This window comes from Novosphingobium sp. BW1 (assembly GCF_008107685.1).
Classification (GTDB): domain Bacteria; phylum Pseudomonadota; class Alphaproteobacteria; order Sphingomonadales; family Sphingomonadaceae; genus Novosphingobium.
Genome location: NZ_VIRF01000078.1, coordinates 1 through 113,715, shown reverse-complemented (window position 1 = coordinate 113,715; position 113,715 = coordinate 1). Strand labels below are relative to the sequence as shown.

The following is a 113,715-nucleotide window of genomic DNA, read 5'->3' as shown; positions in this document are numbered from 1 at the left end:
GCGAGGATCTCTCGATCCAAAAGTCGCTCTGCGTCCATCGAACCATGCTCGCAGGTTCACGAGGACGGATCAATCTCGGGATTGTCCCGGATACGCAAAAGCCCCCTTGCCGCAGAGCAAGGGGGCTGATCGCGATCGATGAACGAGGGTGTTACCAGAAGAAGTCGTAGATCACGTCGACAACTTCGCCCGTATAGGTGTTAACCAGAAGCACGTCGTCATAGTAACGGACCCAGCGGTAGGGGCCGTAGACGGCGGGCAGACGGTAGGCCCAGGGGTCGTTGATCCAGTAACGGCTGCCGTAGAACATCGCGCCCAGCGAGAAGCCGATGCTCAGGCGGCGGTAAGCATAGCCGCGGTAGGGGGCGTAGTAGCGTCCCAGGCGGTAGTGCGAACGGTGCTGAGCCCGATAGCTACGCCAGTTGTAGCGGTTGTTGCGGCGCCACTCGTTGCGGTCCCAACGCCGTTCGGCGCGGCGGCTGGAGCGATAGTCGCGGCGGTTATCACGCCGTTCATAGCGATTTCCACGGCGGTCGTCGCGACGGTCAAACCGGCTGTCCCGGCGCTGGTCACGGTGGTCATAGCGGGTGTCGCGCCGTGTGTCCCGGCGGGTTTCCCGATTCTGGGCCTGGCGGTTGTCGCGCACATTGCGGCGGGCATCCGGCCGGGCCGTGCGCTCGGCGCGGCTGGCGCGGCTACGCTCGAGGCGCTGGGCGCGGCTTGTCTCGCGGCGGCTGTAATTGCGCTCTGCGCGCTCCTGCCTCCGTTCGATACTTGCTCCACCACGATTGTTGCGGGTCTGCGCCGGACGGCTGGGCCGGGCCTGGCGTTGCGGGCTCGCCTGGCGTTGCGGGCTCGCCTGGCGTTGCGGGTTCGCCTGGCGTTGTTGACGCGCCTGGCGCTGGCCGCCGCGATCACCGCGGTTAGCGCGCTCATGACGCCCACGTTCCTGCGCAATCGCGATGTCGGGAAGGACCATTCCGGTCGTGGCAAGGAGCATGGCTCCCCAGGCTCCGGCCTTCAGAAGTGTTCTGGACATTGTGGGTACCTCTTCTGCTCTCGCAGCCAATCGTTCCGTAACCATTGCGCGGAGGTGGGGTGAGAGCTTTATCCAATCGTTTTCAGCGTTGATCCGGTTCTACCCTGAGGCGACTTGCCTGAAGCTGAACTGGGTTACGGCTTTGCGTTCATGTCAGGGGTTATTTTGATGAACGTCGCGACTGGGGCCGTCATATACGAAAACGGCCCGCCGTTTCGGGCGGGCCGTCTCGATCCTTGTGGAGGGATGTGTCAGCGCGTCAGCTTCTTGTAGGCCAGCGCGGTCGGACGGTCGGCCGCATCGCCGAGGCGGCGGCGCTTGTCCTCTTCGTAGGCCTCGAAGTTGCCTTCGAACCATTCGACGTGGCTGTTGCCCTCGAAGGCGAGGATGTGCGTGGCCAGACGGTCGAGGAAGAAGCGGTCGTGCGAGATGACCACGGCGCATCCGGCGAAGTTCTCGATCGCCTCTTCGAGCGCACCGAGGGTTTCAACGTCGAGGTCGTTGGTTGGTTCGTCAAGCAGGAGGACGTTGCCACCCTCCTTGAGCATCTTGGCAAGGTGGACGCGGTTGCGTTCACCGCCCGAGAGCTTGCCGACGTTCTTCTGCTGGTCCTGGCCCTTGAAGTTGAAGGCGCCGACATAGGCACGTGTCGACACGTCGTGGCCGTTGACCTTCATGTAGTCGAGGCCGTCGGAGATTTCCTCCCAGACGTTGTTCTTGCCATCGAGGTGGTCGCGGTTCTGGTCCACATAGCCCAGATGCACGGTCTGACCTATCTCGATCTCGCCGGTGTCGGGCTTCTCCTGGCCGGTGAGCATCTTGAAGAGGGTCGACTTACCCGCACCGTTGGGGCCGATGACGCCGACGATGCCGCCGGGCGGCAGGATGAACGATAGGTCCTCGAACAGAAGCTTGTCGCCAAAGGCCTTGGAGATGCCCTTGGCTTCGATGACCTTGCCGCCCAGGCGCTCGGGCACCTGGATGACGATCTGGGCCTTGCCGGGGGTGCGCTGGTCCTGCGCGTTCTGCAGTTCCTCGAACTTGCGGATACGGGCCTTGGACTTGGTCTGGCGTCCCTTGACGCCGGCGCGGATCCACTCGAGCTCGTCCTTGAGGGCCTTCTGACGGCCCGTCGCCTCGCGGTCTTCCTGCTCAAGGCGCTTGGCCTTCTTCTCAAGGTACGTCGAGTAGTTGCCTTCGTAGGGGAAGTACTTTCCGCGGTCGAGTTCGAGGATCCAGCCCACCACGTTGTCGAGGAAGTAGCGGTCGTGGGTGATCATCAGCACGGCACCGTGGTACTCGGCGAGGTGATTTTCCAGCCAGTTGACGCTTTCGGCGTCGAGGTGGTTCGTCGGTTCGTCGAGCAGCAGGATGTCGGGCTTCTGGATGAGCAGGCGGGTCAGCGCGATGCGGCGCTTTTCACCGCCCGAGAGGCTTTTAACGTCCCAGTCGCTGGGCGGGCAGCGCAGGGCTTCCATCGCCACTTCGAGCTGGTTGTCGAGCGTCCAGCCATCGACGGCGTCGATCTTGTCCTGCAGCGTGCCCATTTCCTCCATGAGCGCGTCGAAGTCGGTGTCGTCCTGCGGATCACCCATTTCGGCCGAGATCGCGTTGAAGCGGTCGACCATGTCGGCCACTTCGCGCGCGCCGTCCTTGACGTTTTCGAGCACGGTCTTGCTCTCGTCGAGCTGGGGTTCCTGCGGCAGGTAGCCCACGGTGATGTTCTCACCGGGCCAGGCTTCGCCCGAAAAATCGGTGTCGATACCGCCCATGATCTTCATAAGGGTCGACTTGCCCGCGCCGTTGGGGCCAACGATGCCGATCTTGGCGCCCTGGTAAAACTGCAGGTTGATGTTGGAGAGCACCGGCTTGGGTGCGCCCGGGAAGGTCTTGGTCATGTCCTTCATGACGAAGGCGTATTGCGCGGCCATGCGGTCCTCGGATGCTGTGTTGATGGAATACTTGGCCTTGGCCCTTACAGAGCCCGTCCCCGGCCTGCAAGCGGCCCGATGAGTTGGAAGCAGGCGGTAAGGCATGGATGCGGACAGCTTGCGCGCCAAGGTGTTTCGTTGCTTGGCAGGCGCCTATGGCCGCGATACCTTCGTGCGATGATACGCAACATTCCTTCAACCGCGCTCGGCGCGGTGCTCACCGCCGTCGCCCTTTACGCCATTCCCGTTACCGCCAAGCCTGTAGAGGGCGAGGGGGTGGCTTGGGAAATCACCGAGGGGCTGACCACGGAGGTCGGTCCGCGCATGGCGGGCTCCGAAGCCGAGGACCGCGCCCGCGACTGGGGCAAGGCCAAGCTCGAGGCGCTGGGCTTCCAGAACGTACGGATCGAGGAATTTGCGACGACGACCTGGCAGCGCGGGCCTGAAGAGGCACGCCTGACCGCGCCCTATCCGCAGCCGCTCGCCATCACCGCGCTGGGCTTTTCGGTGCCCACGCCCGAGGGCGGTCTGACCGCACCGCTGGTCTATTTTTCGACGCTGGAGGCGCTGGAGGCCGCCCCTAGAGGTTCGCTCAAGGGCAAGATCGCCTTTGTCGACCATGCGATGCGCCGTGCGCAGGACGGTTCAGGCTATGGACCTTATGGTAACGTGCGCCGGGCCGGGCCCGCGATGGCGTCCGAGCGCGGTGCTCTTGCCATCGTCATCCGTTCGGCGGGCACCGACAGTCATCGCAATCCGCATACCGGCGTGACTGCCTTTGGCAAGGCAAACCCGATCCCGGCGGGCGCGGTATCGAACCCCGATGCAGACCTGATCGCGCGTATCGCAGGCGGCGGCAAACCGATGGAGATCGCCCTTCGTCTTGAAGGTAGGCCGCTGGAGAATGCGACTTCAGGCAACGTGATCGCGGATCTGCCGGGGCGCGATCCCAGCCTGCCGATGATCCTGGTGGGCTGCCACCTTGATTCCTGGGACCTTGGCACCGGGGCTATCGACGATGCATCAGGCTGCGGGATCGTGACAGCCGCTGCGCTCGCCGCGCAGGACGGTGGTCAGGCCCTACGCACGATCCGCGTGCTGTGGGCGGGCGATGAAGAGCAGGGTATCTACTACAGCGGCGGCGATCACTACATGAAGCTGCACGCGAACGAGCCGCACGCGCTTGCCATGGAAAGCGATTTCGGCGCGGACCGTGTCTGGCAGGCCAAGACCCGCTTTGCGGCGGGCAACAGCGATCTTGCCGACAAGGTCAATGGTGCCGTCCTTCCGCTCGGTATCGTGCCGCACGAGGGCGCGGCCCATGGCGGCACCGACGTTGGTCCGATCATCGCCGAGCAGAAACTGGCCGTGGTCGATCTGGGCCAGGATGGCATGCACTACTTCGACCTGCACCACACCCCCGACGACACGCTGGACAAGGTCGATCCGGCCGCCCTTCAGCAGAATGTCGAGGCGTGGACCGCGGTTCTGAAAATTGTCGCGAACGAGCCCGGCGCGATCAGCGCAGTCCCGGCGCACGACGAACCCTGAGGTGAAGCCGATCGCAGCGTCTCTGCATCCGCTGCGATCGACCCGCAATTAGCCCCTAGTGGCGATGTGTTGCGCCACAGCCAGAAGCTGACGGGCCTGTTCGAGGTGGAGCAGTTCAGTCATCTTCCCCTCCACGCGGATGGCGCCCTTACCGGCGTTTTCGGGAAGATCGAAAGCCGCGATGACCGCTTCGGCCCAGGCCAGTTCCTCGGCGCTCGGGCTGAACACGGTGTTGCAGAGCTCGACTTGCGCGGGGTGAATCAGGCTCTTCCCGTCGAAGCCGAAGTCGAGGCCCTGGCGTGCCTCGGCTTCGAATACCTCGAGGTCGCGGAATTCGTTGCACACACCGTCAAGAATGGTGAGGCCGTGGAGCCGCGCGGCCGCCACCGCCTGCGCCATGAAGGGCTGGAACGGCGTACGCTCGCGCGTCAGGCGGGCGCGCATTTCCTTGGCAAGGTCATTGGTGCCCATGATCCAGAGCGAGAGGCGCGTGGTCTCGGCCATGGCCGCAAGCGGTTCCAGGTTGAGAACCGCACTGCAGGTCTCGATCATCGCCCACAGCTGCATTGCCTCTGGCGCCGTCTCAAGCGCTTCCTCGTAGCGGCCGATGTCGAGCGGTGTGGAAACCTTGGGAACGAGGACCGCGTCCGCCTTCGATCCGGAAAGCGCGGCAAGATCGTCCACGCCCCATTCGGTGTCGATCCCGTTGATGCGCACGGCAACCTCGCGGGCACCAAAGCCACCTTCCTCAAGCGCCGCAAGCGCAGCCTCGCGGGCATCTGCCTTGGCTTCGGGCGCCACGGCATCCTCAAGGTCGAGCACGACCACGTCGCAGGGCAAGGTGCGCGCCTTGGCGATGGCCCTGGCGTTCGAGGCCGGCAGGTAGAGGGCGCTGCGGCGCGGACGGATCGGGGCGTTTGCAGACATCGGTGGCTCTCCTTGTATCGGCCTCGTCCTTGGGGTGCGTGTGCGTGCGGGTCAAGCGGCCGCACGCGGCATCTTTGCGCGCAGGGCGAAGGGCAGAAGGTCCGCGCCAGATCCAATCTTCGCCTAAAGTGCTAGTGCAATCGTTTCCAATAGCGGCTAGTAAGAATGGCAAGCGCGGTCGCATCCTCCAAGACCGCGCTAAAACTACAAACAGCCTCGTGCCGGGCCTCTCTCACTCTCTCCTGTTCGGCACGGGAAAACTCCGAGGGTCGCCCCACCGCCCCGTTCACCTCGCCCACGTGCGAAGATGAACGGGGCGGTTTCTCTTTGAGGTAGGGCAGTCCCTGCCGTACAGGCTGGACAGTGGCGCGCCCACGCGCCAGAGTGGCCTCATGCGCAAAATGATCCTCCCGCTCGCCGCTTTCGGGCTTTCCGTATTCTCCATGTCGGCGCACGCCGCTCTTCCTGTCGGGGCGAAGGCGCCAGCGTTCGTGACCAAGGGTGCGAAGGCGGGAAAGGAGACGACTTTCGATCTCTCTGCAGCGCTGCGCAAGGGGCCGGTGGTCTTGTACTTCTACCCCAAGGCGTTCACGCAAGGGTGCACGCTGGAGGCCCACGCCTTCGCCGAGGCGACCCCCGAATTCGCCAGATTGGGCGCGACGGTCGTGGGCCTATCGGGGGATGACCTCCCGACGCTCAAGAAATTCTCTACCGAGGAATGCCGCGATAAGTTTGCCGTCGCCATCGCCCCGCCCAAGGTCATCAAGGACTACGACGTCGCCCTCAAGGTCGACGGGCTTCCCGATGGCTTGACCCAGCGCGTCAGCTACGTGATCGGGCAGGATGGCAAGGTCGTCATGGTGCATTCGGACAGTGACTACCGCGACCACGTCAAGCTGACGATGGCGGCGGTGAAGAAGCTCGCCCGCTAATCACAAGCGACACATGCCTGTCTCGCCGCGATGATTTATGGGCGAGGGGCTTGAACACTGCGCCTGTCCGCGGATATGGGGCTGCCTTTCCGGCTCGTCTCGTCGCGGGCGGCTTTGCATTCCGCGTGGCGCCCGCTAGGGCGCGTGCACAATCTGATTTGGAGTATCGCGCCATGCGTGCCGAGGGGCAGGCCCACATTGACCGTATCGAAAAAGCGCTCGCTCTCGTGCGCAAGTCGCTCGATTGGGAGCGCGCGCTGCGGCGATTCGATGAGCTGAACGCGCGTGTCGAGGATCCCACGCTCTGGGACAACCCCAAGGAAGCCGAGGCAGTCATGCGTGAGCGTCGCCGCCTCGAGGCTTCGATCGGTGCGGTCAACGAGATCACCGCCGAGATGAACGATGCAGTCGAGTTCGTGGAACTTGGGGAGATGGAAGGTGATGACGAAACCATCGCCGAAGGTCTTTCTACCCTGTCCGAACTGGCCGCGCGTGCCGATCGCGACAAGATCCAGGCGCTGCTCTCGGGTGAGGCTGATGCCAACGATACCTATCTCGAAGTCCATGCCGGTGCCGGCGGGACCGAGAGCCAGGACTGGGCGCAGATGCTCCAGCGCATGTATACCCGATGGGGTGAGCGCAAGGGGTTCAAGGTCGAGCTGGTCGAATACCACGCAGGCGAAGCGGCGGGCATCAAGAGCTGCACGCTTCTGCTCAAGGGCGAAAACGCGTACGGCTGGGCCAAAACCGAGAGCGGCGTCCACCGCCTCGTACGCATCAGCCCCTATGACAGTTCGGCGCGCCGCCACACCAGCTTCTCTTCGGTCTGGGTCTACCCGGTGATTGACGACACCTTCGAGATCGACATTAATCCGGCCGACCTCAAGATCGACACCTACCGCGCTTCGGGCGCGGGCGGGCAGCACGTCAACACGACGGATTCGGCCGTGCGCATCACCCACCAGCCCTCGGGCATCGTGGTGGCGAGCCAGATCGACCGTTCGCAGCACAAGAACCGCGAAATCGCGATGGGCATGCTCAAGTCGCGTCTATTCGAGGAAGAAATGCGCAAGCGCGAGGAAGCCGCCAGTGCCGAGCACGCGAGCAAGAGCGACATTGGCTGGGGCCACCAGATCCGCTCTTACGTTCTGCAGCCTTACCAGCAGGTCAAGGATTTGCGCACCGGCGTCGTCTCGACGGCGCCGGACGATGTTCTCGATGGCGAACTCGACCCCTTCATGGCCGCCGCGCTTTCGCAGCGCGTGACCGGCGAGAAGGTCGAAATCGAAGACGTCGACTGAGATCGACGCGCGAGAAAGCGGTGTCAGTGCGAGATGCGGGGAGGGCCGGAAGGTCGGCCCCCTTTCAGGGCTTTGCCAAGCCGAAGCGAACGCGGTACACCAGCGCAATGCTGCGTTCCTCGCGTAAGTTCTGGCCTCGCCTGATGCGGTCTCAGAAGGCCAGGCTGATCTCATCTGGATTGCTGCTGTGCGCAGCTTCGGCCCTGGCGGCCTGCACACAGAGCGAGGCCGATCCGGATCGTCCGGCCACTTCGCGCGACTTTCCGGTGCCGGACCGCCCGATCTCTCCGGGGGGCTCGACGGCCTTTTCCAACGAAGTCCAGCGCGACAGCGTCAACGAAGCAAAGGTCGTGATGGACCTTGCCCGGATTTCCAAGGGCATGACGGTTGCCGACATCGGTGCAGGCGATGGCTACTACACGGTGCGTCTGGCGCAGCGGGTCGGTTCGACCGGGCGAGTGCTGGCCGGCGATATCGACCCCGAAGTCATCCAGAAGCTGGGCCTTCGCGTGGAGCGTGAAAGGTTGGAGAATGTCTCCATCAAGTTGGGGACACCCGACGATGCACGCTTGCCGGAAAACAGTTTCGACCGCATCTTCTTGGTTCACATGTACCACGAGGTTAGCGAGCCATATGCCTTCCTTTGGCGCCTGCGACCGGCGTTGCGTGAAGGGGGCAAGGTCATCGTCGTGGATGTCGATCGCTCGACAGGTGAACATGGCATGCCGCCGGAACTTCTCTTCTGCGAATTTGCAGCGGTAGGCTTCCGTTTGAGCCAATTTGTCCGTAAGCCTGAGCTCCAGGGCTACTACGCGCAGTTCGAAGCTTCCGGAGGACGACCGGGACCGGAAGCGATCGTGCCGTGCCGTATGTCCAGTGAGGCGGACACGGAATAGCTCTGTATCAGGGTTCAGGTAGGAAAATTCCATTCACGGGCGTTGAATGGTTACACCGACTTCTTAAGTCGGAGTTTGACGCCGAGGGGGAAAGATAAGAATTACGATGGGTTTCAAGGGTTTAAAGCCGATTAACTATGGTGGACGTGAAGTCTGGCCGCTGATTGAAGGCGGTAAAGGCGTCTCGGCCACCAACCATATGAGTTCGGGTGCCTGGGCGGCAGCGGGTGGCATCGGCACGGTCAGTGCTGTCAACGCCGACAGCTACGACGCCGACGGCAAGATCGTTCCACAGGTCTACAATGCACTGACCCGCAAAGAGCGCCACGAGGAACTGATCCGCTATGCCATTGATGGCGGCGTCGAGCAGGTCCAGCGGGCGTACGAGATTTCCAACGGCCAAGGCGCGATCAATATCAACGTCCTTTGGGAAATGGGCGGTGCGCAGCAGGTGCTCGAAGGTATCCTCGAAAAGACTCCCGGTCTTGTGACCGGCGTGACCTGCGGGGCGGGCATGCCTTATCGCCTGTCCGAGATCGCGGCACACTACAACGTCAACTATCTCCCTATCGTCAGTTCAGGCCGTGCCTTCCGCGCGCTTTGGAAGCGGGCGTACCACAAGGTCGCGGACCTGATGGCAGCGGTAGTGTATGAAGATCCTTGGCTCGCAGGCGGTCACAACGGACTTTCGAACGCGGAAGATCCGCTCAAGCCGGAAGATCCCTATCCGCGCGTGAAGGCGCTGCGCGACGTGATGCGCAAGGAAGGCATTTCGGACGACGTGCCAATCGTGATGGCGGGCGGTGTATGGTATCTGCGCGACTGGGAAAACTGGATCGACAACGCCGAGCTGGGCAGCATTGCCTTCCAGTATGGCACGCGCCCGCTGCTGACCACGGAAAGCCCGATCCCGCAGGCCTGGAAGGACGCACTGCGCGACCTCGAACCTGGTGATGTGCTGTTGCACCGTTTCTCGCCGACCGGCTTCTACTCTTCGGCCGTGCGCAATCCGTTTCTGCGTCTGCTCGAAGCGCGTTCGGAGCGCCAGATCCCCTACTCGAAGGTCGAGGCGGGTGAGCACACCGTGCGTCTCGACGTCGGCGTGAAGGGCAAGAATTTCTGGGTCACCCCCAAGGATCTCGAACGGGCGCGTGCCTGGGCGCAGCAAGGGTTCACCGACGGCCTGCGGACGCCTGACGACACCATCGTTTTCGTGGCTCCGGACGAGCGCGACGAAATCCGCAAGGATCAGGCTGACTGCATGGGCTGCCTCTCGCACTGCGGTTTCTCGTCGTGGAAGGACCATGACGATTATACGACCGGCCGCCTGGCCGATCCGCGCAGTTTCTGCATCCAGAAGACGCTTCAGGACATTGCCCACGGCGGACCGGTGGAAGAGAATTTGATGTTCGCGGGTCATGCTGCCTACAACTTCAAGCAGGATCCCTTCTACTCGAACGGCTTCACACCGAGTGTGAAAGAACTGGTGGATCGCATCCTGACCGGCGACTGATCGGCTGCAGAAATTGGCAAGAAAGCCCTGCAAGATTCTGATCTTGCAGGGCTTTTATTTTTTAGAATCCGTCTGTCGTGGCGATGTCGAGACCTTGGTCGATGCGCTCCTGCGATGGGCGCATCGGTCGAACGAGGGAAACCATGGTCGCCAGAATGAGCGTGGTCCCTGCAATCCAGACCGTGGCTATTGCGAGTGTCCCGGCCTGTCCGATCAGCTGATCCATCGCGCTGGTGCCGGAGGGGTGTCCTGTGCCACCCAGCGCAGGCTGGATGAACGGCACCGCGAGCAGGCTGCCGCACGCTCCGCCCCCTGCAAACACGCTGGCGAGCACGCCAGCATCCCCCAGGCGGGTCCGGGCTTGCAGTGCCCTGGCAAGACCGTAGCTCACCGCTGTACCGATCATGCCGATTACGAGGGCACCGCCGGGCGATACGTAGCCCGCCGCAGGCGCAATGCAGGCGAGGCCACAAAGAATGCCGCGAGCGAGGGAAAGCGGCCCCGGCGGGCGCTTCGTGGCAAGTCCCAGAAGCAGCCACGTCATAGCCCCTGCCGCGGCACCCAGCATCGTTGCCAGCATGGCTGCGGCGGCATCGTCGTTGCCGGTAAACGCCTGCCCACCACTCGCCGCGATACGTCCGACGAGGAAAAGTGCGGCTCCGAGAAGAACAAGCAGAAGGCCCAGTGGCGATAGCGGGGAGGGGGCTGGTTCGCGCTCCGCACTCATGAGCGCGAGGACGAGTCCGCTCACTCCGGCGGCTACGCCGATCACGATGCCCCCGTTCCAGTCAATCGGGGCAAATCTCTTCGAGATCCAGCCACCTCCCCAGATTGCGTGGGCCAGCGGAGCGTAGGCGACCAGGGACCACAGCGGGGCAAAGAGCATGAACCAGCCGGTGTTTATGCGGCCGGATCGGAACGCGACCAGGGTCGCGACTGGCAGAAGTGTCGAGGTTGTCTGAAAGAGCGCAAAGCCACTCTCGGGGATGCTTGAAGCTGCGCGCAGATTGCCAAATTCACGTAGCATCCATGCGTTTCCGGCGCCAAGCCAACCCTCTGTTTCATGGCCGAAGGCAAGCGTGTAGCCCGCGACCGCCCAGGCAAGCGCGCTGGCGAGTACCGCGCCCGTGCCCTGGTACAAAGTTGTGACCTGGTTACGCCCGCGCGCCTGACCGCAAGCGAAGAGTAAAAAGCCGGGAAGCGTCGCGGCAAGTGCGAGTACGCTCGCGGCCAGGGTCCAGGCCGTATCGCCCGTATCGGCGAGATCGAGCGCTCCGCTCTGGGCAAAGGCGGGTCGGGAAATGGTGGCAAGGAAGACGCTCAAGCCCAAAATGGCGAGGCGGTGCCCGGCCTTTCCGATCTGTTTGTCTGCGCGCCCCATCCCGTTCATGCCTCTATCTCGTGGCAACACCATTTAAGGCGTCACTTAGAGCATGGGAATGGTTAACGCCAAGCGCACATCGATCACGCCGACGTCAGTCGATCTCGGGTAGGACCTGGTCGGGCGGGCGGTGGCCATCGACCCAGAAGCGGATATTGGCGATGATCTTGTGACCAGCGGTCTCTCGCCCTTCAAAGGTCGCGCTGCCAAGGTGGGGCAGGGCAACAAGATTGGGCGCTGCGAGAAGTCGCGGGCTTACCTCCGGCTCGTGTGCGAAGACGTCCAGCCCGGCACCCGCGATCCGCTCCTGTTCCAGCGCTTCGGCAAGGGCGTCTTCGTCGATCAGGCCGCCCCGGCCGGTATTGATTATGCAGGCGGTGCTCTTCATGCCCGCGATCTGTGCAGCGTCGACAAGGTGATGCGTCGCAGCGGTCAACGGGCAATGGAGGCTCACGGCATCGGACGTGGCGAACAGCCGTTCTATCTCGGGCTCGAAGGAAGCCGAAAGCATGTTCTCGAGCGCTTCGGGCAGGCGGTGACGATTGTGGTAGACGATGTTCATGCCAAAGGCCCGCGCACGGTGGGCGACGGCCTGCCCGATCCGTCCCATGCCCACGATGCCCAGCGTCTTGCGCGACAGGCTATGGCCCAGCATGCTGGTTGGTCCCCAGCCTTCCCAGGCACCGTTTTGCAGGGTCTGCATGCCGGCCTTGAAGCGCCGCATGGTCAGTATGAGCAGTGCCAATGTAAGGTCTGAGGTGTCATCGGTGAACACACCCGGGGTGTTTGTGACGAGAATGCCCCGCGCCCGCGCTGCTGCGAGGTCGATATGCTCTGTTCCTGCTCCGAAATTGGCAATCATGCCAAGGTTCGGTCCGGCCGATTCGATTAGATCCCGGTCGATCGTGTCGGTCACCGTGGGAACGAGGACATGGCAATGGGCCATCGCCGCGCGCAGTTCATCTCGGGAGAGGGGGGTGTCAGGCGTGTTGAGATCGGCATCGAACAATTCGCGCATGCGCTCTTCGACCGCAGGGGCGAGCCGACGGGTCACGACGACCGAGGGGCGTGTGGGAAGCGGCAGACGAGCGGTAATATCGGATGCAGACATGGCGTCTTTAGGCTATCGCGCTGTGCAGTCGCGCGGTCAAGGCGTCTTGATGAATCCGCGTTCCGGGAAGTAAGTCAGAACCATGTTGCGCAAATACTCGATCCTGGCTGCGCTTGCGGCCCTGTGCATCTGTCCTTCGTTCGCGCATGCTGCCGACGAGGACGAAGTGCCCTACTGGGCGTCCATCGACGTTGACGAAGCAAACATGCGCGTGGGACCCGGCAACAGCTTTCGTATCGATTGGGTCTATCGGCGCTTGCATCTGCCGGTGAAGGTCATCCGGCGCGAGGGCCCATGGCGCCAGGTGGAAGATCCCGACGGTGCACGGGGCTGGATGCGCGACCTTTTGCTTTCACGTCAGCGTGGGGCCATCGTGCGCGGCGAAGACCTCATCGAAATGCACGCGGAGCGCGGTGAGGCTGCCCCTGTCCTGTGGCAGGTCGAGCCGGGTGTTGTCGGCCTCCTCGGCGATTGCGAGGCGGGGTGGTGTGAGCTGGATATCCAGGGGCATCGCGGTTGGGTGCCTGAAAGCAGCCTATGGGGTGCGGGCACGCCCTGAGGAGCAGGCTGGTATGGTAACGAAAAAGCCGCCCGGAGGAGAACCATCCGGGGGGCTTTTTTCGTCGACCGGGCCAGGGCAGATCAGGCCAGTTCAACCGCGATCGCGGTGGCTTCACCGCCGCCGATGCACAGCGAGGCGATACCCTTCTTGAGGCCGCGGCTCTTGAGGGCGTTGATGAGGGTGACGATGATGCGCGTGCCCGAAGCGCCGATGGGGTGGCCAAGTGCGGTCGCACCGCCGTTCACGTTCACCTTGTCGTGCGTGATCCCGAGGTCTTTCATCGCGAACATGGCGACGCAGGCAAAGGCTTCGTTGACCTCGAAGAGATCGACGTCCGAGATGCTCCATCCCGTCTTCGCAAGCAGCTTCTCGATCGCGCCGACAGGGGCGGTGGTGAAGTCCTTGGGCTCCTGTGCGTGGGCTTCCACGGCAACGACAGTGGCAGCCGGCGAGAGGCCCTTGGCCTCGGCAACGCTTTTTCGGGTGAGCACAAGCGCGGCCGCGCCATCCGAGATCGAGCTCGACGAAGCGGCCGTGATCGTGCCGTCCTTGGCAAAGGCCGGTCGCAAGGTCGGGATCTTGTCGGGCTTGCCCTTGGGCGGCTGCTCGTCGGTATCGACGATGGTGTCGCCCTTGCGGCTCTTGACGGTGATGGGGACGACCTCGTCGGCGAACGCGCCGGTGGTGATGGCCTTGTTGGCGCGGCGCAGCGACTCGATGGAGTAATCGTCCTGCATCTCGCGTGTGAGCTGGTAGTCGTTGGCGGTGACCTGTGCGAACGAGCCCATCGACGCGCCCTCATAAGCATCCTCGAGGCCGTCGAGGAACATGTGGTCGTAGATCGTGTCGTGACCGGCACGCGCGCCCGAACGATGCTTTTTGGAAAGGTATGGGGCATTGGTCATCGATTCCATGCCGCCTGCGATGACAAGGTCGATTGAGCCCGAGGCAAGGGCCTCTGCGCCCATGATGACGGTTTGCATGCCCGAGCCGCAGACCTTGTTGACCGTCGTTGCCTGTACCGACTTGGGAAGGCCCGCCTTGAGCGCTGCCTGGCGGGCAGGGGCCTGGCCAAGACCGGCCGGCAGCACACAGCCCATGTAGATGCGCTCGACATCCTCCCCGGCAACGCCCGCGCGTTCGACCGCAGCCTTGACGGCAGTGGCGCCGAGTTCGGTAGCATCGACCCCGGCAAGAGCGCCCTGCAGGCCGCCCATCGGGGTGCGTGCGTAGGAGAGTACGACAATGGGATCGGAAGCGGAAATCTGGGTCATGGCGTAGAGCCTTCCTGCCTTAATACGGTTCGCGTTCTTATTCGATAATGTTGCGCTGCGCCATTTTCAACGCTGCTTCTTGCAACAACGCCCCGGTGGTGCCCCTGGTGCGGCGCGGGGAGGGCAATGCCTCTGGCGAGGAGAACAACCCAAATCCGATCTTTCATGTGTCAGATAAAATGCAATTGACTCGCAATAGCTATTCTGTGTGCGGCTTGCAATAAAAGAGAGGCGAATCGAACCGCATTTGGCTTGCAAAAAGTTCACCCTGCTGTGCGCACTATTGCAGATTGTTTCCTCCAATTGACCCGATAAGATCGCTACGGGCCTAGATCTGCTGCGGTTTTGCGTCTTTTTGTTGCAGTGCGATGGACGGGAAGGGAATAATCCTGACGGACACCTTGCGGTGTGCGGAGGGACGGCCTAAGGACCCGCTCAACGCCCGGAAACCACACACGGTGCCATAATGCGGCTCTGCCGCCACCCGGTAAGAGGCCAGAGACCATTGACTGATCTGTCGCAATATCTGCCGATATTCATTTTTCTCGCGATCGCGCTCGCCCTGTCTGCGATCATCGTGTTCCTGCCTATTGGCGTGGCGCACCTTACGGGGTCTGCCAAGCCGAATGCGGATAAGCTGAGCGAGTACGAGTGCGGTTTCCCCGCATTCGAGGATCCGCGCAGCCAGTTCGACGTGCGCTTCTATCTCGTTGCGATCCTTTTTATCGTGTTCGACCTTGAAGCCGCGTTCCTGTTCCCCTGGGCCGTCTCGCTCGACCTGACTGGTTGGGCTGGTTGGGGTACGATGATGGTGTTCCTTGGTGAACTGGCCATTGGCCTCGCCTATGCATGGAAAAAGGGAGCTCTGGACTGGGAATGAGCACGCTCGTCAACGCATCCGGACAGCCGCTGGCGTCGGGCCAGAGTGGCCAGGTGGCCGCCCCCGATCAGGCGTTTTTCAACGATCTCAATCAGGAAGTTTCTGACAAGGGCTTCCTCGTAACCTCGACCGAGGAACTGTTCCAGTGGGCCCGTACCGGCTCATTGTGGTGGATGACCTTCGGTCTTGCTTGCTGTGCGGTCGAGATGATCCACGTGAACATGCCGCGCTACGATATGGAGCGCTTCGGAGCTGCCCCGCGCGCTTCGCCGCGCCAGTCCGACGTAATGATCGTCGCGGGCACACTGTGCAACAAGATGGCCCCGGCGCTGCGCAAGGTCTATGACCAGATGTCGGAGCCCAAGTACGTCGTCTCGATGGGCTCGTGCGCAAACGGCGGCGGCTATTACCACTACAGCTACAGTGTCGTGCGTGGTTGTGACCGCATTGTTCCGGTCGACATCTATGTCCCGGGCTGCCCGCCGACCGCCGAGGCGCTGCTCTATGGGGTGATGCAGCTGCAGCGCAAGATCCGCCGCGTCGGCACGATCGAGCGTTGAGAGGAAGCCGACCATGACCGTTCTTCACTCTGCTCCCAAATACGCTTCCAACGATGGTGTCGTGGAAGCGCTGAGCGCCGCCCTGGGCCCGATGCTGATCTCCGCCACGGAGCAGCACGGCGAAGTCGTCCTGACTGTCGCGCGCCCCGAAATCGCCAACGCCCTCAAGCTGCTGCGTGACGAGCACGAATATCAGCAGATGATGGAAATGGCCGGTGTCGACTACCCCTCGCGCGTGGAGCGCTTCGAGGTGGTCTACATGCTGCTCTCGGTGACCAAGAACCACCGCCTGCTCGTGAAGTGCACGGCCTCGGAAAGCACGCCTGTGCCGACCGTGACGACGCTGTGGCCCAACGCAGGCTGGCTCGAGCGCGAGGTCTTTGACATGTACGGCGTGATCTTCGCTGGCAACAAGGACCTGCGCCGCATCCTCACCGACTATGGCTTCGAAGGGCACCCCTTCCGCAAGGACTTCCCGCTCACGGGCTATGTCGAACTGCGCTACTCCGAAGAGGACAAGCGCGTTGTCTACGAGCCCGTCAAGCTGGCCCAGGACTTCCGTACCTTCGACTACATGAGCCCCTGGGAAGGGTCTGACTACATCCTCCCCGGCGACGAGAAGGCCGACGCGCCGCCCGTCGCCGAAAAGAAGACGACCGACAGCCCCGAGGATACAGGTGCCGACAAAAACACCGATGCCAAGGCGGCCAAGAAGGAATCTCCGCCGGCGCCCGCCAAGGACGAAAAGGGAGACAAGGCATGAGCATGCAGCTTGAGCAGTCGCCCACGACCGGCGACGAGGTCATCAGCAACTACACGATCAACTTCGGTCCCCAGCACCCGGCGGCCCACGGCGTTCTGCGCATGGTCATGGAGCTGGACGGCGAGATCATCGAACGTGTCGATCCGCACGTCGGTCTTCTCCACCGCGGCACCGAGAAGTTGATCGAGAACAAGACTTACCTCCAGGCGCTGCCGTACTTCGACCGGCTCGATTACTGCTCGCCGCTGGGTATGGAATACAGCTACGTTCTCGCGATCGAGAAGATGCTGAATATCGAAGTTCCGCTGCGGGCGCAGTACCTGCGCGTGTTCTTCGCCGAGCTGACCCGCATCTCGAACCACATGATGAACATCGGCAGCCACATCATGGACGTCGGCGCGATGACGCCGAACCTGTGGCTGTTCGAGATCCGCGAGGACTGCCTCAACTTCTTCGAGCGCGCATCGGGTGCCCGTATGCACTCCGCCTGGTTCCGTCCGGGCGGCGTGCACCAGGATGTGCCGCTCAAGCTGCTCGCCGACATCGGCGACTGGCTGGACACGCGTCTGCCCGAATTGTTCGAGGACGCGATGAGCCTCGTCGTCGACAACCGCATCTTCAAGCAGCGCAATGTCGACATCGCGAAGGTCTCTCGCGAGGACGCGCTGGCCTGGGGCTTCTCGGGTCCGATGATCCGCGGCGCCGGTATCCCCTGGGATATCCGCAAGAGCCAGCCCTACGACGTTTACGATCGCATGGAATTCGACGTTCCGGTTGCAACGGAGTCGGACTGCTACGGCCGTTTCATGGTGCGCGTCGAGGAAGTTCGCCAGTCTGCGAAGATCATGAAGCAGTGCCTCGCGCAGATGCCCGAAGGCCCGATCATGACCACCGACCGTAAGGTCGGTCCGCCCAAACGCGCCGAGATGAAGACTTCGATGGAATCGCTGATCCATCACTTCAAGCTCTACACCGAGGGCTTTCATGTCCCCGAAGGCGAGGTCTACGTAGCGACGGAGAGCCCTAAGGGCGAATTCGGCGTGTACCTGGTTTCGGACGGTTCCAACAAGCCGTACCGCTGCAAGATCCGCCCGACGGCCTTCAGCCATCTCCAGGCCATGGACTTCATGTGCAAGGGACACATGCTGCCCGACGCCACGGCCATCCTGGGTGCCCTTGATATCGTGTTCGGAGAGTGTGACCGTTGAGTAAGCTCGAAACAGCCAAGGCGATGATCGCGGCCTACAACGCCAAGAACGCCGATCTCTACGTCTCCTACATGACCGACGATGCCTGCGAGGCAGGTTACCGCGGTGCGGTGGTACGCGAGGGCAAGGAAGGCACACGCACCGGCCTTGCTGCCGCCTTTGTCAAGTGGCCCGAGAATCACGCCGAGATCGTCTCGATCGAGGAAACGGAGAACTTCGTCGTCTTCCGTGAGCACGTCACGCGTGGGCCTGCGAGCGACGGGTCCGAATTCGTGGAGCCGTTCGACGTTCTTGCCGTCTACAGCTTCGAGGGCGACAAGTGCAGCCGGGTGGAGTTCATTCGATGAACCTTTCCTCGGTTGAGATGCTGCGCGTATGGGCAGGGCTTACGGGCCTCTGCCTCGTCGCGTTTTATTTCGGCGTGATGTCGGTGGGAGGGGTACCCTCGCAAACGGTCTCCATGCTGGCGACCGCCATCGGTGGTTTTGAAATTTTCTTTTTCGGCCAGGAACAGTGGCTGAAGCGCAGAGGTAAGCATGGCTGACCGCTATATCGAACCGGATACGCCGGAACTGCGGGCGCGCTGGGGCAATTTCGCCTGGACGCCCGAAAACGCCGAGAAGGCCAAGGACGTGCTTTCACGTTATCCGGAAGGGCGCCAGCGCTCGGCCGTGATGCCGCTGCTCGACCTTGCCCAGCGCCAGGTCGGCGCCGAAGAGAATACGCAAGGGTGGCTTCCCATCCCGGTGATGGAATACATCGCGTCCTATCTCGACATGCCGATCATTCGCGTCGTCGAGGTTGCGACGTTCTATACGATGTACAACATCGCGCCGATCGGTCGGTTCCACGTTCAGGTCTGCGGGACGACGCCTTGCATGCTGCGCGGGTCGGATGACCTCATCTCTGCCTGCAAGAAGCGCGGAATGAAGGCAGGTCACATCTCTGAAGACGGCCTCTGGTCGTTCACCGAAGTTGAATGCATGGGCAACTGCGCGTCGGCTCCGATGGTCCAGATCAACGACGACAACTACGAGGACCTCACTGCCGAGCGCCTCGACAAGGTGCTTGACGCGCTGGCCGCGGGCGAAACGCCCAAGGCCGGTACGCAGGAGCCGGGCCGTCACACGGTGGAGCCCGTCGGTGGTCCGACCACGCTCAGGGACATGGTCACCGAAAATCACGATTACCGGGGGGAGTGGTAAGTCATGGCACTCGCCGACAAGGATCGCATTTTTACCAACCTTTACGGGTTCCAGCCCTGGAACCTTAAGGAAGCCATGGCGCGTGGCGCCTGGGACAACACCAAGGATATCCTTGCGAAGGGCAAGGAAGTCATCGTCGAGGAAATGAAGGCTTCGGGCCTTCGTGGCCGCGGCGGCGCGGGCTTCCCGACCGGCCTCAAGTGGTCGTTCATGCCCAAGGAACCGCCCAAGGACGCAGCGGGTAACCCCAAGCCCAGCTTCCTCGTCATCAACGCGGACGAATCCGAGCCCGGCTCGTGCAAGGATCGCGAAATCATGCGCCACGATCCGCACCTTCTGTTCGAAGGCGCGTTGGTGGCAGGTTTCGCGATGGGCGCGCGTGCGGCGTACATCTACATTCGCGGTGAATACATTCGCGAAGCCGAGGTGCTCTTCGCCGCACGTGAAGAAGCCTACGCAGCAGGTCTTCTTGGCAAGAACGCCTGCGGTTCGGGCTACGACTTCGACGTCTTTGTGCACCGCGGTGCAGGGGCCTACATCTGCGGTGAGGAAACCGCGATGATTGAGAGCCTGGAAGGCAAGAAGGGCCAGCCCCGTCTTAAGCCCCCGTTCCCGGCTGGTGCCGGGCTCTACGGTTGCCCGACCACCGTGAACAATGTGGAATCGATCGCGGTCGCGCCCACAATCATGCGGCGCGGCGCGGCTTGGTTCTCCAGCTTCGGCAACGAGAACAATCGCGGCACTAAGCTCTTCCAGATCTCAGGCCACGTCGACAAGCCGTGCGTCGTGGAAGAGGAGATGTCGATCTCCTTCCGCGAACTGATCGAAAAGCATTGCGGTGGCATCCGCGGTGGGTGGGACAACCTCCTCGCCGTGATCCCGGGTGGTTCTTCGGTTCCGCTGGTACCCGCCAAGGACATCATCGATTGTCCGATGGATTACGACGGTCTCAAGGCCGTCGGTTCGGGCCTTGGTACCGCTGCGATCATCGTCATGGACAAATCCACCGACATCGTGCGCGCCATCAGCCGCATCTCGTACTTCTACAAGCATGAGAGTTGCGGCCAGTGCACACCGTGCCGCGAAGGCACGGGCTGGATGTGGCGTGTCATGGAGCGCCTGCGCACCGGTGACGCGTCGGTCGAAGAAATCGACATGCTGTTCCAGGTGACCAAGCAAGTCGAGGGCCACACCATCTGCGCCTTGGGTGACGCCGCTGCATGGCCGATCCAGGGTCTGATCCGTCATTTCCGCCCCGAGCTGGAACGCCGGATTGCCGAAAACATGCCGGAGGCTGCTGAGTAATGCCCAAGGTCAAAGTAGACGGCGTAGAAATCGAGGTACCGCAGGGCGCAACCGTCCTGCAGGCCTGCGAACTCGCCGGCAAGGAAATCCCGCGGTTCTGCTATCACGAGCGCCTGAGCATCGCCGGCAACTGCCGCATGTGCCTGGTCGAGGTGAAGCCCGGACCGCCCAAACCGCAGGCCTCCTGCGCGTTGCCCGCCAACGAAGGCCAGGAGATTCGCACGGACTCCGAGATGGTCAAGAAGGCGCGCGAAGGTGTGATGGAGTTCCTCCTCATCAACCACCCGCTTGATTGCCCGATCTGCGACCAGGGCGGCGAGTGCGATCTTCAGGATCAGTCGGTGGCCTATGGCCGTGGCGGTTCGCGCTATGACGAAAGCAAGCGCGCCGTCACCACCAAGAACATGGGCCCGCTCATCAAGACCACGATGACGCGCTGCATTCACTGCACGCGCTGCGTGCGTTTCTCGGAAGAGATCGCCGGCGTGGACGAGATCGGCGCGATCTATCGCGGCGAGAACATGCAGATCACGACCTATCTTGAGAAGGCGGCAACGCACGAGATGTCGGCCAACGTGATCGATCTTTGCCCGGTCGGCGCGCTGACCTCGCGTCCCTACGCGTTCGAGGCCCGTCCCTGGGAGCTCAAGAAGACGATCGGTATCGACGTCTCTGACGCTGTGGGTTCGAACATCCGCATCGACAGCCGTGGACGCGAAGTGCTTCGCGTACTTCCGCGCGTCAACGACGATGTCAACGAGGAATGGATCTCGGACAAGGCGCGCTACCAGGTCGACGGCCTGACGAAGCGCCGCCTCGACAAACCCTTCCTGCGCAAAGGCGGCAAATTGGTTGCGGTAAGCTGGCAGGAAGCCTTCTCGGCCATCGCCTTGCTCAATCCGGGCAATTCGATTGCGGCCGTGGCAGGCGACATGCTCGATTGTGAGACCATGTTTGCGGCCAAGAAACTGCTCGGTGCGCTTGGTTCGTCGCTCCTGGAAGGTCGTCAGACCGGTATGGACTACGACTGCTCGAGCCTGGCTGCGGTCAACTTCAACACCGGCTTTAACGATATCGAGACTGCGGACGCGATCCTGATCGTGGGCAGCCAGGTCCGTACCGAGGCTCCGCTCGTCAATGTCCGTCTGCGCAAGGCGGTCAAGCGCGGAGCCAAGGTCTTCCTGATCGGTCCCGAGTGGGAAACCACGTTTGGCGGCGAGTTCCTTGGTGAGGACCTCTCGGTTCTCAACCAGCTTCCGCAGCACGTCTGGGATGCCCTCCTTAATGCCAAGCGCCCGGCGATGATTGTCGGCGGGGCAGGGCTTGGCCGTGGTGGTCTCGAGGCTTCGCTCTCGATCGCCAGCCAGCTTAAGCTAGTGCGTGAACTGGAAGACGGCTCGACCTGGAACGGTTTCAATGTCCTGCACCTCTCGGCGGCTCGCATGGGCGGCCTGATGCTGGGTTATGCGCAGAGGGGCGGCATTGCCGACCTGGTCGCTGCGGCCCCCAAGGTGCTGCTGGCGCTGGGCGCGGATGAAGTCGACTTCACCAAGTTTGCCAACTCAATGGTCGTCTATATCGGTCACCATGGCGACAAGGGCGCCCATGCCGCTGACGTCGTCCTGCCGGCAGCCGCCTACACCGAGAAGAATGGCACTTACGTCAACACGGAAGGGCGCGTTCAGTTTTCGGACAAGGCGGTCTTCGCTCCGGGCGATGCCCGCGAGGACTGGACGATCCTGCGTGCCATGGCCGATGCCTTCGGGGTCTCCGTTGGATTTGACACCTTCGAGGAACTGCGGGCCGCAATGGCCGCTGTGGTTCCTGCACTTGGCAACGAAGGTCTCGCTGGCTACGGGCAGGACCTGCCAGCCGGTGGCGGTTCCGCTTCCGGTGTGATCGCCTATCCGATCAAGGACTTCTATCTGACCAACCCCATCGCGCGCGCCAGCGCGGTGATGCAGCAGTGTTCGGCTGAACTGCTTCACGGGGAAGAGATCGCGGAGGCCGCGGAATGACCGCTTTCTTCCAATCGCTTGGAATGACCTATGACTGGGCGTGGTTTGTCGCGACCATCTGCGGCATTCTGCTCATCGCTTTGCCGCTGATGCTGGCCGTTGCGATGATCATCTACGTCGACCGCAAGATCTGGGCCGCCATGGCGCTTCGCCGTGGCCCCAATGTGGTCGGCCCCTTCGGCCTCCTCCAGTCGTTTGCGGACGGTTTGAAGGTTTTTCTCCAGGAAACCATCGTTCCTTCGGCTGCCAACAAGGGTATCTTCCTCATCGCGCCGGTGGTGACCTTCACCATCGCGCTGATGGCGTGGGCGGTGATCCCGTTCAACTCGGGCGCCATGCTCGCCGACATCAACGTCGGCCTGCTCTACATTCTCGCGATCAGCTCGTTGGGTGTGTACGGCACGATCATGGCGGGCTGGGCATCGAACTCGAAGTATCCCTTCTTTTCCGCGATGCGCGCATCGGCCCAGATGATCTCGTACGAAGTCTCCATTGGCTTCATCATAATCTGTGTCGTCCTGTGGTCGGGTACGTTCAATATGAACGATATCGTCAAGGCCCAGCAGGGGCATGTCTTCGGCATCTTCAACGGCTTTGTGTTTAACCCGCTGCTGTTCCCGATGTGGGTGATGTTCCTCATTTCCTCGCTGGCGGAAACCCAGCGTGCGCCGTTCGACCTTACCGAGGCGGAATCGGAACTCGTGGCCGGTTACCAGACGGAATATTCGTCAATGGCGTTTGCCGCTTACTGGCTGGGTGAATACGCGAACGTCCTTCTGATGTGTGCGCTCAACACAACGCTGTTCTTCGGTGGCTGGCTGCCGCCGCTGGACTGGGCGCCGCTGTACCTTGTCCCGGGCTTCATCTGGTTCCTGCTCAAGGTCTTCTTCTTCTTCTTCGTCTTCTCCTGGGTGAAGGCGACCGTCCCGCGCTACCGCTACGACCAACTGATGCGTCTTGGCTGGAAGGTCTTCCTGCCGGTTTCGCTCCTCTTCGTGGTCCTGGTCTCGGGCTACCTGATGCTGACGAGGTATTCCTGATGAGCGTCGCTCAACTCGTAAAGTCCTTCACGCTCTATGAGTTCGTGAAGGCCCACACCCTGACGCTGAAGTATTTCTTCAAGCCGAAGGCGACGATCAACTACCCCTTCGAGAAGAACCCGCTTTCGCCCCGTTTCCGTGGTGAGCATGCCCTTCGCCGTTATCCCAACGGCGAGGAGCGCTGCATTGCGTGCAAGCTGTGTGAGGCAATCTGTCCGGCACAGGCGATCACGATCGAAGCTGCGCCGCGTGACGACGGTTCGCGCCGCACCACGCGCTACGACATCGACATGACGAAGTGCATCTACTGCGGCTTCTGCCAGGAAGCGTGCCCGGTGGATGCGATCGTCGAGGGGCCGAACTTCGAATACGCGACAGAAACGCGTGAGGAACTGCTCTATGACAAGGCTAAGCTTTTGGCGAACGGCGATAAGTGGGAGCGTGCAATCGCCGCGAACCTTGAAGCCGATGCGCCGTATCGCTAGGGGGCTCGCGCGGTCATGATTCACGTTATTGCCTTCTATCTCTTCGCGGTGATGACCGTCGCCTCAGGCGCGATCACTATCCTTTCGCGCAACCCGGTGCATTCGGTCCTCTGGCTCATCCTGGCGTTCTTCAACGCTGCGGGCCTGATGGTGCTGGTCGGTGCGGAATTCATCGCGATGCTGCTTGTTATCGTCTACGTGGGCGCGGTCGCCGTCCTGTTCCTGTTCGTCGTCATGATGCTCGACATCGACTTCGCCGAACTGCGCGCAGGCTTCGTTCGCTATTTCCCGCTGGGGGCGCTTGTCGCGCTTGTCCTTCTGGCTGAGATCGTCCTTGGAGTCGGGGCCTATCGCGCCGGTTCACTTGAGCTCGGCACGCCGGATGGTACCGCCGCCGTCGCCGAGGGCCTCTCGAACACGACTGCCATCGGTGCGCTTCTCTACAGCCGCTACCTGTTCCTCTTCGAGGCAGCCGGTATCATCCTGCTTGTCGCCATGATCGGTGCCATCGTCCTGACCCATCGTCAGCGCGGCGAGGCGCTCGTTCAGAACATCTCCAAGCAGAACGCACGTCGTCCCGACGAGGCGACCGTCAACGTGAAGCCCGAAGTGGGCAAGGGGGTTACGCTGTGATCGGCGTCGAACACTATGTCGTGGTGAGCTCGATCTTGTTCGTGCTCGGTGTCCTCGGCATTTTCCTCAACCGCAAGAACGTGATCATCGTCCTCATGGCGATTGAACTCATTCTGCTCGCGGTGAACATCAATCTCGTTGCGTTCAGTGCCTTCCTTGGCGATCTGACGGGCCAGATTTTCGCCATGTTCGTTCTGACTGTCGCCGCGGGTGAAGCCGCAGTAGGTCTGGCGATCCTCGTTATCTACTTCCGTGGCCGCGGCACTATTGCCGTCGACGACGTCAACCGGATGAAGGGATAAGGCCTTGCACCCGATCCTGATCATCGTATTCCTGCCGCTTCTGGCAGCGATCATCACTGGCCTTGGGAACAAGGATCTCGGTGGAATGGCGGCCAAGGTCATCACGACCGTAGGCCTGTTCATCTCCGCCGCCCTGTCCTGGTCGGTCTTCATCCCCTACCTCACCGGCTCGGCTGAGCCGACGGTGGTTCCGGTCCTACACTGGGTTGCCTCGGGTAGCTTCGTCTTCGACTGGGCGCTGCGCGTCGATACGCTGACTGCCGTCATGCTGGTTGTCGTGACTTCGGTCTCCTCGCTCGTGCACCTCTACTCGTGGGGGTACATGGACGATGAGCCGGACAAGCCACGCTTCTTCGCTTACCTCTCACTCTTCACCTTCATGATGCTCATGCTGGTGACGGCCGACAACCTGGTGCAGATGTTCTTCGGTTGGGAAGGCGTGGGCCTCGCCTCGTACCTTCTGATCGGTTTCTACCTGCGCAAGCCTTCGGCCGGTGCGGCTGCTATCAAGGCCTTCGTCGTCAACCGCGTTGGTGACCTTGGGTTCATGCTTGGCATCTTTGGCACCTACATTGTCTTTGGCACCGTCTCGATCCCCGAGATTCTGGATGCGGTTCCGGGCATGGCGGGCTCGACCATCGGCTTCCTCGGCATGCGTGCCGATACGATGACGGTGATCACGCTGCTGCTGTTCGTGGGCGCGATGGGTAAGTCAGCGCAGCTGGGCCTTCACACCTGGCTCCCGGACGCGATGGAAGGCCCGACCCCGGTCTCGGCCCTGATCCACGCGGCGACCATGGTCACCGCCGGTGTCTTTATGTGTTGCCGCCTTTCGCCGATGTTCGAAGCCAGCGCCACGACGATGACTGTCATCACTTTCATCGGTGCGGCCACCTGCTTCTTCGCGGCAACCGTTGGCTGCACACAGTGGGACATCAAGCGCGTGATCGCGTACTCGACCTGTTCGCAGCTCGGCTACATGTTCTTCGCCATCGGTGTCGGCGCGTTCGGCTCGGCGATGTTCCACCTCTTTACGCACGCCTTCTTCAAAGCTCTGCTGTTCCTCTGCGCCGGTTCGGTCATCCACGCGATGCACCACGAGCAGAACATGCGGTTCTACGGCGACCTTCGTAAGAAGATCCCGGTAACTTTCTGGGCCATGACGATGGGCACGCTGGCGATTACGGGGGTGGGGCTCTTCGGTGTCGGCTTTGCCGGGTACTATTCGAAAGACTCGATCATCGAAGCCGCGTTCGCGAGCGGCACCTCGATGGGCCTCTTCGCCTATTGGATGGGTATCGCCGCCGCTCTGATGACGAGCTTCTACTCGTGGCGCCTGGTGTTCCTCACCTTCTTCGGCAAGCCCCGTTGGGCCGGTTCGGAGCACATCCAGCACGCTGTCCATGATGCCCACGGCCACGGCCACGGTCACGATGACCACGGCAAGGGCAATCACGGCCACGCGCTTGAGGGCACCGGTGGCTACCACCCGCACGAGAGCCCGCTGGTCATGCTGCTGCCGCTGATCATTCTCTCGGTTGGTGCTGTGGTTGCCGGCTTCGCGTTCCAGCACTGGTTCGTCAGTGAAGGTACGGGTGAGTTTTGGCAGGGCGGTCTCGTCTTCCACGAGCACCTGATCCATTCGCTCCATGAAGTCTCGGGTATCTACAAGTACATGCCCTTTATCGTGATGCTGATCGGCCTTGTCATTGCCTGGTATGGTTACATCAAGAACACGTCGTTCCCCGCCAAGGTCGTGGAGCAGATCGGCCCGGTCTACACCTTCGTCTACCGCAAGTGGATGTTCGACGAACTTTACAATCTCGTGTTCATCAAGGGCGCCTTCGCTTTCGGCAAGCTGTTCTGGAAGGTGCTCGATATCGGGATTATCGACCGGTTCGGTCCGGACGGCGCGGCCTGGGTCGTGTCCAAGGGTTCGACCTATGCGCAGAAGGTCCAGTCGGGCTACCTGTACAGCTACGCTCTAGTCATGCTGCTGGGCCTTGTTGGCGCCATCAGCTGGGTGATCGCGGGATAAGATGATGAGTGGTTTTCCGATCCTCAGTCTGATGCTCCTAGTGCCGCTCGCGGCGGCACTGGTGTGTCTTTACCTTGATGCCAAGTCAGCGCGTGTCCTCGCGCTGGCCGCAACCCTGGCCAATCTGGCTCTTGGTGTTGTCCTTTGGCTTAATTTCGATGTGGGCGGTGCCCAGTGGCAGTTCCAGGAGAGCCATGCGCTCTTCGCGGGCTTCAAGTATGCCCTGGGTATCGATGGCATTGCTCTCCTCCTGATCATGCTCTCCGTTTTCCTCATGCCGGTCTGCATCGGCGCGAGCTGGAAGTCGGTTGAGAAGCGTGTGGGTGAGTACATGGCCGCCTTTCTGCTGGTCGAGATGCTCATGATCGGTGTGTTCGCCGCTCAGGATCTCTTCCTGTTCTACATCTTCTTCGAAGCTGGCCTGATCCCGATGTATCTGATCATCGGCATTTGGGGCGGTGCAGACCGTATCTACGCGTCGTACAAATTCTTCCTCTACACGCTTCTCGGTTCGGTGCTTATGCTGATCGCGATGCTGTGGATGGTGAATGTTTCGGGCACGACCGACATCCCGACCCTGATGGCCTACGATTTCGATCCCCAGGCACAGACTTGGCTGTGGTTGGCCTTCTTCGCGAGCTTCGCCGTGAAGATGCCGATGTGGCCGGTGCACACCTGGCTTCCCGCGGCGCACGTTCAGGCGCCGACGGCGGGCTCGGTCATTCTGGCCGGTGTCCTCCTGAAGATGGGCGGTTATGGCTTCATCCGCTTCTCGCTCCCGATGTTCCCCGAAGCCTCGGCACAGTTCGCGCCGCTGATCTGGGGTCTGTCGATGACGGCTGTGGTTGTGACCTCTCTGATCGCGCTGGTGCAGGACGATATGAAGAAGCTGATTGCCTATTCGTCAGTCGCACACATGGCGATTGTGACCGTCGGTCTCTTCGCGTTCAACGCGCAGGGTCTCGAAGGTTCGATGCTGGTCATGCTCAGCCACGGTCTCGTGTCGGGCGCGCTGTTCCTGTGCGTGGGCATCATCTACGACCGTCTCCACACCCGTGAGATCGCCCGCTACGGCGGTCTTGCCATCAACATGCCGCGTTACGCGCTGTTCTTCCTGCTGTTCACGATGGCTTCCATCGGTCTGCCGGGTACGAGCGGGTTCGTTGGCGAATTCCTGAGCCTTGCAGGTGCTTACCAGGTCTCGAGCTGGGTTGGCCTTATCTCCACCACCAGCATCATCCTGGGTGCTGCCTACATGCTCTACCTTTACCGCCGGGTGGTCTTTGGCCCCCAGAAGAACGCCGATGCCGCCGCCATGCCGGACCTGGACGCGCGTGAGATCCTGATGGTTGTCGCGCTTGGTATTCCGGTTCTGTGGATGGGCATCTACCCTGAGAGCTTCATGGCTCCGATGCGCGCCGATATTGCCGCGCTGGAAGCCCGGATCGCCCGTGCGGCGCCGGAGGGTGATGCCAAGCCGACGGCAGGCAATCCTAAGCCTGCGCATGAAGAAGTCTCTGCGCATGAGGGGGCACACTGATGGACTGGTCGCAGTCGCTGCGCCTGATCGCGCCTGAAGAAACAATCACCGTCGCAGGCCTGGTTCTGCTCCTTGTCGCCGCCTGGGGCGGGGACAAGGCGAGCCGCCTCATCTCGATCGTGTCGGTCGCCACGCTCGTCGCGGCCATGGTTCTTGTCGCTCCTGCCCTTTGCGGCGGGGCGATGGGGCCAGAAACCTCGGCCTTCTTCGGCCAGTTCCGGGCGGACGCTTTTGCCAGCTACGCCAAGATTCTGATCTATGGTTCGGCTGCGGTTACGCTGGTTCTCGCGCCGAGCTACTTCGAACGCTACGATTCGATGCGTGCCGAATTCCCGCTGCTCGTGCTTTTCGCGACGGTAGGCATGGGCATGATGGTGTCGGCTGCCGATTTGCTGACGCTCTACATCGGTCTAGAGATGATGTCGCTTTCCTCTTACGTTCTGGCTGCGATCCTGCGAAGCGACGGACGTTCGGCGGAAGCGGGACTCAAGTACTTTGTGCTGGGCGCTCTGGCCTCGGGCATCCTGCTCTTCGGCATGAGCCTGACGTACGGTTTCGCCGGTACCACGTCGTTCGTAGGCATCAACGCCAGCGTTTCGGAAGGCCTCTCGAACGGCGCGTTGTTCGGCATCGTGTTCATGCTGGCGGGTCTGGCCTTCAAGATCAGCGCCGTGCCGTTCCACATGTGGACACCGGACGTTTACGAAGGTGCACCGACGCCGGTGACCACCTTCTTCGCGACGGCGCCCAAGGTGGCGGGTCTCGGCCTCATCATGCGCGTTCTCCTGGATGCCTTTGGTGATCAGGCGGCAGCCTGGCAGCAGATCATCCTCTTCGTCGCGCTGGCCTCGATCGTTGTGGGCGCTCTTGGCGCCATCGGCCAGAGCAACATCAAGCGCCTGATGGCCTACTCGTCGATCAACAATGTGGGCTTCATCCTCGTCGGACTTGCCACGGCCACGCAGGCCGGTGCCTCGGGCATGCTGATCTACGTGACCATCTACGTTGCGATGTCGATTGCCGGTTTTACCGCTATTCTGATGCTCAAGGACGAGAACGGCAACTACGTCGAGGATATCCCCAAGCTGGCGGGTCTCTCGCGTACGCGTCCGGGCCTCGCGCTGGCGCTCGCGACCGTGATGTTCAGCCTTGCCGGTATCCCGCCTCTGTTCGGTTTCTGGGGCAAGTTTGTGGTCTTCCAGGCTGCGGTCCAGGCCGACATGCTCGCGCTGGCCTTTATCGGTATCGCCGCTTCGGTCATCGGCGCCTTCTACTACCTCAAGGTCGTCAAGGTCATGTACTTCGACGAGCCCGCCGATGTGGTGAAGGGTGAGAGCGACGTCTGGCACAAGCTCATCCTCGTGGTCGCCTGTGCGTTCATCTCGCCGCTGGGTTACCTGCTGACTTCGTGGCTGGGCGAGACCGCCAACACGGCGACGACCGCTCTTTTCGCCGCTCTGTGATCCGGCTCCGTCTTGATCCGGTACGTTGAGGAAACTGGTTCGACCAACTTCGATTTGGTCGACCGGTTGAAGCGGGGCGATTACCTTCCCGAGGGCGACTGGCTGGTTGCAGACCGCCAGTCGCAGGGGAGGGGACGCCTGGGCCGTGACTGGTTCGATGGCTCGGGCAATTTCATGGGCTCGACGGTGGTGCATTGGAGCCCGGGCCAGCCCGCTCCATCTACGCTGGCGTTTGTCGTTGCGTTAGCCGTTCACGAGGCCGTGGGCGGCTTTCTGCCTTCCCGCGATGACCTCGTCATCAAGTGGCCGAACGACCTCCTGCTCAATGGCGCGAAGCTGGCGGGGGTTCTCCTGGAAATGATCCAGGGACGCGTTGTTGTGGGTGTGGGGGTGAACCTGTGCTCGGTCCCGGATTTGCCCGACCGGCCCGTAACGAGCTTGCGTGCTTACGGCGCAACGGTTGATCGTGACGCGTTTGCCGAGCGCCTTCACGAGGCTTTTGCCCTGGAGCTGGAGCGCTGGCGCGGGGCAGGGCTTGCTCCATTGCTGCGGCGCTGGCAGACTGCGGCCCATCCAAAGGGAACGGTCCTTCGCGTTCATCCTCCCGGTGAAGAGCCTGTTTCGGGGCGATTTGACGGGCTGTCGCCGGAAGGGAGCCTGCGGCTGCGATGCGCGGATGAGATTGTACGCGAGATCCATGCCGGCGATGTGTTTCTACCCAATATCCCGGGTTGAGTTAGAGGTTGCCTTTCATGCTGCTTGCAATTGATGCCGGGAACACGAATGTCGTGTTTGCGCTGTTCGAGGGCTCCGAGGTTCGGGCGCGGTGGCGCATTGCTTCAGATGCGCGCCGGACCGGCGATGAATACGCGGTGTGGCTGATGCAGTTGCTTGACATCCACAAGGTGGATCGCGACGCCATAGACAGCATCATCATTTCGACCGTAGTGCCGCGCGCGCTGCACAATCTCGAGGTGCTGTGCCGGCACTATTTCGATGTCGAACCTCTTGTCGCGGGTGTCGGCAGGGCAACCTATGATATTGAGATCGATGTGGATGAGCCCCGTACGCTGGGTGCCGACCGCGCGGTCAATGCGATCGGGGCTCATGCCAAGTACGAAGGAGACCTCATTGTTGTCGACTTCGGAACGGCGACCACCTTCGATGCGGTTGATTTCAATGGTGCCTACAAGGGCGGTATCATCGCGCCTGGCATCAACCTGTCCCTCGACGCACTTGTGGGCAATACCGCCAAGCTGCCGCGCATCGGCATTGCCGTTCCCAGCTCGACCTCGGTCATCGGTCGCAATACAGAGGACCAGATGCTGATCGGCGTTTTCTGGGGCTATGTCGCGATGATGGAAGGCTTGATCGCGCGTATGCAGCGTCAGATCGGCCGTCCGGCGAAAGTCATCGCGACTGGAGGCCTGGCGGTGCTGTTCGACAAGGCAACCGACATTTTTGACGCCGTCGAAGCGAATCTGACGCTCGAGGGGCTGGCCATTCTTGCAGAGAGAGCATCGACCAAGTGATACCGGGTAAGGAACTGATCTTTTGTGCCCTTGGCGGCTCGGGAGAGATTGGCATGAACGTCAATCTCTACGGGTGCCAGGGCAAGTGGTTGATGGTCGATCTGGGCATGACCTTCGGCATGAATGAATATCCCGGGGTTGATCTTGTCTTTGCGGACCTGGAGTTCATCGAGTCCGAGCGGGAGAACCTGCTGGGCATCGTGCTCACGCATGCGCACGAGGATCATATCGGTGCAGTGCCCTATTTCGCACAGGATCTTGGTGTTCCCATCTATGCTACGCCCTTCACGGCCAAACTGGTCGCGGCGAAGCTCGAAGAGGCGGGGATTGCAGGCGAAATCGAACTGATCGTGGTCCAGGATGAGGAGCCTTTTGATCTGGGACCGTTCGGTATCCGCTACGTGCCGCTCGCCCACTCGATTGCCGAAGGCAACGCGCTCGTCATCGACACGCCCTATGGTCGCATCTTCCACACTGGCGACTGGAAGCTGGATGAAGCCCCTCAGGTGGGCGTGCCTGCGACCGAAGACGAGTTGCGGGCGATTGGCGACGAGGGCGTGCTTGCCCTCGTTTGCGATTCCACCAACGTGTTCAATCCCAAGGCTTCCGGTTCCGAAGGCGCTGTTTACGAGGGGCTGCTCGAGGAAATCTCGCGCCATGAAGGACGGCGGGTTCTTGTAACGACGTTCGCCTCCAATGTGGCGCGTCTCCAGACCTTGGGCGCGATTGCCGTCAAGACGGGGCGCCAGCTCTGTGTCGCGGGCCGCTCGCTCGACCGTATTATCGGGGTTGCTAAATCCTGCGGGTATCTGCCTGATTTCCCAGAGGTCATCGAAGCGGACGAGGCCATGGACCTGCCACGCGATGATGTGCTGATCGTGGCCACCGGCGGGCAGGGTGAGGCGCGCGCAGCGCTGGCCCGGATCGCCGATGGCAATCATACGATCAAGCTGGACAAGGGCGATGTGGTCCTCTTTTCGAGCCGCCAGATTCCGGGGAACGAGATCCCGATTGGACGCATTCAGAACCGTCTGGCGGAGGCCGGTGTCAAGGTTGTCACGGATCGTCAGAGCTTGATCCATGTGTCGGGACATCCGGGCCGTCCGGAGCTCCAAGCCTTGTACAGTTGGATCCGTCCCGAGGTTCTCATGCCGGTTCACGGCGAAGTGCGCCACATGAAGGAACAGGCTGCGTTTGGCCGGTCCTGCGGGATTCCCAAGGCGGTGTTCCAGAAGAATGGCGACCTTGTCCGCCTGGCTCCCGGGCATCCGGGCAAGTTCGGTGAAGTGCATTCAGGACGCCTCCTTCTCGATGGCGACATCATTGCGCCGGCCGATGGCGAAGCGATGGTGATGCGTCGGCGCATTTCTTACCAGGGCGTCGTCTCGGTCGCCGCGACGCTGAATGGAAAGGTCAAGGTAAGCGCCGTTGGCTTGCCGCTTGACGAGGACTACGCCGATTTCGTGGTCGAGGCTGAGGAAGACGTCGCCAAGGCTCTGCAGCGTACGCGCAAGGCCACACCTGAGGATCGCCATGAGGCGGTGCGCCTTGCGACCCGCCGTGCGGCGACGCGCTGGTCGGGCAAGAAGCCGCAGGTTCAGGTACTGATCTTGGGGAACGACTGAACACCTCCGGCCGACCCGCCGTCATAGGTTGGGCGGCCGGGAGAGGAGATGATACCACCGATGCAATGGACGTCCCTGATCGCGATTTTTGGGCTATTCTGGGTTCTGAGTGCGTTCATTGTGCTGCCGATCGGCTTGCGCACGCCCGACGAGGTCGAAGGCCATGAGGTCCAGACAGGTCATGCAGATTCCGCGCCCGTGAATTTCCGTCCCGGTAAGGTCGCCTTACGGGCCACGATCCTGGCCGCGGTCTTCAGCGTCCTGTTTACCCTCAACTGGTCCTATGGGTGGATCACGCGTGAGGATCTCAATTTCTACGGCGAGATGCCGAGCGAAGACCTGGGCTACTGAGGTGGCTACAAGCCGCGGCCTGATCGTGGCCGCGGCTTTTCTAGTCTCAATTGCGCAGGCGTTCGATGGCCTGGGCGAGGGCCACGTATAGCTTACCCATGTCCGAGGAGAGCAAGGTCACCCCCATCGCATTGCCATCGCGGGTCGAGAGGACCTGGCGCAGGAGAGATTCGAAGTCGTGGATGTAACGGCTCACGTGTTCGCGGAAAGCGTCGTCGCTCTCGAAGGTCTGCTGGATCGCCTTCGCTTCGCTTGAATCGATAAGGGTGACGGCACGTCGGGTGAAGATCCCGCGATCACCGCGCAGATAGGAAGCCCAGGCCGTGTCGGAGACCTCGCTCGACATAGCGGTGGCGATGTCGATGGCGTTGGAGTTGAGAGATTCCGTGATGAGCGCGGCCCGGCGGGCAAAGTCATTGTTGACCTGCTCGCTTGCCCGTTCACGGGCTTCGTCGAGCCTTGCTTCGAGGTTACCGACCAGTTCTGTAACCTTTTCCATCTGCTCGCGCAGCTGGGCCGTGGCCTCGCGGCTGACACCCGTTGCATGGGCAACGGCCTGCTCGAGCTGTCCCGAGATTTCGGCCGCGGTGGTCCGCATGGCCTTGTCAATGGCCTTGCCGCTTTCCTCACCCAGCGTCTGGGTGACGCTATCGATGCGGGCAGGCGCGCCAGTTTCGATATCGGAGATCGCCTCGTCGAAATTCTGGCGCAGATCTTTAATCGCCTCCGTCAGTTCGCCGCGCGCATGCTCGGCGTTCTGGAGCAACGTGCCTTCGATCTCGGTCAGGCTGCGCTGGAGGTGCTCAAGGCGCTGCGCGTGATCGGTGGTGCCCTCGGCGATGGAGGCCTGAGCCTCGACAAGGTGTTCGTGCAGCCTGTCCAGTGACGTACCGGATTGCAGGATCGCCTCGGAGAGTGCTTGACCGCTCGTGGACGACTCCGCAAGCTTGCCGCGCACCTCGTTGATCGCGGTGTCGATCCGGTCGAGTTGCTCCTCGGAATGGGTGAGCGCCTGGGGCAGCTCGTTCTGCGCCTGGCTGGAGCTGGCACGCAGGAGATCGAGCAGGCGCAGGCTGTCGTCCGTCAGCTTGGCAACGTCGCGATCAGCGGCCGAAAGCGAGGTTTGGCTCGCGGAAAGGTTTTCAGCCAGACCATGCAGCGATGTCGCAAGGCGTCCTTCGGCATCGGCGCTTTGCGTTGCAATGGAGCGCAGGCGCGCATCGAACTGTTCGAGTTGCGAGGTCACGCTGCGCGCACGTTCACTCAGCGCTTCGGCCTGGTGGCGATGCCCTTCGAGCCTCTCGGCCACAGCGTTGTCGAGTTCGACCAGCATATGCTCGATATGGGCCAGCGCATGGCGCTCCTGTTCGAGTTGGCGCTGGTGGCGTTCGCTCGCCTCGGTGGCGAACTGGCCGTCGCGGTTTTTCAGTCGTGCAAAGGCGGCGTCCGCCTGCGCGCAGACTTCGGAGAGACGGTCTGTAAAGCTTGCGACCACGGTCTGCTGGGCGGAGGAAATCCGGTCTTCGGTGCGAGCCGCGTCCGTTCCGAGCGCCTCGATGCGTTGGGAAAGCTGATCAAGAGTGGTCTCGTGCGCGGCGACGAGCAGGTCGTGCGCGGTCTCGTGCTCGGCCTTGAGTGTCTCGAAGCTTTCCTGCACGCTCCGGGCGGCCTGGCCCTGGGCATCTGTGATGCTGCGACCGACCACGCCGCATTCCTCGCGCAGTGCGGAAAGGCGCGCGCGCAGCGAGGTGAGGGTAGCGGCCTCGCTCTCGTCCAGCTGTTCGCGGGTCCTGTGAAGCTCGCTTTGCAGAGCGGCCGAGCGGGCGCGGATCGCCGCAAGAGCGTCGGCTTCGTGGCGCTCTAGTTCGCTCCGGAATTCCTGGCCTCTCTCGGCCAAGGCTTCGAACCGCTGGCGGGCAAGGACTTCAAGATCCTCGCACTGACCGGCGAACTGGGCGAGAGCGGCATCGACGGCAGTGCGCACGGAGGCAATCTGGCGTTCGTTCGCCTGTCCGAATTCGTTCAGCCGATGGAAGCCGGCGATCATGTTCTCGATTTGGGAGCGCGCCGTCCGCCCGGCGTTGCCGATGTTGCTGGTTACGTCCTTGGCCGAGCTGGCAATCACGGGAAGCTGGCCGCGCAACTTTTCCATGTTGTCGAGGGCCGTGGTACTGACTGCGCCTATCGTTTCGAGGCGTTCGCCGTTCTCTTCGATAAGCTCTTGCAGTCTCAGCGCATTGCCGGACAGTCGCTCCGACGCCAGACGGCCCAGTGCTTCGAGATCACGCGACTGTGCAGCGACGAACTCGCGGGCAAGACTAAGTTCCCGATTGACGCTGAGGAGGCGGCGTTCGAGGCGCTCGCTTTCGAGCGAGAGTGTGCTGGCGATGTCCCCGAAGCGCTTGCCCTCACGCGTGGAATGGCGAAGCGCGAGCAACCATACGATGCCGATCAACAGCGGGGGAATGCACCATTGGCTGATGAGGGCGGGAACTGCCGCGAGGGTGAAGTCAGCCTGGAAATAGGTCCAGTGGGCGGCGAGGAAGAGACCGCTCCACGCCAGGAGGCCGAGGCCCGCCAGGGTCGGGGCGATCCAGCCTTCGGGACGTTGCGCATCGCTGCTTTCGCTCCTCGTTTCGCCGCTGCCGATCCAGGCATCATCCCAATCCGAAGCGGCTGCGGCGTCCTCCGTATCGCTGGAGGGCGCAAGCGCATCGCGCAGCCGGGTTGCGTCGTCGGCCTTGGCCTGCGTTGCGCTGTCCTCGGTGGAGGCACCGCCGAACGATATGATCCTGCTATCTCCAGACATCGCTCTACGATACCACGCCGGGGGTCTCAGGAAACCCCGGATTAAGACTTGGTTCGGTAATCTGGGGATATGGCGTATGAGACCGGAGCCTTGGAAGCAACGTTCGCGGCGGCGGCGGGGGGCGATCCCGAACTGCTGGCGCAGCTGCGCCAGTCCTATCGCGAAAGTGTATCACGTCAGGTGGATCTTTTGGAGCGGTCCCGCTGCGACGGGAACTGGACCCTCGCAGCCACGCGTTTGCAGGGGCTTGCGGCAAGTTTTCATTCCGGCGATCTGCACGTTCTTGCGCTCGAAGCGCTGGATGCGGCTCCGGGCGAGCCCGCTGTCCTACGGCGTCTACGTGACTATTTGCAGCGTTTTCCCGATTCGTAATGCCGCCTCACGCTTGGCACCCGGCGGTGCGGGGCCTAGAAGGACGCCCTCGGTGGAGTGAGTGTTCTGCGCATAGCCTTGTTATCGATGACGGAGCCAAGCGGTGGCGGCCAGACCCCGCCGCGCGCCGGTCTGCGGGTGGCTGGAGCAAGTCTCGCCAAGCATCAGCTTGGTCTTGTCCTTGCCCTGAAGTGCCATCGCATCGTGTGCCTTGCCGCAGGCAAATCGTCGGACGTCCAGGATCTGGAGCGCGCAGCCCAAGATGCGGGCGTGCAGTTCAGGATTGTTTCCGGGCCGCATGACGTACCCGCCCAAGTGGGCGAAGCGGACGAACTTTTCGTCATCACCGACGGCTTATTCGTTGATCCGGACGTGGCTCTGCCACTTCTGGATGACATGCGCAGCTGCGTTCTGGTGCAGCCCGTCGAAGGCGCCCGGACCGCCGGATACGAACGGATCGACCTCAATCGCTGTGCCGCCGGTCTAATGCGGTTGCCGGGGGGGGTGGTGGACAGACTGCGCGAGGTGCCCGAGGAAAGTGATACGATCTCGATCCTGACACGCCTTGCGTTGCAGTCAGGTACGCCCATGCGCGATGTGCCGGCTGCCGTGTGCGGAGGCGCGAACTGGCGGCTTGTCACCTCCGAAGCCGATGCGATCGGCTTGGAGGAGGAGTGGCTGCATCGGCATTTCACGGCCGGTCGCGGACAGTCGCCGGGCAGGCTCCTGGCCCAGTATGGTGCAATCGCGTTCGGAGCGACGTTGCTTCAGGTCGGCCGAGCGAGCAACGTCGTCAGTGCGGCGGCGCTGGTTCTTCTCGCACTGGCTGGCCTGCTGGGATGGTTCGGCTTGCCGGGGGCAGGCTTTTGCGTTGCCGGTCTGGCCTGGATACTCATCGAGGGCGGGCGCAAGGTGCGGGCTGCCGAGCGCAGGCCGCTGGGCGAAACTGTTCCGGCGATCGAGCGCGCCGACGCGATGGTTTGGCTGGTCGATGCTGTTCTGGCCTGTCTCGTCTTGCGTGCTGTCGAGCGTCTGCCCGGTCAGGACGTCCTGCACTGGCTCTATGCGCCGGTATCGCTTTTTCTCGTCATTGCTCTGGCGCCAAGGATTCTGGGGCGATGGCCCGGGGCTCTCATCAGTGATCGGGCCGTGCTCGCCTTGCTCCTCGCACTGGGTGCGACTTTTGGGCAGGTTCTCGGCGTCGTCCAGGTGCTTGCCCTGTCGATTCTCGTCGCCGAACTTGTCCTGTCGAAACGAGCGGGAGTATAACCTCGATTTAACCAAGGCCGGTTTAGGCATATGGCATGAACGATCAGGCAGCCTTCAGGGATGGTGCCCGTCAGCTGGAAAGCATGATGGGTGAGGAGCTTGCGCGAGGTGATGCCTCGGCGCAAACGATGTTGCCCATTCTCAGGCACCTTATCAGCGCCCAGGACAACTCGGTTTTCAGCGATGAGATCCTTGCGCGTGTTCGGGGCATGGTGGGAGATCTGGCGGGCCAGCTCCTGGCCGCGATCACATCGTGCCGAAGCGATCCTGAAGCACTGGCGGATGACGGATCGCAGACGGCCCTTCTGGGGCAGGCTCTTATCGACAATCCGCAGCTGCTTACGCACCTGCACGGGCTTGCGCTCGAATGGCAGCTGACCGAACGCCTTCAGGCACGCCATGCTCTCGATCCCGTCGTACCGCCTTTGCTGCAGGCCCTGATCTCCTCGAATGATCCGGAAACCCAGGACACCGCCATGCGCTTCCTCGCCGCGCAGGCGCGGTGGGGGCAGGCCCAGCGCCGCATGCGATTGCCGCTAACCGAACTGCCGGGCGAACTTTTGCATGCCGCGTTGATGGCTCTCGTCCAGCTGGACGGCGAAAATCCGCGCTGGACAGCGGATTGCGAGCGGGCGGCAGCCGAAGTTCGGGCGCGCTTCGATGAAGGGGTGTCCCGTATCGGGCTGGCCGCGCAGCTTATCCTGGCCCTGGGCGGGGGCGCGCAGGCCGCCCTGTCCGTCTGCAGCGCAGGACTGGCCCTTTTCCTGAGTGCCCTTGGTCTCGCCTCCGGGCAGGAGCGCGATCACGTGATCTTCTCGACACACGAGGGGCAGATGGCGCGATTGGCCCTCTCGCTTCGGGCTGCGGGGCTGAGAACCGGGGCAATCGAGCAGGAGTTTCTGGCTCTGCATCCCGATGTCCTCCTCCCCGAAGGCTTCGGCAGTATCGGCGCGGATCGCGCGGCGGCCATTCTCAATTCAGCTGCGGGCCGCACCGATGCGTTCTGACGGCACCATCCTCGCGCGCGGGCAAAGCGATGCCCAGGACTGCCTGCTGAGCGCCGACGAGCCGCTGGCCGGGCTGCACCTTCGTTGCGGCGGGCAGTTGCCGGGCCCCATCGCGGTTCCTGAACTGATGGAACTGGTGCGAAAGGCCAGGCGCTATGGATTTCGTCTCGCCCGCGCCGTGTCCGCGCATGATGGCGGCGAGGTCGTCACAGCTTGGGTGGAAGCCGAACCGCGCGATGGTGGGCAGGGCTGCGAAATCCGCATTCGCAATTGGCGCAGTGCGCCCCAGCCTGCCGAGGATTCCACAGCTAGCGAGGCACGGCGAGCCGCGACCGACCGCCACCTGGCCGAATTGACGGCGCGTCTGGACGCGGGTCAACGTATTCTTGCCGTGGAGACGGAAAGTCCGGAATTGCGCGAGCTCGCCGTGGCCATGGAGAACGGCATCGGACGGCTCTGGACCGATTTTTTGCCCCCTGAGAATGTTAGTCACCATCAACCGCTGCACTGGCGGCTGCTTGATGGCAGCCGGGTAATCGTGCCCGCCTCCTCGCGTCCGTTCGAGGTGCGCCTGCTCCCGGCGATGCAGCCGGGCTTCGATCCGGCAGGCTTTGAACTGCTGCTGCTTTCGAATGTTCCGGCTCCCACGGCAGCGACTTCGTTGGAGGGCGCGGCGCTGCCAAGCAATCGGCGGGGGCTGGTCGGCCAGGAGCTGGCTCCGGTTCTGCGCCAGCCCATTGCCCGTATCATTGCCAATGCCGAAACCATTCGCACGCGCATGGCCGGCCCCTTGCCCGATGCCTACGCAGGCTATGCCAGTGAAATCTCGAGTGCTGGGCAGCTTCTGCTCGACCTGCTCGACGATCTTTCGGACCTCGAAGTCGTCGAGTCCCGCGACTTCCAGACTGCGCCGGACCAGATCGACCTTGGCGAAGTCTCGCGTCAGGCGGCAGGGATCCTCAATGTGCGAGCGCGGGAAAAGACTATCGCGCTGATCGCACCCGAGCCCGGCGAGACGCTGCCGGCCATCGCGGAATTCCGGCGGGTTCTGCAGGTGCTTCTGAACCTGATCGGCAATGCGATCCGGTATTCTCCGGAAGGCTCGCAGATATGGATACGCCTGGAAGGTGAGAGGGCGAACGCACGGGTCGTCGTGGCCGACGAGGGGCCGGGCATCTCGCCTGAGCAGCAGGCGCGCGTGTTCGACAAGTTCGAGCGTCTCGGGCGCGTGGGCGATGGTGGATCGGGCCTTGGCCTGTTTATTTCACGTCGCCTCGCCCGGGCCATGGGCGGCGATCTCACGGTTGAGAGCGAACCGGGGCGCGGTGCGCGTTTTATCCTGACCGTACCCGCCGATCCAGACGCCGACTGAAGGCGCTGCCGCACGAGGCGGAGGCTGAGCGGCTCTGCGTGCCCTTCGACAAATACCCTTGAAGCCAACGAAAAAGGCCCCCGCTTTCGCGGAGGCCCCTTCGTTCAGATGGCCAGATCCTGACCGTCTGCTCAACGCTGGCTGAGCGGCACATAGTCGCGCTGCGTGGGGCCGGTGTAGAGCTGACGCGGACGGCCGATGCGCTGGCCGGGATCCGAGATCATTTCGTTCCACTGCGCAACCCAGCCCACGGTGCGGGCAAGGGCGAAGAGTACGGTGAACATGTCGGTCGGGAAGCCGATCGCCGAGAGCACGACGCCCGAGTAGAAGTCGACGTTCGGGAAGAGCTTCTTCTCGATGAAGTACGGGTCGTTGAGGGCGATTTCCTCAAGGCGCATGGCGGTCTCGAAGAGCGGGTCCTGAACATTGAGTGCTTCGAAGACTTCGCGCACGGTCGACTGCATGACCGTCGCACGCGGGTCGTAGTTCTTGTACACGCGGTGACCGAAGCCCATGAGACGGAACGGGTCGTTCTTGTCCTTGGCGCGTTCGATGTAGTGCGGAATGCGGTCGGGGGTGCCGATTTCACGCAGCATGTTGAGGCACGCTTCGTTCGCACCGCCGTGCGCCGGGCCCCAAAGGCAGGCGATACCGGCCGCAATGCACGCGAACGGGTTGGCGCCTGACGAACCAGCGAGACGCACAGTCGAGGTCGAGGCGTTCTGCTCGTGGTCGGCGTGGAGGATGAAGATGCGGTCCATCGCCTTTTCGACGGCGGGGATCACCTCGTATTCCTCGGCGGGCACGCCGAAGGTCATGCGCAGGAAGTTGCCCGTGTAGGACAGGTTGTTGTCCGGGTAGAGCATCGGCTGACCGACCGAGTACTTGTAGGCAGCTGCCGCAATCGTCGGCATCTTCGCGATCAGGCGATGGCTGGCGATCTTGCGCTGCTCGGGGTCGGTGATGTCGGTCGAGTCGTGGTAGAACGCCGACAAGGCGCCGACGATGCCGCACATGATGGCCATCGGGTGCGCGTCACGGCGGAAGCCCTGGTAGAAGTGACGCAGCTGCTCGTGGATCATCGTGTGACGGCTGATCGTGTACTCGAAGTTCGAGAGCTCGTCCTGGCTCGGCAGTTCGCCGTTCAGCAGCAGGTAGCTGACTTCCATGAACGAGGAGCTCTCGGCGAGCTGGCCGATCGGGTAGCCGCGGTGCAGCAGGACGCCCTCGCCACCGTCGATGTAGGTCAGTGCGGATTCGCAGCTTGCCGTCGACGTGAAGCCGGGGTCGAAGGTGAACTTACCGGTCTGGCCGTAGAGCTTGCGGATGTCGATGACTTCCGGGCCCACGCTGCCCTTGAGGACGGGGTATTCCAAATCCGCGCCGTCCGCGCTCAGTTTAACCTGATCACCCACCAGTTCTTACTCCTTATGCTTGTGTCTCGGTATGCTCTCCGGCCTGCGCTGCGATGCGCGCGAGACTTTCGTCCCGGCCAAGAAGTACCAATACGTCAAAAATCCCTGGCGACGTTGTCTGACCCGTCAGGGCCGCCCGCAGGGGTTGTGCGAGCTTGCCGAGGCCCAGTTCGAGCTCTGCGGCCATTGCCTTCAGGTTGGCTTCCAAAGCCTCAAGGGTCCATTCGGGCTCCCCGCTCAGACGCTCGTGGATCGCGGCCAGGCGCTCGCGCGCCTCGTCGGTCAGGAGCTTCTGCGCCTTCTCGGTCATAGTGAGAGGGCGTTTGGCAAAAAGGAAAACAGCGCCTTCTGCAAGATCGTTGAGGTCCTTCGCGCGGACCTTCAGTTCGGCCATGGCGCGCGCCAGCAGGGCCTTGTCGGCGTCCGGGTATCCGGCAGCGACAAGCCGCGGCAGAACGAGATCGGCGAGATAGTCGTCCCTCGCTTCGCGCAGGTAGTGACCGTTGAGATTTTGCAGCTTCGCGATGTCGAACCGCGAGGCGCCCTTGTTGACATTGATGATGTCGAACCATTCGACGGCCTGCTCGCGGCTGATAATTTCTTCATCGCCGTGGCCCCAACCGAGGCGCAGCAGGTAGTTGAAGACCGCGTCGGGCAGGAGGCCCATTTCGTCGCGGTAGGCATCGACACCGAGCGCACCATGACGCTTGGAAAGCTTGGCGCCATCAGCGCCGTGGATGAGCGGGATGTGGGCGTAGACCGGGTCTTCCCAACCTCCGTCGATCGCGTTCATCGCGCGCAGGATTACCAGTTGGCGAAACGCATTGTTGATATGATCGTCGCCGCGAATGACGTGGGTCACGCCCATGTCACGGTCATCGACAACTACCGCCAGCATGTAGGTCGGCGTACCGTCCGAGCGCAGGATGACGAAGTCGTCGAGCTCGCGGTTCTGGACCGTGATCGGACCCTGCACCAGGTCGTCGATGGTGGTCTCGCCCTCGCGCGGGGGCTTGACGCGGACCACGTAGGGTTGATCGTCGGGCCACTGCGAAGAATCGGCTTCGCGCCACTCGCTGTCGAGGCGGAAAGGACGTCGCTCATCCTGTGCCTTCTGGCGGCGCTGCGCGAGCTGTTCGCTAGTCAGATAGCAGCGGTAGGCTTGACCGGCCTCCAACAACTTCGCCGCGACTTCGGCGTGACGCTCGGAACGGGCAAACTGGAAGACGGGGTCCTCATCGCCATTCAGCCCCAGCCAGGACAGGCCGTCGAAGATGGCCTCGATCGCAGCGTCGGTAGAGCGGGCACGGTCGGTGTCCTCGATGCGCAGGAGGTACTTGCCGCCGTGATGGCGGGCAAAGAGCCAGTTGAAAAGCGCGGTGCGTGCGCCACCAATATGGAGAAAGCCGGTCGGCGAGGGAGCAAAGCGCGTAACGACGGCCTTGGTGCCGCTCGATCCGCTCGTTGCACTTCCACTTGCCATTCCAATCACCTTCTGTCCTATTCCGGGCATGGTGATCAAGGCCACCCGACCCGGTGAAATTGTGGGCCCGGACATCGTGTCCGGAGACGCTGCATTGCGGGGTCGGCAATGGAACAGCGAACGCAACTTGTCGAGTGCTTTGGCGGCAATCGAAGGATTTCTTTCGCAATCTTGTCGCGATCGTGTCCCGTGGCTTTCCGTGGCTTTCGGGGCCGGCATCGCGGCATGGTTTGCGCTTCCGAAGCCGTCCCAATGGTCAGGCCTCATTGCGTTGTGCTGTGCAGCAAGCTTGGCGACCCGAGTTTGCTGGCGGCGATGTGGTGCGTTTCAAACTGTCTCGCAAGCTTTTTTTTGGGTGCCCCTGATGATCGCGGCGGGCTGCGTCCTGATCTGGGGGCGCTCCATGATGGTGGGGACACCTCCCATCGAGCGGCCTCTGTATGGAGCATTCACGGGGCGGGTGCTCGCGGTAGAGACGCAATCGGCCCAATCTCGGCGCAGGTTGGTGGTTGCGACGCGCGAACAGGCAATTGGCCGCGCGCTCAAGATCCGGCTCAATCTGCCGGACGAACTTTCCGATGGCGAATCTGTCCGACCGGCGGAGATTGGTGAGGGCAGTCTCATCCAGTTCGAGGCGAGGATCATGCCGCCGGCAGCGCCGCTGCTCCCCGGTGGTTATAATTTTGCAAGAACGGCCTGGTTTGCCGGGCTCGCCGGTTCAGGAACGATCTTGAAGCCCGTCACCGTCCTGGAGCCAGCGCCAGGAGGGGTGGCGCCTTTGGCGCGCGTTCGGCGCCGACTGGCTGGGCATGTCCGCGAGCAGGTCGATGAGCCGGCGGCTGGCATTGCCGTGGCGCTCGTCACCGGGGATCGTGGGGGCATCACGCCAGACGATGCGCAGGCCATGCGCGATTCCGGCCTCGCGCATCTGTTGGCGATAAGCGGCCTCCATGTGACGGCCGTAATCGGCCTGATCTATTTTCTGTCCGTGCGCGCGCTTGCCGTGTGGCCCGCCTTGGCTTTGCGGGTCCGCCTGCCGGTACTGGCCTCCGGGCTCGCTGCGCTGGGGGGGATTGGATATACGCTGCTGACTGGCGCGCAGGTGCCAACGGTACGTTCGTGTATCGCAGCTCTGCTCGTGCTTGGCGCTCTGGCACTCGGCCGCGAGGCGTTGTCTTTACGAATTCTGGCGGTGGCGGCATTCGCCGTGATGCTTCTATGGCCAGAAGCCGTGGTGGGTCCCAGCTTCCAGATGAGCTTTGCCGCTGTCCTTGCCATCGTGGCTCTGTCGTCCTGCGCGCCGGTGCGCAATTTCCTCGGTCCGCGTGAGGAATCTGCATGGATGCGCGGCGTGCGCTGGTTCGGCATGCTCATGCTGACCGGGCTGGCGATCGAGCTCGCCCTGATGCCGATTGCATTGTTTCATTTTCACAAGGCCGGGCTCTACGGCTCATTGGCCAATCTTGTGGCAATTCCGTTGACGACCTTCGTGATCATGCCCGGGGTGGTCCTGGCCTTGGTGGCCGACGTTTTGACCCTTGGCGGGCCGCTCTGGGCCCTTGTGGGATGGAGCATCCATGCGGTGCTGAGGCTGGCGCATTGGGTCTCGGTTCAGCCGGGGGCGGTGACGCTGGTGCCGGGCATGGGCGAAGCGGCCTTCACGCTGTTCCTTGCTGGAGGATTTTGGTTGGCCCTGTTGGTCGGAAGGGTGCGTCTTCTGGGCGTTCTTCCCTGTCTCATGGGCTTTCTTGTTCTTTATAATCAGTCGCCGCCTGATCTGCTGATCGCCGGGGATGGGCGCAACGTAGGCGTTGTCGAGCGGACGGCCGGGCGTGATGCACCAAGGCTGCTGCTGCTGCGCGACACGCGTAGCGACTATGTGCGCGACAATTTTCAGGAAAATGCGGGGCTGCGCGGGGAGACAATCTTCCTTCCCGATCATCCGGGGGCGCGTTGCAATGCCGACTTCTGTTCGATCACATTGCGGATGCAGAATCGCGCAGCCAACGTCCTGTTAGCGAGGAGCCGGGACATCGTACCCGAAAGAGAACTGGCCGCCGCCTGCGACCGCGCCGACATCGTGATCGCGGATCGTTGGCTTCCGCGGGCCTGCCGGCCGCGTTGGTTCAAGGCTGACCGGGCAACACTCAGCCAGACGGGAGGCCTGAGCGTTGATCTGTCGCGCGGCGTGGTGCGCAATGTCGCGCAGGGGCAGGGGATGCATGGATGGTGGCGTGGACGGAAAGAAGAGATGTCCTTGAAGGACCTCATTCCGCCCATACCATCATCGATGTCCCCGGATCGGTAGCGCACCGGGCAGTCCGATCCGGCAAGCTCAGTGGAAGTAACGACGCAGGAGGCCTGCGAGTTTACCCTGAACCTTGATCTCATTGGCCGCGTAGATCTGCGGTTCATAGGCCGCGTTGGCCGGGTCGAGGCGGATCATGCCGTTTTCACGGCGTAGGTACTTGAGCGTCGCTTCTTCACCGCGCACAAGGGCGACCACGATTTCGCCATCGTTGGCGATTTCGGTGCGCTTCACGAGGGCGAAGTCACCGTCGAGAATGCCTGCCTCGATCATCGAGTCGCCCGAAACCTCCAGCGCGTAGTGTTCGCCAGGGCCCAGGAGCGCAGCGGGCACGGGCAAGATCGCCTGGTCCTCCAGCGCTTCGATCGGGACGCCCGCGGCGATGCGTCCGTGTAAGGGGATCTCGATCACATCGCCCGCCGGTGCGGGAGCGGTGGCTTCAGGCTTCGCGAAGGGAACGACGTTCGAGTTTGCCGCAGGGGCCGTCTGGCCACCTTCATCGGCGCGGCGCAGCACTTCGAGCGCGCGGGCGCGGTTGGGCAGGCGGCGAATGAAGCCGCGTTCCTCCAGCGCGGAGATCAGGCGGTGCACGCCCGACTTGGACTTGAGGTCCAGCGCGTCCTTCATCTCTTCAAAGCTGGGCGAAATGCCGGTTTCGTCAAGCCGAGTCTGGATGAACCGGAGCAATTCGTGCTGCTTGCGGGTCAACATGTTCGCTGCCTCTTTCCTGCGCGTGCCGCACACGGAAATTGGGCTTCCCGCGTATCAGCTGTTCTTCTGGATGTTCCACTTGTGAACATTTTGAGAACAATTAAGCAACAGAATTTCCTACGTCAAGCGATACCGCCGTTCCGGAGTATGTAGATACGCACGTTTGCGCCAGAAGGTGTTTCCGGTCCGTTCGCAGGACGGTCGATGAGGACATTGCTGCCCGCAAGAGCGCCCAGGGCCCCGCTGTCCTGGATGTGCACGGCCCGTACGCATTGCCCGTCCCAAGTACCGCGCAGGAACTCACGACGTGCGCCGGTGGCAGGCAGGTCCCCGTCGAGGCGGGTGGTGACGGCCATAGGTGCAGGATCGAGCGCGCCCATCAGGCGCCGCAGTAGCGGGAGCAGGAAGTGATAGCCGGTGACGAGCGCGGAGACTGGATTTCCGGGCAGTCCGATGATGATCTGGCGGCGCTGTGAGCGGGGGCGGGTTGCGACGAGGAGCGGCTTGCCCGGCTTGATCGCGATGCGCCAGAAGGCGAGCTTTGCGCCCCAGGCTTCGAGCGCCGGGCGGATCAGGTCGTGTTCGCCGACCGATGCGCCGCCGCTCGTGACGATGACGTCGGCATGGGCTGCCTCGTCCAAGGCGCGCATAAGCGCGTCGAGCGTATCGCCGACCGGGCCGATGCGGCGTGTCTGGACCGCGAGCCCGGCGACCATTGCCTCCAGCATGGCGCCATTGCTGGCCGGGATCTGGTGCGTCGCGCAGTTCTCAGGGTCGGACGAAAGCTCATCGCCGCTGTCGATGATCGCGACTTCGGGCGCGCGGAATACCGGAAGGTGCCTGTGCCCTGCCGAGACGGCAAGTGCAATCTGGGCAGGGCCGATGCGGGTTCCGGCGGGCAGGACTTCCTTGCCGGTGACAAAGTCCGAGCCGAGGCGGCGTACGTGACGGTCCTGCGGGCTGGGGCCTGTGCCGGTGAGCGCGAGGGCATGGTCGCTGCGCGCGAGGTCTTCCTGGACAATGACCCCGGCAGCGTCGCACGGGAGCAGCGCGCCGGTGGAGATGCGAACCGCCTCGCCGCGCGCCATTCTGCCATTGAAGGGGTGCCCGGCGGCGCTTTCCCCCACGATGGTCCAGGGGCCGGCGAGGTCGCCATCGGTGACCGCGTAGCCGTCCATTGCGGAAAGGTGCCCGGCGGGCTGGGTGCGGCGCGCGAGCAGAGGCTGGGCAAGGTAGCGGCCGATGGCGCCTGCCATGTCGACATGTTCGCGGCGCATCGGATCGGCAAGCGCGAGCAGGCGGCGCTGCGCCTCTTCGAGCGGGATCGGCGGCGCCATGACGGGTGTGTCGGGAGAGGTCGCGCCGCTCATACCCAGCCTTCGGCTTTCCAGTGGCCCGACTTGCCGCCCTGCTTCTCGACGAGGCGGATGTCGGAGATGACCATGCCTTTATCGAGCGCCTTGGCCATGTCGTAGATGGTGACGAGCGCGAGCGAGACGGCGGTGATGGCTTCCATCTCGATGCCGGTCTTGCCGGTGATCGAGGCGGTGGCGGTGGCGCGGATGGCGCCTGTGAATTCTTCCTCGCTCTCGAAGGTGAAATCGAGGTTCACCGCATCGAGGGGCAGGGGGTGGCACATCGGGATGAGATCGGCGGTCTTCTTGGCCGCAAGGATGCCCGCGATGCGCGCGGTGCCCAGAACGTCGCCCTTGGGCGCATCGCCGGCCCGCACGGCGTCGAGCGCCTCGCGGGTCATCGTGATCGTGCCGCTGGCAACGGCGAGGCGGCGGGTTTCCGCCTTGGCGCCGACATCGACCATGCGCGCTGTGCCGTCCGTATCGATATGGCTAAGCGATGAGCTCACGAGAAGGTCCTTGCCGCGGGTGGGTTACAGGGAGGGTGACAGTCAGGTTGACACAGGTGACACGGTCCAGAGAGGTCTGTGTCCGGCCCCTGTGACCCGCCATCGAAGCAGCGTTCAAAGAGGTGCGAAGGGGCGTCATTGCGCGATCCTCGCAGATCGTTGCGGTGTAGGACAGCCCCTTTTGGGAAGACTCAGGCGCCGGTCAGGAGGCGCCGGGTGGCGACCTCGACGTCGGCCTCGCGCATCAGGCTTTCGCCCACCAGGAAGGTACGTGCGCCGCAGGCCGAAAGGCGCACGAGATCCTCGTGGCGGTTGATCCCGCTCTCGCTGATGAGAAGAGCGCCTTCGGGTGCAAACGGGGCGAGCCGCTCGGTAATGCCGATGTCCGTGACAAAGCGCTTGAGGTCGCGGTTGTTGATGCCAATAATCCTTGATTTCAAACGACTTGCGCGTTCCATCTCGGCTTCGTTATGAACTTCGACAAGGCAGTCCATGCCGCGTTCATGGGCGGCGGCCTCGATCTCGGCCATCTGCACATCCTCAAGCGCGGCAACGATGATGAGGATCGCGTCGGCCCCGATCGCGCGCGCTTCGGCGACCTGCCAGGGGTCGATCATGAAGTCCTTGCGGATCACCGGCAGCGACACCGCAGCGCGGGCCTCGACGAGGAAATCCTCATGCCCCTGAAAGTAGGGCGCGTCGGTCAGGATCGAGAGGCAGGCCGCGCCGCCCGCTTCATAGGCCTTCGCGTGTTCGGCAGGCCGGAAGTCGGGTCGGATCAGGCCTTTGGATGGGCTCGCCTTCTTGATCTCGGCGATGAGCGCGAAACCCTCCTGTGCCTTCATGCGCAGCGCGGCCTCGAAGCCGCGCGGCGCACTCTGGAAGGTGGCCTGCGCGTCGAGTTCGTCCAGTGTCGAGAGGGTCTTGCGCACGGTCACTTCGCCGCGCTTGGTCTCGCAGATTTCGGTCAGCTTGTCGGACATGGAGTTCCCTGTTGTCAGCCGCGCGGTTTGGTGGCGGCGATCCAGCAGTTGAGGAGCGCGTTGGCAAGGCCCTTGTCGATGGCCTCGGCGGCTTCCTCGACGCCTTCGGCCCAGCTCTCGACTTCGCCCGCGACCATCAGCGCGCCCGCCGCGTTGAGCAGCACGGCATCGCGATAGGCGCCGGGCTCGCCCTGGAGCAGGTCCCGCAGGGCCTGCGCGTTGAAGACCGGGTCACCGCCGCGGATGGCCTCGACCGGCGCGCTCGTAAGGCCAAGCTCGGCGGCGGTCACGCGCTTCATGGCAACCTCGCGGCCCGCCACGTCGGCAACTTCGTTGCCACCGGCAAGGCTCAACTCGTCGAGGCCCTCATCGCCCGAGACGACCATCGAGCGGGTGGTGCCGAGCCGGGCCAGCGCCTCGGCGTAGATGGGGACGTAGGCCGGGCGGGCGATGCCGACCAGCTGGCGCGAGACGTTGGCCGGGTTGGCGAGCGGGCCCATCAGGTTGAAGATCGTGCGGCGCGCGATGGCCTTGCGGATCGGCATGATGCGGCCCATCGCGGGGTGGTGCTTGGCCGCAAAGAGAAAGCCGATGCCGATGTCCTTGAGGGTGTCCTCGGCGGTTTCGGCAGCGCGGTCGAGGTCGATGCCGAGCGCTTCGAGCGTGTCGGCCGCGCCCGCCTTGGAACTGGCCGCGCGGTTGCCGTGCTTGGCGACCGGCACGTCGCAGGCCGCGACCACCAGGCTGACCGCGGTCGAGACGTTGAGCGTGTGGTGCCCGTCGCCGCCCGTACCGCACACATCGATGGCGTTTTCGGGCGCATCGATCGGAATCATGCGTTCGCGCATGGCGCGCGCGGCGCCTGCAATCTCGCTCGCCGTCTCACCGCGTTCGGACAGCGTGACAAGGAAGTCCTTGACCATCTCGTCGTCGATCTTGCCATCGAGGATCGCGCCGAAGGCCTCGTGCGCTTCGTCCTCGGCAATGGCACCGGCGGTATCGGGAAGCTGGGTGAGGGCGCTCACGCGCTCAGCCTTTCGGGAAGCTTCGCCTCGATCCCGCAAATCGCGAGGAAGTTGGCCAGCATGGCATGTCCGTGCTCGGTGGCGATGGATTCGGGGTGGAACTGCACGCCGTGGATGGGCAGGCTTTCGTGCGCGAAGCCCATAACGTGGCCGTCCTCGGAGCGGCAGTTGACCTTGAGGCAGTCGGGAATGTCCTCGACAATCAGCGAGTGGTAGCGCGTCGCCGTGAAGGGCGATGGTAGCCCGGCAAAGACCCCGGTGCCATCGTGCGTCATGGTCGAGGTCTTACCGTGCATGAGCCCGCCGCGCACCACCTTGCCGCCAAAGAACTGACCGATCGACTGGTGGCCCAGGCACACGCCGAGAAGCGGCAGGCCCTTCTCGGCCGCCGCGCCGACGAGATCGAGGCTGATGCCCGCCTCGTTCGGGGTGCAGGGGCCGGGCGAGACGAGGAAGCCCCTCGCGCCTGTGGCCAGCGCGTCCTCGACGGTGAGGCTGTCGTTGCGCACCACCTTTACCTCGGTGCCCAGTTCCATGACGTAGTGGACCAGGTTCCAGGTGAAGCTGTCGTAGTTGTCGATGACGAGGATCATGGGTTTGCCTTCTGGCCTTGCGCCGGTGCGCCTTGCGTCTGTGTGTCTTGCGCCTTCGCGCGTTTCTCGACGACGATCAAGGGGCCAAGCTCGGGTCCGGTGTCGAGCCGGCCGTGTTCGGGGTCCCACAAGGACGAGACCGAGCCGTCGAGGAAAAGCGCGTTGGCGCATTGCAGGTCGTCGCGGAAATAGCGGGCGAGCTTGCCGAAGGAGACCGGCTCCTCGGCAATGACGAAGTGTGCGCGGCCCGTCGCATCAACGCCCACGCCGTTGCGCAGCTTGTGCGAGGTGCCGTCCGGATCGATGGCCGGGTGCAGTTTGCCGTCGATCACCAGCATCGGGCCCGACTGCGTGCCGAAGGCGGGGCGCTGCGTGATCTTCGCGGCGAAGTCGTCCGAGGTCATCACCCGCCAGTGCCCCTTGGCATCGCCAAAGAAGACGCCGTTGGGCAGAAGATGAAAATTGCCCGGTCCCTCGTTGGTGTTGAGCGTGTGGAGGCGCTCGCCTTCCTCGACGTAGTAGCCGATGGGCTGTCCGGCGCTGTCGTACATGCCCGCGTTCATGGCAAAGGCGACAGGCGCGCTGCCCTCGGGGCGGCTGACGGCCAGCTGGCTCAGCGTGCGGTAGGGCGCGCCGCCCTCAGGCCTGAGCACGGTGTGGATTGCGTGGCGACCGGGCACCGCAGTGCAGTGCACGAAGGCTGCGCCCTCGAAGCGCGCGCTTTCGCAGGCCGGAGGCGGGGCAGCCTCGGCGGTGTCCTCGTCCGAGCCGGAGCAGGCGGCCAGCAGCAGGGCAAGCGCAGCGGGGGCGAGAGCCGCCCGTGCGCGGATCATTGCCCGAAGCCCGGTTCCCCGGCGATACGGATCGCCTCGCGCGCGGCGGCGAAAAGTGCGCCCGATTTGTGGAGGCACTCGTTCTGTTCCGAGGTCGGGTCGCTGTCGGCGACAATGCCCGCGCCCGCCTGGACGTGGAGCACGCCGTCCTTGAGGACGCCGGTGCGCAGCACGATACACGAATCGAGCGAACCATCGGGCGAGAAGTAGCCCACGCCTCCCGCGTAGGCGCCGCGTGTCTCGTGTTCGAGTTCGGCGATGATCTGGCAGGCACGAACCTTGGGGGCGCCCGAGACAGTGCCCGCAGGGAAGCCGGCAAAGACCGCGTCGATGGCATCGTGGGTATTCGTGTCGAGCGTGCCGACCACGTTCGAGACGATGTGCATGACGTGGCTGTAGCGCTCGATGGTGTAGCTGTCGGTGACTTCGACCGAACCCGCCGTGGCGACGCGGCCGACGTCATTGCGGCCAAGGTCAAGCAGCATGAGGTGCTCGGCGCGTTCCTTCTGGTCGTCCAGCAGGTTGATCTCATTGGCCCTGTCCTCGGCCTCGGTCTTGCCGCGCGGACGGGTGCCCGCGATCGGGCGGATGGTGACCTGGGGCTGGCCGTCCTCATCCTTGCGCACGCGCACGAGGATCTCCGGGCTCGAGCCGACGACGGCAAAGCCGGGCAGGTCGAGGAAGTAGAGGAAGGGCGAGGGGTTCACGCGGCGCAGCGCGCGGTAGAGCGCGAGCGGGGGCAGCGGGAATTCGCAGGTGAAGCGCTGCGCCAGCACGATCTGGAAGATGTCGCCCGCGGTGATGTAGTCCTTGGCGCGCGTGACCATCGCCTCGTATTCACCGGGTTTCAGGACCGAGGTCTGGACCGGATCGGGAAGGTCTGTGAGGACGGGGCTGGCGGGCACCGGCTGGTTGAGGCGGCGCAGTGTCTCGGCGATACGATCTTCAGCGGCTTCGATGGCGCGGGCTGGGTCGGCCGCGCTCTCGGGCCAGAGCGGGGCGATGCAGAACAGCTCATCGCCCAGGCTGTCGAAGACGAGCAGGATCGAGGGACGCACGAACAGCATGTCGGGCACGTCGAGTTCGCTTTGCGGCGCGCGCGGCAGCTTCTCGACAAGGCCGATGGTCTCATAGCCGAAGTAGCCGACCACGCAGGCCAGTGCGGGTGGAAGTTCGCACGGAACGTCGATGCGGCAGCTTTCGACCAGCGCGCGCAGTTCCGTCAGGCTGTCGCCCGGAAGGGGGGTGAAGGCTTCGGCGTCGTTCTTCCAGGAGCGGTTGATCTGGGCCTCGTGGCCTTGTGCACGGAAGACCAAATCCGGGTCGAGCCCGAGCAGGCTGTAGCGCCCGCGCTGGGCGCCGCCTTCCACCGACTCGAGCAGGAAATCACCGCGCCCGTCCTCGAACAGCTTGAGCGCGGCGCCGACCGGCGTCTGGGTATCGGCAACCAGACGACGCCAGACCAGCGCGGGCTTTCCGTTCGAGAGCCGTGTCTGGGCGTCGGTACGGATGGCATCGCTGCTGGTCTGGCGCTGTGTCGTCATGGTCCTGCTGGTTTCGCTATCGGATGGTGTGTGGAAGGCGGTGGAGGGCGATCAGGCGCCGGGCTGGGCGGTGCCGCCCAGGCGCTCGCGCACGGCCTTGATGGTCGCGGCGTTCTTCTCGACCTTCATCTCACCGGCGACGGCATGGCCGAGCGAAGTGACGAAGGCGTTGCCCATCTGGGCGCCCAGTTCCTCGCGAGCCTGCGCGACCATCTCGTCGGACTCGACCTTGCCGGCCTTGATGTCCTTGAGCTGGACCACGAACCACCCGCGCTCGCCGTCGGCCGACTGTACCTTCACGCTGTCCTTGGTCATGTGGAACATGAGCGAGACAGGCGGGGGGACCTGGCGGCCGGACTGGAGCGCGCGGCTGAGCGTGGCGCGCGACATACCAAGCTCCTCGATCGGGGGCAGGCGCTTGTTGAGGTCCTTCATGGCCTGGGCCATGGTCTTGCCTTCGGCCATCGCCTTGCGCACCTTGAGCGCAGCGGCCTTGGCTGCCTTGGAACCGCTGTCGAGCGCCCAGGCTGACCTCACGTCGTCCTGGATGTCGTCGAACGGCGCTGGCGCGGAGGGGGTGATCTCGGTCACGTCGTAGATCACGAAGGGACGGTTCGCCTCGAAGTTCTGGCCCTGGCCCATCTGGGTGAGCTGGGGCTGTTCCTGCTGCATCTTGAAGACGGTGGGGAGAAGCGGCTGGAGGCCCTCATCGACGCTCTTGTCGATTTCGCCGTAGATGCGGCCATCGGCGGTGACGGGGCCAGTGGTCTCGACTTCGACACCCAGCGACTTGGCAACTTCGGGCAGGCTCGCACCGTCGGCGAACTGGTCCTCGATGCCTTCGAGCTTGGCGGCGAACGCCTTGCGCTTCGCATCGGCCTCGAGCTCGGCAACCAGTTCCTCGCGGACCTCATCGAGAGTGCGCGCGGGCTTGGTGCTTTCTTCCTCGACGCGCACGACGTGCCAGCCCAGCGCCGACTTCGCCGGAGCCGCAAGCTCGCCTACCTTGGCGGCGAAGACGGCGTCGGAGACGGGCTTGGCAAACTGGTCGGTAAGGTCCTTGCGGCTGAAGAATTCCAGCTTGGCAGCCGAGAGGCCCTTCTCGGTAGCGGCCGCTTCGAGCGTCTTGCCGCCCTTGACGGCCGCGATGATGGCCTTGGCCGCGTCCTCGGTCGGCGCGATCACCTGGGTGATGCGACGATCATCCTTGGCCGTGTAGCGCGCGGCGTTGGCCTTGTAGGCCTCCTGGATCTGCGAGTCAGTGGGGGCGGGGGGCGCCTTCATCGAATCGATGGTGAACTGCGCATAGCGCATCATGCGGCGCTCGGGCCGGATGAAGTTCTGGGTGTGGCTGTCGTAGAAGGCCTTGAGCGTCTTCGTATCGGGCTCGTCCTCGGGCACAAACAGCATCGAGGGCAGGGCAAGGACCGAGCCACTGCGGGTCTCGTCGATCATCGCGGCGTAACGCTTGGCCATGTAGGCGGGCATCTTCGCGCCGAATTGCGCCGGGCTGGCAAGCTGCTGGCCGACGAGGCCTTGCGCGATGTCCTCGCGCAAGGCCTTTTCGGAGAGGCCCTGTTGGGCGAGCGCCTGGCGGAAGGTGTCCTGGTCGAACTTGCCGTCGACGCCCTGGAAGGCGGCGATCTGCGCGATCTCGCTGTCCACCAGGCGGTCTCCCGCCACGATCCCGTGCTCCTTGCCAAAGGCGAAGAAGGCGGTGCGCTGGACCAGCTCGTCGAGGATCGTGTCGAGACCGCCCTGCGCGAGGAGCTGGCTCATCGAGGCCTGTGGGTTGTTCTGCTGAACGCGGCGTAGCGCGGAGTTCGCGCCCTGCGCCAGTTCATTGGCGTCGATGGTCTCGTCGCCGACGCTGGCGACGGCGTTGGCATCGCCTGCGCCGCCTGCACCCTGGATCCCGGCGATGTCGCCGCTGGCGAAGGCGAGGGCGATGACGCCGAGCACGACCAGCGCGAGGGCCGCGCCGATCTTGGACTTGATGAACGATCTGAAGAAGCTGAGCATGTCCTGTCCGGCCGTTGACTGAGCGGTCTGTGAAGCGCTCCTGCCCGGGGCGGCCTGCCGGGGCAGGGGCCTTCATGCAGGAGGCGGGAAATGGCGCAGGCTTTAGGGGGGCTTTCGCCGTCCTGCAATGGCATCGCATCGCTTTGCGCCCGATTCCTGTGGTTTCGGGCGCGTGGGCGCGGTGCGAACGGGCCCTGTGGTGGCGGGGGCTGGATGAATGTGGGCTTGCTTCCCCGTTCGTGTGAACAGTCCGGGGTGTAGTTTCGGGCAGGTGAGGTTGTGGCTCTTGTGTGGCCCTGAATTGGGCGCGGTGGAAAGAGAAGTCTCCCCCGGCTTTGACAAATCCGCTAGTGCTGGCCTAGCAGCGCCCCGCTACAACGGCGTTCCGATTCCCCCGTTTGCGGGATTCGCTCGGTGTGTCGTCGATTTGATCAAGGGACCAAGATGGCCGGATTGCCTTACATCGTCGGAAACTGGAAAATGAACGGCACGCGCGCGATGCTGAACGAAGTGCGCGCGATCGATCGTGCCGCTGGACGTTTTCCCAGGGTTCAGGTGGCCATCGCGCCGCCGGCGACGCTTATCTACCGTACGCGCGATGCCGCTGAAATCATTGGCGTTGGTGGCCAGGATTGCCACGTTCAGGAGAATGGTGCCTTCACCGGCGATATCTCCGCTCCGATGCTCAAGGACGCAGGCGCCGACTTCACCATCGTCGGCCACTCCGAACGCCGCACACTGCATGGTGAAAGCGACGCGGTCGTGCAGGCGAAGGCGGACGCGGCCATCGCCGCTGGCCTGGGCGTGATCTTGTGCGTGGGCGAAAGCGAAGCGCAGCGTGATGCGGGCGAGGCGGAAAGCGTCGTCGCAGCCCAGGTGGCCGCTTCATGCCCGCAGGGCGAACAGGCGCCCGAAAAGTTTTCGGTGGCCTACGAGCCGATCTGGGCGATCGGTACGGGCCGCGTTCCCTCGGTCGAGGACGTCGCGGCCATGCACAGTGCGATCCGCGCCAAGCTGGTCGAACTCTACGGTGAGAGCGGTACGGGCGTGCGCATCCTCTACGGCGGTTCGGTCAAGGCCGAGAACGCGGCTGAGCTGCTTTCGGTCCCCGAGGTGGGCGGTGCGCTCGTCGGCGGGGCGAGCCTGAGCGCGGAGAGCTTCCTCTCCATCGTCGGCGCCGCCGCGACGCTGGCCGCTGACTGAGCCGTAGGTGACTGAGTAATCGCCTGATCTTCCGACACTTGGTCGCGCCTGCGCGCGAACGGGGCCGGGGGAGGGCGGCAGGGCCGTCGCGTCTGCGCGGCCGTGCATGTCGAATCCCGTGTCCGGGCCGGGTTGCGTTCGGGGGGCGTTGCGCTTATCTGCGCCGCTTGTGATTGCGGTCTGTGATCCTGTTCGCAGGCCCGTTGAGAAGAGCTGAGATCGAGCTGATGTTTGTTTTCCTGACCGTCGTCCAGGCGCTGGTAGCTGCCGCCCTTGTCGGTATTATCCTGGTTCAGAAGTCCGAGGGCGGTGGCCTTGGCGTCGGTGGCGGGGGCAACCCCGGTGGTCTGATGTCGGCGCGCGGTGCGGCCGATTTTCTGACCCGGGCGACGGCGATCCTCGCCGGTCTCTTCGTGGTTCTCAGCATTCTTCTTGCCGCGATGGCGGTCGATGCCAACAGCGTCGGCGATATCGATACCTCGCTGCAGCGTGGCGGTGAACCGGCGGCCCAGGAAGCCCCGGCGGACCCGCTTGCCGGCTCGGCTGTCGGCGAATCGGACGCAGACGCCGCAGCGGCGCCCGCGAACGACGATCCGCTGGCCGGAGCCGTGCAGCAGTAAGAGCTTCGAGCAGGCGGCTTTGGATCGGAAAATCCGGAGCCGTCTCGAAACAGCATTGTAACCGAAATGCCGTCTGGCGCAGTCAGGCGGCATTTTATTGAGTTTGACCTGTGGATTCGGGTTCTTGGCGCTTGCGCTGAACCCCCCACACAATTTAAGGCCCAATTCCCATGGCGCGGCACATCTTCATCACCGGCGGCGTGGTCTCCTCGCTTGGCAAGGGCCTTATGGCCGCCAGCCTGGCCGCGTTGTTGCAGGCCCGTGGGTTCCGAGTGCGGATCCGCAAGTTCGACCCCTATCTCAACGTCGACCCGGGCACGATGAGCCCGTACCAGCACGGTGAGGTCTTCGTGACCGACGACGGTGCGGAAGCCGACCTTGACCTTGGCCACTACGAGCGCTTTACCGGCGTCTCGGCGCATCAGGGCGACAACATCACCTCGGGCCGCATCTACCAGGACATCATCGCCAAGGAGCGCCGTGGCGACTACCTCGGCGCCACGGTCCAGGTAATCCCGCACGTCACTGACGCGATCAAGAACTTCGCTCAGGCCGACACCGAGGATCTCGACTTCGTGCTGTGCGAAGTCGGTGGCACGGTCGGCGACATCGAGGGCCTGCCCTTCATTGAGGCGCTGCGCCAGATGCGCAACGAACTGGGCCGCGAGAACACCTGCTTCGTCCACGTCACCCTGGTGCCCTACATCGCGGCCGCGGGCGAGCTGAAAACCAAGCCGACCCAGCATTCGGTACGCGAGATGACCGGCCTTGGCATCCAGCCCGACATCCTGCTGTGCCGCTGCGAGCACGAACTGCCCGAGAGCGAGCGCGCCAAGATCGCGCTGTTCTGCAACGTGCGCCGCGAAGCGGTCATCCCCGCGCTCGACGCCCCCAACATCTACGCGGTGCCCCTCCAGTACCACGCCGAGGGGCTCGACGCCGAGGTGCTCCACCACTTCGGCCTCAATTCGCCCGCGCCGGAACTGTCGCGCTGGACTGGCATCGTCGATCGCTTCCAGAACCCGGAAGGTGAAGTCACCATCGGCGTGGTCGGCAAGTACGTCGGTCTGCCCGATGCCTACAAGTCGCTGAACGAAGCGCTCGTCCATGGCGGAATGGCCAACAAGGCCAAGGTCCGGATCAAGTGGCTCGACGCGGAAATTTTTGAGAAGTCCGACGCTGAGATCGCGCACGCGCTCGAACCCATGCACGGTATTCTCGTGCCGGGCGGCTTCGGTGAGCGCGGGACCGAAGGCAAGATTGCAGCGGTGCGCTTTGCGCGTGAACGCAAGGTGCCTTTCTTCGGCATTTGCCTCGGCATGCAGATGGCCTGCATCGAGGGCGCGCGCGCGGCTGGCATCGCCGCAGCGAGCTCGACCGAATTTGGCCCGACCGACGAGCCGGTGGTGGGCATCATCACCGAGTGGATGGGCAAGGAAGGCCTGGAAACCCGCGCCGAGGGCGGCGATCTAGGCGGCACCATGCGCCTAGGCGCCTATACGGCCATGCTCGACGGCAACAGCCAGGTCTCCAGCATCTACGGCGGCGCGACCGAGATTTCCGAGCGCCACCGCCACCGCTACGAGGTCAACGGCAAGTACCGTGACGCGCTTGAAAAGGACGGCCTGATCTTCTCGGGAATGTCGCCCGATGGCCTGCTGCCCGAGATCGTCGAGCGTCCCGATCATCCGTTTTTCGTGGGCGTGCAGTTCCACCCCGAACTCAAGTCGCGCCCCTTTGAACCGCATCCGCTGTTTTCAGGCTTCGTGGCGGCTGCGCTCCAGCACTCGCGCCTGGTTTGAGCAATTCGCAGCGCGTCGGCGTCGGCCCACTAGGTGTTGGCCTGGTCGGAAACGGCATGGCCGCGCGGGTGTTTCACGCGCCCTACATCGCGGCCTGCGCAGGCCTTGACCTGCGCGCGGTCGTGAGCCGCCGGGCCGAGGCCGAGCTGCCTCTGCCCGGTCTTGCACGGGTCCCCGACATCGCCGACCTGCTCGGCGATCCCGCGATCGACCTCGTCGTGATCGCGACCCCTGGCGCGACCCATGCGGATCTGGCCGCTCGGGCGCTGGACGCGGGCAAGCACGTCGTTGTCGACAAGCCTTTTGCCCTCGATCTGGCGAGCGCGCAGGACCTCGTGTCGCGCGCGAAGGCGATGGACCGCGTCGTCACCGCCTTCCACAACCGGCGCGGCGATGCCGATTTCCTGGCCATCGAGGCGGCCATTGCGGCGGGCGAAATCGGCCGCGTCGTCCACTTCGAATCCCACTTCGACCGCTTCCGCCCCGCTGTGCGCGAGCGCTGGCGCGAGGACGGCAGCGAAGGTTCGGGCGTGTGGTTCGACCTTGGCCCCCATCTTGTCGACCAGGCGCTATGCCTGTTTGGTGCGCCTGAAGCCGTAAGCGCCGATATCGCGGCGCTGCGTGAAGGCGGACGGTCGGACGACTACGCCCACGTCACGCTCCACTACCCGCAGATGCGTAGCATTCTTCATGCAGGAATGTGCGTGGCGGGTGGCGAGCCGCGCTTTCGTGTCCACGGGACTGGCGGATCGCTGGTCAAGTATGGCCTCGATCCGCAGGAAGCGCAGTCGGTGGCCGGCATGCGTCCTGGCGATCCCGACTGGGGCCGCGATCCCGAACCGCTGGTGCGCTTCGATGGTGATGGCGTCCGCCATGAGATGGCCCTTCCGCGCGGGCGCCAGGAGTGCTTCTACAACGATGTCGCCGCCGCCTGCCTGGGCGAGAAGGCGGCAGCGGTCTCCGGCAAGGACATCCTCCTCGTCCAGGCGGTGATCGAGGCCGCGCGTATGGCGAGCCGGACGGGGCAACGCGTGGCGCTGGCCGACGTGCTGGAAGAGGCAGGTCCGAAGTAGCATTTCCGAGGGTCATCGCCCTCGGGGCCCCGAACTGCCTGCCCACGTCGCGCGCGCTAAGCAGGCTGTGAAAGGCGATGTTGCCCATCTTGGGGTCAATGGGCGATGACCCCTTGGAGTAATTCCCTTCTACTTCCTGTTGCCTTTCCCTTCTATTCTCGAAACCTTGGGTGTTCAGGCCCTGATCGTTGCGGGCCTGGCGAAGAGGGGGAACACGTGGCTTTACCGCGCTCGCGCAAGCAGAGGCTGCACATACTGGGCAGTCGCTTTCACAAATGGCTGGCGCTGTGTGTGGGCATTCAGGTCCTCTTGTGGATGGGATCGGGTGTGATCATGTCCTGGCTCAAGATCGAGCATGTGCGCTCCGAGCATGTGATTGCGCGCACGCCTGAAGTGCTTCCGACCGACGCGCCGCTGCCCTCGTGGCTTGCCGATGATGGGGCTCTGGTTTCGGTCACGATGCGCGCGGTGAACGGGCGGAGCGTCATCGAAGTGCGCCGCCGCGATGGCGCCACAGCCCTGCACGATCCCTTCTCCGGTCGTCTGCTTTCTCAGCTTCCGGCGCGCATGGCTTCCGAGATCGCACAGGCCGCGTGGAAGGGAGCGCCGACGAAGGTGCAGGCCATTTCGCCTGTGCGCACGCCTGTCGGCACCGAATATGCCGGGCCTTTTCCGGCTTGGCAGGTGACTTTTGCAGACCCGGGCCGCACCCGGCTCTACATCGACATGTCGAGCGGCGCGGTGCTTGCTGCGCGCAGCGACACCTGGCGCTTCTTCGATTTCGTATGGGGGCTGCACATCATGGACTGGACCCAGCGCGATCGGATCAACAGCTGGTGGCTGTTTCTCTTTGCGCTCGGCGGTACGGCCATTACGCTTTCAGGATTCGTCCTCCTCGCAAACCGCTTTCCGCGTCTGCGAGGAATTCGCCGCAGGCGCTAAGCCCCTGAGCTTGCTCTTGCCCTGCCGCTTGCTAGCATGGGGCATGGCAACCAGACACCAAGGTGAGGGGCGGGGGGCGCAGTCAGCGTCGCCTGACAGCGTAATCGCAAGCGACGTTCCGGCCCGGCTCGACCGCCTGCCGTGGTCGCGCTTTCACTGGCTGGTGGTCTGCGCGCTGGGCATCACCTGGATCCTCGACGGGCTGGAAGTTACGCTTACCGGGTCGATCGCGCCCGCCTTGCGTGAAAGCCCGGTGCTGGCCTTTTCCGCGCGCGAGATCGGGCTCGCCAACAGCCTGTACCTTGCCGGGGCGGTTTCGGGTGCGCTGTTCTTCGGCTGGCTGACCGACCGGCTGGGGCGAAAGCGCCTCTTCACGGTGACGCTTCTCATCTATCTGCTCGCCACGGCGGGCACGGCATTCACCTGGGATCTGCCGAGCTTTGCGCTCATGCGCTTTCTGACAGGCGCCGGTATCGGGGGCGAGTACAGCGCGATCAATTCGGCCATTCAGGAGCTGATTCCCGCGCGCCGCCGGGGCTGGACCGACCTTGTCATCAACGGGTCATACTGGGTGGGGGCAGGGGTCGCGGGCGCGCTTTCGGTGGTGGTACTCGACCCGCGCCTGTTTGCGCCCGATATCGGCTGGCGCATCGCCTTCGGCTTCGGGGCGGTCACGGGACTTATCGTGATTGCACTGCGCCGTCATATTCCGGAGAGCCCGCGCTGGTTGCTCACCCATGGACAGGGCCCGAAGGCGGAGGCCATCGTAGGTGAGATTGAGGCGCGCACGCGGGGACAGGGGCTCACCATTCACGGCGAGACCCCGAAGGCCCGACTCAAGGCGCGCCGCGCCACGCCTCTGCGCGAGGTGTGGGAGGCGCTCTTTCGAACCTATCCCCGTCGCACCGCGCTTGGCCTCGTTCTCATGGCGGCGCAGGCCTTTCTCTACAACGCGATCTTCTTCACTTACGCCCTGATCCTGAGCGATTTCTATGGTGTGCCTTCGGACCGGGTAGGCTGGTATGTGCTGCCTTTCGCGGTGGGCAATGTGCTGGGGCCACTGCTCCTTGGGCCCCTGTTCGACAGCTGGGGGCGGCGTCCGATGATCGCGCTGACGTATGGCGTCTCGGGGCTTCTGCTTGCCGCGACGGGGCTCGCTTTCCGGCTCGAGATGCTCGATGCCACCACGCAGACCCTGTGCTGGAGCGTCACCTTCTTCTTCGCCTCGGCGGCCGCCTCCTCGGCCTATCTGACCGTGGCGGAGAGCTTCCCGCTCGAAGTGCGCGCGCTGGCCATTGCGGTGTTCTATGCGCTGGGAACCGGCATCGGCGGGGTCATGGCCCCCTGGCTCTTCGGTGTCCTCATCGAGAGCGGATCGCGCGCCGACGTGCTGGGCGGCTACCTTTTCGCCAGTGCGCTTATGCTGCTGGCCGCCTTCGTGGGCTGGCGCTTCGGGCTCGACAACGAGCGCAAGGCGCTGGAAAGCGTGGCGCGCCCCTTGTCCTGGCACGGCGAGGAAGATGAGTAGCTGCACGAAAAAGGGCGGCCCGCGTGTGCAGACCGCCCCCAAAGTCAGCTTCGAATGGAAAAGGCCTCAGGCGGCGGCGCTGTCCGCGTCCTTGTCGGGCTCGCTCTCGATCACCTTGAGCTGGTTGCCGCCAATGGCGATCTTCTTGGGCTTCATTGCCTCGGGCACTTCGCGCACGAGGTCGATCACGAGCAGACCATCGGCCAGGTCGGCCGCATCGACCCGCACGTAATCGGCGAGTTCGAAGCGGCGATCGAAACCCCGCTGGGCGATGCCCACGTGCAGATAGTCGCCATCCGCGCCCTCGTCGGGCTTGCGGCCCTTGACGATGAGCAGGTTGGCCTGCGCGGTGATGTCGATGTCCTCGGGCTTGAAGCCGGCCACGGCCAGCGTGATGCGGTAGGCATCCTCGCCGCGACGTTCGATGTTAAAGGGCGGATACTTATCGCCCGCATTCACGCGGTGCTGGTTCTCGAGCATGTCGAAGAGACGGTCGAAACCGACCATGGAACGGCGATAGGGCGCAAAATCGATACGGTTCATGACAAAAATCCTCATCTGAGCAATCTTCGTGGGTGAAGCCCGGCTGTCCGGCGCTTCGTCAGGCGTGTCATCCCCTTCTGGTTGGGCCATGACACGTGGAATTAGATATGATAGCGCCGCGCCAAATCAAGGGCCTGACACTCGGGCCTTTCGCAAAATTTCAGGAGACACCCGCATGAGCCAGCCCAAGGTCGAGATCTACTCCAAGTGGGGCTGTCCCTATTGCGTGGCCGCCAAGGCGCTGTTCGACCAGAAGGGCGTCGCTTACGAGGAATACGACATCACCATGGGTGGCCCCAAGCGCGACGAGATGGAAGCGCGTGTGCCCGGCGCTCGCACGGTTCCCCAGATCCTCGTCGACGACAAGGCCTACGGCGGCTTCGACGATGTCAACGCGCTCGAGCGCGCGGGCAAGTTCGACGCCATTCTCGGCCTGTGAACGGCTGACCTGATGCCCCGCGCAGCGCTTTTCCAGATGACCAGCGGGATCGATCCCGCAGCCAACGCCGAAGCCATCGTCGGCGCCATCGCCGATGCGCGCGGCGAAGGCGCAGCGATGCTCTTCACGCCCGAGATGTGCGGCCTGCTTGACCGCGACCGCAAGCGCGGGGCGGCGCATGTCGTGGCCGAGGAGGAGAACCTGGTCCTCGCCGCCGCGCGCGAGGCTGCGGCGCGGGAAGGCATCTGGGTGCACCTGGGTTCGCTCGCGGTGAGGGGTGAGGGCGGGGACGGGCGTTTTGCCAACCGTGCCTTCGTGATCGACGATACCGGCGCGGTGCGCGCACGCTACGACAAGATCCACATGTTTGACGTAGACTTGGCGAGCGGGGAGAGCTGGCGCGAATCGAACGCCTACGCTCCGGGCCGCGAGGTGGTGGGGGTGGATACCCCGCTGGGCAAACTTGGCCTCGCGATCTGCTACGATATCCGCTTTCCCGCCTTGTTCGAGGCGCTGGGCCACGCAAGGTGCGACCTCATCGCCATTCCAGCCGCCTTCACGGTGCCAACGGGGCGCGCCCATTGGCACCTCTTGCAATGCGCCCGCGCGGTCGAGGCAAGCGCCTACGTGGTGTCAGCCGCGCAGGTGGGCGAACACGCGGACGGGCGCACGACTTATGGGCATTCGCTGGTGGTCGATCCCTGGGGTGAGATCCGGCTCGATATGGGCGGGGCCGACGATGGCGGGCGCCCCGGCCTTGGCTTTGCCGAGATCGATCCGGCCCGGATCGCCGAAGTGCGCGGCCAACTCCCCAGTCTTGCCAACAGGCAGGCCTTGCCAAGCCCCCTGTGATCGCCACATAGGCGTCACATGATTGTCTACGATCTGGAATGCCGCGGTGAGGGCCACCGCTTCGAGGGCTGGTTCAAGTCCTCGGACGATTTTGCGCGCCAGCAGGAGCGGGGCCTCGTCGCCTGTCCGTTCTGCGGCTCGGGCGATGTCGAGAAGGCGCCTCAGGCCGCCCGTCTCGCACGCAAGGGTAACCAGAAGCCCGAACCATCCCGCCCCGCCGCCAGGTCGCCCAAGCGTGCCCCCGCGAGCGGACCGCGCGAAGTCGGCGAACCTGTCGCAGTGGCCCCGGTTGCCTCGCACGAGCTGCCCCAGCAGACGGTGGAGATGATCCACAAGCTCGCCGAGATGCAGGCCAAGGCGCTCAAGGCCTCACGCTACGTGGGCGAGAACTTTGCCGAAAATGCGCGTCAGATGCATTACGGCGAGCGCGAGGTGGAGCAGATCCACGGCGAAACCACACTTGAGGACGCGCAGGAGCTGATGGACGAGGGCATCTCGGTCGTGCCCCTCCCGTTCCCGATCGCGCCCCCTGAGGAAACCAACTAGGTTTCCGAGCTCTGCGTGCCATCCCCGGCTTGCCTACCCGCCTTCTCGCCGCTAGGACGCCCTTGCGTGCGCCCATAGCTCAGCCGGATAGAGCACCAGATTCCTAATCTGGGGGCCAGTGGTTCGAATCCACTTGGGCGCACCATTATCTTCTTCAGATCGCAGGTTTTCGTTCGGGCGCTGTGGCGTGGGCTGCAGCGTGTGGGGGCGTATCTGACACGGCTTCGCGGCGCCGGTGGGACCAGATGCTGTCGCGGGGGCCATGGCGGGCGCGGTGGCGAGCGGCGCGTGCGGCGAGGGCGAGGCTGGCGGCGAGCGCGACGCTGACGGCATCGACCAGCGGCTGGCTCCAGGGATGAATATCGATGAAGGCCATGCTCGCCAGCGGGATGGTGAGGAAAGCGAGCGCGGCTGCGGGGACGAGTTCGAGCGCGGCTCTGGCCGCGCCGCGCACCAGCGCCCAGGCGACGAATCCTGTAAAGACCGCGTAGTAGATGGCACTGTGGATGCCTGCGGTGGCCTCGATGCCGAGCGGTTTGGCCGCTGCGAGCGTTACCGCGATGCCCGCCACGCACCCGAGCGGTACGCCCGCGGTTAGGGCGCCGAGGGTTCGTGTCGCGCGGGTCTGCGTCACCGCACCGGCTTTGCGCTCGCGCTTGCGGCGCGATTCCACCCAGAGCAGGTTGCCGGTGTAGAACAGCATCGCGCCAGCGAGGCCCAGCAGGAAGTAGGACCAGCGGATCGGCGCGCCCCCGAAGCTGCCGAAGTGGAGCGCGAAGAAGCTCGTGATTGTGGCGCCCCAGGCATCCTGCAGGCCGGGCATGTAGGTCGTGTCGGTGAGGGACCCGGTGACCGGATCGGCCTCGACCATGCCGAAGGTGGGGCCGCGCAGGCCAAAACGTGGATCGCGCCCGCTGATGCGCGCCTGAGGCGTGCCCTCGCGGTCCATGCGGTAATTGATCTCACGTACAGTGAAGCCGGGCGCCTGGCTCTCGACGCGCTGGGCCAGCTCGGCCGGAGTGAGCAATTGGGGCCTCTGTGCGCGCGGGGACGGCAGCGCAGGCGGCGCCATCTGCGCGCGCGGGGCGCCCCGGTCCATGAAGGCGGCGCCCTGCAGGTCGTAGAATTCGTCGTGGAAGGCGAAGACCACGGCGGTCAGGGCCATGATGACGTGGAAGGGCAGGCTGACGATGCCGAGCACGTTGTGCACGTCGAGCCACATGCGCTTGACGTTCTTGCCCACGCGCACTGCGAAGAAGTCCGAGACGAGGCTGGGGAGCAGCACGATCACGCCCGAGACCAGCGCAATGAAGTAGAGCAGCGAGATGGCGCCCATGATCGGCATGGCGATCTCGTGCGCGAAGGGCAGACCGACCTGCTGGTGCAGCATGTCAACGAACTGGGCCACGGGCGAAGCGGCCTGTGCCTCAACCTCGAGCGTGCTGTCAGGCGCCAGCGCGGCGAGGAAGACCTGCGGATTGCGTCGACTGCCTTGCGACCAGGTGACGCGGGCCGGGTTTTCCGGTCCGGTTTCAAGATGCACGTCGTATGAGCGTGCAGCCTCGGGATGGGCGGCGAGGACCGCCTCGACAAGCTCGGGCGCGCGCGCCAGCGGCACGGGGGCTGAGAGCGAGGTCGGGGGTGAGGCCCAACCCTGGAGGGGCTCCTCGAACATCGTGACGGCGCCTGCGAAGAAGGCGATGAACAGGGCCAGGCCGGAGACGATTCCAACCCAGCCATGTATCTCCTTGTACATCCGCAGAATATCGGTGCGCACTTTCATGACAGGCTCCCCACGGCGAACAGTGTGAGCCACACGGCTGCGGCGGCAAGGCCGAGCCAGAGCCAGGCGCGAGGGCCACTGCGAAAGAGGAAGCACAGCGACAGGACGGCGCACCAGATCGGAGCGATGATCCACATCGTGAACTGGCCTTGCGGGGAAAAGAAGCTGTCGCGCACGTCCAGCAGGGCGGCGAGCAGCCCGGAGACACCCAGTGCGAAAGCGAGGCCAAGGACGAGGCCGGCGGCGGTCTTGCCCGCCCAGTTCCGGCTGGTGAGAGGCGGCGTCATTTGCAAGCCTTTCTGTCTCCGGCGCGCCAGGCTGCAGCGAGCGGGAGGAGCGACCAGACCAGCATGAGCGCGGTCAGCCAGATGAAGACCGAGGTGGCCGGGCCCGACCAGGTCAGAAGCACGGGAAGGCCAAGCAGGGTGGCCCCCCAGCCTCCACGGGCGATCCAGCGACCTGCGGGCTTGCCCGGGCGCAGCGCCTGGTTGGGCGCGGCGCGGTAGAGCATCGCGGCGCCCAGCAGGGTCAGGACGAGCCCGGCGGGCAGGGCCAGCTCGGCGGCAAGCGCCGAACCGGTCATGGCCGGACCTCCTGAAATGCGACGCGCACCGCCTGGCCGAGGCCGGGCAGCAGCGTGCCGCCATGGCTCTCGCCCGAATAGACGCGGCTGTGGAGATCGAGGTTCTCGACCGCGGCGAGCCGGTCGGCCAGTTCGCGGTGGGTCAACGACATGGCGTGGCTGCGGGCACGCACACTGTCCTGCTCGCGTTCACCCACCCCGAGATGGAGCGTTCGGGGCCCGGCCGCTGCGAGGCGCGCGGGAAGGCTGGCAAGACCGCCCAGCAGGCTGCGCGCGCCGAACCAGAGCGAGGGGCTGGTCGCGACGTAGTTGCGGAACAGCTCCGGCTTGCCAAGCAGCGTGTCGAGCACGAAGAGGGCGCCGAAGCTGTGGCCCCAGAGCGTCTGGCGCGCGGTATCGACGCGGTAGCTGGCCGCTATGCGGGGCATGAGTTCGCCCGCGAGGAAGCGGCGGAAGACAGGGGCGCCGCCGGTCGGAAGGGCGACGGCATCGGGCGGCCCTTCGGGCGTATAGTCGAAGCTGCGCCGCGCGAGCATGTCGTCCTCGTCCGGGTAGCCTATGGCAACCACAATGCCTTCGCTCTGCCCTTCATCGCGTCCGAAGCGGGCCAGGCGCCGGGTGGTTTCGACCGCGCTCGCAAAGGTCATGTCGCCGTCGAGCAGGTAGAGCACGGGAAAGCCCTCTGGCGGTGCGGGGCGCTCGGGCACGTGGACATGGACGCGGTAGTGGGCACCTGCCTGCGAGGTCATGGCGAATGTGTCGCTGCCCGCAATCACATACGGTGCCGCCAGCAGCGGGGCGGGCGCGGCGAATGTCGCAAGGGCAAGCCCGGCGGCCAGGGCGCGTTCCTGGAAGCTCACCATGTGAACTGCACCCGCGCGGTCACCACGCGGCCCTGTCCGTAGTAGCACGAGGCCGCGGTAGTGCAGGTGACGACGTAGCGCTTGTCCGCCACGTTGCGCGCGTTGAGCGAGAGGCCGATGCCCTCCAGCGCCACGTTCGCCTCACCCAGATCGTAGCGCAGCATGAGGTCGAACAGGGTGTAGTCCTGGATGCGGAAATCGGCGTTCATCGCATCGCCCCAGCTCTTGCCGGTATAGCGCACGCCCCCTCCAAAGCCGAGCCCGGCCAGCGAGCCGTTAACGATGCGCTGGTTGACGAAGAGCGAGGCCATGTAGGAGGGCACCTGAGGCAGGCTCTTGCCGACGAGGTCGTCGTGGGTGTCCTGCGTCACGTCGGAATCGAGGTGGGTGGCGGACGCGATGACAGTCGTGCCCGAACCGAGCGAGGCACGCCCCTCCAGTTCCGCGCCGCGAATGCGGGCCTCACCTGCCTGGACGAGGCAGACATTGCCGTTGCCGCAGATGGTACCGTCGGGATCGCTCGTCTGGACGTTCTGCTGGGTGATCTCGAAGACCCCGGCGGTGAGGTAGACGCCCTTGCCTGCCTGATACCGCAGGCCCGCCTCGAACTGCTCGCCGGTGGTGGGGCGGAAGGGCTTCTGGTCGAGCACGCTTTCGAGCGGCACGAGCTGTGGGATGAAGCTCTGCGAGTAGCTGAAGTAGGGCGCGAGGCCGTTGTCGAAGAGGTAGACCGCGCCTGCGCGCCAGGTGAACTTGCTGGCGTCGTAGTCGTTTTCAGTGTCGGTGAGGCGGTTTCGGGTATGGTCGCTGGTCCAGTCATGGCGTCCGCCGATGTTGATGCGAAGGCGCCCCCATTCGATCTCGTCCTGCGCATAGAGGCCGGTTTGCTCGCTGGTCGCTGCGCCGTAGACTTGCGGTGTCATGCTCGCGGTGTAGTGCTGGCTGCCGCGCGGTTGGGGATCGAAGATGTCGTAGAGCGGATCGACCTGGCCACGCGGTAGTCCCGGCAGGTTGACGAGGTCGCGGTCGTGCGTCCAGTCGGTGTGGAAGTAGTCGAGCCCGGCGAGCAGGGTATGGGCAAAAGGGCCTGTGCGCACGCGCCATTCCAATTGGTTGTCGATCGCAAAGCCGTCGCTCGCCCCGGCCGAAGCGATCGCGCGGCGCCCGATGGTCTGCCCGTCAATGCAGGCCGGTCCGTACTGCGGGACGGCGCTGCAGTCGGTGACGGTCCCTCCCGAAAGCACGGTCACCCGGTAGGCCGAGGTGATGTGGGTGTAGCGCAGGTTGTTGCGGAAGGTGAGGTTGTCCGTGATCTCGTGGCGGAAGAACGAGGCGGCCAGATACTGGTTGCGCGTGAAATTGTTCCACGAAGGCTCGCCGATGTTGGCGTCGTTGGCGATATAGCCGCCGTTGCTGGGCTCGTAGGTGCCGAGCGCGGGCAGGAACTGGTAGGTCGCGCCGCCATCGTCGTGCTGGTACTGCCCCAGGAGGGTCCAGCTGGTGGCCGATGTGGGCTCCCAGGTGACGCTGGGCGAGACGTAGTAGCGGCTGTTCTCGACATCGTTGACCTGGCTACCGCCGTGTTGGGCGAGGCCGACGAGGCGGGCGGAGATCTGCCCATCCGTGTTTAGTGGGCCGCCAAAGTCCGCGCCGATGCGGCCAGACCAATTGCCAAGTTCCGTGTAGCCCTGGGCCTGGAGCAGCACTTCACCCTGAAAGCTGGAGGTGGGACGCTTGGTGACGATATTGACGATGCCGCCCGGCGCCGACTGGCCGTAGAGCACGCCCGAGGGGCCCTTCAAGACCTCGATCTGCTGAAGGCCGAAAGTGTCGAAACCGAAGCGGGTGAACTGGCCGCCAGTGGGCAGGCGCAGGCCGTCGACGAAGTTGTTGTTCGAGGAATAGCCGCCCGCGCTGAAGCCGCGCACCGAGACCTCGTCGGTGCGGCTGTCGATACCCATCGGCTCGGCCTGGACACCGGCGGTGTAGGACAGGGCATCAGCGATCGTCGTCGCCCCGCGCAAGTCCATTTCCTCGCGCGCGACGATCGAGACGCTCTGGGGCGCCTCGATGATAGGCGTGTCGGTCTTGGTCGTCGATGTCGCGCTGGAAAGGCCCGTCGCGGTGACGATGATGCGCTTACCCGCATCTTCGGGGGCGGGCACTCCTTGTGCGGCGCACAAGCTGCTCCATCCGGCGCTGAGCATCAGCCCGCCAATTGCGTACTTTCTCACGATGTCCCCTCATTCTCTCTGACCTGCTGCAAATCCTTATAATGCAAATTATTCGCAATAGCAAGAATTGGCGAAGTTTAGAAAGACGCAAGGCGGGGGATGTCCCGTCCAACGGTGGATCAAGATGGTGGCCGTAGCGGCCTGATCCGGTGGCGGGATGCTCTTGACGGGAGAGGGTGCGCGAGGGGGCAAAGTTTGCGGACACAGCGGCTTTGATCGCGTGCCGGCGGAAAAGATCTGCAGGAAAAGTGGTTCCGAGGGCCATCGCCCTCGGGCTCTCCAAATGTCTACGTCACCTCATGCGGGCAACGCGGGCTAAGAAAGCCGAGCTTTGCGAGTTTTGGGGGCGAGGGGTGATGAACCCATGAAAGCGTTTTCCTTTCTTGGCGCGTTCCGGTGCGCCCGGTCTACGCCTCAAACCTCGCCCGCCATGCGCGCGATGATCGGGCAGTCGGGCCGCGCATCACCCGCGCAGCTTTGCGCCAGGTGGAGCAGGCTCTCGCGCATGTTCGACAGCGCCTTGGCCTTGCGGCGCAGTTCCTCCGCCTTGGCGAGCGCGAGCGCCTTAACCTCGGCGCTGGTACGGTGGTCGTTCCCCCACAGCGCCAGCAGCTCGCCGATTTCCTCGATGGTAAAGCCCAGGTCGCGCGCGTTGGCAATGAAACGCAGCCGCGCGATGTCGGCGTGGGCGTAATCGCGGTAACCGCTGTCCCGGCGCGCGGGCGCCGGGATCAGGCCGATCTTCTCGTAGTGACGGATCATGCGCTGCGAGACGCCCGTGCGCGCAGAGGCTTCCCCGATGTTCACAGCTTCGTGGCTTTGAGGCGAAGTGCATTGCCTATCACGCTGACCGAGGAGAGCGACATCGCTGCCGCCGCGATCACCGGGGAGAGCAAAATGCCGAAATGCGGGTAGAGGACACCCGCCGCTACCGGAACGCCCAGTGCGTTGTAGCCGAAGGCGAAGAGGAGGTTCTGGCGGATGTTGGCCATGACCTTGCCGCTCAGCGTACGGGCCCGGGCAAGGCCGGTGAGGTCGCCGGTGAGAAGCGTGATCCCTGCGCTTTCGATCGCGACGTCGCTGCCCGATCCCATCGCGATGCCGACGTCGGCCGCGGCCAGTGCGGGCGCGTCGTTGACCCCGTCACCCGCCATGGCGACGACCCGGCCTTCGGCGCGCAGGCGTTCGACCACTTCGCTCTTGCGGTCGGGGAGGACTTCGGCCTCGACCTCCTTGATGCCGAGACGGCGGGCGATGGCGGAGGCGGTCGTCGCGTTGTCTCCGGTGAGCATGACCACGCGTATTCCTTCTGTGCGTAGCGCGGTGAGGGCGTCGGACGTGCTTTCCTTCACCGTGTCGGCCAGCGCGAGAACGCCTCCGAGATTTCCATCAAGCGCGACGAAGATCGCGGTGGCGCCGTTCTTGCGGAGGGCCTCGGGCGTCTCGCTGGCCTCACCGGTCGCGATCCTGTTTTCCTCCAGGAAACGGGCCGAGCCGACGAGAACGCGGCGCCCGTCGACCCGGCCTTGCGCGCCCTTGCCGGTGGGAAAATCGGCTTGCGACAGCTCGCCGAGCGCCAGGTCGCGGCGCTGGGCTTCGGCAACGACGGCCCGGGCGAGCGGGTGTTCCGACGCCTGCTCCAGTGCAGCGGCAAGGCGCAGCACATCATCTTCCCCGTACCCGCCGAAAGTGCGGACTTGCGTGACCGAAGGGCGCCCCTCGGTGAGCGTGCCGGTCTTGTCGACGACCAGTGTGTCGACCTTTTCCATGCGTTCGAGAGCCTCGGCGTTCTTGACCAGGATACCTTCCTCTGCGCCGCGCCCGATGCCGACCATGATCGACATGGGCGTAGCTAGGCCGAGCGCACACGGGCAGGCGATAATGAGAACGGCGACTGCGGCGAGCAGGGCATGGGTGGCGCGCGGTTCGGGCCCCCAGATCATCCAGGCTGCAAAGGCTAGCGCGGCCACGGCGAGGATCAACGGCACGAACCAGCCTGCGACCTGATCGGCGAGGCGCTGGATCGGCGCGCGCGAGCGCTGTGCCTGCGCGACCATCTGGACGATGCGGGCAAGGAGCGTGTCGGATCCCAGCTTCTGCGCCTCCATGACGAGCGCGCCGCTTGAGTTGAGCGTGCCCCCGATCACTGCATCGCCGGGCTCGCGCGTAACCGGCATGGCTTCGCCTGTCACCATCGATTCGTCGAGCGAGGAGCGCCCCTCCAGGATCATGCCGTCGACCGGGATCTTCTCGCCCGGACGCACACGCAGGCGATCGCCGATCTCCAGATCCTCAAGCGGGACGTCCTCTTCACCGCTTTCGGTCAGCCGCCGTGCGGTGGGCGGGGCGAGGCCAAGCAGCGCCTTGAGCGCGTCGGAGGTGCGCTCACGCGCGCGTAATTCGAGCACCTGGCCCAGGAGCACCAGGACGGTGATCACCGCCGCAGCCTCGAAATAGACCGGCACGGTGCCGTCCACGGTGCGCATGGCCGGCGGGAAGAGGCCGGGGGCGAGCGTGGCGATGATCGAATAGGTCCAGGCAACGCCGGTGCCGAGCGCAATCAGCGTGAACATGTTGAGATTGCGTGTGCGTACCGAGGCGAGCGCGCGGGTGAAGAAGGGCCAGCCCGCCCAGAGCACGACCGGCGTCGAGAGCACGAGCTGAATCCACACCGAGACGTGCATGGGCACGAGGCGGTGAAGTGTAGGGGCGACATGGCCGCCCATTTCCAGCAGGAAAACCGGGAGGGCAAGCGCCAGCGCCACCTTGAAGCGGCGCGTCATGTCGAGCATCTCCTCGCTCGGTCCGGCGTCGGGATCGACCATCTCGGCCTCCAGCGCCATGCCGCAGATGGGGCATGCGCCTGGGTGATCCTGCCGCACGTCCGGGTGCATCGGGCAGGTCCAGATGGCGCCTTCGGGGACAGGCGCGTCGGCGCCCGTGCCCTCCAGCCAGCGTGCCGGGTCGTCTTCGAAGCGGGCTTGGCAGCGCGCGCTGCAGAAGTGGTAGGCCTGCCCCTCGTGCTCTGCGTGGTGCGGGCTCGTCGTCGGATCGACCGTCATGCCGCAGACCGGATCGGTGACTGTATGTGCGTCGTGCGGGGCGTGGTGATGGCAGTGATGTTCGTCGTGCATCGCAGTCCCTCCTTGGACCGACTTCGCAAATAGGGTCTGACATCGTGTCAGGGTCAAGGCGTAGCTGTGGATCGATATTGTAATGATACAACATATCCTGCTAGGCGGTGTGCGAACCTAGTCCGATCACAGGCCCATTCCGAAAGCAGGATTGCCATGACTCCATTTTCCCAGCCCGACGCGCGCCTGTCCGTCACCGTCCTCTCCGGTTTCCTCGGCGCGGGCAAGACGACGTTACTGAATCACGTCCTCTCCAACCGTGAGGGACGCCGCGTTGCGGTTATCGTCAACGACATGTCCGAGGTGAACATTGATGCCGATCTCGTGCGTGGGGGCGGGGCGGCGCTGTCGCGCAGCGAGGAAACGCTGGTCGAGATGACTAATGGCTGCATCTGCTGCACATTACGCGACGATCTCCTCCACGAGGTGCGCCGGCTCGCCGAAGAGGGGCGCTTCGACTATCTCCTGATTGAAAGCACCGGCATTTCCGAGCCGCTTCCCGTGGCCAGCACTTTCTCGTTTCGCGACGAGGCGGGTTCCGCGCTCGAGGATGTTGCCCGGCTCGACACCATGGTGACCATGGTCGATGCGGTGAACCTTCTGGCGGACTATTCGAGCCAGGATTTCCTCGCCGACAGGGGCGAGAGTACGGGTGAGGAGGATACTCGCTCGCTGGTCGGCCTGCTCGTTGAGCAGATCGAGTTTGCCGATGTCGTGATCATCAACAAGGCATCTTCGGTGAGCCCCCTGCATCTGGACGTGGTCCGAAAACTGGTGCGCTGCCTCAACGCCGAGGCTCGGATCGAGACCTGCGACCATGGCCGGATCGAAGCAGGCGCGATACTCGATACCGGGCTCTACGACGAGGAACGTTCCGCGCAGCATCCGCTCTGGGCCAAGGAGCTTTACGGCTACGAGCAGCACCGGCCCGAGGCGGAGGAATACGGCATCGAGAGCTTCGTCTACCGCGCGCGCCAGCCTTTCGATCCGGCGCGCTTCCACCGCTTCCTGACGGCGGACGGGCTTGACCACGTGGTGCGCGCCAAAGGGCATTTCTGGCTGGCGACCCGGCCCGACTGGGTGGGCGAACTGGCGGTGGCGGGAAGCGAGACGATGACTGCGCGCATGGGGCGCTGGTGGGACAGCGTGCCCCGGCACCTCTGGCCCGAGGACGAAAAGTTCGAAAATTTCGTGCGGGAGCGCTGGGACCCTGTCTGGGGCGACCGGCGTCAGGAACTGGTCTTTATCGGTATCGGCATGGACGAGGCGCGCATCCGCCGCGCGCTCGAGGCCTCCCTCATACACAGCGCGGTCTTCGTGCCCGAAGACTGGGCGGACCTGCCCGACCCCTTCCCGGCCTGGGTACCGGTTGCGCAGGAAGTGATGGCATGAGTGCGGCCGTTTGCGCCAGCGCGCCCGAGGTTCTCACGCGCATCGCCGAACCCGATGTCCATCTTGCGATCTGGCAGGCGGGCCGGTCGGGCCGCCTCGACTGGCTCGAGGCACTCGACCATGCGGGCATTTCGGACCTGTCCTTCCCCTGTGCGCTTACCGATCTGGAGCGGGAGATCGGAGAGGGGTTGGCGGAGGCGGGCTATCCCAAAGGTGCGAAGACAGAGGCGCTGTCCCAGCTTATGGCGGATCTGTGCCGCCGTTTTGCCGCGATTATGGGGTGTGCTGAGGTCAAGGTCCGGCTGGAGGTGATCCGCACCGATGCCTGCCGCAAGTTCCACGCCGACTACGTGCCCGCGCGTTTGATCACGACGCTGGCCGGGCCGGGCACGCAGTGGATCGAGGTCGACGCGATCACGCAGGGCGAGCCCGAGGAAATCCACCAGATGCGCGCCGGGGACGTAGGCCTGTTCAAGGGGCGTCTGCTCGCGCCCGAACCGGCGATCCTCCACCGCTCGGTTCCGCTGTCGGCTCTGGGTGGCACGCGGCTGCTTCTCGTGCTCGATCCGCTGGGCGTCGGGGAGGGCATCCGGTGAGCGGGGTGCTTTCCAGTCTCGATGGCCTGATCCCCGTCTCGGTCCTCACCGGGTTTCTGGGGAGCGGCAAGACGACAACGCTCAACGCTCTCGTACGGAGCCCCGAGATGGCGCGTGCGCGCGTCATCATCAACGAGTTGGGCGAGGTCGGGCTCGACCATGATCTTGTCGCGCAAGGGCACGAGGAAGTGAAGGTCGAAATGATTGGCGGGTGCCTGTGCTGCGCCATCCGCGGCGATCTTCTGGCCACCTTGCGCGATGCCCCCTGGCGTTTTGCGCGCGAAGGGCGCTGCTGGTTCGACAGGGTGGTGATCGAGACCACGGGCCTCGCCGATCCCGCCCCGATCCTCCATACGCTGATGCGCGATCATACGCTCGAGACGATCTACCGGCTCGACAGCGTGATCGTCACGGTCGATGCGGTGAACGGCGCGGCCACGCTCAACAGACAGGAGGAGGCGGTGAAGCAGGCGGCGATCGCCGACCGCATTCTGCTCACCAAGACCGACCTCGTCGGTGTGCCCGAGCGCGAAGCCCTGACCGGGTGGCTGCGGTCGCTGAACCCGGCTGCACCGATCCTGGCTGTGCAGCACGGCGCCGTCGCGGCAAGCGCGCTTTTCGGGGGCGGAGCCTTCGACCCGGCGGGTAAGAGCGGCGATGTGCAGGACTGGCTGCGCGCCGAGGCCTATGCGGATGACGAGCATTCCCATGGGCATGACCACGACCAAGCGCACGACGTGAACCGCCACGGCCCCGATATCCGCGCCACCTGCCTCACCTTCGACGAGCCACTCGACCCTGAGACGTTCGCGATGTTCACGCCCGAGCCGGTGCCGGATTCGACTGTGGACGCTGTCACCGCCGGCGGCACCGCGCTGGCACTGGGCGTAGAGCCGAAGGCCGGTCATAGAACCGGCGTTCCCCGCATCGGGCACCGTCGTTCCCATCGTACGCCGCCATAGCCGCGCAGCCCTGTAGTTGGGGCGCGGGGCAAAACTCTATTCGTCGAGGAGCGCAAAAGCGGGCTAGGATATTGCCGATGACGACGACATCATCCGATACCGCCCCCTGCGCGCGCGACCGCGTCTGCAAAGGGGCCGGCGCGGCGCGAGAAGATCCTGGGCGGACTGATCGCGATCATCGCGCGTGAAGGTTTCCGCCAGCAATCGCTGCGTGAACTTGCCAAGGCGCTGGAGATGGAGGCACAGCACGTCCTCTACTACTTTGTGAGCCGGGAGGACATGGTGCCCGCGCACCCCGGCCACGATTTCATTCGCGCCCGGCAGGCGCGTGTGCGCCGCGAGCCAGCTTTCAGCGCTCTCTAGCGGGCTTCAACTGTAGGCTCTGCTCGATCCGGATGGCGCGGACTGCGATCCGGCCGCCGATGTCGCCGCGGCGGTGGCGCGCCTGCGCGAAACAGCGTCCTCAGCTGAGGACTGCGCAGTGGCGGGAAGGTTGGCACGCGCGCGGTACTGGCTTGGCGTTATTCCGAACCAGCGGCGAAAGCGGCGGTTGAAGTCGGAGGCATCGCTCAGTCCCAGCTGTTCGGCCACGCTGCGGATGGCCATGCCATTCTTACGCAGAAGTACCTCGCTGCGTTCCTGTAGGAGCGCGTCGACCAGCGCATGAAAGCGCGTGTCTTCGGCCTTGAGGTGGCGGATCAGCGTGCGCGCCGACACGCCAAGTTCACCGGCCACCTGTTCGAGGCGGGGAACGCGGCCGGTGGATGTCAGCAGATTGCAGCAGGCGCCCCGGGTTCGGGCCGCCCAGCCTGCCATGGGCTGCGAGGGGACCAACTCCGCCTCGCAGCGGGCAAGCGCTTCTGTCCAGACTGCTGCGTCGTGGGTCACGCTGGGGCGAAGGGCCAGGGCGCGGGGCAGGCTGATGGCATCGCGCGGGGCGGCGAAATCGACGTGGCAGCGAAAGGCCTCGCGCAGCCGGTCGGCATAGGGCACTTCGCGATGGCGCAATTCGATCCGCGCTTCATGGACGGGGTGGCCGAGGTTGGCCGCCGCGACGCGCGCGAGGAAAAGCAGCGGCGCTCCGGTCAGGATCGGGCGGGCTTTGCCAAGTGTGACGCGGGCTTCGAGTTCGAGCGTCAGCGTGCACGCATCCATCGAAAGGCGGTGCTCGAAGATGCCGGGGCGTTCGTTGGCAAAGCGCGGCAGGATCGCAAAGGCGCTGCGGATATCGGGGGCGTAGCGGGTGGCAAGGTCGATCCCGCCCCGAAAGTAGGGCACGCCGGCTTCCAGGAAATCGATGAAATAGGCAGGGTCGGGGGCATGGCGCGCGATGTTCGACATGATCGTGATGTACTGGCCCACGCAGACCGTTTCGGGGAGCTCGTTCCCCCCTGCGAGCCCCGTACCGGAAAGGAGCCAGGCGGGCCTTTCGAGCATCGCGTCGAGTGAGCGGACAAAACGTGCGCAAATCCTGCGCTCCGCCCGGTCGTCCGGAGTTTTGGACGCCGGGCCGGGCTTGCTCCCTGTATTCCTCGCGCTGGCGCGTAATCTGTTCGACATCCCTTCCTCCCTGAAGCGCTGTGCGAACCGGAGGCAAGTTTGCGGAGGCCCGCGAGCGAGGTCAACGCGAAAGTAGGGAAAGACATTCCGGTCACGTGTGAAAAATTGATCGAAGTGTATTCTTTTCAGAATTTTAGGACTGGTTTCCCGAGATTTGTACTTTGCATGTTTCAATCGAGTTTGGGGGTTTTCTCCCAATTTGGCAGTAAATGCCAAGAATGTTGCCATCTATTGCTATTGACCGTTGGAGTGTCTGGCGAAATGATCTGCGGGCATTCGCGGGATATTTCCGCGCCATGGCGACTTGCAGGAGGGGCAGGTGCACCTTTGTCTTGCACACGTGTGGGGATACCGTTTCAGGCCCTCAGGGCTGCTCGTCAGCCTTTGCGGCCTGCTGGCGGCTTGCGGCATGGCCCCTGGGGAAGAGACCACGGTTCCGACGGCTGAGCCGGTGGCATTTCCCGAAAGCCTCGTTGTGATCGGCGATGGCTATCCGGCAAGTGGCGATCCCTGTCGGCGCCTGGGCGAAAGCGCGGTGACATCCAACTGGCTCGATGACAGCGCGGTCCTCGTCGGTTGTCCTGGCATGGCGGAGGCCAAGGTACTTGGCGGCACCATTCTCGGTGCAGACGGGCCCATTGCCATCGTCTCGGTGCCGATGGGCGATGCCAATGCCGGCCTGGCGCAGGCGGGCTCTGGAGCGACAACGGCGCCAGCAGCCACTGCACTCGGGAGTGATCCGATCCGTGGGGCGGGTGGTATGGAAAGCGCCTGCCATGCCCGCATCAACGAAGTGACCAACGGGCAGGTAATCGGCACGCAGCGTATCGAGGAGGCGGAATCGGGCGTCATGATCTACGTGAACGTGCGGAGAGCGCAGGCGCCGTGGCAATGCTTTGGAAGCCGCGACGGCGTGCTCGACCAGGTCTTTTACGGCGGCGATGAGGGCGCGCTCTAGATGGCCATGGGCGCGCCGCTCGGAATATGGCGATGACGTGGGTTTTTCTCGTTTTCATCGTGCTCTACCTGGGCGCGCTGGCGCTGGCGCTGCTCGGCATCGGCCCGTTCGGATCGCTGGATCCGGAGAGGAACCCGCTTTCGGGCGTCTTCCTGGTGCCACTGGGCTTCTCCTGGAACCGCCTGGCCGATCGCCTTGGCTGGGGGGCGGCGTGCTGGCGCCGGCAATCAACGCCGTGCTGCTCTGGAGGCTTTGTAAGGGTGGCGGCGCACAGCCGGATAACGGGATCGCGGGCAGGGGAAAGAGGCCTTGCGCGCACGGACGAGGAGATACGTCATGGGCTGGATCGTTGCTCTGATCGTGGGCGGGCTGGCCGGGTGGCTGGCGAGCAAGGTGATGAACCGCGATGCTTCGATGGGTGTTTTCTGGAACATCGTGGTGGGCTGCGTGGGCTCGGTCGTGGGCAATGCGATTGCCAACAATTTCGGCATTGCCGGAAGCGTGCAGGAGTTCTCGATCGTGGGCCTTCTTGTCGCCTTTGGCGGCGCGGTGGTGTTGCTCGGCATCGTCAACCTGATCCAGCGCGGGAAAGTGCGCTGATGGGGCGCTGTGGGTTTGCGCGCCTCGACGCGGCGAGGCTGCGCGCGCCGGCCAACGCGCTGGCGCTTGTCCTGGCCGTGGCGTTCGCGCTGCTGCCGGTCCTGGCGCGCGCGCAAGGCTCCAAGGTCAGTTCCGCGCCCGAGTTGGCGCGGGCCATCGAGACGCTGGAGCCGGGTGAATGGGTCTGGGCCCCCGAGGTCGCGCCCGATGGGCCCGTGCTCGTCTTCGTCGATCTCTCACGTCAGATCGCGCTCGTCTATCGCAACGGCGTCCGCATCGGGGCGACCACGGTTTCCACGGGGAAACCTGGCCACGCGACGCCGACGGGCGTCTTTACGATCCTGCAGAAGGATGCCAAGCACCGCTCCAGCACCTACAACAACGCGCCCATGCCCTACCAGCAGCGGCTGACCTGGGATGGCGTGGCGCTCCACGCGGGCGGCTTGCCGGGCTACCCCGAAAGCCATGGCTGCGTGCACCTGCCTTACAATTTCGCGCGCGAACTCTTTGCCGCGACCGAACTGGGCGTGACTGTGGTGATCGAGGGCGATGCCCAGCACCACCTGGAGACAAGCGGCAATGCGCTCCTTTCGCCCTTTGACGATGCGGGCCAGGCGATCGCCTACCATCCCTTGCGGCCCGGCGAACAGTTCCACTGGACCCCGAATATTGCCCGCGAAGGACCGGTCTCGGTGATCGTCTCCAAGCTCGACCAGCGCATCGTCGTGCTGCGTGGAGGCAAGGAAATCGGGCGCAGTGTCGCGCGCATCCGCGACGCGGATCCAGGATCACATGTCATCACCCAGATCGTGCGGGAGGGCAAACCGCACTGGGTCTTCGTAGGGATGGCGGGCCACGAGGAGGAGGAAGGACGCGCGATCGACGAGGCCCTGCTCAACCGGGTGGAGATGCCACGCCAATTTTACCGCGACCTCAATGCGGTGATCGGGCCTGGAACGACGGTCCTGGTCACGAATTCGCGGGTCGGCGCGGGTACGTGGGATCACCTCACCGTGATCGAAGCGATCCACCCGCACGCCGTCCCTGAAGGGGGTTGAGGCGCAGGGATACGCGCAGATGGGCAAACAGAAGGGGAAAGCCTGATCATGAATACGCACTTACGCTTCGCCGTCATGGGATCACTGGCGGTTTTCATCGCGCTGGCGCCGCATGCGGTCATGGCCAAGAAGGCCTCCTCGTTCACCGATCTCAATGGTGCGCGTGCATCAAGCGCGGAAAGCGCGCTCCTGTCGCGCGGCCTCAAGTATATTGACGGGCGCAAGGGAAGTTATGGCGAGAGCTATTCCTACTGGTGGGACGATGACGGCAAGGACTGCGTGGTGGTCGAGGTGAGCGACGGGCGCGTGATGACCATCAACGATGCCGACAAGAAGGATTGCCACCATTCGAGTGATAATACTGGGGCTGCGGTGGCCGCTGTGGCGGGGCTGGCACTGCTCGGCGCGCTGATCGCCCACAAGTCCGACGACCACGATGACAAGGTCCATTTCGACAACCACGACCACGAACGCGAATATGATCGTGGCTACCAGGACGGGCTCTACCACAAGTCCTACCACAACTACGAGGACTCCAAGTACTACTCGCGTGGGTATTCCAAAGGCGTGGAACAGCGCAATAACCGCACCCAGTATCACCACGGGGATGGAGGGTACCAGCGCACGGCGACATATCTCGACCTCAATGGCGCGCGGGCGGCCGGCGCGGATTCGACGCTTGAGCGGCGGGGCTTTCGCAATGTCGATGGCTTCAAGTCGGGCAGCGCGGCCTACACCATCTGGAACCGCCCCTCGTCCAAGCAATGCCTCCAGATGACCGTGGCAGACGGCCGCGTGAAGGACATCCGCGACATCCACAGCCACCCCAAGTGCCGCTAGGAGCCGTGGTGGCTTGTTGAACGCGGCGCAAAGACCGACTTCGCCGGGACCATACCCCCTCTCGGTGACAGGTCCCGTGTCCCCAGCACCGAGGGGGACGCGGGACCTGGACCTTTGGGCCTCACCAAACCGCCTTCCCGATTGCCTTTTTGCCGGCCCCGGCGCAGGATCGCACGGCTCCCGCAAGAGGGGCGATGCAAGGAGGAGAGGGTGCGGGATTACCCGTTCACACTGCGCCAGCTGGAGGTTTTTGCCCTCCTGAGCGAGACGCTCAGCTTTCGCGACTGTGCCGAGCGGCTGGGGATTTCACAGGCCTCTGTCAGCCGCCAGCTCTCCGAGCTGGAGGCGCGCATGGGCCTCGCCCTGTTCGTGCGGGGACCTGGCCGCCGCCCTAACCTGACCATACGGGGGCAAGCCTTTCTGGAGGATCTGGATGCACTCGATAAAGCCGGGCGCAAGCTGGCGAGCTATCGTCTCTCGCGCCGCGAACGCGCGAGTGCGCAGACGTTTCGCATGCGCATTGGAGTGGGTCTTTTCGATCCTTACGTGAAGCCCAAGCTGGGCGCCTTCCTTGCCGCGCACCCGGGGATCGCCTGCGAGGTCCAGCGTACCCATCCTGCCGAGGAACTGGCCGCCCCGCAGCGGCGCGAGGCAAGTGACTTCACCGTGTTTCACCTGCGCAGCGACTGGCCCATGCCCTCCCATTGCCGGCCGCTCGGGCAGGTGCGCTCCGGGATCTACGGCGTCCCCGAGATGGCGCAGGATGCCGCGCTTCCCCTTGCGGCCGAGGCGTGCGCCGACTTGCCGCTCATCCTCCCCCCGCAAGGCTCGCGCGAGGAGGCGCTGCAACTGGCGAGCCTTGCCGAGCGGGGCCTTGTTCCGCACCGGGTGGTGGGGCGGACCGAGTATCCCGACGTTCTTGTCGCCATGGTCGAGCGCGGGGTGGGCGCGGCCTGCCTGCTCGAGCCGCTCCTGACGCGTTCGGCACGCGCGAAGCTGGTTCGGCTCTTCCCTCTCTCAGACTGGACGCTCGTGCTTTACCGCAATCCGGCGCTGTGCGGGGAGCAGGCCGATGCGCTGGAGGCGTTCGTGCGCAGTGCGATCCTGAAGGACAACGCCTATCCTTCGACGCACGAGGGCAGCTAGCTATCGATCCCGAAATGGTCGGCCAGCATCTCTCCGGTGAAGCCGTAGGAGGCGGCCTCGGGATCGTTGGGCAGCATCTCGGCGTTCCAGGCCTCCCAGGCCTTGCGCAGGCGGGCGAAGGTTTCGGGGTGGCGCTCCTTGAGGTTCGCCCGTTCGAGCGGGTCGGCCTCGACGTCGAACAGGAAGCTGTTGCCCGCGATCGACAGGTACTTCCAGCGGCCCTCGCGCGCGGCCATCTGGTCATGGTTGCGAAAGCGCCAGAACAGCGCGCGCTCGGGAAACTCACGGCCTTCCAGCGCGCTGCGAAGGTCGCGCCCATCGCTCGGGCTTGCCGGATCGGGCGCGGCGCCCGCGGCGGCCAGGAACGTGGGCATCCAGTCCATCGACATGATCTGCGCCGCGCTCGTGCTTGCAGGCGGGGTCACGCCCGGCCAGCGCACGATGGCGGGGATGCGCAGGCCCCCTTCGAGCAGTTCGGTCTTCTTGCCGGTGAAGGGCCAGGTGTCGGAGAAGCGCTCGCCGCCGTTGTCGCTGGTGAAGACCACAAGGGTGTCCTCGGCAAGGCCCAACTGCGCAAGGCGGTCGAGGACGCGGCCGATCTGCTCATCCATCGACGTCACCATCGCGGCGTAGGTGTCCATGGAGCCCCCGTCGTAATGGGCGATGGAAAAGCCGCCTTTGGCATCGAGGCGTGTGCTTTCCCTCTGGTCCTCGGGGCCTTCCCAAGGCCAGTGCGGGGCGGTGAGGTGGAGGCTGATAAGCCAGGGCGTGTCCTCACGCGCGCGCTCGTCCAGCGTTGCGATGGTGCGCTCGGCAAGGAGCTGCGTCAGATAGCCCGCCTCCTCGACCGGGGTCTCCCCGTCCCACAGGTCCGGCAAACCGCCGATCTTGTGCGTGAAGTAGTCGACCCCGCCCTGGCGAATGCCCCAGAACTGATCATAGCCGCTCTTGAGCGGGCCGTACTTGGGAAGCGATCCCATGTGCCACTTGCCGATGAGGCTGGTGTGATAGCCCGCCGCGCGCAGGAGCAAGGCCATCGTCGGCTGTTCGGGCGGAAGGCCCACGTCGCGAAGGCCGAGCGGCTCTTCCAGGCCCACCTGCAGGCGGTACTGGTAGCGCCCGGTGATGAGCGCGACGCGCGTGGCGGTGCACACCGCGCTGTTGGCATAGGCCTGGGTGAAGCGCATGCCCTCGGCCGCAAGCCGGTCGAGCACAGGGGTCTCGTATTCGCGCCGCCCATAGCAGGAGAGGTCGGCGAAGCCCATGTCGTCGGCCATGATGAACAGGATGTTGGGGCGCGTTCCCGAAGTCTGCGAAGGAGCGGCGAGCGCCCCGGGCGCATGGGCCAGCGCGACGCCGGCCAGAAGCCCCGCGACGACGGCGCGGCGCGAGATCACCGGGGGGCTGGGAGAAAACGTCTTGGTCATCGTGCGTCCCTTGTCGCGAGAGGTATCCGAAGGTGAAGGCAGGGGCGGATCCGGGCGCAAGGCCGGAAGGGGCCAGATCAGTGCCCTCCCGGCCCGCCCTCATGGCCTCCTAGAAGCGGCGCTTGACCGTGAGCGCCCATTCCCGCGGGCGCGCCGGGGTGCCGGAGATGAGCCCCGCGCCCGCGCCGGTCAGGTCGAATTTCTGGCTGAAGTAGTACTGGTCGAAGAGGTTGGTGACCCCGAGCGAGAGCTGCCAGTTGTCCTGCGCAGTGCGATAGGTAAGCCGCGCATTGGTGAGGGTGTAGCTGGGAATCCGGCCGTAGAGGTCGGAGGGCGAGCCCGGCACTGGCACGAGCGCGCTGCCCGCCATCGCCCCCTGGTGCGAGACGTCGATGCGCGGGGTCAGGCTGCCAAAGCGGTCGATCGCAATGCGGTACTGGGCCCCGATCGACCACTGCCACTTGGTCACTCCGCGCGGCGGACTGGCGAGGCGATCGACGATGGTGGCATCCTGGCTGCAGCTGTTGCTCTCGCCGGGGGCCAGTGCGCGCACGACCTGGATGTTCACGCAGTCCCAGCTCCAGTCGAGGTAGGAGGCCGAGGCGTTGAGGTCGAGCCCGTCGATAGGCTCGGCGCTCAGTTCCGCTTCCAGCCCCCTGATCGTGGCATCGCCCGCGTTCTGGGGGAGGGCGCAGGGGCCGGGCCCGCCAAACTGGGGGCAGGACAGCAGGCCCAGCTGCGCGCCCTTGAATGTGTTGAGGTAGGCCGAGAGGTTGAGCCGTACGCGGTGTCCGAAAAGGTCGGTCTTCACGCCGACCTCGTAGGCGGTCAGCTCCTCGGGCCCGAAGGGCTGGACCTGAGCTGCGTTGAACGGGCGCGGGCTGATCCCGCCGCCCTTGAAGCCGGTCGAGGTCGAGGCGTAGACCAGCACCTCGTCCGAGATGCGATAGTCCAGGCTGGCACGGTAGTCGAAGCGGGTGCCCTTGAAGCCGCCCGTAAGACCATTGAGCGCGGTCACGATCTCGGCGGTGTTGCCATTGCCGTTGACGTCGAGCACGTCCGGGCCCTGGTAGCCGATGCCGTAGGCCGCACCGATGGGGTCGACGAAGGCGTTGGGGCTGGTGCCGTCGTAGTTCAGGCGCTCATACGTCGTGGACTTGCTCTCGTCGGTGTATCGCCCGCCCAGCGTCAGGGTGAGGTCGCTGGTGGGGCGCACGAAGACGGTGCTGAAAAGCGCAAAGGATTCCACTTCGACCGGCCCGCCGCCCAGGAACTGTAGCGGGTAGATAGGCTGGCCCGCCGCAGCGACATAGCGAATGTCGGTGCGGGTCGCCTGATCTGTGTCCTCCCTGGAGAAATAGCTTCCGAGAGTTGCCTCGACGATGGGCCCAAGTTCGGCGTTGAGGCGCATCTCGTGGCTGAAGAAGCGGCTCTTGAGGTCGACTACCGGCGCATCGAGGCGGGCAGGCGAGAGGTCGCTGTCGTTGGAGAACCTGGAATCAAAGCCCCGGTAGGCGGTGATCGTGGTGAGGTTCATCCAGTCGGCAAGGTCGAACTGGCCGTGAAGCGAGACGCCCCAGCCTTCGAAAAAGGCTTTGTTAGCGTGGGTGGAGGGCTGGACCGGAAAGCCGTCGAGCCCAGGGATAAGCCCCGCCTGGAAACTGTCGCCCGCCGACTGGAACGCGGCGTAATTGCAGTAGCGTCCGCACACGAAGCGGTTGTCGAAGGGCAAGCCGTTCTCGGTCGCGACGTTCGGGTTGGGATTGTTCGCGTAGAGGAGGACTTCGCCTGCGTTGTAGGTGGAATCGTGCGAGTAGTCGCCGACCAGCTGCAGGTCGATGCCAGGGCGTTCGAAGCGCAGCGCAACGCGCCCGGCGGAATAGTCCTTGTTCCCGTAATCTGCAGTCTTGCAGTCGCCGCCCGAAGTCTGCGCGGGGACGCCGCTGTCCGGATTAAGGCAGCCGTAGTCGTAGCCGGTGACGTATCCGTCCTGACGACCGTACGCGGCCGAGACGCGCGCCGAGAGATCGCCGGCAATGGGAAACTGCAGTGCGCCGCGCAGGTTCACCCGGTCGCGGACGCCGTAGGTTGCCTCGGCATAGCCGCCGAAGGTGCCGTCGGGCTTCTTGGAAATGTAGCGGATCGCTCCGCCCTCGGAATTGCGGCCCGTCAGCGTGCCTTGGGGGCCGCGCAGGACTTCGACACGCTCGACATCGACCAGTTCGAAGTTGGCCCCGGTGAGGCGCGGGAAATAGACATCGTCGATATAGAGACCAACGCCCGGCTCCACCAGCGGGTTGAAGTCGATCTGGCCCATGCCGCGGATCGAGGCGCTGATCGAGGGGCCGAATGAGGCCGACTGCTGGCGCAGCGCAACGCTGGGGGCCTGGTTGGCGATGTCGGCCAGGCTCTGCTGGCTACGCTCTTCCAGCATGTCTGAGGTCATTGCGGTGATCGCGATGGGGGTGTCTTGTAGATTCTGGGCGCGGAACTGCGCGGTCACGATAATTGTCGCGAAATCGGGTTCGGGCTCGGGCGGCGGGGTCTCCTGTGCCCGGGCGGCGTCTAGCGGCAGGCAGGCCAGCACGAGGCCCAGCGCGCTCATCGCTGTCCCCAGACCTCCAAGTCCCGGTTCCCGCGCAATTCGGCGCGCGCCAAGGGGCGCGGGCGCTAGGCTCCTCGTCATCGTCAACTCTCCCGTTATGTTTTCATCGTTGTGGGAGGTGTGATGCGGCTGTGTGCGCTTGTCGGCAACGCATCGCTGGGTTACCCATGTGGCAACCCCCAGGTTATGACCCGGGGGATGGGCACCCATGGGAGGGGGCCGGGAGAGAGATCGCCATGACGCCTCTGCCGTTCACGCTGCGCCAGTTGGAGCTTTTCGCGGCGCTTGCGCAGGACCTGAGCGTGCGCGGCTGCGCGCGGCGGCTGGGAATCTCGCATGCCGCGGTGTCGAGCCAGATCGGGCTTCTCGAAAAGCAACTGGGTTTTGCGCTGATTGCGCGGCAGGCAGGTAAGGGGCTGGCGCTGACCGCGCAGGGTATGGCCTTTGCCGAGGACCTCCGGGCCTTTCACGCCGCGGCGGGCCGACTGGCCGCGCACCGGCCCGAGGAAACGGCAGAGCCCTGTGCTGGGCGTTTCCGCGTGCGGATCGGGCTGGCTTTGTTCGAGCACTATGTCCGGCCGCGCCTCGGCTACCTGCTCGGCGCGCATCCCGAACTCGAGATCGCCTTCGATACCCATGTGCCGGGCGAGGCTTTCGACCCGGGCCAGCGCGAGCCCGAACCCGACTTTGCCTTGTTCCATGCTCCGCTCGTTGGAGAAGTGGGGGAGGGGGCACGCAGTCTCGCGCAGGTGCGCTGCGCGATCTACGCTGCGCGCTCGCTGGTGGGTGATGCCGCTGAGGAACTTTCGCACCAGGCGGTGAGCGCGCTTCCCTTCATCCTGCCTGCGGCCGGTTCGGATCAGATCCGCGCGCAGCTTGACGGGCTTGCCCGGCTGGGCATCGTCCCGCGCCGGATCGTCGGCCACTGCGACGACTTCGATGTGATGGTGAACCTCGTCGAGCGCGGGATGGGAGCGGCATGCATGACCGAGGCGATGATTGCGCCCGCCATCCGGCCCCATCTTGCCCCGCTCTTTCCGCTCGAGAACTACCGTCTGATGTGGATGCGCCGGGCGGGAGCGGAGGGGCGTCTACCCGATCTCGTGGCGGATTTCCTGATTGGCTGTGTGATGGACAATCCGGACTACCCAGCACTGATTTGAACCTGCCGAAAATGCGTAATCTTATATAATTACGTCTTATTGCTTAGATATTTTATTAGGTCTTTCTGCAAGGGTTTCGGACGCTGAGCATGGCAGTGAAGGCCTATAATGTTTAGATATATCATCTACAAAACAATGGGTTGTGGTTAACTCCTCGTAAGTTCACGTAGTTTGTGAAAGCGGGCCGGGGAAGCGACCTTCCGGGTCGTAGCGGGCCTTTACCGCGCGAAGGCGCTTGTAGTTCGGGCCGAACCCGGCGGGCACCCGCGCGGCTTCGTCCCGGTCGAGATAATTGAGGTAGACGGTGCCATCCGACAGCGGCTCAAGCTGCGTGAAGACCTCGCGCACGGCCTCGATGATGGCCTCATCCTCAGTCGGTTCGCACCACCCGGCCGAGATGCCAACGTTGTAGAGCGCATGGCGATTGGGAAAGGCGGTGGCCGAAATGTCGACCTCGGAAATCGCCCCGCCAAGCGCTTCAAGGAATATCAGCGTGTACTCTCCGGGGATCGCCGCGATTCCCTCGGCGAGGCATGCGACGAGATCAGGGCTGAGTTCGGCGGCGAAGATCGACTTCCAGTAGTAGCGCCCGCCCCTGGGGGAGGAATTGGCGAAGGCCTTTTGAAACTCGACATAAGGCTGGGGCGTGACGAAGCCGTGCAGGCACTTTCCAACTTCCAGCAGGGGCGCAAGCTCGCGCGGGGCGCGCTGGGGCTCGCCTGTGTGGAGAGCAATGAGGGCCAGGCAGGATTTGCCGTGCAGTTCGCTTGGAAAGTCGGGCAGCGGCGGTAGCCTCATGAAGGCGGGTACAAGGCCGACCTCGCGCGTGGCGGCGCGCATGAAATCACCCACGAAGGCCATGACCTCCTGCGCTCCGTCCAAGGGGTAGAAGGCCCAGGCGGTGGTGATTTCGGGGCCCACGGGGGCAAGCTGGAAGTCGAACCGGGTGACGATCCCGAACTGGCCGCCCCCACCGCGCAGCGCCCAGAAAAGGTCGGGATGCTCGCGGGCATTGGCTTCGACGCGACTGCCATCGGCGAGCACGACTTCGGCGCCGATCAGGTTGTCGATGGCAAGGCCCAGTTGGCGGGCGAGAAAGCCAATCCCTCCGCCCAGCGTCAGCCCTCCGACGCCCGTCTCGGGCTCGACTCCGGCGGTGACGGCGAGGCCATGGACCTGCGTGGCTGCATCGAGTTCGCCCAGGAGCACGCCGCCGCCCACCCGTGCGGTGCGCGCAACCGCGTTGACCTCGATCCGCTTGAGGGCTGCCAGGTCGATGAGGAGCGAGCCTTCGACAAGCGCGGCGCCCGACACCGAATGGCCTCCGCAGCGCGCGACGGCCTGCATCCCGTGCGCGGCGGCATGGCGGACGGCAGCCTCCACGTCAGCGGCGTTGTTGCACTGCGCGATAAGCGCCGGGCGCCTCTCGATCATGGCGTTCCAGCCTTGCCGGGCGGTGTCGAACTCGGGATCGTCGGGGCCAATCACGGCGCCTGTGAAATCGGCGATGGAATGTGCGTTGCTGGACATTCGGGCCCCTCTCCCTTCGTGGGTGCCGTTCGCTGTCGGCATACACTACGCTAATTCTGGGGCGCTGCAATCCATTGCTGGGGTCAGGTGGCGGGGCGGGGCTGGCCGGGCGTCAGGATTCCTTCGTGCTGGAAAGCGCATAGGACCCGCAGGTTCACGTCGGACTCGAAGGCCTTCTCAAAGCGCGTATCGAGGACGTAGGCCTTGAGCCGCAGGCGTACGCCGACAAGGTAATCCGACACCCACTGGTTGACGAGAATGACCACGGGCCTGGCGAGGAAGACGTAGCGGCTGGACAGCACGGCCTCGTTCACGATCTCGCGGGCACGCTCGAAATCCTGGTCGGCGGCGATGTGGAAATCCATCACCACCTGCATGTCGAGCGCGCCGTAGTTGCCCGAGGACGTCACATCGCTCAGGAACTTGCTGTTGGGGATGGTGACGGTGTTGTCGTCCAGCGTCTGCATGCGCACCGAGCGCAGGCCAATAGCGGTGATATCGCCGTATTCGCCACCGAAATTGACACGGTCGCCGACCTGGAAGGGCCGGTCGAGCATGACGATGACGCCGGCGATGAACGAGGCGACAAGGTCCTTCATTGCAAAGCCGACCGCCACCGCCACCGTGCCGCCGATCACCGCGAGCGTCGTTTCGTCGACCCGGAAGGAGAGCAGGAGCACGAGCAGGGTCGTGGCGACGTAAATCACAAACTGGCCGATCGTGCTGACCTTGTGGAAGGTCAGGCGGCGTGAGGAGAACTCGCTTCCGAAGGCGGCGACGAAGCGTCCGAGAAGCCGCAGCAGCATCCATGCGCCGGCTACGACGAAGAGCGAGGTGATGACTCCGCCCCAGCGCACGATGTCGGCGAGGCGGCTGATCGTGTCGATGTCGATATCTTCCTGGGCCCACGCGGGGCTGGCGACCAGAATCAGGAGCGGGGCGGCTGACCGCAAGGGCCGGAACAGGGCGGGGGCAAACGAGGGGCCGGGCATCAGCGTGTCTCCCGCACGATGAGGTTCTGGCGCACGAGCAGGCGGGCGATGGTCGTCCACCAGTTGAGCGCGATCTGGTAGCCGGGCGCCACGTATGTCACCGCGCCCATGCGTTCGAGGCGGCGCAGCGCGTCGCTGATCTCCATGTCCGAAAGGTCGGTGCTGGCCTGGATGGTCGCCTTGTCGGCAAAGTCCATCTGGAGCAGCACGCGCAGCACGAAGAGGGCGGGCATCGGAAGGGCGGCAAGGCTTTCGGTGGGCGGGGTGTCGAAGGTGCGCACGTTGACCGCGCCGGTGCCAGCCTCGACGAAGAGCGAGCGGCGCCAGTAGTCAAGCGCGATCGCCGGGTTGCCGCCTACGTGTTCGGCGAGGCGCTCGTAGTAGCCGCGTTTGCGCCGCTCGGTGACCGAGACATCCTCGCCGAACTCGAACACGCCGTCATCGATCATGGCGGAGAAGTCGGGGGCGATCCCGGCCTGCGCCGAGCGGCGCTCGATAAGGGCGCGCAGTTCGTCTGCGGTCCAGACGGGGAGCGTGTGGATGACATCGAAGAGGATGCGTTCGCTGCGCGCGCGCTGGAGAAATCGCCAGGCGGCATCCGAGATTGCGAAGACCCAGGCATGGCCCTCCTCGCAGGAATGGCGGGCCTGTCCGATCAGCCGGTCGAGCGTGGCAAGTCCCCCGATGGCCGGGGTGATGAGGCGCTGAATATCGTCGATGGTGATGAAGAGCGGGGCGCCGCCGCGTGCCTCTTGCGCCAGCTGGTTGGGCAAGCGCGCGACCCAGTCTGTGGGCGGGCAAGGAGGTACTTCAAGATGGACGTGGCGCATGTCCTTGCCCGACTTTTGGGCGAGGTCGCGGAAGTACGAGGACTTGCCGATCCTGCGCTCGCCCACGAACAGGGTGAGTGATCCGGCAGGGATCAGAGGCATAGACAGATGCCCCGGGCGCTCGGTCCCGAGGCGCAGCGTCGACGGCGGGCGGTGCGGATCGAAGACCGCGAGGGTCTCGGGGGCAAGGCGGTGGAAGCGTCCGCTCACCTTGTCCTTGGCGACCTGCCGCTCGGCCGCGATGCGCGCGCGCTGCTCCAGCATCTCGCGCACCAGCGCTACATCGCGCACGCGCCGTGCGACCACCGCGCGCACACCCTTGGCCAGCAGCAGCACACCTACCGCAATGCGCCCGGTGACGCCGGTTGCGCCGCCGGGGTCACGTGCGATCCAGCGCAGCAGCGCGCTGTCACCCGCGTCCGCCGCGGCGAGGTTGACGATGTGCGCGCGCCACCACTTAGCGAGCAGAACCGCCACCACCGACACCAGCAGCCAGGCGACTGTTACCACCCAGTTGTAGATCGCGCCTTCCCCCACGCTTGCGCGGGTGAGGTTGAGCATTAGGCTGATCGCCAGCAGGCTGCCAGCGATCAGGCGCAGCGACTTCCAGCGCAGCGCCGCGCGCGGATCGTCCTGTCCGCGCCCGCGCGCCAGCTCGTTGACAAGGCGTACGGTAGCCACGGTCGCTAACGACCAGAACGCCACAATCCAGATGAAGCGCAGTCCGGCAAGAGCAAGGTCCTCGGGCCAGAGCCACCTCAGGACGCAGGCCAGCAGCAGCCAGTCGAGCGGTGCGCGCACCTGGCACCAGTGTTGGAGCGCGGCGCTCTGCAGCGAACGCAGAATCGTGCGCGGGCGCTTGACTGCCGCCGCCATCTGCGCGCGCGCGAGGAGCGCATCGCCGCGCTTGCGCCACCAGGCGAACGCCATGGCGATCAGCATGAGGCGTAGCACAGCGAGGACGAAGGCAGGGCTGGGGCGGGCCACGCGGGCCAGAAGATCGTTGGCGGTATGGCGCCAGGCCTGAAGGTTGAAGCGCAGCTCGAGGACGATCTCGAAGACCTCACGGCGGACCTGCGCGACGCCTTCCGGGCCAAAGCCGGTCATCCGGTTGCGCATCGAACCGCTCAGCGCGTGCAGGAGAGTGAGGCGTGCGCCATTCATCAGGTTCATCGCCTCGCGCAGCGCGCTGCGCTGCTGCCACAGCCGCTGGGCGTGGGCTTCGGTCAGCAGCGCTGCGTCGCGTTCGAGTGCGGCACGGTGGATATCCAGCGCGCGTATCTCCGGCGCCTCGGAGGACAGCGCGCGGTCGAGGGCCGGCGGCGTCAGGCCGGGCGTCGAGGGCGCTTCGGAGGCCTTAAGTGCGGCCTGCAACCGTCCGCGCACCTCGGTCAGTTCGGCGACGAGTTCGGGGGTAGAGCGCGTCGGCCGCGGCCGGGCCGGCCTTGGCGGCTTCGAAGGTGCGGCGGCGCCAGGCAAGAGCGTTGTCGCCGATGGTGTCGGGCGAGGCGATGTCGCGCACGAGGTCGGCTCGGAATTTAGCCTGGGTCTGTTCGGTCTTGATGAGGCGCGCGCGTTCGCTGGCGACAAGGCGTTCATGCTCGCTCGCCGCAACGCGCGCGTCCTGCTCGGCCTTGCTAAGGCGGGTGTTCGTGTTCTTGAGCCGCGCATCAGCCTGGGCGACTTCCTGCGCCGAGCGCGAGGAGATGCCGGAAGCGGCTGCAAGCTGGGCCAGACGGTCGGGAGGCAAGCGGAAGATCGTACGCCGGGCAAGCGCGACCTGGTCCTTTAGCCAGGCGATGCGCAGCGCCGGAGATGCGTTTTCGGCGGGTTCGTCCTCATCGGGTATCTTGGTGTCGCGCAGGAGCGCCATCTGGCCTGCGTTGCTGGCGGCATCCAGCAGGTTGATGTCGAGCGCGCCCGGTGGCACGGCCTCCCCCTTGAGGAAGGCATGAAGCGCGGTAAGCTCAGCGTTCAGGCGTTTGAGCTCTTGGGCCTGCGAGCTCATTTCCTCGGCAGACTCGCGGAAACTGCGGTGGGCTTTCGCATGGCTCTCGAGAAGCGTGCGGCGGCGCTGGTCTGAGAGGCGCAGGAAGGCGGCTTCGGCAAGCGCGAGCTGCGCCTGCGGCGGAGGCAGGCCTTCCAATGCGGCCGGATCGCGCGCGGCCCGCTGGTAGAAATCGCGGCCCTCGACCATGCGCGCGACGAACCGCAGTCGTGCGGTGTCTTGCCCGATGAGGCTGGCCCCGAAGAGGTCGTGGGCATCGACAGCCGGGTCCAGATTCCCGGTGAGAAGCGCTTGGATGCGTGCGGCGCGCTGGGCGGCCGGAGCCATCTCGGGCGCGCTTGCGGGGGTGGCGTCGGCCTCGGTGGGCTGCGCGAGGAGCGGCGTCTCACACACGGCCAGCGCCATCATGGCGACAAGGACGAGCAGCACGAGGCGAAGGGGCGAGAGCGTCATGGCGGCACGATGCCGCCAAGCGGGCCGCGCTGCAACGGTGCGAAGAGGGATGCGCACGGTTCACGGCCCCGCGTTAGGGCATGCCGAAGCCTTATGGCGCGGACGGCTAGCGCGCAGACTCATTAATTGGCGCACCATATGCGAGCACAGACGAGCTTAATAGCGGCGAGGTCGTTTGCGGGATCCTTGTCGTATCGGGTTGCCATGCCCCGGAATTGCTTGATTTGGTTGAAGAAGCGTTCGACCAGATTGCGCTGATTGTAGAGCTAAGGCGAGAAGCTAAAGCGTTGCTTGCGGTTGGAACGGTTGGGAATGTTGGCCCAGATATCTCGCGCGGCAGCAGCCTCGCGGATTGCGTTGCTGTCATAGCCCTTGTCGCCCAGCAGGGTTGCACCAGACCGGAAGCGCCACATGATACCGTTTAGGACCCCGCGATCATCCATCCGAGCCACGCCGCGCGGTTTATTGGGCAGCAAGGGCTCGATGATTGCCCATTCCCGATCCGTCAATTCGTAGCGCCGCCGGGCCATCACACTCCTCCAATCTTGGAGCGCTGTGAATCCGCATATCCGACAAACCTCAAGCCGCTTTATGAGTTTACGCCTTACTTCACGATTGGGCGGTGAGCGCGGCCGCCGGAACGCGGTCCGGGCTGCGTGGCGGCGCAACGGGACTGCGGGTGTCACTCTGTTCGTGATGGTCCTCAGTCTGGGTTTCTACGGGCAAGTCGATCATGCCGATCGTGCGCAAGCTTCGTTGTTTCTGATTTCGGTGCTGGCGATGGCGGCAATACAGGCAGTGCGTTGGCAAAGCCTGCGCGGCGACCCGGACAAACCGGCGCGTACCCCCCCCGACGCCCCAGGACTGCGCCCGTTAGTGCCAGGCTTACTTCCTGCGGACCCTTACTCTGCAGACTATCGTCGAAAGCATGCCCATGGTGTGCATTATGGCGCCGACCTACAGCGTCAATGTCGAGCGGTACATGGGACGCGCGCTGAGACACGTCAGCAATGGGAAGGCGCATAGGGGCTTGGCACGGATCTGTCGAAGAATCCCGGCTCGTTGGTAAGTCCATTGCGGGAGGGGCCGAAGGATACGGACGGAGGCGGGCTGTTTGGGGTGGGCGTCACGAACCGCGGCGAGAACAGCAACGGGTGGGAGTGTGAATTGCCGCCCCATCGGGCACAAGGATGGCTGGCCGCCATGGTCGAGCGTCTGCAGTCGCGCATTGGTGTGCCCGATCCGGTGGTGGCCGATCAGGCCAACCGTCACGTTCTGGTCCGGGAGGCGAGGCGTCTCGACCTGATTTTACCCAGCCAGTTCCAGCCTGTCCGTGCCATTGAGGCGGGGGGATCGCTCGTGCAGAAAGTGCTGTTCAGCAGGGCTTCGGCGCAGCTGCCGCTTCATCCCCACTGGTTGACCGTGCTGCTTCTCGGCGTCTTCGTCGCGCTCTTCAGGGCTGCCTTGTAGCGGCTTTTCGTGGCTGTGGCCGAGCACCTCACCGGTCTCTATTTCCTTCCGGTCCGGGTGTCTCCTGAACGGCTGAAGGCGCGCCGTGAACAAATGCAGTCCCACCCGCGCATGACTTGGGACGCGCTGGGAGGTTATCCGTAGAAAGCACGTCTCCTGGCGCTGGCGCATGGTCGCACGATCAATTTTCATGAACGGGCATCGATCCGCGATCTGGTGGAGCGCGGCTACCTGCAACTGATGCCTTACATAGCGGCCTTTGTGCTGGTGGCCTACGTTTCACCCAATCTGGTCCAGCTCCTCAGGACCTCGTTCTTCGCGCTGGCCGCGCTGCTCCCGCTGATGCGCGATCCGCTGGCCCAGTTTCTGGGCAAGAGGGTATGACGCGTGTGCCGGAACACCCCAGACCGGGCCGCCGTGCCCACGAGAGGAGAGAGCCATGTCCAAGAGCCTGATCGTGTGCTGGCGCGTGTCTGAACCTGAGCGGGGACAGTGCGGCTGTGGCAGAGCCCCCGTTCAAGCCCTTTCCCTATCTCCCGCGCAATCTTATGCGCGTCCTTGATAAGACTGGCCTGGTTCGCTGAGCAGCCGACCACACGTGGGCTGCTCACGCGCCTTGTCACGGCGCAGCACCCGCCCTCCCGTACGCTTTTTCCCTTGCACTTGGCCTCAGCGCGTGGCGCTGTGCGGCACGGCTCGTCGCATCTTCTGATATTACTATTGCTGATAGGCAAAATATCGCTATTCAGCATAGCCAAGTGATTCAGGGCCAGCAGAGCCAAGGGAGATAGTGATGACTGAGTTCTCGCGTCGCAATCCGTTGACGGGCGAAATCGCCTCCAGCGCGCCGGCCATGCAGCCCGGCGAAATTCCGGCCATCGCGCAGAAGGCCGCGCAGGGGCAGGCGGAATGGGGCCAGATGGGGCCCAACGCCCGCCGCGCCGTTCTTACCAAAGCGGCCGAAGCGCTCGAGGCGCGCCGCGACGATTTCGTGGCGGCCATGCAAAGCGAGATCGGCGCAACCGCCGGTTGGGCAATGTTCAATCACGGCCTGTCGGCCAGCATGATCCGCGAGGCCGCCGCGCTCACGACGCAGATCTCGGGTGAGATCATTCCGTCGGACAAGCCCGGCTGCCTTGCCATGGCCGTGCGTGAGCCGGTCGGCGTCATCCTCTCCATCGCGCCCTGGAATGCGCCGATCATCTTGGCCGTGCGCGCCATCGCAACGCCTCTTGCCTGCGGCAATGCGGTAATCCTGAAAGCGAGCGAGATCTGCCCGCGGGTCCATTCGCTGGTGATCGAATCCTTTGCCGCCGCCGGTTTCCCCGAAGGCGTTGTCAACGTCGTTACCAACGCGCCTGAAGATGCGGGTGAGGTTGTTGGCGCGCTCATCGACGCGCCTGAGGTCAAGCGCATCAATTTCACAGGCTCCACCGCGGTGGGCCGCATCATCGCCCAGCGCGCAGCTGGCCATCTCAAGCCCTGCGTCCTGGAACTGGGCGGCAAGGCGCCGCTTCTCGTCCTGGAGGATGCTGATCTTGACGAAGCCGTGAAGGCTGCTTCGTTCGGCGCCTTCATGAACCAGGGCCAGATCTGCATGTCGACCGAGCGCATCATCGTGGTCGAAGCGGTCGCCGAAGCTTTTGCGGAAAAGTTCGCGGCCAAGGTTGCGACGATGACCACGGGCGATCCGCGGGAGGGGACGCACCCGCTTGGCGCGGTGGTGGACCAGAATACGGTGGACCACGTCAATTCGCTGATCGAGGACGCTTTGTCCCATGGCGCAACCCTGCTGACGGGCGGAACGGCGGACAGCGTGCTGATGCCCGCAACGGTCGTCTCGGGTGTGACCGATGCGATGAAGATCTACAGCGACGAGAGTTTTGGCCCGGTCGTCGCCCTCCTCCATGCGGGCGACGAGGAGCACGCGATTGCGCTGGCCAACGACACCGAATACGGCCTGTCCGCCGCTGTCTTCACCCGGGATACCGCGCGCGGCCTTGCGGTCGCCCGGCGCATCAGGTCGGGAATCTGCCACGTCAACGGCGCGACCGTCCACGACGAGGCGCAGATGCCCTTCGGTGGGGTCGGGGCGTCGGGCTACGGGCGCTTTGGCGGCAAGGCCGGGATCGACAGCTTCACCGAGCTGCGCTGGATCACGGTCGAGACCCAGCCCGGGCACTACCCGATCTGAGCGGTCGCAGGCGGTTCGGGCACGATCGGCATGATGCACTTCTCCCCCATGGAAGCAGCCTTTCGGGTCTGCTGCTCCGGGGCCTCGGCTCAGCGCCAGAGGGCGTTGAGGGCGGGGACGAAATGGTCGCGGTGCTCGGCCGGGATGCGCTGGAGCAAGTCCTGCTCGAAGGTCTGGGTGATCCGGCGCACCTCGTGCAGGGTCGCCTCGCCGTCATCGGTCAGAATGATCGCCATCGACTTTCCATCGAGCGGCACGCGTTCGACCAGTCCGCGCAAGACCAGGCGTCCGATAAGCGGAGCCATGTTCGCCGAGCGGATGTCGAGAGCGGTTCCGATCTGGCTGGAGGTCATCGTGTCGCACCCGTCGATCAGCAAGAGGATCGAGGCTTCGGACACGCGCAGGTCCACCTCGGACAGCAGCGTGCCCAGTTCCGCCATCATCGCATTGGCCGCACGGCGCAGCGTATAGCCCGGCAGGATGGCAAGCGGATCGGGTTCCCCATCGGGCGCAGTAAGGGAGCCGCTATCGGGCTTTCCGGATGTGTCGGCCAAGGTTCTCTCCGCAATTGGGCTCTTTGCGAGCCATCTTATTCATATTGAAGATAGTCAAATACACACATCAAGGAAATTTGCCATGTCCCAACGTGCACCTGAAGATACCGTCTCCTACACCGTCGAGAACCGCATAGCCTGGGTTTCGTTCAACCGCCCGGAAAAGCGCAATTGCATGAGCCCCAACCTCAACCGGCGCATGACCGAGATCCTCAACGAGCTGGAATTCCGCGAGGATGTAGGCGTGCTCGTCCTGACCGGTGAGGGCACCGCCTTCTCGGCGGGCATGGACCTCAAGGAGTACTTCCGCGAGAACGAGGAAAAGGGCCTGTGGGCGACCCGCCAGGCGCAGCGCGAGGCCTATGGCTGGTGGGAGCGCCTGCGCTGGTACGAGAAGCCGACCATCGCGATGGTCAACGGCTGGTGCTTTGGCGGCGCCTATGGTCCGCTGTTCAGCTGTGACCTGGCCGTCGCGGCCGAGGACGCGCAGTTCGGCCTTTCGGAAATCAATTGGGGCATCCTGCCCGGCGGCGGCGCCTCGAAGGTCATCGTCGAGCTGACCGGTTTCCGCAACGCGATGTACCACGCCATGATGGGCGAGAACGTCGATGGCAAGAAGGCCGCCGAGTGGGGCCTCGTCAATGAGGCCGTGCCCGGCGACAAGCTCAAGGCCCGCGTCGAGGAAATCGCCGGCGTGCTGCTGGGCAAGAACCCGACCGCGCTGCGCGCCACCAAGTGGGCGATCCGCCGCGTGGGCGAGATGACCTTCGACAACTCGATGGACTACCTCGTGCGCACGCAGGAAGCGGCCAACTTCTTCGACGGCGAAGGCCGCAAGGAAGCCACCCGCCAGTTCATCGATGAGAAGACTTTCAAGCCGGGACTGGGCGCCTATGATCTGAACAAGAAGGACTGACCTTCGCGGCACGGGGCCACGCCAGAGCGGTGGGCCCCGTCGCCCCTTCACCTATCTGACATTGACCAGAACCTCGCCGGGAGAGGCCCCAGAATGACCGTTACCACCCTTTCGCGTTTCCTGAAGCCCAGCTCAATTGCCATTGTAGGCGCGAGCGACAAGCCCGGCGCGCTCGGCGCCTCGGTGCTCAAGAACCTGGAACGCAATGGTTATTCGGGGGCCATCTACCCGGTCAATCCCAAGCGCGAGACGATTGGCACGCACCGCTGCTACCCCAGCGTCGAGGCGCTGCCCGAGGGCGTGGATGTGGCCGTTCTGGCAATCCCGCAACCCGCCGTGCTCGACGCGGTGAAGGGGCTTGCCGCGCGCAAGGCGGGCGGGGCCATCATCTTCTCGGCGGGCTTTGCCGAAGGCGGCGAGGAGGGCAAGGCCCAGCAGGCCGAGATCGCCCGCATCGCGGCGGACCACGGTATGGTCATCGAGGGGCCCAATTGCCTGGGCGCGGTGAACTACGTCGATGCCGTGCCGCTGACGTTCGTGGAGACGCAGGCGCTGCCGCCCGCGGGGCGCCGGGCGCTGGGCGTGGTGTCGCAGTCAGGTGCAATGGCCGCGGTGTTGGGCGCGACTTTCGGCGCGCGCGATCTGCCAATCAGCTATTCGATCTCGACCGGCAATGAAGCGGCGAGCGGGGTGGAGGACTATGTCGAGTGGCTGCTGGAAGATGACGAGACCCATGTCATTGCCATGATCGTCGAGCAGTTCCGCAAGCCGGCCCGCTTCCTGGACGTTGCCGCACGGGCGCGTGGGGCGGGCAAGCCCATCGTGCTCCTGCACCCGGGCAAGTCGAGCGCGGCGCGTGAAAGCGCGGCCACCCACACCGGCGCGATGGCAGGTGACTACTCGCTTATGCGCCGCAAGGTCGAGCGCGAGGGGGTGATCTTCGCTGAGACGCTGGAGGAACTGGGCGACATCACCGAGATCCTCATGCACTGCCCGCACATGGAACGCGCCGACATCGCGGTGCTGGGCGAATCGGGAGCATTCAAGGCGCTGACGCTTGATCTTGCTGAAGAATTCAACTTGCCCCTGGCGCAGCTCGACGACGCCAACGCACCCGCGCTGCGCGAGGCCCTTCCGACTTTCGTGCCGGTCAGTAATCCGCTCGACATTACCGCGCAGGGGCTCAGCCAGCCTGAGATTTACACCAATTGCCTCACCGCGCTGCTTGATGACGACCGGGTCGGCGCCGTTGTCGCCGGGATCATCCAGACCGATCCCGTCACCATCGGCATCAAAGCGCCCGCGATTCGCGCCGCGCTCGATGGGCGAACCTCGACCAAGCCGTTGATCTATGCAGGGCTCGATGAAGGCGCACCGATCCCCGAAGAGATCATCACTGATTTCCGCGCGCGCGGCATTCCCTGCTTCCCCAACGCGGAACGCGCGATCCGCGCGCTCTCGCGCCTTGCCGCCTTCGCGCGCCGGGATCTTGCGAAGGGCGCGTTTGAGCCGACCCCGGTGCCAGGGCTTAACGCCTGCACTGGCGTCGTCGCGGAATATCAGGCGAAGGAATTGCTTGCGCCGCTCGGCCTTGCCTTCCCGGAAGGTGGTTTTGCCGACAGCGCGGACGCGGCCGTTGCCGTGGCCGAGACGGTGGGCTATCCGGTCGCGATGAAGGCGCAGGCTCAGGCGCTGGGCCATAAGAGCGATGCGGGCGGTGTGCTCCTCAACCTCGCCGACGCCGACGCGGTGCGCACCGCGTGGGCGACAATTCACGACAACGTCGCGGCCTACAACGCCACCCTCGCGCTCGACGGCGTGCTGATTGAGAAGATGGGCGCGCGCGGCATGGAGATGATCGTGGGCGGGCGCAACGATCCGGAATGGGGCCCGGTGGTGCTTGCGGGTTTTGGCGGCGTGACCGCCGAGATCCTGAAAGACGTGTGCCTGTTCACCCCCGACATGACGCTGGCGCAGATCGAGGAGGGGCTGATGGGCCTGAAGTCCGCAGCGCTCCTCGCTGGGTACCGCGGTTCCCCCCGGCTTGACGTGCCCGCGCTGGCCGAGCTCGTCGCGCAGGTGGCGGCGGTTCTCAGCGCAGAGCCAAGTCTTTCGGAACTCGACCTTAATCCGGTTATCGTCTATCCCGAAACACATGGTGTGGTCGCCCTCGATGCCCTGATGCTGGTCGAGCCGATCGCACCCTGAGGCGGAACGGCCTGCAAGGCCCGTTTTTCCCCTGAAAACAAACAACACAGCGGTGCCGAAGAAGCGCCGAGAGAGAGGAAGTCCGGCATGAGCGCATCATCGCAAGGTGCGACAGATCCCCGCGCGCTGATCGCGCAAGGCCCCATGCGCGCGCGCCAGATGCTTGCCATCGGGGTGTGCGTCCTGCTGAACGCGCTCGACGGGTTCGATGTCCTTGCTATCAGCTTCGCCTCGCCCGGTATTGCAGCGGACTGGGGTATCGACAGGGGCGCGCTCGGCATCGTCCTGTCGATGGAGCTGTTCGGCATGGCGCTGGGCTCCTTCGTGCTGGGCCCCATGGCTGACCGGATCGGGCGCAAACCTACGGCGCTTGCCTGTCTTGCGGTGATGGCGACCGGAATGTTCGGGGCGGCCTACGTCGGGTCGGTCTACCAGCTGGCGGCGCTGCGATTTGGCACAGGCATCGGAATTGGCGGGATGCTCGCCTGCACCAACGCGCTGGTGGCCGAATACGCCAACGACAAGTGGCGCAAGGCCGCGATCTCGGTAATGGCGGCGGGCTATCCCATCGGAGCCATCACGGGGGGCGCCTTCGTCAGCGCTTTCCTGCTCGAGGATGGCTGGCGGGGTGTCTTTGTGTTCGGCGCGGCGGTGAGCGCGGCGCTGATCCCCATCGTGCTGTTCCTGGTGCCCGAGAGCGTGGGCTTCCTGATGCAGGGTGGCCGCTCAGGCCGTCTTGCCAAGGTCAACCGCGCGCTGGCTGGGCTTGGCCATTCGGCAGTCGCGGCCGTGACCGAGCCGGAACTGGCGCCGCGCGCGAAAGTCTCGACCGCGCGCCTTTTCGCGCCCGATCTTCGCCGCACCACCATCCTTCTGACCATCGCCTATTTCACCCACGTCATGACTTTCTACTTCATTCTGAAGTGGGTGCCCAAGATCGTGGTCGACATGGGCTACGCGCCGTCCTCGGCAGGGGGCGTGCTGGTCTGGGCCAACATTGGCGGCCTCTTGGGCTCGCTGCTCCTGAGCGCGCTGCTGCTGCGCATCGGTCTGCGTCCGCTGATGGTCGCGGCGCTTGCTTGCTCGACGCTGCTTGTCATCAACTTCGGGCGGGGGGCGGGTGACCTCTCGGGCCTGTCCTGGGCGGCGGCATCGGCGGGCTTCTTCACCAATGCGGGCATGGTCGCCTTCTACTCGCTGATCGCGGGAGCCTATCCGACTGAAGCGCGCGCGGGTGGCACCGGGTTCGTCATCGGCATCGGGCGCGGCGGTGCGGCGCCGGGCCCCGTGCTGGCAGGCTTCCTGTTCGAGGGCGGACTTGGCCTTCAGGGCGTTGCCGTGGTCATGGGACTGGGCTCGTTAATCGCCATCCTCGCGCTTTTGGGCCTCAAGGGCGCGGCGCGCGCGATCTAGAGCGGTTTCCGATCCCAATGCATCGGATCAACCGCTCCAGGCCCTTGGTTCAACGCATTTCCTGAGGCATCAGATGATTCCATCTGGTTGAAAGCTTCTTTAGAAAAGGCCGTCGTCGAAGTCCTCGAATCCTGCCTCGTCGTCCGAAACGCTGGCAGAGGGAGCGTTTGCGCTTGTGCCCAGCGCCACCATGCCAGGGCGCAGGAAGCGATTGTGGACGCTGCGTTCGCCCGCCATCGTGTAGCTTCCCGCGATGTCTTCAAGCAGGAGGCGCAAGGGGCTGTCGTCGCCCGGCGCACCGGGAGGTAGCGGGCTGGAGGCCAGCGCTTGGGCTTCTTCGGCAATGCCCGGCGCCATCTGCAGCGCGGCGGCTAGGAAGCCTTGGGTCTGTTCCATCAGCTCGGCCATGCCGATCGCGCCCTGCTCGACGGTGGCCATGGCCATGTCGGTGGCCTGCGCGCTGTCACGGATGGTTTCCAGCGCCCCGGAAAGTCCGTTGCCCACCGCGCCGTCGCCGTTGCCCGCCATCGTGCGCATGCGCTCCGAGATCGCGACCAGCTCGGCTTCGGCGGTGTTGATCCCGGAAATCAGCGTGTCGAGCTTGTCGGAGTGGCTGCGGATCTCGTTGGCAATGATCGACACGGGGCGCCCGATGACCTCGGTTTTGCGGCAGCGCAGACCGATGTTGATTGCCATCTGGCGTACATCGACGCGCAGGTTGCGGATCGCGGAAACGCGTTCGGTCACGGTCTCCACGGTCGCGAGGATCACCCCAAGCGTGGCCTCGGCCTGAACATCGGCTTCGTGGAGCTGGCCGATCATCCCGGCGGCTTCCGCAATGCCGTCTTCCATGCGGCGCAGGAACAGGGCGCCGGCCTGCTCATCGAAGGTGTCGCGGTCCTGCAATGCGGTCAGCTTCTCGGCATTGGTACGCAGGCGCTGGAGCGCGTCGACGAGCGCGCGGGTATCGCGTTCGTACTCTTGGGCCGTGTCCTCGATCTGTGCGTGGACGAGGGCAAGGACATGGCCGCGCTGGGGATCGCACAGGGCCTGCCCCGAGGGCTGGTCGAGCCGTGTGCAGGCCTGGCAGACATGTTCGAGGCGCTGGCGTGCACGGTCGCCGACCTGTAGTGCGGTGAGCGCGCTCGCCAGTTCGCCCTGGATCGCGCGGGCGTGGTTGGTGGTGGCTTCGGCCAGGTCGACAAGCTCGTCCTGATGGCTGGAAAGGGCCTCGGCATCGCGGGCAAGCCGGTCGGGAACCTGAGGGATGACCTTGCGGCATTCGCGCAGGAGCCGGGCGTCGATGCCCTGCATCGAGGTGATGCTGGTGTCGAGTTCGGCCAGCTTGTGCGAAAAGGCCTCGGTCTCGCGGTTGCCGGCCCCCAGCTTCACGTTCATCTCGTCGGCGAAGTTCACGAAGTCCGGGGCACCCGAGGCCGCGATCTTCACGTTCATCGCGTAGATCTGGAGGACCTGCAGGCAGCGTTGCAGTTCACTTATGGCGCGGCGCAGGTCGCGAGACACCTTGTGGATTGCCGCGATCTCGGTGCCGCGCCGCTCCAGGCTCTGCGCGACCTGGCCAAGCCGACTTGCTGACGCGCGCAAGTTCGCGATGGCGGCGGTGGCCTCGCTCTGGGCGAAGACCTGGGCTACTTCGCGCAGCGCGGTCAGGATGACGTCGATCATCTCGACCGTCTGGCCAAGCGCGAGCCCGGCCTTGTCGAAATGTCCGTTCAGCCCCTCGGCAACAGCCGCGAGGTTCTGGCGCACAAGATCGGCGCGACCATCAGGCGCGTCGGGCCCGGCATTGTGACGGTGGGCAAGGGGTGCCATGGCCTAGCGAACCGTGGCCTGCAGGAACTCGCGCGCAATCGCCGAAAGCGGAACGATGCGGTCGACCGCGCCGTGGGCGATGGCCTCCTTGGGCATGCCGAAGACGATTGAGGTGGCCTCGTCCTGGGCGATGGTGCGTGCGCCGCCCTGCTTCATCTCCAGCAGTCCACGCGCGCCGTCATCGCCCATGCCGGTCATGATGACGCCGACCGCGTTGGACCCGGCCGAGCGCGCGGCCGAGCGGAACAGCACGTCAACCGAGGGGCGGTGGCGCGAGACCAGCGGCCCGTCCCGCACCGCGACGAGGTAGCGCGCGCCCTGGCGTTCGAGCAGGGTGTGCTTGCCCCCCGGCGCGATCAGGACATGGCCGCGCATGACCGTGTCGCCGTCCTCGGCCTCCTTGACGCTTACCTCGCACAGGCTGTCGAGGCGCTTGGCGAAGGCGCGCGTGAAGTTCTCGGGCATGTGCTGGACGACGACGACTCCCGGCGCGTTGGCGGGAAGCGCCTGGAGGACCTCACGCAGCGCCTCGGTGCCGCCGGTCGAGGCGCCGATGCACACCACCATCTCGGTTGTGCGGCTCATCGGGCGCCCGTCGGGCGGGGGCAGCATGGCGTCGGCAGTGAGCTTTTTCTGCGGTTCGAGTGAGGGCTGGGGGGAGGGCTTGCGTCCGGAGACGCGCGCGCAGGCCGCGGCCTTGACGACATCGCGGATGGTGGCGCGGGCCTCCTGGAGATGCTCGGCCACCCCGACACGCGGTTTGAGGATCACGTCCACCGCGCCTGCCTCGAGCGCCTCCATCAAGGTGTCCGAGCCATCCTCGGTGAGCGAGGAGCACATGACCACGGGGACCGGGCACTGGCTCATCAGCTTGCGCAGAAAGGTGATGCCGTCCATGCGCGGCATCTCGACGTCAAGCGTGATGACGTCGGGAACTTCGCTCTGGATGATGCGTGCGGCGGCGAAGGGATCGGCGGCGGTCGCGATGACCTCGATCACCGGGTCCTCTTCGAGAATGGCCTTCATCGTCTGGCGTACGCTCGCACTGTCATCGACGATGAGCACGCGCGTCTTGGCAAAAGGCATTGGGTCAGTTCCTCTGGAAGACGGTGCCGGATGCGGCCGTCAGGTTGTGCTGGAATCCGCTGATCGATTCCGAATGGCCCAGAAAGAGGTAACCACCGGGGCGCAGCTGGTTGCACAGGCGGTTCACCACGGCCTCCTGCGTGGGGCGGTCGAAGTAGATGAGCACGTTGCGGCAGAAGATCATGTCGACGGGTTCGCCAATGGCGTAGTGGCGGTCCATGAGATTGAGGCGGCCAAACGCGATCTTGCGGCGCAGGGCAGGTGCGATGCGGATTTCGCCCCGCACCGGGTCCTTGGCTTCCATGACATAGGCTTTGCGCAAGGGGACGGGCACGGGGTCCACCATTTCGCGCGGGTAGATGCCCCGGATCGCGGTGGAGAGGACGCGCGTGTCGAGGTCGGTGGCAAGGATGGAATACTCGAAACCGGAATTGCGCTGGGCAAAGGCGTCGAGCAGCATGGCGATGGTGTAGGGCTCCGCGCCTGTCGAGCAGGCCGCACTCCAGCAGCGCACCTGCCGGCGACCGCTCTCGGCAAGCTGGGGCAGGATCGTTTCGGTCAGGTAGTCGAAATGGCGCGGTTCGCGAAAGAAGTCGGTCTTGTTGGTGGTGACCGCGTTGATGAGGTTCTCGATCTCGTCCCCGCCATGCTCCTGCGAGAGAATCCACTTGCAGTAGGCTCCGAGCGTCGCGTGGCCCCCTTCACGCGCGCAGCGGCGCAGCCGCCCTTCGAGCATCGCGCGCTTCGCCGGTGGCAGGTTGATCCCGGTGTGCGCGCGGATAAGGGCGGCAAGGCCTTTGAACTGCGCCGGGGATATGGTGTCCCCGGTCGCGTGGTTCTCGAAGGGGACGAAGGCAGCGTCGTTCATGGCGGGCCCGTTTGCAGGAGGAAAGGAGGGATCAGGCAGCGAACCCAAAGTCGGCGTCGTCGGAATCCGGTCCGCCCAGGTTCATGTCGAGTGTGAAGCCCTGGGCACGCTCCTGCTGGTGCTGGACGCTACCGGGCTTGGGGCCAGAGGAACGCGCGGGCGCCTTGGGGGCAGGCCGCGCGGCGGGCTGGGGCAGGGCGGCCTGACGCGGTGCGGGAGCCGGGTTCGCGCGCAGCATGCGCGAACCACCGTCACCGGCGCCGACCTGGAAGAAGGTGATCGAGTTCTGCAGGTCGCCCGCCTGTCCGGCGAGGCCGTCCGAGGTCGAGGAGATCAGCTCGGAGGCATGGGCGTTTTGCTGCGTGACCTTGTCGAGCTGCTGGATCGCATCGTTGATCTGCGAGGCACCGATGTCCTGTTCGCGGCAGGCCGCGCTGATCTCGGAGACGAGTTCGGCGGTGCGGCGGATGTCGGGGACGAGCTTGCCCAGCATCTCGCCCGCCTCGGCCGAGGCTTTCACCGTGTCGGAGGACACCGAGACGATTTCTGACGCCGCGCTCTGGCTGCGTTCGGCCAGCTTGCGAACCTCGGAAGCGACGACCGCAAAGCCCTTGCCGTGCTCGCCCGCGCGGGCGGCCTCGACCGCGGCATTGAGGGCGAGGAGATCGGTCTGGCGAGCGATCTCCTGAACGATTGAGATCTTCTCCGCGATCGTGCGCATGGCGCCCACTGCCTTCTCCACCGCGACGCCGGAAAGTTCCGCGTCCTTGGATGACTGGCGCGCGATCTTCTCGGTCTGGGAGGCATTGTCGGCGTTCTGCTTGATGTTGGCGGCCATCTCTTCCATCGAGGCGGAGGCCTCTTCGGTCGAGGCGGCCTGCTCGGTCGCGCCTTCGGAAAGCTGCTGCGAGCTGCCGGCGATCTGGCTGGACCCGCTGGCGACCTTGTTGGCTGCTTCGCCCACGTCGCGGGCGAATTGACGCAGGTTGCCGACGAGCGCGTTGATGGCATCCTTCATGTGCTGGTGGTCGCCCTCGCAAGCAATGTCGACGGTCTGGAGCAGGTTGCCCTCGCTCACCAGCGCGAGGACGCGGTTGCCTTCGGCAATCGGGTCCAGGATCGCATCTAGCATGCCGTTGATGCCGGCGATGAGGCTGGCGAAGTCGCCTACGAAACGGCGATCATCGCCGCGCGTCTCCAGCTTGCCGGCGGTTGCGGCCAAGATCAGGCGCTGGATTTCGGCGGTGATGTCGCGCAGGTTCGAGCGCAGCGTTTCGACCGTCTCGTTGATGAAGGCCTTCTTGCCCGGGAAGCGTTCGAGCGGGGCATCGAAGTTGCCTTCGCCGAACTCGCGGATGCAGGCCATGGCCTTCTTCTTGATCGCGATATGGCCTTTGACCATCTCGTTGATGCCGCGCGCGACGCCGGCGAAATCGCCGTCGAACTTGTCGACCGGGAGGAAGACGTCGATGTCGCCGCGCTCGTGCTCCTGCGCCATATGCGTCATCTCGTCGACGAGGCCCTGGAGGTTTCGGCTCAGGGTATCGATGGTGCGATTGATGAAGGCTTTCTTGCCGGGAAGTTCTTCCAGTTTGGCGTTGAAGTCGCCCTCGCTGATCGCTTTGACGCAAGCCATCGCCTGCTTCTTCACGTGGATATGGGCGGCGACCATCTCGTTGATACCGCGCGCGACGGTGCCAAAGTCCCCGGCAAACTTCTCGGCGGGAACGAAGACGTCAATGTCGCCGCGCTCGTGTTCGCTGGCCATGTGGTTCATTTCGGTGATGAGGCCGGTGAGGTTGTGACGCAGCGTCTCAATGGTATCGTTGATGAAGGCCTTCTTGCCCGGGAACTGTTCGAGGCGTGCGTCGAAATTGCCCTCGCTGAACTCGCGCACGCAGGCCATCGCCTTTTTCTTGACGGTGATGTGCGCAGCGACGAGCTCGTTGATGTGGCGCGCCATGACGGCGAACTCGCCGTGGAAGTCCTGGACCGGGATCACCGCGTCGATGTCGCCGCGGTCATGCTCGGCGTTCATCGTCGAGATTTCGCGGCTGAGCGCTTCGGATGGCTGCAGGCAGGTGTCGACAAGGCGGTTGACCGCGTCGAGGACGGCGCGGGTCTGACCCTGGCCGTAAGTCATCTCGGTGCGCGCCGACATGTCGCCGCGCGCCACCGCCCGCTCGACGCGGGCGATCTCGTCGAGGACGTGGTCCGGATCGAGGCTGGAAAACAAGGTGAAGGGCATGGGGACGTTTCCTTGTGCAGTCGGCGTGCGCTCAGCGGTGTGCCTTCGGCGGGGTGCGGGGGTGGTCGATGGGGCGGATCAGGTGCCGGTGGGCGCCAGGGCGGAAAGGGCGAGGCTCGCGGCCTCGGTCCCGGTGAAGATGGCGGCGATGTCGACGAGGAGGACAAAACCCCCCTCGCGGCGTACGACGCCCAGGAGATAGTCGCTGCTCCACGCGACCCCGATTTCAGGCGGGGTCTCGATCGCGGCGGTCTCGAAGCTGGTGACGCTGAGCACCCGGTCGACGACCACGCCCAGCGTCAGGGCACTGCCCTGCTGGGCCAGATCAAGAATGAGGATGCGGGTGGCGAGCGAGGCTTCGGCGGGCGGGAACCCAAGTCGGCGGCGCAGGTCGAGCGTCGCGACCCCCTGGCCGCGCACGTCGGTCAGGCCCAGGAAATAGGCCGGGCCATTGGGCACGGGTGAGGGCGGGGCGTAGTCGAGGATCTCGCGCACGATGGCTACAGGCACGGCAAAGACGTCCTCTCCCATGCCGAATTCGACGATCTGGAGTTCGTTGGCAGCGGTCATGCGGCGTGCTCCATGGATGTTTCGCCGCTACCCAGGCCCTGGGGGTGGGAGAGCGAGGCGAAGATGGCGGGAAGATCGGGGAGGACGATCACGGCCTCGCCCTGGCGCGCCAGGGCACGCGCGTAGGTCCGGCGCCAGCGCATGCCCAGCACCGGGGGCGGCGCCGAGGTCGTGCGCTCCAGAAGGGTCACCTCATTGACCTTGTCGGTGCGCAGGCCGATCTGCGTTTCCTCGCCATCGAGCTCGATCTCGATGACGACGATGCGGCTGTCGGGCGTAGGCTCCTCCAGCGGCATGCCAAAGGCAATGCGCAGGTCGGCAATGGGGATGATCTTGCCGCGAAAGTTGATCACGCTGCCGACAAGCGCGTGGGCACCGGGCACCGGGGTCTCGGGTAGCAGATCGAGGATTTCGCGGATCGTCACGGCCTCGACGGCAAGGCGCTCGTCGCCGACCTCGAAGGTGAGAACCTCAAGCTGGCCGTGCGCATCCCAGGCGGTTGCGCCGGGAGAATCGTTCTGGTTCTGTGTGGCGGATTGGGGCATGGCTGGTTATCCTGCGGCGCGCAGCCGCTCTTCCTGTTGCTGGCCCAGCGCGACAAGCTGGACGATGTCGAGAATGAGCGCGACGCCGCCATCGCCCAGGATTGTCGCGCCCGAGAAGCTGGGCAGGCGCCGATGCAGCCCGGAGAGCGACTTGATGACGGTCTGGTGGCTGCCGATGATCTGGTCGACGACCAGCCCCACGCGCTCGCCGCCCGTGCCGATGACGACGATCTTCTGGTAGGGATCGGGGCGCGTTCCCGTCTGAAACACCTCGCGCAGGCGCAGGAAAGGCACGAGCCGACCGCGCAGCGAGATCATGCTGCGCCCGCGCGTGCGGATGTCCTCTTCCAGCGAAAGCTCGATGCATTCCTCGACCGCGGCAAGCGGGATGACGTAGTTGCCCTGGCCCACACGCACGAGGAGGCCCTCGATAATGGCGAGGGTGAGCGGAATGCGCAGGGTGATCGTCGATCCCTTGCCCGGCTCGCTGGTCATGTCGATGGTGCCGCGCAGCGTCTCGATCGTGCGCTTGACCACGTCCATGCCCACGCCCCGCCCCGAGAGGCTTGTGACCTGCTCGGCGGTGGAGAAGCCGGGGTGGAAGATCATCTGCAGCAGTTCGCTGTCGGGCACGACCTGGCCGGGCTGGAGCAGCCCGTTGGCCTCGGCCTTGGCGCGCACGCGCTGGCGGTTTATGCCGCGTCCGTCGTCGGTGATGGTGATGAGCACTTCGCCGCCGGCCTGCTCGGCGCTGAGACGGATGCGTCCGGTCGTGGCCTTGCCTGCCTTGTCGCGCTCCTCGGGTGTCTCCAGACCATGGTCGCAGGCGTTGCGGATGAGGTGGACGATGGGATCGGCCAGTTGTTCGGAGACGGTCTTGTCGATTTCGGTGCTTTCGCCCTCGGTGACCAGTTCGATCTCCTTGCCGGTCTCGTGGGCAAGATCGTGGACAAGGCGCCGGAAGCGCCCGAACAGGGCGGCAATGGGCACCATGCGCAGCACCATCGTGGTGTCGCGCAGTTCGCTCGCAAGCCTTTCGACTTCTTCCGAGATCGAGCGCAGGGCCAGTTCACCCGCGGCCCCGCGAAGGCCGCTTTCGGCAAGCTGCGCAAGGCGACTCTGAACGATGACGAGTTCGCCTACGCGGTCCATCAGCACGTCGAGCCGGCCCGCGGGCACGCGCACGCTTTCCTCGGCCGCACGGGCGCTGCGCGGGGCTGGGCTGCGAGGGCTCTCGGCGGGGGCTGGTGCGCTGGTCGGGGCGGCGGCCTGCACCGCTCCGGCATCCGGCGGAGCCTCGCCTTCGAGCGCTTCGATGGTAAGGTCCATGTCATCCATCACGAAGATGAAGACGTCCTCGATGTCCTCGTGCGTGGCGGCGCCTTTCAGCGTCACGTCCCACCCGAGGTAGCACAGCGTCGGATCGAGCTCGTCGAGGGGGGGGACGGTGTCGGTCAGGATGTGTATTTCTGCATCGCCCAACTCGCGCAGTTCATCGAGGAGGATCAGCGGATTGGTCCCGTTCGCTATGGCCTCGGCAGGAAGGCGGAAGACGATATGCCAACCGCCGGGCGCAGACGAAGCGTTGGCCGCGGCCATGGGCTGTGCGGCAGGGGGCGCCTCACCGCCCGCGTCGGGCGTGGAGCCCAGCGCCTGGTGCAGGCGCTCGAGGATCGCGTTTCCGGCCTCTTCCAGCGCGGGATCGTCGGCATCGAAGTCGACGAGGGTGCGCATGTGGTCCATCGCGCCCAGCGTGATCGCGACGAGTTCGGCGCTGGCCGGGACGACCCCCTTGCGCACCTTGTCGAAGGCGGTCTCGCAATGGTGGGTGAAGGCCGCGAGCGCGTCGAAGCCGAACATCGCGCCTGAGCCCTTGAGCGTATGCATCCCGCGAAACACTGTGTCGACGAGGTCGCGACTGGCAAGGTCATGGGTCAGGTCGAGAAGCGCCTGCTCGGTTGCATCAAGCAGGTCGGCAGCTTCGATGCGGAAGGCTGCGGCGGGGTCCGGCTCGCTCATCCGCCCAGCACCTTGCGCGCGACCTTGAGGAGGTGGTCGGGGACGAAGGGCTTGACCAGCCATCCGGTCGCGCCGGCCGCCTTGGCCTGGCTCTTGAGGCTGTCAGCGGATTCGGTGGTGAGGAAGATGATGGGGGTGCCCGTCTGGATCGGCAGCTTGCGGATCTCGCGGATCATCTCCAGCCCGTTCATGCGCGGCATGTTGAGGTCGGTGATGATGAGATCGTACTTGGCCATGCGCGCCTTGCCCAGGCCCTCGCTGCCATCGGCAGCCTCCGCCACAGAGTGCCCCGCGCCCGAAAGCGCGATGCGGATCGCCATGCGCACGCTGGCGGAATCGTCGACGGTGAGAATGCTGCTCATTGCGGGGCGTCTCCGTGGAACCAGAAGGCGAGGGCGGCGCTGTCCGCGCACGCGGCGAGGCCCCCGCGCTCGAGGAGCGCGGTGAGAACGGTATTGGCGGGGTGCGCCAGGCGAAGGGGCTTGCCCTCCTGCGCGCCCTGGATACGTGCGGCCTCGACCAGCTGTACGAAGCTGAGATCGGCCTCGTTCAGTTGCGATGTATCGAGTTCGAGTTCCTCGCCCGGGCCAAGCGCGGCGAAGCCTTCGAGAAGGCGCGTCGCTAGGCCTTGGATGGTCCTGATCGTGGCGGTATCGCCTACGCTGATCTGCATTGCTATCTCACCGTTTCTCGGGTGCCCTGGCAAGCAGGTACCTGAAACGAATGAGCATATGCTTGGGTGCGCCTAGCGACTTCTACGGTGCGTGCTGGCGATGTCCGAGCAAGAGAGGAGGGAATGGGGAGAGGCGCGTTGGCCTTTCCCGCTCGGGTCGAGCAGTCGCCGATGCCCATGAGGCGCGCGTTCAGTGCGCGGCCTGGACCGGTGTCGGCAAAATCGTCGAAGGCCTTGTCGGTGACGCGGATGATGAGCCGGTCGATGAAGGGCGCGCCTTCGGGGGCACCGACTTCGGGGTGCTTCAGCGAGCATTCCCATTGGAGTACCACCCGGCCGTCGAAATTTTACTGCACCATCCTGGAGAAGATCTGCGCGAAATCGACCTGCCCGAAAGACGGAGCTCGGCATACCTGACGTGGAAGCACTTCTCCCGCGCATGGTCGCTGGCGGCCTTGAGCAACCTCTCGAAGGTGACGCCGTCGTGCAGGTCCTCGCCCGGATGAAGCTTGAAGCCGATTTCGACGCCGTTCTCATCGAATACATCGAGGAGAACGGCGTCCAGCGGCGGGTGAGCTCTGCAAAGGCGTCCTCGACAAAGCCCGCCGGGCGCTGCGGTGAGGCGTGGACGTAGGGCAAGACGAGCGCGCCCGAAATCTGAGGTGAGCGGTGAGACCCAGGCGCCGCGAGGCGACGGCAGCGAGCTTGACCTGCTTTGTCGCCCACTCCTGACGCGCCTCGGGATGCCGCGCACGTGGGGGGCGGCAAAGCCGTCGAACTGCGCGTCACAGGCTGGGTCGACCACGACGAGCTGGCCCCGCAGGTGGGTCGAAGTCTCGATGATGGCGATGCCCTTTTCAGCCAGTATCTCGGTGATCTCGTCGCACTAGTCCTGGCTTGCAGCGGCTTTCTCAAGGTCGAATATGGCCGGGTCGTTGGTGCTCACCTGGATGCCCTCGTACTTCAGCGATGCGGCCCAGGGACTGGGCGAGGAAGATGGCGGAGCCTTCGATGGTCTGCATGTACCTGTTTCCAGGTTCTGGTGGCGCGCGCAGACGGTGAGATCGACCCAGCCCGCGCCGGGGCGGCAGGCGGCAAGGGCCGTGGCGATGAGGGCCTTGCCGCGAAGACCATTTCCCGCGCCGGGCACCATCGTATCGGGCGCGCCGCGCAGGTGCCCCGCAAAGTCGGTGCAGAGGTTGGCGAGTGCTTCGAGCAGGCCCTAGGGGTCGCCCCTGGGAAAGCGCGATCCGACTTGTGCGGCCGTGCGCGTGCGGCTTCGCGGCTGAAGGCTCCGGCACAAGATGGATGTGGCCCTCGCGGCGCGCGGCCATGGGAAGGCTCTAGTGATCTGAAGGTGAAGAGGGATGGGATACCCGTCTTACCGCGTGGGAGCGGCGCTGCAGTACGTCATGTAATCGGTACCATGCCTTGAGCCGCAAATGGTCTGTGCCAGTTGCTAGTGGATTGATCGGAACAGATGATTCCGTTTTCGGGATTCCCTTGAACGGGGGGACATGCGAAGATGGCGCATGCGAACGGGCATCCAGATTGAGGTTACAGGACCGGACACCAAGCGGCTCGAAGCGATTGTCGCAGCGCGTAGTTCTCCTCAAAAGCATGTTTGGCGGGCGCGGATCATTCTGCTGACGGCTCAAGGGCTAGGAACGCAGGCGATCATGGAGGCGACTGGCAAATCCAAGCCGTGCGTGTGGCGCTGGCAGGAACGGTACATGGCCGAAGGCGTGGATGGGCTGCTGCGCGACAAGACCCGACCTCCGGGGATCGCGCCTCTCGATGCGGCTTTGGTCGACAAGGTCGTTGCGCTGACGCTGGAACCACCCAGCCATGAGGCCACCCATTGGACGGTGCGGGCG

104 protein-coding genes, 1 tRNA gene and 1 pseudogene (1 of these 106 only partly in view) are annotated in these 113,715 nt (G+C 64.6%); 59 read left to right on the top strand and 47 right to left on the bottom strand.

All coding sequences use genetic code 11. The features are described from left to right. From FMM79_RS12815 to ettA, 3 genes are all read right to left on the bottom strand, one after another. On the bottom strand, positions 1–20 hold the 5' portion of the coding sequence (locus FMM79_RS12815; RefSeq protein WP_240339153.1) for a 2OG-Fe(II) oxygenase. The gene continues 628 nt to the left of window position 1, outside the view; the window shows 20 of its 648 coding nt (coding positions 1–20); its start codon is at positions 18–20; the stop codon falls past the left edge of the window. Positions 21–151: 131 nt separating this feature from the next. Continuing rightward, entirely contained in the window at positions 152–1,039 is an 888-nt protein-coding gene (locus FMM79_RS12810) for an RcnB family protein (protein WP_240339152.1), read from the bottom strand. A gap of 251 nt (positions 1,040–1,290) precedes the next feature. After that, entirely contained in the window at positions 1,291–2,970 is a 1,680-nt protein-coding gene (gene ettA / locus FMM79_RS12805; protein ID WP_148627856.1) for an energy-dependent translational throttle protein EttA, read from the bottom strand. A 177-nt stretch (positions 2,971–3,147) separates the two neighbouring features. Between ettA and FMM79_RS12800 the strand changes: the two genes are divergently transcribed. Then, positions 3,148–4,521 (top strand): M28 family peptidase, encoded by a 1,374-nt coding sequence (locus FMM79_RS12800; protein ID WP_148627855.1) that lies wholly within the window; start codon positions 3,148–3,150, stop codon positions 4,519–4,521. A 48-nt stretch (positions 4,522–4,569) separates the two neighbouring features. Here the strand turns inward: FMM79_RS12800 and FMM79_RS12795 are convergent, their stop codons facing one another. After that, positions 4,570–5,448: a CoA ester lyase gene (locus tag FMM79_RS12795; RefSeq protein WP_148627854.1), complete on the bottom strand. Its 879-nt coding sequence runs from the start codon at positions 5,446–5,448 to the stop codon at positions 4,570–4,572. A gap of 392 nt (positions 5,449–5,840) precedes the next feature. Between FMM79_RS12795 and FMM79_RS12790 the strand changes: the two genes are divergently transcribed. From FMM79_RS12790 to FMM79_RS12775, 4 genes are all read left to right on the top strand, one after another. Continuing rightward, positions 5,841–6,380: a peroxiredoxin gene (locus FMM79_RS12790; protein WP_148627853.1), complete on the top strand. Its 540-nt coding sequence runs from the start codon at positions 5,841–5,843 to the stop codon at positions 6,378–6,380. Between the two features lie 173 nt (positions 6,381–6,553). Next, positions 6,554–7,681: a peptide chain release factor 2 gene (gene prfB, locus FMM79_RS12785; protein ID WP_148627852.1), complete on the top strand. Its 1,128-nt coding sequence runs from the start codon at positions 6,554–6,556 to the stop codon at positions 7,679–7,681. A gap of 143 nt (positions 7,682–7,824) precedes the next feature. Continuing rightward, positions 7,825–8,577, top strand: coding sequence for a class I SAM-dependent methyltransferase (locus FMM79_RS12780; RefSeq protein ID WP_148628111.1), 753 nt, complete (start codon positions 7,825–7,827; stop codon positions 8,575–8,577). 106 nt (positions 8,578–8,683) lie between these two features. After that, positions 8,684–10,090 (top strand): nitronate monooxygenase family protein, encoded by a 1,407-nt coding sequence (locus FMM79_RS12775; protein ID WP_148627851.1) that lies wholly within the window; start codon positions 8,684–8,686, stop codon positions 10,088–10,090. A 61-nt stretch (positions 10,091–10,151) separates the two neighbouring features. Here the strand turns inward: FMM79_RS12775 and FMM79_RS12770 are convergent, their stop codons facing one another. Both FMM79_RS12770 and FMM79_RS12765 read right to left on the bottom strand, forming a co-directional pair. Beyond that, positions 10,152–11,480 (bottom strand): ammonium transporter, encoded by a 1,329-nt coding sequence (locus tag FMM79_RS12770; protein WP_162528507.1) that lies wholly within the window; start codon positions 11,478–11,480, stop codon positions 10,152–10,154. 85 nt (positions 11,481–11,565) lie between these two features. Further along, positions 11,566–12,582: a D-glycerate dehydrogenase gene (locus FMM79_RS12765; protein WP_148627849.1), complete on the bottom strand. Its 1,017-nt coding sequence runs from the start codon at positions 12,580–12,582 to the stop codon at positions 11,566–11,568. A gap of 82 nt (positions 12,583–12,664) precedes the next feature. Between FMM79_RS12765 and FMM79_RS12760 the strand changes: the two genes are divergently transcribed. Further along, complete coding sequence (locus FMM79_RS12760) at positions 12,665–13,141, top strand: SH3 domain-containing protein (protein WP_148627848.1); 477 nt, start codon at positions 12,665–12,667, stop codon at positions 13,139–13,141. Between the two features lie 83 nt (positions 13,142–13,224). Here the strand turns inward: FMM79_RS12760 and FMM79_RS12755 are convergent, their stop codons facing one another. After that, on the bottom strand, positions 13,225–14,418 hold the full coding sequence (locus tag FMM79_RS12755) for an acetyl-CoA C-acyltransferase (RefSeq protein WP_148627847.1): 1,194 nt from the start codon (positions 14,416–14,418) through the stop codon (positions 13,225–13,227). A 505-nt stretch (positions 14,419–14,923) separates the two neighbouring features. Here FMM79_RS12755 and ndhC point away from each other — a divergent pair. The 20 genes from ndhC to FMM79_RS12655 are packed head-to-tail and all read left to right on the top strand — an operon-like array spanning position 14,924 to position 33,366. Beyond that, a complete protein-coding gene (gene ndhC / locus FMM79_RS12750; RefSeq protein ID WP_148627846.1) occupies positions 14,924–15,298 on the top strand; it encodes an NADH-quinone oxidoreductase subunit A in 375 nt (124 codons plus the stop codon). Beyond that, positions 15,289–15,858 (top strand): NADH-quinone oxidoreductase subunit B family protein, encoded by a 570-nt coding sequence (locus FMM79_RS12745; RefSeq protein ID WP_371710920.1) that lies wholly within the window; start codon positions 15,289–15,291, stop codon positions 15,856–15,858. Before ndhC ends, FMM79_RS12745 begins: the two co-directional genes overlap by 10 nt. 13 nt (positions 15,859–15,871) lie before the next feature. Continuing rightward, entirely contained in the window at positions 15,872–16,621 is a 750-nt protein-coding gene (locus FMM79_RS12740; RefSeq protein WP_148627844.1) for an NADH-quinone oxidoreductase subunit C, read from the top strand. Next, entirely contained in the window at positions 16,618–17,829 is a 1,212-nt protein-coding gene (locus FMM79_RS12735; protein ID WP_148627843.1) for an NADH-quinone oxidoreductase subunit D, read from the top strand. The genes FMM79_RS12740 and FMM79_RS12735 overlap by 4 nt, the downstream gene beginning before the upstream one ends. Then, complete coding sequence (locus FMM79_RS12730) at positions 17,826–18,176, top strand: nuclear transport factor 2 family protein (protein WP_148627842.1); 351 nt, start codon at positions 17,826–17,828, stop codon at positions 18,174–18,176. Before FMM79_RS12735 ends, FMM79_RS12730 begins: the two co-directional genes overlap by 4 nt. Then, positions 18,173–18,373, top strand: coding sequence for a hypothetical protein (locus FMM79_RS12725; RefSeq protein ID WP_148627841.1), 201 nt, complete (start codon positions 18,173–18,175; stop codon positions 18,371–18,373). The genes FMM79_RS12730 and FMM79_RS12725 overlap by 4 nt, the downstream gene beginning before the upstream one ends. Continuing rightward, complete coding sequence (gene nuoE, locus FMM79_RS12720) at positions 18,366–19,034, top strand: NADH-quinone oxidoreductase subunit NuoE (protein WP_148627840.1); 669 nt, start codon at positions 18,366–18,368, stop codon at positions 19,032–19,034. The genes FMM79_RS12725 and nuoE overlap by 8 nt, the downstream gene beginning before the upstream one ends. 3 nt (positions 19,035–19,037) lie before the next feature. Next, positions 19,038–20,339, top strand: a complete 1,302-nt coding sequence (gene nuoF, locus FMM79_RS12715) for an NADH-quinone oxidoreductase subunit NuoF (RefSeq protein WP_148627839.1) — start codon at positions 19,038–19,040, stop codon at positions 20,337–20,339. Further along, entirely contained in the window at positions 20,339–22,357 is a 2,019-nt protein-coding gene (gene nuoG / locus FMM79_RS12710; RefSeq protein WP_148627838.1) for an NADH-quinone oxidoreductase subunit NuoG, read from the top strand. The genes nuoF and nuoG overlap by 1 nt, the downstream gene beginning before the upstream one ends. Continuing rightward, a complete protein-coding gene (gene nuoH / locus FMM79_RS12705; RefSeq protein WP_039393247.1) occupies positions 22,354–23,397 on the top strand; it encodes an NADH-quinone oxidoreductase subunit NuoH in 1,044 nt (347 codons plus the stop codon). The genes nuoG and nuoH overlap by 4 nt, the downstream gene beginning before the upstream one ends. Then, entirely contained in the window at positions 23,397–23,882 is a 486-nt protein-coding gene (gene nuoI, locus FMM79_RS12700) for an NADH-quinone oxidoreductase subunit NuoI (RefSeq protein WP_039393248.1), read from the top strand. Before nuoH ends, nuoI begins: the two co-directional genes overlap by 1 nt. A 15-nt stretch (positions 23,883–23,897) precedes the next feature. Beyond that, positions 23,898–24,515: an NADH-quinone oxidoreductase subunit J gene (locus FMM79_RS12695; protein ID WP_148627837.1), complete on the top strand. Its 618-nt coding sequence runs from the start codon at positions 23,898–23,900 to the stop codon at positions 24,513–24,515. Continuing rightward, positions 24,512–24,817: an NADH-quinone oxidoreductase subunit NuoK gene (gene nuoK / locus FMM79_RS12690; RefSeq protein WP_039393252.1), complete on the top strand. Its 306-nt coding sequence runs from the start codon at positions 24,512–24,514 to the stop codon at positions 24,815–24,817. The genes FMM79_RS12695 and nuoK overlap by 4 nt, the downstream gene beginning before the upstream one ends. A 4-nt stretch (positions 24,818–24,821) precedes the next feature. Beyond that, positions 24,822–26,855, top strand: coding sequence for an NADH-quinone oxidoreductase subunit L (gene nuoL, locus FMM79_RS12685; RefSeq protein ID WP_148627836.1), 2,034 nt, complete (start codon positions 24,822–24,824; stop codon positions 26,853–26,855). Between the two features lie 4 nt (positions 26,856–26,859). After that, positions 26,860–28,395, top strand: coding sequence for an NADH-quinone oxidoreductase subunit M (locus FMM79_RS12680; protein WP_148628110.1), 1,536 nt, complete (start codon positions 26,860–26,862; stop codon positions 28,393–28,395). Further along, on the top strand, positions 28,395–29,858 hold the full coding sequence (gene nuoN, locus FMM79_RS12675) for an NADH-quinone oxidoreductase subunit NuoN (RefSeq protein WP_148627835.1): 1,464 nt from the start codon (positions 28,395–28,397) through the stop codon (positions 29,856–29,858). The genes FMM79_RS12680 and nuoN overlap by 1 nt, the downstream gene beginning before the upstream one ends. A 12-nt stretch (positions 29,859–29,870) precedes the next feature. Further along, positions 29,871–30,593: a biotin--[acetyl-CoA-carboxylase] ligase gene (locus FMM79_RS12670; RefSeq protein WP_148627834.1), complete on the top strand. Its 723-nt coding sequence runs from the start codon at positions 29,871–29,873 to the stop codon at positions 30,591–30,593. A gap of 17 nt (positions 30,594–30,610) precedes the next feature. Continuing rightward, positions 30,611–31,390, top strand: a complete 780-nt coding sequence (locus FMM79_RS12665; RefSeq protein WP_148627833.1) for a type III pantothenate kinase — start codon at positions 30,611–30,613, stop codon at positions 31,388–31,390. Then, entirely contained in the window at positions 31,387–33,015 is a 1,629-nt protein-coding gene (locus FMM79_RS12660) for a ribonuclease J (RefSeq protein ID WP_148627832.1), read from the top strand. Before FMM79_RS12665 ends, FMM79_RS12660 begins: the two co-directional genes overlap by 4 nt. A 60-nt stretch (positions 33,016–33,075) precedes the next feature. Beyond that, entirely contained in the window at positions 33,076–33,366 is a 291-nt protein-coding gene (locus FMM79_RS12655) for a DUF1467 family protein (RefSeq protein WP_148627831.1), read from the top strand. A 46-nt stretch (positions 33,367–33,412) separates the two neighbouring features. On the opposite strand, the gene FMM79_RS12650 is transcribed toward FMM79_RS12655, so the two are convergent. Beyond that, positions 33,413–36,175, bottom strand: a complete 2,763-nt coding sequence (locus FMM79_RS12650) for an ATPase (protein WP_148627830.1) — start codon at positions 36,173–36,175, stop codon at positions 33,413–33,415. A gap of 69 nt (positions 36,176–36,244) precedes the next feature. On the opposite strand from FMM79_RS12650, the gene FMM79_RS12645 reads away from it, so the two are divergent. The 4 genes from FMM79_RS12645 (at position 36,245) to FMM79_RS12630 (ending at position 40,195) form a co-directional block, all read left to right on the top strand. Further along, positions 36,245–36,547 (top strand): Hpt domain-containing protein, encoded by a 303-nt coding sequence (locus FMM79_RS12645; RefSeq protein ID WP_148627829.1) that lies wholly within the window; start codon positions 36,245–36,247, stop codon positions 36,545–36,547. 87 nt (positions 36,548–36,634) lie between these two features. Then, positions 36,635–37,816 carry a hypothetical protein gene (locus FMM79_RS12640; RefSeq protein WP_148628109.1) on the top strand — a complete coding sequence of 394 codons (1,182 nt, stop codon included), beginning with the start codon at positions 36,635–36,637 and terminating at the stop codon, positions 37,814–37,816. Between the two features lie 35 nt (positions 37,817–37,851). Then, positions 37,852–38,823, top strand: a complete 972-nt coding sequence (locus FMM79_RS12635; protein ID WP_148627828.1) for a hypothetical protein — start codon at positions 37,852–37,854, stop codon at positions 38,821–38,823. Then, a complete protein-coding gene (locus FMM79_RS12630) occupies positions 38,813–40,195 on the top strand; it encodes a sensor histidine kinase KdpD (protein WP_148627827.1) in 1,383 nt (460 codons plus the stop codon). Before FMM79_RS12635 ends, FMM79_RS12630 begins: the two co-directional genes overlap by 11 nt. Positions 40,196–40,326: 131 nt before the next feature. Here the strand turns inward: FMM79_RS12630 and FMM79_RS12625 are convergent, their stop codons facing one another. Continuing rightward, complete coding sequence (locus FMM79_RS12625) at positions 40,327–41,610, bottom strand: citrate synthase (protein ID WP_039393269.1); 1,284 nt, start codon at positions 41,608–41,610, stop codon at positions 40,327–40,329. A 13-nt stretch (positions 41,611–41,623) separates the two neighbouring features. Then, positions 41,624–43,093, bottom strand: a complete 1,470-nt coding sequence (gltX, locus tag FMM79_RS12620) for a glutamate--tRNA ligase (protein WP_148627826.1) — start codon at positions 43,091–43,093, stop codon at positions 41,624–41,626. On the opposite strand from gltX, the gene FMM79_RS12615 reads away from it, so the two are divergent. Then, positions 43,056–45,401, top strand: coding sequence for a ComEC/Rec2 family competence protein (locus FMM79_RS12615; RefSeq protein WP_240339151.1), 2,346 nt, complete (start codon positions 43,056–43,058; stop codon positions 45,399–45,401). The two genes, gltX and FMM79_RS12615, sit on opposite strands and share 38 nt — an antisense overlap. A 27-nt stretch (positions 45,402–45,428) precedes the next feature. On the opposite strand, the gene lexA is transcribed toward FMM79_RS12615, so the two are convergent. From lexA to FMM79_RS12570, 9 genes are all read right to left on the bottom strand, one after another. Then, the gene (gene lexA / locus FMM79_RS12610) at positions 45,429–46,112 is read right to left on the bottom strand and encodes a transcriptional repressor LexA (protein ID WP_148627824.1); all 684 of its coding nucleotides are present in this window, start codon (positions 46,110–46,112) and stop codon (positions 45,429–45,431) included. 122 nt (positions 46,113–46,234) lie between these two features. Continuing rightward, the gene (locus FMM79_RS12605; protein WP_371710910.1) at positions 46,235–47,482 is read right to left on the bottom strand and encodes a molybdopterin molybdotransferase MoeA; all 1,248 of its coding nucleotides are present in this window, start codon (positions 47,480–47,482) and stop codon (positions 46,235–46,237) included. After that, positions 47,479–47,976 carry a cyclic pyranopterin monophosphate synthase MoaC gene (gene moaC / locus FMM79_RS12600; protein WP_148627823.1) on the bottom strand — a complete coding sequence of 166 codons (498 nt, stop codon included), beginning with the start codon at positions 47,974–47,976 and terminating at the stop codon, positions 47,479–47,481. The genes FMM79_RS12605 and moaC overlap by 4 nt, the downstream gene beginning before the upstream one ends. Positions 47,977–48,167: 191 nt before the next feature. Then, complete coding sequence (gene trpC / locus FMM79_RS12595) at positions 48,168–48,959, bottom strand: indole-3-glycerol phosphate synthase TrpC (RefSeq protein WP_148627822.1); 792 nt, start codon at positions 48,957–48,959, stop codon at positions 48,168–48,170. A gap of 14 nt (positions 48,960–48,973) precedes the next feature. Further along, positions 48,974–49,984, bottom strand: a complete 1,011-nt coding sequence (trpD, locus tag FMM79_RS12590; RefSeq protein ID WP_148627821.1) for an anthranilate phosphoribosyltransferase — start codon at positions 49,982–49,984, stop codon at positions 48,974–48,976. Further along, positions 49,981–50,577, bottom strand: coding sequence for an aminodeoxychorismate/anthranilate synthase component II (locus tag FMM79_RS12585; protein WP_148627820.1), 597 nt, complete (start codon positions 50,575–50,577; stop codon positions 49,981–49,983). Before FMM79_RS12585 ends, trpD begins: the two co-directional genes overlap by 4 nt. Then, complete coding sequence (locus FMM79_RS12580) at positions 50,574–51,410, bottom strand: phosphodiester glycosidase family protein (RefSeq protein ID WP_148627819.1); 837 nt, start codon at positions 51,408–51,410, stop codon at positions 50,574–50,576. The genes FMM79_RS12585 and FMM79_RS12580 overlap by 4 nt, the downstream gene beginning before the upstream one ends. After that, positions 51,407–52,954, bottom strand: a complete 1,548-nt coding sequence (gene trpE / locus FMM79_RS12575; protein WP_148627818.1) for an anthranilate synthase component I — start codon at positions 52,952–52,954, stop codon at positions 51,407–51,409. Before trpE ends, FMM79_RS12580 begins: the two co-directional genes overlap by 4 nt. A gap of 51 nt (positions 52,955–53,005) precedes the next feature. Next, the gene (locus tag FMM79_RS12570; RefSeq protein ID WP_148627817.1) at positions 53,006–54,976 is read right to left on the bottom strand and encodes a peptidylprolyl isomerase; all 1,971 of its coding nucleotides are present in this window, start codon (positions 54,974–54,976) and stop codon (positions 53,006–53,008) included. Between the two features lie 444 nt (positions 54,977–55,420). Here FMM79_RS12570 and tpiA point away from each other — a divergent pair, with 444 nt between their 5' ends. The 6 genes from tpiA to FMM79_RS12540 all read left to right on the top strand — a co-directional run bounded on the left by tpiA (position 55,421) and on the right by FMM79_RS12540 (position 62,144). Further along, positions 55,421–56,179 (top strand): triose-phosphate isomerase, encoded by a 759-nt coding sequence (tpiA, locus tag FMM79_RS12565; RefSeq protein WP_148627816.1) that lies wholly within the window; start codon positions 55,421–55,423, stop codon positions 56,177–56,179. Between the two features lie 227 nt (positions 56,180–56,406). Next, complete coding sequence (secG, locus tag FMM79_RS12560; RefSeq protein WP_148628107.1) at positions 56,407–56,799, top strand: preprotein translocase subunit SecG; 393 nt, start codon at positions 56,407–56,409, stop codon at positions 56,797–56,799. 170 nt (positions 56,800–56,969) lie between these two features. Then, the gene (locus FMM79_RS12555; RefSeq protein ID WP_148627815.1) at positions 56,970–58,601 is read left to right on the top strand and encodes a CTP synthase; all 1,632 of its coding nucleotides are present in this window, start codon (positions 56,970–56,972) and stop codon (positions 58,599–58,601) included. After that, entirely contained in the window at positions 58,598–59,674 is a 1,077-nt protein-coding gene (locus FMM79_RS12550; RefSeq protein ID WP_240339150.1) for an oxidoreductase, read from the top strand. Before FMM79_RS12555 ends, FMM79_RS12550 begins: the two co-directional genes overlap by 4 nt. Before the next feature lie 216 nt (positions 59,675–59,890). After that, positions 59,891–60,616, top strand: a complete 726-nt coding sequence (locus FMM79_RS12545; protein ID WP_205466654.1) for a PepSY domain-containing protein — start codon at positions 59,891–59,893, stop codon at positions 60,614–60,616. Positions 60,617–60,659: 43 nt separating this feature from the next. Continuing rightward, a complete protein-coding gene (locus FMM79_RS12540; RefSeq protein ID WP_148627814.1) occupies positions 60,660–62,144 on the top strand; it encodes an MFS transporter in 1,485 nt (494 codons plus the stop codon). A gap of 66 nt (positions 62,145–62,210) precedes the next feature. Here FMM79_RS12540 and FMM79_RS12535 read toward each other — a convergent pair whose 3' ends face one another. Further along, positions 62,211–62,687 carry an Hsp20 family protein gene (locus FMM79_RS12535; protein WP_148627813.1) on the bottom strand — a complete coding sequence of 159 codons (477 nt, stop codon included), beginning with the start codon at positions 62,685–62,687 and terminating at the stop codon, positions 62,211–62,213. 175 nt (positions 62,688–62,862) lie between these two features. On the opposite strand from FMM79_RS12535, the gene grxC reads away from it, so the two are divergent. The 4 genes from grxC (at position 62,863) to FMM79_RS12515 (ending at position 64,669) form a co-directional block, all read left to right on the top strand. After that, positions 62,863–63,126 carry a glutaredoxin 3 gene (gene grxC, locus FMM79_RS12530; protein ID WP_148627812.1) on the top strand — a complete coding sequence of 88 codons (264 nt, stop codon included), beginning with the start codon at positions 62,863–62,865 and terminating at the stop codon, positions 63,124–63,126. A gap of 12 nt (positions 63,127–63,138) precedes the next feature. After that, positions 63,139–63,978 carry a carbon-nitrogen hydrolase family protein gene (locus tag FMM79_RS12525; RefSeq protein WP_148627811.1) on the top strand — a complete coding sequence of 280 codons (840 nt, stop codon included), beginning with the start codon at positions 63,139–63,141 and terminating at the stop codon, positions 63,976–63,978. Between the two features lie 18 nt (positions 63,979–63,996). Continuing rightward, positions 63,997–64,524 (top strand): DUF1178 family protein, encoded by a 528-nt coding sequence (locus FMM79_RS12520; protein ID WP_148627810.1) that lies wholly within the window; start codon positions 63,997–63,999, stop codon positions 64,522–64,524. 68 nt (positions 64,525–64,592) lie between these two features. Next, a tRNA-Arg gene (locus FMM79_RS12515) sits at positions 64,593–64,669 on the top strand. A 9-nt stretch (positions 64,670–64,678) separates the two neighbouring features. Here FMM79_RS12515 and FMM79_RS12510 read toward each other — a convergent pair. The 7 genes from FMM79_RS12510 to FMM79_RS12480 form a co-directional block, all read right to left on the bottom strand. Then, a complete protein-coding gene (locus FMM79_RS12510; protein ID WP_148627809.1) occupies positions 64,679–66,307 on the bottom strand; it encodes a PepSY domain-containing protein in 1,629 nt (542 codons plus the stop codon). Beyond that, a complete protein-coding gene (locus tag FMM79_RS12505) occupies positions 66,304–66,594 on the bottom strand; it encodes a hypothetical protein (RefSeq protein WP_148627808.1) in 291 nt (96 codons plus the stop codon). Before FMM79_RS12505 ends, FMM79_RS12510 begins: the two co-directional genes overlap by 4 nt. Then, a complete protein-coding gene (locus FMM79_RS12500) occupies positions 66,591–66,890 on the bottom strand; it encodes a hypothetical protein (protein ID WP_148627807.1) in 300 nt (99 codons plus the stop codon). Before FMM79_RS12500 ends, FMM79_RS12505 begins: the two co-directional genes overlap by 4 nt. Continuing rightward, positions 66,887–67,753: an alpha/beta hydrolase gene (locus FMM79_RS12495; RefSeq protein WP_148627806.1), complete on the bottom strand. Its 867-nt coding sequence runs from the start codon at positions 67,751–67,753 to the stop codon at positions 66,887–66,889. The genes FMM79_RS12500 and FMM79_RS12495 overlap by 4 nt, the downstream gene beginning before the upstream one ends. Then, positions 67,747–69,987, bottom strand: a complete 2,241-nt coding sequence (locus FMM79_RS12490; protein WP_240339149.1) for a TonB-dependent siderophore receptor — start codon at positions 69,985–69,987, stop codon at positions 67,747–67,749. Before FMM79_RS12490 ends, FMM79_RS12495 begins: the two co-directional genes overlap by 7 nt. A 414-nt stretch (positions 69,988–70,401) precedes the next feature. Continuing rightward, complete coding sequence (gene cueR, locus FMM79_RS12485; protein ID WP_148627805.1) at positions 70,402–70,794, bottom strand: Cu(I)-responsive transcriptional regulator; 393 nt, start codon at positions 70,792–70,794, stop codon at positions 70,402–70,404. Next, positions 70,791–73,121, bottom strand: coding sequence for a heavy metal translocating P-type ATPase (locus FMM79_RS12480; protein WP_148627804.1), 2,331 nt, complete (start codon positions 73,119–73,121; stop codon positions 70,791–70,793). The genes cueR and FMM79_RS12480 overlap by 4 nt, the downstream gene beginning before the upstream one ends. A gap of 156 nt (positions 73,122–73,277) precedes the next feature. On the opposite strand from FMM79_RS12480, the gene FMM79_RS12475 reads away from it, so the two are divergent. The 4 genes from FMM79_RS12475 to FMM79_RS22085 all read left to right on the top strand — a co-directional run bounded on the left by FMM79_RS12475 (position 73,278) and on the right by FMM79_RS22085 (position 76,434). Then, the gene (locus FMM79_RS12475) at positions 73,278–74,513 is read left to right on the top strand and encodes a GTP-binding protein (protein WP_148627803.1); all 1,236 of its coding nucleotides are present in this window, start codon (positions 73,278–73,280) and stop codon (positions 74,511–74,513) included. Then, positions 74,510–75,109: a DUF1826 domain-containing protein gene (locus FMM79_RS12470; RefSeq protein ID WP_148627802.1), complete on the top strand. Its 600-nt coding sequence runs from the start codon at positions 74,510–74,512 to the stop codon at positions 75,107–75,109. Before FMM79_RS12475 ends, FMM79_RS12470 begins: the two co-directional genes overlap by 4 nt. After that, positions 75,106–76,071 carry a GTP-binding protein gene (locus tag FMM79_RS12465; RefSeq protein WP_148627801.1) on the top strand — a complete coding sequence of 322 codons (966 nt, stop codon included), beginning with the start codon at positions 75,106–75,108 and terminating at the stop codon, positions 76,069–76,071. The genes FMM79_RS12470 and FMM79_RS12465 overlap by 4 nt, the downstream gene beginning before the upstream one ends. Before the next feature lie 96 nt (positions 76,072–76,167). Further along, positions 76,168–76,434, top strand: coding sequence for a TetR family transcriptional regulator (locus FMM79_RS22085; RefSeq protein WP_148627800.1), 267 nt, complete (start codon positions 76,168–76,170; stop codon positions 76,432–76,434). Between the two features lie 6 nt (positions 76,435–76,440). Here the strand turns inward: FMM79_RS22085 and FMM79_RS12455 are convergent, their stop codons facing one another. Then, the gene (locus tag FMM79_RS12455) at positions 76,441–77,508 is read right to left on the bottom strand and encodes an AraC family transcriptional regulator (RefSeq protein WP_162528506.1); all 1,068 of its coding nucleotides are present in this window, start codon (positions 77,506–77,508) and stop codon (positions 76,441–76,443) included. A gap of 532 nt (positions 77,509–78,040) precedes the next feature. Here FMM79_RS12455 and FMM79_RS12450 point away from each other — a divergent pair. The 5 genes from FMM79_RS12450 to FMM79_RS12430 all read left to right on the top strand — a co-directional run bounded on the left by FMM79_RS12450 (position 78,041) and on the right by FMM79_RS12430 (position 82,233). Beyond that, entirely contained in the window at positions 78,041–78,589 is a 549-nt protein-coding gene (locus FMM79_RS12450) for a hypothetical protein (protein WP_162528501.1), read from the top strand. A 336-nt stretch (positions 78,590–78,925) separates the two neighbouring features. Next, on the top strand, positions 78,926–79,189 hold the full coding sequence (locus FMM79_RS12445) for a GlsB/YeaQ/YmgE family stress response membrane protein (protein ID WP_148627797.1): 264 nt from the start codon (positions 78,926–78,928) through the stop codon (positions 79,187–79,189). After that, positions 79,189–80,247 (top strand): L,D-transpeptidase family protein, encoded by a 1,059-nt coding sequence (locus tag FMM79_RS12440; RefSeq protein WP_148627796.1) that lies wholly within the window; start codon positions 79,189–79,191, stop codon positions 80,245–80,247. The genes FMM79_RS12445 and FMM79_RS12440 overlap by 1 nt, the downstream gene beginning before the upstream one ends. Before the next feature lie 48 nt (positions 80,248–80,295). Further along, positions 80,296–81,087 (top strand): hypothetical protein, encoded by a 792-nt coding sequence (locus FMM79_RS12435; protein WP_148627795.1) that lies wholly within the window; start codon positions 80,296–80,298, stop codon positions 81,085–81,087. 210 nt (positions 81,088–81,297) lie between these two features. Further along, positions 81,298–82,233, top strand: coding sequence for a LysR family transcriptional regulator (locus FMM79_RS12430; RefSeq protein ID WP_148627794.1), 936 nt, complete (start codon positions 81,298–81,300; stop codon positions 82,231–82,233). Here the strand turns inward: FMM79_RS12430 and FMM79_RS12425 are convergent. Both FMM79_RS12425 and FMM79_RS12420 read right to left on the bottom strand, forming a co-directional pair. After that, entirely contained in the window at positions 82,230–83,660 is a 1,431-nt protein-coding gene (locus FMM79_RS12425; RefSeq protein ID WP_148627793.1) for a sulfatase, read from the bottom strand. The two genes, FMM79_RS12430 and FMM79_RS12425, sit on opposite strands and share 4 nt — an antisense overlap. Before the next feature lie 109 nt (positions 83,661–83,769). Then, positions 83,770–86,265 (bottom strand): TonB-dependent receptor, encoded by a 2,496-nt coding sequence (locus FMM79_RS12420; RefSeq protein ID WP_162528505.1) that lies wholly within the window; start codon positions 86,263–86,265, stop codon positions 83,770–83,772. A gap of 236 nt (positions 86,266–86,501) precedes the next feature. Here FMM79_RS12420 and FMM79_RS12415 point away from each other — a divergent pair, with 236 nt between their 5' ends. Next, a complete protein-coding gene (locus FMM79_RS12415; RefSeq protein ID WP_162528504.1) occupies positions 86,502–87,428 on the top strand; it encodes a LysR family transcriptional regulator in 927 nt (308 codons plus the stop codon). 162 nt (positions 87,429–87,590) lie between these two features. Here the strand turns inward: FMM79_RS12415 and FMM79_RS12410 are convergent, their stop codons facing one another. The 6 genes and pseudogenes from FMM79_RS12410 to FMM79_RS21400 form a co-directional block, all read right to left on the bottom strand. Further along, on the bottom strand, positions 87,591–88,958 hold the full coding sequence (locus tag FMM79_RS12410; RefSeq protein WP_162528503.1) for an FAD-binding oxidoreductase: 1,368 nt from the start codon (positions 88,956–88,958) through the stop codon (positions 87,591–87,593). An 83-nt stretch (positions 88,959–89,041) separates the two neighbouring features. Continuing rightward, a complete protein-coding gene (locus FMM79_RS12405; RefSeq protein ID WP_148627789.1) occupies positions 89,042–89,950 on the bottom strand; it encodes a mechanosensitive ion channel family protein in 909 nt (302 codons plus the stop codon). Further along, on the bottom strand, positions 89,950–92,154 hold the full coding sequence (locus tag FMM79_RS12400; RefSeq protein ID WP_148627788.1) for a hypothetical protein: 2,205 nt from the start codon (positions 92,152–92,154) through the stop codon (positions 89,950–89,952). The genes FMM79_RS12405 and FMM79_RS12400 overlap by 1 nt, the downstream gene beginning before the upstream one ends. Then, on the bottom strand, positions 92,138–93,241 hold the full coding sequence (locus tag FMM79_RS12395) for a hypothetical protein (RefSeq protein ID WP_148627787.1): 1,104 nt from the start codon (positions 93,239–93,241) through the stop codon (positions 92,138–92,140). Before FMM79_RS12395 ends, FMM79_RS12400 begins: the two co-directional genes overlap by 17 nt. Positions 93,242–93,363: 122 nt before the next feature. Continuing rightward, positions 93,364–93,771 (bottom strand): annotated as a pseudogene (locus FMM79_RS12390) (transposase). Between the two features lie 79 nt (positions 93,772–93,850). After that, the gene (locus FMM79_RS21400; protein ID WP_162528502.1) at positions 93,851–93,991 is read right to left on the bottom strand and encodes a hypothetical protein; all 141 of its coding nucleotides are present in this window, start codon (positions 93,989–93,991) and stop codon (positions 93,851–93,853) included. A gap of 453 nt (positions 93,992–94,444) precedes the next feature. Between FMM79_RS21400 and FMM79_RS12385 the strand changes: the two genes are divergently transcribed. The 3 genes from FMM79_RS12385 to FMM79_RS12380 all read left to right on the top strand — a co-directional run bounded on the left by FMM79_RS12385 (position 94,445) and on the right by FMM79_RS12380 (position 96,905). Then, positions 94,445–94,711 carry a hypothetical protein gene (locus FMM79_RS12385; RefSeq protein WP_148627786.1) on the top strand — a complete coding sequence of 89 codons (267 nt, stop codon included), beginning with the start codon at positions 94,445–94,447 and terminating at the stop codon, positions 94,709–94,711. A gap of 240 nt (positions 94,712–94,951) precedes the next feature. Further along, positions 94,952–95,095, top strand: coding sequence for a hypothetical protein (locus tag FMM79_RS21245; protein ID WP_153269327.1), 144 nt, complete (start codon positions 94,952–94,954; stop codon positions 95,093–95,095). 409 nt (positions 95,096–95,504) lie between these two features. After that, positions 95,505–96,905 carry an aldehyde dehydrogenase gene (locus FMM79_RS12380; protein WP_148627785.1) on the top strand — a complete coding sequence of 467 codons (1,401 nt, stop codon included), beginning with the start codon at positions 95,505–95,507 and terminating at the stop codon, positions 96,903–96,905. 89 nt (positions 96,906–96,994) lie between these two features. Here the strand turns inward: FMM79_RS12380 and FMM79_RS12375 are convergent, their stop codons facing one another. After that, positions 96,995–97,459 carry a MarR family winged helix-turn-helix transcriptional regulator gene (locus FMM79_RS12375; RefSeq protein WP_240339148.1) on the bottom strand — a complete coding sequence of 155 codons (465 nt, stop codon included), beginning with the start codon at positions 97,457–97,459 and terminating at the stop codon, positions 96,995–96,997. Between the two features lie 82 nt (positions 97,460–97,541). Here FMM79_RS12375 and FMM79_RS12370 point away from each other — a divergent pair, with 82 nt between their 5' ends. The 3 genes from FMM79_RS12370 to FMM79_RS12360 all read left to right on the top strand — a co-directional run bounded on the left by FMM79_RS12370 (position 97,542) and on the right by FMM79_RS12360 (position 101,996). Then, on the top strand, positions 97,542–98,375 hold the full coding sequence (locus FMM79_RS12370) for a p-hydroxycinnamoyl CoA hydratase/lyase (RefSeq protein ID WP_148627784.1): 834 nt from the start codon (positions 97,542–97,544) through the stop codon (positions 98,373–98,375). Between the two features lie 93 nt (positions 98,376–98,468). Next, positions 98,469–100,583, top strand: coding sequence for an acetate--CoA ligase family protein (locus FMM79_RS12365; RefSeq protein ID WP_148627783.1), 2,115 nt, complete (start codon positions 98,469–98,471; stop codon positions 100,581–100,583). Positions 100,584–100,670: 87 nt separating this feature from the next. Then, positions 100,671–101,996 (top strand): MFS transporter, encoded by a 1,326-nt coding sequence (locus tag FMM79_RS12360; protein WP_240339147.1) that lies wholly within the window; start codon positions 100,671–100,673, stop codon positions 101,994–101,996. A 99-nt stretch (positions 101,997–102,095) separates the two neighbouring features. Here the strand turns inward: FMM79_RS12360 and FMM79_RS12355 are convergent, their stop codons facing one another. The 9 genes from FMM79_RS12355 to FMM79_RS12315 form a co-directional block, all read right to left on the bottom strand. Then, a complete protein-coding gene (locus FMM79_RS12355) occupies positions 102,096–103,829 on the bottom strand; it encodes a hypothetical protein (protein WP_148627782.1) in 1,734 nt (577 codons plus the stop codon). A gap of 3 nt (positions 103,830–103,832) precedes the next feature. Next, the gene (locus FMM79_RS12350) at positions 103,833–104,915 is read right to left on the bottom strand and encodes a chemotaxis response regulator protein-glutamate methylesterase (RefSeq protein ID WP_148627781.1); all 1,083 of its coding nucleotides are present in this window, start codon (positions 104,913–104,915) and stop codon (positions 103,833–103,835) included. A gap of 4 nt (positions 104,916–104,919) precedes the next feature. Beyond that, a complete protein-coding gene (locus FMM79_RS12345) occupies positions 104,920–105,783 on the bottom strand; it encodes a protein-glutamate O-methyltransferase CheR (RefSeq protein ID WP_148627780.1) in 864 nt (287 codons plus the stop codon). A 31-nt stretch (positions 105,784–105,814) separates the two neighbouring features. Continuing rightward, positions 105,815–108,031: a methyl-accepting chemotaxis protein gene (locus tag FMM79_RS12340; RefSeq protein WP_240339146.1), complete on the bottom strand. Its 2,217-nt coding sequence runs from the start codon at positions 108,029–108,031 to the stop codon at positions 105,815–105,817. Positions 108,032–108,109: 78 nt separating this feature from the next. Continuing rightward, positions 108,110–108,601 carry a chemotaxis protein CheW gene (locus tag FMM79_RS12335; protein WP_148627779.1) on the bottom strand — a complete coding sequence of 164 codons (492 nt, stop codon included), beginning with the start codon at positions 108,599–108,601 and terminating at the stop codon, positions 108,110–108,112. Next, positions 108,598–109,146, bottom strand: coding sequence for a chemotaxis protein CheW (locus FMM79_RS12330; RefSeq protein ID WP_148627778.1), 549 nt, complete (start codon positions 109,144–109,146; stop codon positions 108,598–108,600). Before FMM79_RS12330 ends, FMM79_RS12335 begins: the two co-directional genes overlap by 4 nt. Before the next feature lie 6 nt (positions 109,147–109,152). Beyond that, complete coding sequence (locus FMM79_RS12325; RefSeq protein ID WP_148627777.1) at positions 109,153–111,165, bottom strand: chemotaxis protein CheA; 2,013 nt, start codon at positions 111,163–111,165, stop codon at positions 109,153–109,155. Further along, on the bottom strand, positions 111,162–111,527 hold the full coding sequence (locus FMM79_RS12320; RefSeq protein WP_148627776.1) for a response regulator: 366 nt from the start codon (positions 111,525–111,527) through the stop codon (positions 111,162–111,164). The genes FMM79_RS12325 and FMM79_RS12320 overlap by 4 nt, the downstream gene beginning before the upstream one ends. After that, positions 111,524–111,838 carry an STAS domain-containing protein gene (locus FMM79_RS12315; RefSeq protein WP_148627775.1) on the bottom strand — a complete coding sequence of 105 codons (315 nt, stop codon included), beginning with the start codon at positions 111,836–111,838 and terminating at the stop codon, positions 111,524–111,526. Before FMM79_RS12315 ends, FMM79_RS12320 begins: the two co-directional genes overlap by 4 nt. A 418-nt stretch (positions 111,839–112,256) precedes the next feature. Between FMM79_RS12315 and FMM79_RS22290 the strand changes: the two genes are divergently transcribed. Further along, entirely contained in the window at positions 112,257–112,472 is a 216-nt protein-coding gene (locus tag FMM79_RS22290; RefSeq protein WP_371710909.1) for a hypothetical protein, read from the top strand. 252 nt (positions 112,473–112,724) lie between these two features. Here the strand turns inward: FMM79_RS22290 and FMM79_RS22285 are convergent, their stop codons facing one another. After that, positions 112,725–112,991 (bottom strand): hypothetical protein, encoded by a 267-nt coding sequence (locus tag FMM79_RS22285; RefSeq protein ID WP_371710908.1) that lies wholly within the window; start codon positions 112,989–112,991, stop codon positions 112,725–112,727. 379 nt (positions 112,992–113,370) lie between these two features. Between FMM79_RS22285 and FMM79_RS12305 the strand changes: the two genes are divergently transcribed. Further along, the coding region (locus FMM79_RS12305) for a helix-turn-helix domain-containing protein (protein WP_148627151.1) at positions 113,371–113,715 on the top strand (345 nt) is incomplete at its 3' end.

Coding starts and splice junctions, on each gene's coding strand:
- FMM79_RS12810 (WP_240339152.1), bottom strand. CDS start 1,039: ATGTCCAGAACACTTCTGAAGGCCGGAGCCTGGGGAGCCATGCTCCTT.
- ettA (WP_148627856.1), bottom strand. CDS start 2,970: ATGGCCGCGCAATACGCCTTCGTCATGAAGGACATGACCAAGACCTTC.
- FMM79_RS12800 (WP_148627855.1), top strand. CDS start 3,148: ATGATACGCAACATTCCTTCAACCGCGCTCGGCGCGGTGCTCACCGCC.
- FMM79_RS12795 (WP_148627854.1), bottom strand. CDS start 5,448: ATGTCTGCAAACGCCCCGATCCGTCCGCGCCGCAGCGCCCTCTACCTG.
- FMM79_RS12790 (WP_148627853.1), top strand. CDS start 5,841: ATGCGCAAAATGATCCTCCCGCTCGCCGCTTTCGGGCTTTCCGTATTC.
- prfB (WP_148627852.1), top strand. CDS start 6,554: ATGCGTGCCGAGGGGCAGGCCCACATTGACCGTATCGAAAAAGCGCTC.
- FMM79_RS12780 (WP_148628111.1), top strand. CDS start 7,825: ATGCGGTCTCAGAAGGCCAGGCTGATCTCATCTGGATTGCTGCTGTGC.
- FMM79_RS12775 (WP_148627851.1), top strand. CDS start 8,684: ATGGGTTTCAAGGGTTTAAAGCCGATTAACTATGGTGGACGTGAAGTC.
- FMM79_RS12770 (WP_162528507.1), bottom strand. CDS start 11,480: ATGAACGGGATGGGGCGCGCAGACAAACAGATCGGAAAGGCCGGGCAC.
- FMM79_RS12765 (WP_148627849.1), bottom strand. CDS start 12,582: ATGTCTGCATCCGATATTACCGCTCGTCTGCCGCTTCCCACACGCCCC.
- FMM79_RS12760 (WP_148627848.1), top strand. CDS start 12,665: ATGTTGCGCAAATACTCGATCCTGGCTGCGCTTGCGGCCCTGTGCATC.
- FMM79_RS12755 (WP_148627847.1), bottom strand. CDS start 14,418: ATGACCCAGATTTCCGCTTCCGATCCCATTGTCGTACTCTCCTACGCA.
- FMM79_RS12740 (WP_148627844.1), top strand. CDS start 15,872: ATGACCGTTCTTCACTCTGCTCCCAAATACGCTTCCAACGATGGTGTC.
- FMM79_RS12735 (WP_148627843.1), top strand. CDS start 16,618: ATGAGCATGCAGCTTGAGCAGTCGCCCACGACCGGCGACGAGGTCATC.
- FMM79_RS12725 (WP_148627841.1), top strand. CDS start 18,173: ATGAACCTTTCCTCGGTTGAGATGCTGCGCGTATGGGCAGGGCTTACG.
- nuoE (WP_148627840.1), top strand. CDS start 18,366: ATGGCTGACCGCTATATCGAACCGGATACGCCGGAACTGCGGGCGCGC.
- nuoF (WP_148627839.1), top strand. CDS start 19,038: ATGGCACTCGCCGACAAGGATCGCATTTTTACCAACCTTTACGGGTTC.
- nuoG (WP_148627838.1), top strand. CDS start 20,339: ATGCCCAAGGTCAAAGTAGACGGCGTAGAAATCGAGGTACCGCAGGGC.
- nuoH (WP_039393247.1), top strand. CDS start 22,354: ATGACCGCTTTCTTCCAATCGCTTGGAATGACCTATGACTGGGCGTGG.
- nuoI (WP_039393248.1), top strand. CDS start 23,397: ATGAGCGTCGCTCAACTCGTAAAGTCCTTCACGCTCTATGAGTTCGTG.
- FMM79_RS12695 (WP_148627837.1), top strand. CDS start 23,898: ATGATTCACGTTATTGCCTTCTATCTCTTCGCGGTGATGACCGTCGCC.
- FMM79_RS12680 (WP_148628110.1), top strand. CDS start 26,860: ATGAGTGGTTTTCCGATCCTCAGTCTGATGCTCCTAGTGCCGCTCGCG.
- nuoN (WP_148627835.1), top strand. CDS start 28,395: ATGGACTGGTCGCAGTCGCTGCGCCTGATCGCGCCTGAAGAAACAATC.
- FMM79_RS12665 (WP_148627833.1), top strand. CDS start 30,611: ATGCTGCTTGCAATTGATGCCGGGAACACGAATGTCGTGTTTGCGCTG.
- FMM79_RS12655 (WP_148627831.1), top strand. CDS start 33,076: ATGCAATGGACGTCCCTGATCGCGATTTTTGGGCTATTCTGGGTTCTG.
- FMM79_RS12650 (WP_148627830.1), bottom strand. CDS start 36,175: ATGTCTGGAGATAGCAGGATCATATCGTTCGGCGGTGCCTCCACCGAG.
- FMM79_RS12645 (WP_148627829.1), top strand. CDS start 36,245: ATGGCGTATGAGACCGGAGCCTTGGAAGCAACGTTCGCGGCGGCGGCG.
- FMM79_RS12640 (WP_148628109.1), top strand. CDS start 36,635: ATGACGGAGCCAAGCGGTGGCGGCCAGACCCCGCCGCGCGCCGGTCTG.
- FMM79_RS12635 (WP_148627828.1), top strand. CDS start 37,852: ATGAACGATCAGGCAGCCTTCAGGGATGGTGCCCGTCAGCTGGAAAGC.
- FMM79_RS12630 (WP_148627827.1), top strand. CDS start 38,813: ATGCGTTCTGACGGCACCATCCTCGCGCGCGGGCAAAGCGATGCCCAG.
- gltX (WP_148627826.1), bottom strand. CDS start 43,093: ATGGCAAGTGGAAGTGCAACGAGCGGATCGAGCGGCACCAAGGCCGTC.
- lexA (WP_148627824.1), bottom strand. CDS start 46,112: ATGTTGACCCGCAAGCAGCACGAATTGCTCCGGTTCATCCAGACTCGG.
- FMM79_RS12605 (WP_371710910.1), bottom strand. CDS start 47,482: ATGAGCGGCGCGACCTCTCCCGACACACCCGTCATGGCGCCGCCGATC.
- trpC (WP_148627822.1), bottom strand. CDS start 48,959: ATGTCCGACAAGCTGACCGAAATCTGCGAGACCAAGCGCGGCGAAGTG.
- FMM79_RS12585 (WP_148627820.1), bottom strand. CDS start 50,577: ATGATCCTCGTCATCGACAACTACGACAGCTTCACCTGGAACCTGGTC.
- FMM79_RS12580 (WP_148627819.1), bottom strand. CDS start 51,410: ATGATCCGCGCACGGGCGGCTCTCGCCCCCGCTGCGCTTGCCCTGCTG.
- trpE (WP_148627818.1), bottom strand. CDS start 52,954: ATGACGACACAGCGCCAGACCAGCAGCGATGCCATCCGTACCGACGCC.
- FMM79_RS12570 (WP_148627817.1), bottom strand. CDS start 54,976: ATGCTCAGCTTCTTCAGATCGTTCATCAAGTCCAAGATCGGCGCGGCC.
- tpiA (WP_148627816.1), top strand. CDS start 55,421: ATGGCCGGATTGCCTTACATCGTCGGAAACTGGAAAATGAACGGCACG.
- secG (WP_148628107.1), top strand. CDS start 56,407: ATGTTTGTTTTCCTGACCGTCGTCCAGGCGCTGGTAGCTGCCGCCCTT.
- FMM79_RS12555 (WP_148627815.1), top strand. CDS start 56,970: ATGGCGCGGCACATCTTCATCACCGGCGGCGTGGTCTCCTCGCTTGGC.
- FMM79_RS12540 (WP_148627814.1), top strand. CDS start 60,660: ATGGCAACCAGACACCAAGGTGAGGGGCGGGGGGCGCAGTCAGCGTCG.
- FMM79_RS12535 (WP_148627813.1), bottom strand. CDS start 62,687: ATGAACCGTATCGATTTTGCGCCCTATCGCCGTTCCATGGTCGGTTTC.
- grxC (WP_148627812.1), top strand. CDS start 62,863: ATGAGCCAGCCCAAGGTCGAGATCTACTCCAAGTGGGGCTGTCCCTAT.
- FMM79_RS12525 (WP_148627811.1), top strand. CDS start 63,139: ATGCCCCGCGCAGCGCTTTTCCAGATGACCAGCGGGATCGATCCCGCA.
- FMM79_RS12520 (WP_148627810.1), top strand. CDS start 63,997: ATGATTGTCTACGATCTGGAATGCCGCGGTGAGGGCCACCGCTTCGAG.
- FMM79_RS12510 (WP_148627809.1), bottom strand. CDS start 66,307: ATGAAAGTGCGCACCGATATTCTGCGGATGTACAAGGAGATACATGGC.
- FMM79_RS12505 (WP_148627808.1), bottom strand. CDS start 66,594: ATGACGCCGCCTCTCACCAGCCGGAACTGGGCGGGCAAGACCGCCGCC.
- FMM79_RS12500 (WP_148627807.1), bottom strand. CDS start 66,890: ATGACCGGTTCGGCGCTTGCCGCCGAGCTGGCCCTGCCCGCCGGGCTC.
- FMM79_RS12495 (WP_148627806.1), bottom strand. CDS start 67,753: ATGGTGAGCTTCCAGGAACGCGCCCTGGCCGCCGGGCTTGCCCTTGCG.
- FMM79_RS12480 (WP_148627804.1), bottom strand. CDS start 73,121: ATGCACGACGAACATCACTGCCATCACCACGCCCCGCACGACGCACAT.
- FMM79_RS12475 (WP_148627803.1), top strand. CDS start 73,278: ATGACTCCATTTTCCCAGCCCGACGCGCGCCTGTCCGTCACCGTCCTC.
- FMM79_RS12470 (WP_148627802.1), top strand. CDS start 74,510: ATGAGTGCGGCCGTTTGCGCCAGCGCGCCCGAGGTTCTCACGCGCATC.
- FMM79_RS12455 (WP_162528506.1), bottom strand. CDS start 77,508: ATGCTCGAAAGGCCCGCCTGGCTCCTTTCCGGTACGGGGCTCGCAGGG.
- FMM79_RS12450 (WP_162528501.1), top strand. CDS start 78,041: ATGGCCCCTGGGGAAGAGACCACGGTTCCGACGGCTGAGCCGGTGGCA.
- FMM79_RS12445 (WP_148627797.1), top strand. CDS start 78,926: ATGGGCTGGATCGTTGCTCTGATCGTGGGCGGGCTGGCCGGGTGGCTG.
- FMM79_RS12440 (WP_148627796.1), top strand. CDS start 79,189: ATGGGGCGCTGTGGGTTTGCGCGCCTCGACGCGGCGAGGCTGCGCGCG.
- FMM79_RS12435 (WP_148627795.1), top strand. CDS start 80,296: ATGAATACGCACTTACGCTTCGCCGTCATGGGATCACTGGCGGTTTTC.
- FMM79_RS12425 (WP_148627793.1), bottom strand. CDS start 83,660: ATGACCAAGACGTTTTCTCCCAGCCCCCCGGTGATCTCGCGCCGCGCC.
- FMM79_RS12420 (WP_162528505.1), bottom strand. CDS start 86,265: ATGAGCGCGCTGGGCCTCGTGCTGGCCTGCCTGCCGCTAGACGCCGCC.
- FMM79_RS12415 (WP_162528504.1), top strand. CDS start 86,502: ATGACGCCTCTGCCGTTCACGCTGCGCCAGTTGGAGCTTTTCGCGGCG.
- FMM79_RS12410 (WP_162528503.1), bottom strand. CDS start 88,958: ATGTCCAGCAACGCACATTCCATCGCCGATTTCACAGGCGCCGTGATT.
- FMM79_RS12405 (WP_148627789.1), bottom strand. CDS start 89,950: ATGCCCGGCCCCTCGTTTGCCCCCGCCCTGTTCCGGCCCTTGCGGTCA.
- FMM79_RS12395 (WP_148627787.1), bottom strand. CDS start 93,241: ATGACGCTCTCGCCCCTTCGCCTCGTGCTGCTCGTCCTTGTCGCCATG.
- FMM79_RS12385 (WP_148627786.1), top strand. CDS start 94,445: ATGGTCGAGCGTCTGCAGTCGCGCATTGGTGTGCCCGATCCGGTGGTG.
- FMM79_RS21245 (WP_153269327.1), top strand. CDS start 94,952: ATGCCTTACATAGCGGCCTTTGTGCTGGTGGCCTACGTTTCACCCAAT.
- FMM79_RS12380 (WP_148627785.1), top strand. CDS start 95,505: ATGACTGAGTTCTCGCGTCGCAATCCGTTGACGGGCGAAATCGCCTCC.
- FMM79_RS12370 (WP_148627784.1), top strand. CDS start 97,542: ATGTCCCAACGTGCACCTGAAGATACCGTCTCCTACACCGTCGAGAAC.
- FMM79_RS12365 (WP_148627783.1), top strand. CDS start 98,469: ATGACCGTTACCACCCTTTCGCGTTTCCTGAAGCCCAGCTCAATTGCC.
- FMM79_RS12360 (WP_240339147.1), top strand. CDS start 100,671: ATGAGCGCATCATCGCAAGGTGCGACAGATCCCCGCGCGCTGATCGCG.
- FMM79_RS12355 (WP_148627782.1), bottom strand. CDS start 103,829: ATGGCACCCCTTGCCCACCGTCACAATGCCGGGCCCGACGCGCCTGAT.
- FMM79_RS12350 (WP_148627781.1), bottom strand. CDS start 104,915: ATGCCTTTTGCCAAGACGCGCGTGCTCATCGTCGATGACAGTGCGAGC.
- FMM79_RS12345 (WP_148627780.1), bottom strand. CDS start 105,783: ATGAACGACGCTGCCTTCGTCCCCTTCGAGAACCACGCGACCGGGGAC.
- FMM79_RS12340 (WP_240339146.1), bottom strand. CDS start 108,031: ATGCCCTTCACCTTGTTTTCCAGCCTCGATCCGGACCACGTCCTCGAC.
- FMM79_RS12335 (WP_148627779.1), bottom strand. CDS start 108,601: ATGACCGCTGCCAACGAACTCCAGATCGTCGAATTCGGCATGGGAGAG.
- FMM79_RS12330 (WP_148627778.1), bottom strand. CDS start 109,146: ATGCCCCAATCCGCCACACAGAACCAGAACGATTCTCCCGGCGCAACC.
- FMM79_RS12325 (WP_148627777.1), bottom strand. CDS start 111,165: ATGAGCGAGCCGGACCCCGCCGCAGCCTTCCGCATCGAAGCTGCCGAC.
- FMM79_RS12320 (WP_148627776.1), bottom strand. CDS start 111,527: ATGAGCAGCATTCTCACCGTCGACGATTCCGCCAGCGTGCGCATGGCG.
- FMM79_RS12315 (WP_148627775.1), bottom strand. CDS start 111,838: ATGCAGATCAGCGTAGGCGATACCGCCACGATCAGGACCATCCAAGGC.
- FMM79_RS22285 (WP_371710908.1), bottom strand. CDS start 112,991: ATGGTGCCCGGCGCGGGAAATGGTCTTCGCGGCAAGGCCCTCATCGCC.